75 protein-coding genes (1 of these 75 only partly in view) are annotated in these 91,223 nt (G+C 44.9%); 56 read left to right on the forward strand and 19 right to left on the reverse strand.

The window, feature by feature from the left end; genetic code table 11:
• The 6 genes from QUB06_RS04045 to QUB06_RS04070 all read left to right on the forward strand — a co-directional run.
• On the forward strand, window positions 1-886 hold the 3' portion of the coding sequence (locus tag QUB06_RS04045) for a hybrid sensor histidine kinase/response regulator (RefSeq protein WP_333434215.1). Its footprint begins 194 nt before the window's first position; the window shows 886 of its 1,080 coding nt (coding positions 195-1,080); the start codon falls outside the window, past its left edge; the stop codon is at window positions 884-886.
• Between the two features lie 94 nt (window positions 887-980).
• Window positions 981-1,715, forward strand: a complete 735-nt coding sequence (locus QUB06_RS04050) for a response regulator transcription factor (protein WP_333434216.1) — start codon at window positions 981-983, stop codon at window positions 1,713-1,715.
• 95 nt (window positions 1,716-1,810) lie between these two features.
• Entirely contained in the window at window positions 1,811-2,101 is a 291-nt protein-coding gene (locus tag QUB06_RS04055; protein WP_333434217.1) for a XamI family restriction endonuclease, read from the forward strand.
• Between the two features lie 147 nt (window positions 2,102-2,248).
• Window positions 2,249-2,548 (forward strand): type II toxin-antitoxin system RelE/ParE family toxin, encoded by a 300-nt coding sequence (locus QUB06_RS04060; protein ID WP_333075393.1) that lies wholly within the window; start codon window positions 2,249-2,251, stop codon window positions 2,546-2,548.
• A complete protein-coding gene (locus QUB06_RS04065) occupies window positions 2,545-2,976 on the forward strand; it encodes a hypothetical protein (RefSeq protein ID WP_333200674.1) in 432 nt (143 codons plus the stop codon). The genes QUB06_RS04060 and QUB06_RS04065 overlap by 4 nt, the downstream gene beginning before the upstream one ends.
• 176 nt (window positions 2,977-3,152) lie before the next feature.
• Window positions 3,153-4,361, forward strand: coding sequence for an ISAs1 family transposase (locus tag QUB06_RS04070; protein WP_333434218.1), 1,209 nt, complete (start codon window positions 3,153-3,155; stop codon window positions 4,359-4,361).
• Window positions 4,362-4,495: 134 nt separating this feature from the next.
• Here the strand turns inward: QUB06_RS04070 and QUB06_RS04075 are convergent, their stop codons facing one another.
• From QUB06_RS04075 to QUB06_RS04095, 5 genes are all read right to left on the reverse strand, one after another.
• The gene (locus QUB06_RS04075; protein WP_333434219.1) at window positions 4,496-4,930 is read right to left on the reverse strand and encodes a hypothetical protein; all 435 of its coding nucleotides are present in this window, start codon (window positions 4,928-4,930) and stop codon (window positions 4,496-4,498) included.
• Window positions 4,931-5,068: 138 nt separating this feature from the next.
• Window positions 5,069-5,758, reverse strand: a complete 690-nt coding sequence (locus QUB06_RS04080) for a DUF6753 family protein (protein WP_333434220.1) — start codon at window positions 5,756-5,758, stop codon at window positions 5,069-5,071.
• The gene (locus QUB06_RS04085) at window positions 5,755-6,600 is read right to left on the reverse strand and encodes a mobilization protein (protein ID WP_333434221.1); all 846 of its coding nucleotides are present in this window, start codon (window positions 6,598-6,600) and stop codon (window positions 5,755-5,757) included. Before QUB06_RS04085 ends, QUB06_RS04080 begins: the two co-directional genes overlap by 4 nt.
• A 194-nt stretch (window positions 6,601-6,794) precedes the next feature.
• On the reverse strand, window positions 6,795-7,274 hold the full coding sequence (locus QUB06_RS04090; protein WP_333434222.1) for a hypothetical protein: 480 nt from the start codon (window positions 7,272-7,274) through the stop codon (window positions 6,795-6,797).
• A complete protein-coding gene (locus tag QUB06_RS04095) occupies window positions 7,267-8,448 on the reverse strand; it encodes a ParM/StbA family protein (RefSeq protein WP_333434223.1) in 1,182 nt (393 codons plus the stop codon). Before QUB06_RS04095 ends, QUB06_RS04090 begins: the two co-directional genes overlap by 8 nt.
• A 350-nt stretch (window positions 8,449-8,798) precedes the next feature.
• Here QUB06_RS04095 and QUB06_RS04100 point away from each other — a divergent pair, with 350 nt between their 5' ends.
• The 5 genes from QUB06_RS04100 (at window position 8,799) to QUB06_RS04120 (ending at window position 14,513) form a co-directional block, all read left to right on the forward strand.
• Window positions 8,799-9,077, forward strand: a complete 279-nt coding sequence (locus QUB06_RS04100) for a hypothetical protein (protein WP_150111731.1) — start codon at window positions 8,799-8,801, stop codon at window positions 9,075-9,077.
• Between the two features lie 190 nt (window positions 9,078-9,267).
• The gene (locus QUB06_RS04105) at window positions 9,268-9,645 is read left to right on the forward strand and encodes a hypothetical protein (RefSeq protein ID WP_333434224.1); all 378 of its coding nucleotides are present in this window, start codon (window positions 9,268-9,270) and stop codon (window positions 9,643-9,645) included.
• Window positions 9,646-9,702: 57 nt separating this feature from the next.
• Complete coding sequence (locus QUB06_RS04110; RefSeq protein ID WP_333434225.1) at window positions 9,703-11,394, forward strand: relaxase/mobilization nuclease domain-containing protein; 1,692 nt, start codon at window positions 9,703-9,705, stop codon at window positions 11,392-11,394.
• Window positions 11,395-11,550: 156 nt separating this feature from the next.
• Window positions 11,551-13,605 carry an ATP-dependent DNA helicase RecG gene (recG, locus tag QUB06_RS04115; RefSeq protein WP_333434268.1) on the forward strand — a complete coding sequence of 685 codons (2,055 nt, stop codon included), beginning with the start codon at window positions 11,551-11,553 and terminating at the stop codon, window positions 13,603-13,605.
• 416 nt (window positions 13,606-14,021) lie between these two features.
• Window positions 14,022-14,513, forward strand: coding sequence for a hypothetical protein (locus tag QUB06_RS04120; RefSeq protein ID WP_333434226.1), 492 nt, complete (start codon window positions 14,022-14,024; stop codon window positions 14,511-14,513).
• Between the two features lie 31 nt (window positions 14,514-14,544).
• Here QUB06_RS04120 and QUB06_RS04125 read toward each other — a convergent pair whose 3' ends face one another.
• Window positions 14,545-15,549: a hypothetical protein gene (locus QUB06_RS04125; RefSeq protein WP_333434227.1), complete on the reverse strand. Its 1,005-nt coding sequence runs from the start codon at window positions 15,547-15,549 to the stop codon at window positions 14,545-14,547.
• 196 nt (window positions 15,550-15,745) lie between these two features.
• Here QUB06_RS04125 and QUB06_RS04130 point away from each other — a divergent pair, with 196 nt between their 5' ends.
• The 11 genes from QUB06_RS04130 to QUB06_RS04180 all read left to right on the forward strand — a co-directional run bounded on the left by QUB06_RS04130 (window position 15,746) and on the right by QUB06_RS04180 (window position 21,919).
• On the forward strand, window positions 15,746-16,240 hold the full coding sequence (locus QUB06_RS04130; RefSeq protein WP_333132184.1) for a hypothetical protein: 495 nt from the start codon (window positions 15,746-15,748) through the stop codon (window positions 16,238-16,240).
• 42 nt (window positions 16,241-16,282) lie between these two features.
• The gene (locus QUB06_RS04135; RefSeq protein WP_333176502.1) at window positions 16,283-16,534 is read left to right on the forward strand and encodes a hypothetical protein; all 252 of its coding nucleotides are present in this window, start codon (window positions 16,283-16,285) and stop codon (window positions 16,532-16,534) included.
• Window positions 16,535-16,537: 3 nt separating this feature from the next.
• Entirely contained in the window at window positions 16,538-17,233 is a 696-nt protein-coding gene (locus QUB06_RS04140; protein ID WP_333434228.1) for a siphovirus Gp157 family protein, read from the forward strand.
• Window positions 17,234-17,342: 109 nt separating this feature from the next.
• Window positions 17,343-17,609, forward strand: coding sequence for a hypothetical protein (locus tag QUB06_RS04145; RefSeq protein ID WP_333132181.1), 267 nt, complete (start codon window positions 17,343-17,345; stop codon window positions 17,607-17,609).
• A 61-nt stretch (window positions 17,610-17,670) separates the two neighbouring features.
• Complete coding sequence (locus tag QUB06_RS04150) at window positions 17,671-18,372, forward strand: hypothetical protein (RefSeq protein WP_333434229.1); 702 nt, start codon at window positions 17,671-17,673, stop codon at window positions 18,370-18,372.
• Between the two features lie 28 nt (window positions 18,373-18,400).
• The gene (locus tag QUB06_RS04155) at window positions 18,401-18,598 is read left to right on the forward strand and encodes a hypothetical protein (RefSeq protein ID WP_015211755.1); all 198 of its coding nucleotides are present in this window, start codon (window positions 18,401-18,403) and stop codon (window positions 18,596-18,598) included.
• A gap of 2 nt (window positions 18,599-18,600) precedes the next feature.
• Window positions 18,601-18,849 (forward strand): hypothetical protein, encoded by a 249-nt coding sequence (locus QUB06_RS04160; RefSeq protein ID WP_015211754.1) that lies wholly within the window; start codon window positions 18,601-18,603, stop codon window positions 18,847-18,849.
• 144 nt (window positions 18,850-18,993) lie between these two features.
• On the forward strand, window positions 18,994-19,662 hold the full coding sequence (locus QUB06_RS04165) for a hypothetical protein (protein WP_333434230.1): 669 nt from the start codon (window positions 18,994-18,996) through the stop codon (window positions 19,660-19,662).
• Entirely contained in the window at window positions 19,635-20,342 is a 708-nt protein-coding gene (locus QUB06_RS04170) for a hypothetical protein (protein WP_333434231.1), read from the forward strand. The genes QUB06_RS04165 and QUB06_RS04170 overlap by 28 nt, the downstream gene beginning before the upstream one ends.
• The gene (locus QUB06_RS04175; protein WP_333434232.1) at window positions 20,335-21,066 is read left to right on the forward strand and encodes a hypothetical protein; all 732 of its coding nucleotides are present in this window, start codon (window positions 20,335-20,337) and stop codon (window positions 21,064-21,066) included. Before QUB06_RS04170 ends, QUB06_RS04175 begins: the two co-directional genes overlap by 8 nt.
• Before the next feature lie 22 nt (window positions 21,067-21,088).
• The gene (locus QUB06_RS04180; RefSeq protein WP_333434233.1) at window positions 21,089-21,919 is read left to right on the forward strand and encodes a ThiF family adenylyltransferase; all 831 of its coding nucleotides are present in this window, start codon (window positions 21,089-21,091) and stop codon (window positions 21,917-21,919) included.
• A gap of 49 nt (window positions 21,920-21,968) precedes the next feature.
• On the opposite strand, the gene QUB06_RS04185 is transcribed toward QUB06_RS04180, so the two are convergent.
• The 5 genes from QUB06_RS04185 to QUB06_RS04205 form a co-directional block, all read right to left on the reverse strand.
• Window positions 21,969-23,369, reverse strand: a complete 1,401-nt coding sequence (locus tag QUB06_RS04185; protein ID WP_333434234.1) for a nucleotide-binding domain-containing protein — start codon at window positions 23,367-23,369, stop codon at window positions 21,969-21,971.
• An 18-nt stretch (window positions 23,370-23,387) separates the two neighbouring features.
• Window positions 23,388-25,160 carry an SAVED domain-containing protein gene (locus tag QUB06_RS04190; RefSeq protein WP_333434235.1) on the reverse strand — a complete coding sequence of 591 codons (1,773 nt, stop codon included), beginning with the start codon at window positions 25,158-25,160 and terminating at the stop codon, window positions 23,388-23,390.
• A gap of 1 nt (window position 25,161) precedes the next feature.
• On the reverse strand, window positions 25,162-25,542 hold the full coding sequence (locus QUB06_RS04195) for a Pepco domain-containing protein (RefSeq protein WP_333434236.1): 381 nt from the start codon (window positions 25,540-25,542) through the stop codon (window positions 25,162-25,164).
• A 149-nt stretch (window positions 25,543-25,691) separates the two neighbouring features.
• Entirely contained in the window at window positions 25,692-25,955 is a 264-nt protein-coding gene (locus tag QUB06_RS04200) for a hypothetical protein (RefSeq protein WP_333434237.1), read from the reverse strand.
• A gap of 25 nt (window positions 25,956-25,980) precedes the next feature.
• Window positions 25,981-26,211, reverse strand: a complete 231-nt coding sequence (locus QUB06_RS04205; protein WP_333132173.1) for a hypothetical protein — start codon at window positions 26,209-26,211, stop codon at window positions 25,981-25,983.
• A 145-nt stretch (window positions 26,212-26,356) separates the two neighbouring features.
• On the opposite strand from QUB06_RS04205, the gene QUB06_RS04210 reads away from it, so the two are divergent.
• From QUB06_RS04210 to QUB06_RS04220, 3 genes are all read left to right on the forward strand, one after another.
• Entirely contained in the window at window positions 26,357-30,235 is a 3,879-nt protein-coding gene (locus QUB06_RS04210; protein WP_333434238.1) for a hypothetical protein, read from the forward strand.
• A gap of 174 nt (window positions 30,236-30,409) precedes the next feature.
• Entirely contained in the window at window positions 30,410-30,841 is a 432-nt protein-coding gene (locus QUB06_RS04215; protein ID WP_333434239.1) for a XisH family protein, read from the forward strand.
• A gap of 1,294 nt (window positions 30,842-32,135) precedes the next feature.
• Window positions 32,136-35,624, forward strand: a complete 3,489-nt coding sequence (locus QUB06_RS04220; RefSeq protein WP_333434240.1) for a DEAD/DEAH box helicase — start codon at window positions 32,136-32,138, stop codon at window positions 35,622-35,624.
• A 452-nt stretch (window positions 35,625-36,076) separates the two neighbouring features.
• Here the strand turns inward: QUB06_RS04220 and QUB06_RS04225 are convergent.
• Window positions 36,077-37,155 (reverse strand): ISKra4 family transposase gene (locus QUB06_RS04225; protein ID WP_333434241.1). Its coding sequence is split into 2 segments (ribosomal slippage): window positions 36,077-36,984 and window positions 36,984-37,155, totalling 1,080 coding nucleotides; the frame shifts between segments, so codons are not numbered across the junction.
• Window positions 37,156-37,512: 357 nt separating this feature from the next.
• Between QUB06_RS04225 and QUB06_RS04230 the strand changes: the two genes are divergently transcribed.
• The 25 genes from QUB06_RS04230 (at window position 37,513) to QUB06_RS04355 (ending at window position 74,571) form a co-directional block, all read left to right on the forward strand.
• Window positions 37,513-37,917, forward strand: a complete 405-nt coding sequence (locus QUB06_RS04230; RefSeq protein ID WP_333434242.1) for a hypothetical protein — start codon at window positions 37,513-37,515, stop codon at window positions 37,915-37,917.
• A gap of 474 nt (window positions 37,918-38,391) precedes the next feature.
• On the forward strand, window positions 38,392-38,814 hold the full coding sequence (locus tag QUB06_RS04235) for a plasmid mobilization protein (RefSeq protein ID WP_333260868.1): 423 nt from the start codon (window positions 38,392-38,394) through the stop codon (window positions 38,812-38,814).
• A 110-nt stretch (window positions 38,815-38,924) separates the two neighbouring features.
• On the forward strand, window positions 38,925-41,291 hold the full coding sequence (locus QUB06_RS04240; RefSeq protein WP_333434243.1) for a hypothetical protein: 2,367 nt from the start codon (window positions 38,925-38,927) through the stop codon (window positions 41,289-41,291).
• Between the two features lie 21 nt (window positions 41,292-41,312).
• Window positions 41,313-42,029 (forward strand): hypothetical protein, encoded by a 717-nt coding sequence (locus tag QUB06_RS04245; protein WP_333434244.1) that lies wholly within the window; start codon window positions 41,313-41,315, stop codon window positions 42,027-42,029.
• Window positions 42,030-42,045: 16 nt separating this feature from the next.
• Window positions 42,046-45,297, forward strand: a complete 3,252-nt coding sequence (locus QUB06_RS04250; RefSeq protein WP_333434245.1) for a hypothetical protein — start codon at window positions 42,046-42,048, stop codon at window positions 45,295-45,297.
• 5 nt (window positions 45,298-45,302) lie between these two features.
• A complete protein-coding gene (locus QUB06_RS04255; protein WP_333434246.1) occupies window positions 45,303-46,310 on the forward strand; it encodes a hypothetical protein in 1,008 nt (335 codons plus the stop codon).
• A 265-nt stretch (window positions 46,311-46,575) separates the two neighbouring features.
• Window positions 46,576-47,706, forward strand: coding sequence for a hypothetical protein (locus QUB06_RS04260; protein ID WP_333434247.1), 1,131 nt, complete (start codon window positions 46,576-46,578; stop codon window positions 47,704-47,706).
• 338 nt (window positions 47,707-48,044) lie between these two features.
• Window positions 48,045-48,761: a hypothetical protein gene (locus tag QUB06_RS04265; RefSeq protein ID WP_333434248.1), complete on the forward strand. Its 717-nt coding sequence runs from the start codon at window positions 48,045-48,047 to the stop codon at window positions 48,759-48,761.
• Between the two features lie 14 nt (window positions 48,762-48,775).
• Entirely contained in the window at window positions 48,776-50,773 is a 1,998-nt protein-coding gene (locus QUB06_RS04270) for a hypothetical protein (RefSeq protein ID WP_333434249.1), read from the forward strand.
• 126 nt (window positions 50,774-50,899) lie between these two features.
• Window positions 50,900-51,673 carry a hypothetical protein gene (locus QUB06_RS04275; protein ID WP_333434250.1) on the forward strand — a complete coding sequence of 258 codons (774 nt, stop codon included), beginning with the start codon at window positions 50,900-50,902 and terminating at the stop codon, window positions 51,671-51,673.
• A 674-nt stretch (window positions 51,674-52,347) separates the two neighbouring features.
• Window positions 52,348-52,494 (forward strand): hypothetical protein, encoded by a 147-nt coding sequence (locus tag QUB06_RS04280; protein WP_333200604.1) that lies wholly within the window; start codon window positions 52,348-52,350, stop codon window positions 52,492-52,494.
• 370 nt (window positions 52,495-52,864) lie between these two features.
• The gene (locus tag QUB06_RS04285; RefSeq protein ID WP_333434251.1) at window positions 52,865-54,112 is read left to right on the forward strand and encodes a helix-turn-helix transcriptional regulator; all 1,248 of its coding nucleotides are present in this window, start codon (window positions 52,865-52,867) and stop codon (window positions 54,110-54,112) included.
• A gap of 547 nt (window positions 54,113-54,659) precedes the next feature.
• On the forward strand, window positions 54,660-58,232 hold the full coding sequence (locus tag QUB06_RS04290) for a plasmid replication protein, CyRepA1 family (RefSeq protein ID WP_333434252.1): 3,573 nt from the start codon (window positions 54,660-54,662) through the stop codon (window positions 58,230-58,232).
• Window positions 58,233-59,258: 1,026 nt separating this feature from the next.
• Window positions 59,259-59,849, forward strand: a complete 591-nt coding sequence (locus QUB06_RS04300) for a hypothetical protein (protein WP_333075329.1) — start codon at window positions 59,259-59,261, stop codon at window positions 59,847-59,849.
• Window positions 59,850-60,085: 236 nt separating this feature from the next.
• A complete protein-coding gene (locus QUB06_RS04305; protein WP_333434253.1) occupies window positions 60,086-60,289 on the forward strand; it encodes a hypothetical protein in 204 nt (67 codons plus the stop codon).
• A 55-nt stretch (window positions 60,290-60,344) separates the two neighbouring features.
• Complete coding sequence (locus tag QUB06_RS04310) at window positions 60,345-60,890, forward strand: tyrosine-type recombinase/integrase (protein WP_015211723.1); 546 nt, start codon at window positions 60,345-60,347, stop codon at window positions 60,888-60,890.
• A gap of 1,065 nt (window positions 60,891-61,955) precedes the next feature.
• Window positions 61,956-62,564 carry a hypothetical protein gene (locus QUB06_RS04315; protein ID WP_333434254.1) on the forward strand — a complete coding sequence of 203 codons (609 nt, stop codon included), beginning with the start codon at window positions 61,956-61,958 and terminating at the stop codon, window positions 62,562-62,564.
• Window positions 62,565-62,681: 117 nt separating this feature from the next.
• On the forward strand, window positions 62,682-63,254 hold the full coding sequence (locus QUB06_RS04320) for a hypothetical protein (RefSeq protein ID WP_333127722.1): 573 nt from the start codon (window positions 62,682-62,684) through the stop codon (window positions 63,252-63,254).
• A 100-nt stretch (window positions 63,255-63,354) separates the two neighbouring features.
• Window positions 63,355-63,702 carry a hypothetical protein gene (locus QUB06_RS04325; protein ID WP_333176448.1) on the forward strand — a complete coding sequence of 116 codons (348 nt, stop codon included), beginning with the start codon at window positions 63,355-63,357 and terminating at the stop codon, window positions 63,700-63,702.
• Entirely contained in the window at window positions 63,674-63,988 is a 315-nt protein-coding gene (locus tag QUB06_RS04330) for a hypothetical protein (protein ID WP_015211720.1), read from the forward strand. The genes QUB06_RS04325 and QUB06_RS04330 overlap by 29 nt, the downstream gene beginning before the upstream one ends.
• A gap of 393 nt (window positions 63,989-64,381) precedes the next feature.
• Complete coding sequence (locus QUB06_RS04335) at window positions 64,382-64,576, forward strand: hypothetical protein (RefSeq protein WP_332955146.1); 195 nt, start codon at window positions 64,382-64,384, stop codon at window positions 64,574-64,576.
• Window positions 64,577-64,943: 367 nt separating this feature from the next.
• On the forward strand, window positions 64,944-66,341 hold the full coding sequence (locus QUB06_RS04340) for an AAA family ATPase (RefSeq protein WP_333434255.1): 1,398 nt from the start codon (window positions 64,944-64,946) through the stop codon (window positions 66,339-66,341).
• Window positions 66,342-66,648: 307 nt separating this feature from the next.
• The gene (gene drmD / locus QUB06_RS04345; protein WP_333434256.1) at window positions 66,649-69,801 is read left to right on the forward strand and encodes a DISARM system SNF2-like helicase DrmD; all 3,153 of its coding nucleotides are present in this window, start codon (window positions 66,649-66,651) and stop codon (window positions 69,799-69,801) included.
• 51 nt (window positions 69,802-69,852) lie between these two features.
• A complete protein-coding gene (locus QUB06_RS04350) occupies window positions 69,853-70,455 on the forward strand; it encodes a hypothetical protein (RefSeq protein ID WP_333323168.1) in 603 nt (200 codons plus the stop codon).
• A gap of 66 nt (window positions 70,456-70,521) precedes the next feature.
• Window positions 70,522-74,571: an Eco57I restriction-modification methylase domain-containing protein gene (locus QUB06_RS04355; RefSeq protein ID WP_333434257.1), complete on the forward strand. Its 4,050-nt coding sequence runs from the start codon at window positions 70,522-70,524 to the stop codon at window positions 74,569-74,571.
• 139 nt (window positions 74,572-74,710) lie between these two features.
• On the opposite strand, the gene QUB06_RS04360 is transcribed toward QUB06_RS04355, so the two are convergent.
• On the reverse strand, window positions 74,711-75,058 hold the full coding sequence (locus tag QUB06_RS04360) for a XisI protein (protein WP_015211713.1): 348 nt from the start codon (window positions 75,056-75,058) through the stop codon (window positions 74,711-74,713).
• The gene (locus tag QUB06_RS04365; RefSeq protein ID WP_332968503.1) at window positions 75,046-75,462 is read right to left on the reverse strand and encodes an element excision factor XisH family protein; all 417 of its coding nucleotides are present in this window, start codon (window positions 75,460-75,462) and stop codon (window positions 75,046-75,048) included. Before QUB06_RS04365 ends, QUB06_RS04360 begins: the two co-directional genes overlap by 13 nt.
• Before the next feature lie 158 nt (window positions 75,463-75,620).
• Between QUB06_RS04365 and drmA the strand changes: the two genes are divergently transcribed.
• The 6 genes from drmA (at window position 75,621) to QUB06_RS04395 (ending at window position 87,544) form a co-directional block, all read left to right on the forward strand.
• Window positions 75,621-79,472, forward strand: a complete 3,852-nt coding sequence (drmA, locus tag QUB06_RS04370; RefSeq protein ID WP_333434258.1) for a DISARM system helicase DrmA — start codon at window positions 75,621-75,623, stop codon at window positions 79,470-79,472.
• A 108-nt stretch (window positions 79,473-79,580) separates the two neighbouring features.
• Window positions 79,581-81,446: a DUF1998 domain-containing protein gene (locus QUB06_RS04375; RefSeq protein WP_333434259.1), complete on the forward strand. Its 1,866-nt coding sequence runs from the start codon at window positions 79,581-79,583 to the stop codon at window positions 81,444-81,446.
• Between the two features lie 201 nt (window positions 81,447-81,647).
• The gene (gene dnaN / locus QUB06_RS04380; RefSeq protein WP_333434260.1) at window positions 81,648-83,084 is read left to right on the forward strand and encodes a DNA polymerase III subunit beta; all 1,437 of its coding nucleotides are present in this window, start codon (window positions 81,648-81,650) and stop codon (window positions 83,082-83,084) included.
• Window positions 83,085-83,171: 87 nt separating this feature from the next.
• Complete coding sequence (dnaX, locus tag QUB06_RS04385; protein ID WP_333434261.1) at window positions 83,172-84,623, forward strand: DNA polymerase III subunit gamma/tau; 1,452 nt, start codon at window positions 83,172-83,174, stop codon at window positions 84,621-84,623.
• Window positions 84,620-85,606 carry a DNA polymerase III subunit delta gene (gene holA, locus QUB06_RS04390; protein ID WP_333434262.1) on the forward strand — a complete coding sequence of 329 codons (987 nt, stop codon included), beginning with the start codon at window positions 84,620-84,622 and terminating at the stop codon, window positions 85,604-85,606. Before dnaX ends, holA begins: the two co-directional genes overlap by 4 nt.
• Before the next feature lie 639 nt (window positions 85,607-86,245).
• A complete protein-coding gene (locus QUB06_RS04395; protein ID WP_333434263.1) occupies window positions 86,246-87,544 on the forward strand; it encodes a ParB N-terminal domain-containing protein in 1,299 nt (432 codons plus the stop codon).
• A gap of 175 nt (window positions 87,545-87,719) precedes the next feature.
• On the opposite strand, the gene QUB06_RS04400 is transcribed toward QUB06_RS04395, so the two are convergent.
• The 5 genes from QUB06_RS04400 to QUB06_RS04420 form a co-directional block, all read right to left on the reverse strand.
• Complete coding sequence (locus tag QUB06_RS04400) at window positions 87,720-88,427, reverse strand: hypothetical protein (protein WP_333434264.1); 708 nt, start codon at window positions 88,425-88,427, stop codon at window positions 87,720-87,722.
• A 157-nt stretch (window positions 88,428-88,584) separates the two neighbouring features.
• On the reverse strand, window positions 88,585-88,899 hold the full coding sequence (locus QUB06_RS04405) for a hypothetical protein (protein WP_333434265.1): 315 nt from the start codon (window positions 88,897-88,899) through the stop codon (window positions 88,585-88,587).
• A 4-nt stretch (window positions 88,900-88,903) separates the two neighbouring features.
• Window positions 88,904-89,758 carry a polymorphic toxin-type HINT domain-containing protein gene (locus QUB06_RS04410; RefSeq protein ID WP_333434269.1) on the reverse strand — a complete coding sequence of 285 codons (855 nt, stop codon included), beginning with the start codon at window positions 89,756-89,758 and terminating at the stop codon, window positions 88,904-88,906.
• A gap of 135 nt (window positions 89,759-89,893) precedes the next feature.
• Entirely contained in the window at window positions 89,894-90,406 is a 513-nt protein-coding gene (locus QUB06_RS04415) for a HEAT repeat domain-containing protein (protein WP_333434266.1), read from the reverse strand.
• Window positions 90,406-91,223, reverse strand: an 818-nt coding sequence (locus QUB06_RS04420) for a polymorphic toxin-type HINT domain-containing protein (protein WP_333434267.1), incomplete at its 5' end; no start/stop codon positions are given. The genes QUB06_RS04420 and QUB06_RS04415, both read right to left, overlap by 1 nt.

Here is a 91,223-nt window from a genome sequence, read left to right on the forward strand (position 1 = left end):
CGAAGTGACTTACAGAATTCGCTCAAATCCTCAACTTCCCTTTATCCCCATCCTGTTAATTGCGGCTGACAACTCAACAACCATAGCAGATGGACTCGACTTGGGGGCTGATGATTTCGTTTGCAAGCCCATCCAGGTAAATGAGTTGCTGGCTCGCGTCCGCAGCCTCCTCCGGCTCAAACATAGTATAGATGCGATGCAGGAAGTGACAAAGGCGCGAGAGGATTTTGTGGCTCGTCTTACCCACGACTTGCGGATTCCCCTAGTCGGCGCTCATAAAATGCTGACCCTACTCCAACGAGGGAAATTTGGTGAACTGCCCGTTCAAGCGGTAGAGGCGATCGCAACCATCGGCAGCAGTAACCAAAATTTGCTTTCGTTAGTCAATACTTTACTGGAAGTTCATCGATTTGAATCTGGTTGCAAAACTCTGGCGCGCGCCCCCTTTGACCTAAAAAAACTGGTCAAAGAAGTCGTTAAGGAACAGGAGGCTGTGGCTATTGATAAAGGACTTGTCCTAACTTTCGACGACTCTGACCCGCAACCACTACGGATTGAAGGCGATCGCCTCGAACTCCGCCGAGTCATCACCAACTTAGTGGGAAATGCGATTAAATTCACCGATTTTGGTTGTGTGAAAATCGTTGTTCGTCCAGATGCCTTGTGGGTAAATATTACCGTAGAAGACACCGGTCCCGGTATCAGAGCCTCAGAACAAGCTTCGCTATTTGAACGATTCCGCCCCGGAAACCATGCTAGAGCAGGTTGCGGCCTGGGGCTGCACTTGTCTCACCGGATTGTAGAAGCCCACTCTGGCAGTATTGACGTGGCATCAACGGTGGGTCAAGGCAGCACATTTACTGTACGTCTCCCTATCTCGCTCTAAAAATCTTGTTTGGATACAAAAGAGCGCATACGTTCTATTTTGGGCACACTCGTGCCGCTAAATTACAATTGTCCTTTTTTTGAATAAACCAACCATGAATAAAATTAGCGTTGCCTTAATTGAAGACCACCACCTGACAAGGGCTGGAATCAAAGCAGCTTTAGAAGACTGCGAAGAACTCGAATTTATCGGAGAAGCAGCTAACGGTCTACAAGGGATAACTTTGCTGGAGAAAACCCGACCTGATGTAGCAATAGTTGATATCGGACTACCGGGGTTGGTAGATGGGATTGAATTGACAAAAAGATTCAAAGAATACGTACAAACTTCCAAAGCCCCAAGCGTAGATAACCAACCGAAAGTGTTGATTTTGACGATGCAGGATAACGAAGAATCCGTACTGGCAGCTTTTGCAGCGGGAGCCGATTCTTACTGCATGAAAGATGTCAGTTTTGAAAAGTTAGTGGAAGCTGTTGTTGAGACAAATGCTGGCGAAAACTGGATCGATTCTTCAATTGCTAGAATCGTTTTGGCTCGTATGAATAACCCTTTCAAGGAAGCTGTTAACTCAGCCGCCATCTCCACTGTGTCAATCAATGGAGTTGAGCCAGAGTACAGTCAGTTGTTAATGGCAAACCCTTTAACAGAACGAGAAAAAGAGGTTATAGAGTTGATTGTCGAAGGGTGCAGTAATGAGGAAATTTGCAAGCAGCTATACATTTCCCTCGGTACTGTGAAAACTCATGTGCGTAATATCCTTAATAAGCTGTCTTGCGACGATCGCACTCAAGCTGCTGTCAGAGCCCTTCGCGCGGGTTTAGTTGACTAAATCCGTTTCAAGAGCAACCGCTTGGTGGATAATACAACAGAGACGTTCCAGCAATCTAAGCTATTTAGGCGAGGGTCGCGATTAGAGGAGGTGCAGTGCCAGTTAATGCCGACAAACCACACTTGTGGAAACCCGATATTGCCCTGTCGGTAGACTTCTATAACAATTGGTTCATGCAGTTCGCTCCCCTCGCCTACCGCGACACTCGCATTGCTACAACTCAACAAGTTGAATCTGCCTCTTCTGAGACAGCCAATCTGACCAACATCACGTCCGTATTACTGCGACAGCATACAGAGGTTTTGCCCATTTTACGCATGGCGGCAGCGCCGCCAATTGCGCGTGATCGCTTGGGAAATCCGATTAGAAGCGTACCTGAGTTATAAGTAAGAACTGAGAGAAATCGTGACGTAAAGCTAGGTCCGCAAAAGATATCTTTCATGTGGCTCGCGATCGCTATCTGATGTTTCATGTCGGGTGGCATGGAGAAAGACGAATGTTTGGATATGTTATTAACATTGAGATGAGGATAATTGAGTTATCAAATTGAATACGCTGACGCTGCTATTGAGCATCTAAAATTTTTAACAACTCGGCAGCAGCGAACTGTATTAGATACTGTAGACGAACAACTAAAATATGAACCCCTAGTTGAGACAAGAAATCGCAAACCGATGGAACCTAACAGTTTAGCGACCTGGGAATTGCGGATTGGAAATTTACGGGTGTACTACGATGTAGAAGAAAACACAGTTTCTGTAGTCTACATTCAAGCAGTTGGAGTCAAGAACCGCAATCGAGTTCGGATCGGTCAGGAGGAAATTGAACTATGAAATCAGTAGAACTCGCACAAGCAACTGAATCGTTAGGTAAATACATTCAAGTTTTAGGGAAAGAACCGTTGCTTGTTACCATCAAGGGAACTTCTGTAGCTGTACTAACGCCAATTGCCGACTTAGAAAATTTACCCTTAGCAACAAATCCAGATTCGCTAATATTAATCAAAAAATCTTTGCAGCAACAACCGTCTGATTGTGCAGCATCATTAGCCGATTATGTCCGTAGTTTGGGAAGAGAACCGATGATCGCAGCATTTGAAAGTAAACCTGTAGCTGTTTTAGTAGCTATAGCTGATATTGAAAGGGTTTCTTTAAGTAGCAATCCTCGGTTTTTGGAGATTATCGATCGCTCCAAACAACAGCAAAAAGCAGGTAAAGTTGTGAGTAGTGAAGATGTGCGAAAGAAGTTAGGGTTAGGATGAAGAAAGGAGGGCGATCGCTACCTGTACAAGCATCGCTTTCTCTGATAGGCCAGGGTAAGCTCATCTAATTTAGTATAAATTGTACTTGACAAAAAGACAAATATAAAAAATGTGGTATTTACGTATTAGCAATTTTATAATGCCTTAAAAACTAAGCCATCAAGCGGTAAAACTCAATGGATAAAGGATTCCTGCCCGCCCGGTCAAGGTCTAAACTACTGAAGAAGCCCTCACCTATCTCTATGCAAGAGTTACAAGGAAGCTTATCAAGTTATTTTGATGACGTACCCGACCCGAGAGTGAACCGAACCAAACGTCACTTACTGAAAGATATTCTCGTCATTGCTATATTATCTACAATAGCTGGAGGTGATGGGTGGGAAGACATGGAAAATTATGGAATCAGTAAGCAGCAATGGTTGCAAAAATTTTTAGACTTACCAAATGGTATCCCGAGCGATGATACCTTCCGACGAGTTTTTGAAAAGGTAGACCCGAAAGTTTTAGAACAGAAGTTGACTGAATGGGTTAAACAATTAATTGGGCCAGTTGTCCAACAAGTTATCCCGATTGATGGAAAAAGTATCCGAGGTTCTTATGACCGAAAAACCGGGGAAAATAATTTACATTTAGTGACGGCGTGGGCGAGTGAAAATCGGTTGGTACTTGGACAAGTTAAAGTTGAAAACCATTCCAATGAAATCACAGCTATCCCAGCCCTATTGGAATTAATCGATGTCACCGGAGCGATTATTACGATGGATGCGATGGGTACTCAAACCGAGATTGTACGGCTGATTCGTCAAAAAAAAGCTGATTACGTAGTTACTCTGAAAAAGAATCATCCCACCCTTTACAAACAAGTCAAAACCTGGTTTGAAACAGCCAGAGCCAAGCAATTTTGGGGAATTGAAGTGAGTGAAGATTCCCGAACGGAAAAAGCACATCATCGAATCGAAACTCGAAAAGTTGGGGCGGTTCCAGTGGGGGTTTTAGGGGGGCTTTACAAACAAGAAGACTGGACAGATATTCAGACTATTGTTATAGTAGAACGTTTCCGTTATCTGTGGAACAAAACCACTCATGAAGTACAATTTTACTTAAGTTCCTTACCCGTAGATGCCCAGCTTAATGGTCGCGTTATTCGTCAACATTGGAGTATTGAAAATCAAGAACATTGGGTTTTAGATGTCACTTTCAATGAAGATCGATCTCGCATTCGGTCCTTGAATAGCCCTCGAAACTTGGCTGTTATCAGACGGATGTCCCTGAATGCTGTAAATCAAGAAACTACTCTCAAGCGTAGCTTGCGACAGAAAAGAAAACGGGCTGCAATGAATGATGAATACATGATGCTTCTTCTCAAATCCTTTTGTCAAGGCTGATTGAGATGCTCTTACCCTGTCTGATAGGCTCAGGAAAAGCGTCCCCTTTCCCCTTTCCTCTGTACCTATATGGGTCATCAAAATACTGGTAGAGGTAAACCTTTTGCCTTTACCCTGAATTATTCAAGGGTAATTTAACTGGATAGAAACTGTTTTATTCGCATTAAAGTACGCCAAACATCTGGTGAAAGAGCATCTTTTAAAACCCTTTTATAATCTTCATGGCTTAATGGTTCAGTATGCGAAGCCTGATTGCGAATTTGATAAATACGTTCCCAGGCATCGAAGATATGAGAAGGTAGAGGTTGCTGTAAACAGCATGATACAACTGTGTCAAAAAAATTTGGAGAATGATTTGGCATTGCTCTGATAACATACAAGGCATATCCCAAGGGAAGAAAACGATGCCTTACTACTTGCGGATAGCGCCGAGCGCGTTGATTGACATCCTTATGAATTCCTCGAGCAGTTTCAACTCTTCCCCTTACCCTTGAGCTTGGATCGTATCGCGCAAAAAAATCAGGCATAGTTACGTTACACGCAGCACGAGCCGCTTGAATGACTGACAAATTAATTTCAAGTTCAAATGCTTTCGAGACTTCCTGTGCTCCGGGTGTAAAATCTACTGAATTAAATTGTCTCCTTTTTGGAGGATTAACGCAAAATTATAATTTTTAAAATCGTTTAGTGCGTATTTTCTTGCTCTTTTAGCGTCTATCCCTAAACCTACGCTTCTCCACAGGCTCCACCCAAATCGTACAAAATCCTTCTGTAGCTGGCCTACCCGCAACTTCCAGAGTCACCCCCAAACGCTTGACATCTTTTTTACATTCTAAATTAGTCAGACTATCCGAATTCCACTTCATCAAATTACGAGCAAACTTCCCCTCACCGCTAGTCGCCCACCGCAAAGCCTCCGCCTGCTCCTGAGTTAAAGAAACTGCTTCCCCCGGTGCAAATCCCCTCTGCGACCAAAGTAAACCCATCCACCCTATCAAAGCACCGACACCCAACGCTACCAACAGGATACCCGCAGCCGGTATCAAAGCAAGAGCCGATGTCCTCCACCGAGTCAACTCCGTCTGACGCACCAGAGAATTGACTGCTTCAGCAATTTTCCCCTCTTGCTTCTCAACCGCCACCCGTTCGTAACTCGCCAAAGTCTTGTTAATCCGCCCCACCCACCGATCGAACGCTAACTCAAAATCCTCTGGTTTTGGACTCTCTTGAATCAGCACTTCCAATCGGCCAGCAGCCAACAAAATCAGAAAAATCGGGTCAGTTGGCTCAATTTTCCCCTTAAAAGCCAACTCCAAAACCTTTCGCCGATACTCCTCAGATTGCCCCTCTAAAGCAATATCCAGCAAAGATTTAGTATCAACAACACCATAACTCACGGCAATATCCCCGTAGTTTCAAACGCCTCATAAGCTGACAACATAAACGACTTAATCCGCTGCCGGCCCAACACACCGAGTTCCTGACTATTCCTTGCCAAATCAAAAGTTATCCCCCGAGCATCGATCGCATTCCTTTCCCGCGAATAAAACTTAGGAAAATCAATCACCTTGACCTCATACTTTTTAATCGCATTCTGCACCTCCTCCATCTCTTCCACAGAACTCCAATCATCCTCCAATCCCAAATTGCGGACGAGCACGTGAGCAATCTTATTGTCAAAATGCTTAACTGACTTCAAAAAGAGCTGCACGCTATCGTAGCCCCCCGTGCAAATAAACCACTTGCAAAAACTAATGCGAGACTGCTTCCCCAACTCAATTAAATTGTTTCTTCCCATCCACTTAGTTACCAAAGGATAAACTTGAGCCGGTAAATTGACAATTACGCTCTTCTCAAACGCCAATTCAAAAATCCGATCCGCTTCGTAAAACTTCTTCTCGTCCTCGCTAAACAGAGCTTCACGGCATACGCTCTCATAGATTCGAGATACATCAGGATTAGAGCGATCGGTATCTACGGCAAAAAATGGGAAATTCTTGTCCAAGAAATACTGAATCAAAACCCTAGCAAATAAGCTCTTGCCAACCCCGCCTTTCTCTCCATCAATCAGATGAATTTTAGTAGCCTGTTTTTCAACCTTTTCTAACCCGCACTCTTTGAAACTATTCGAGTTTTCTATCGCTGTATCCATACCTGAATCTCCTCCTTCATTTACCTGTTTAACCACAGAATCTGTTAGTTGCACTTGATATTTCGAGTTTCTACTTCTACTTGCCATGTCGAACTGTCCTATTTCAGGTTGATTTCCTAACACAAATACAGTTATTTCTGCTTTTTAGGGATAGCTAATAACTGCCCAACCAGCAAGAAAATGTGCCTAATATCTAAATTCGCAAATCCAATACAATGACTAGCCTACCTGTATTTGCAGAGGTAGTTAGGGTCAAATTCCGCTCAATAATTGAAACTCATTCATGCGAATCCTGAATCATCGAAATCCTCGCCACCCTCTAATTCAAAGAAGTCATCCGCAGTCAATCCGCTACGAGTGGAATGGTTAGGAGGCGTCAAGCTTTCCACACCGTAAACCAGAGAACGGTCTGCCTCCTCAATGCCAGCAGGTACTTCTCGCGAAGATGGTATTTGGGAAATAGGCATTCCCCCTATATTAGTAGGAGGATATTCAATCCCGCCTCGCTCGCGCAAATAGAGAGCGTGCTTTTCCAGAGCATAGACGGCATTTCTAAATAACCGCCCTAAAATAACTGGATCGGTATTCTCTTTTTCCAGATATGCTAGCGGCAACCAGTAAGGTCGCAGAGATTGGAGAATCATTTCTCTCGAAGGCAGCAATAAATTGCCTTTAATATAGGACATCAAAACTCCATCATCAGTAGATTTTAAAGGCTGATAGCGCCACAAAAAATCAACCCTTTCTTTTTCCTTAGCCACGACCAACTATCTCCTGTAAAACGGAACCTTTTGACCCACAAACAGCGGATTCTGTGACCTGAGAATTGAACTGCTTTTTCAAATTTGCCTTGAAATACGAAAACATCCCATAGACATCATTGAGCCGATTTTCAAACCCTTTCTTTGACAAAATAGGTGGCATAGCAATTTCGGCATTCCAAATAATCGGAAAGCGATCGTAATGTTCGTTTAACTCCTTGCGGAGATAATCAGCCGTCCCACCGCAGAATACCAACTCATCGCAATCCGGTGGCAAATTCTCATCCAACCAACTAGTGAGACTCCGCGCATATTCAGGCCGCGCCTCTTTGATGGCTGCTATCATCTGCTGCACTTCTTCAGCCCGCCCTTGCTTAGTCGTGCTGCGAGCCAACCGCATTAAAGGAGCTGCCTTGAACTCAGCTCCCGCTGCTGCGATCGCCGGAGTCAATCGCTCCGCAGTCTGCCCTGAAGTCCTAGCTACCACCCTCTCCACCATGCGGATGAAGCCCAAATCGCTTGTTTTTCCCGGCCTAACATCTCCCCGCTGAGCCACCAGCAGGCTAGCATTGCGGTAGCCAATCATGGCGATCGCGCACACCCGCTCTTTCAAAACAGAACCAACTTTCTTGTTGTGCATCAGGTAAATGCCACCCCCCTCTGGCTTGCAGTTAAACGCCAACAATTCCACGCTCATCTGACCTGTAGGAGTTTGGTAATCTGCTAAAGCTTCCCGCAGCACCCGCTCGAACCTCCCCCGGTCTTCATATTCCCCCGGTGGCAACAACACGGCGATCGCCGCCGTAAATTTCGCAGGCAAATTCAGCTTTTCCTTAATGGCCCACATCCCAGCCAGAGTTTTGTGCAGCGCCCTCTCGTACTTAAGCTCCGAAAGGCCAGCATTGGCGTGAAACCTCTCTTTCGCCAAATACCCTACTGCCCTGTAATCGTTCCTAAAGGCAACCCAAGCCGTATTCTCAGGCTCGGCTGACCCCAATTGGTCTCTGCCATAAGCCAAAATTGATTCGTGCGGTACAGATACGACCTCCGGTTCCATGCACAGCAGTCGAATTTGATTCTTTGGCCCTGCGTAAAGAATTTTGGTAGCTGACCCCCCGTAATCGCAGGCCGCGATCGCTTGAGGCCAGATGGTTTCGATAGTAGTTTCGCTCATATCGCAGGTCTTCCTAATTGAAGTTTCAAGAGTGGTAAACAAACAGCCCTGTACGGAAAGGACGTGCAGAAATAACCCTTACGCTAAGCCAAGCGTGCCACCTCAAAAGAAGGCTGTAAAACAACAGCTATTCAAGGATTAAAACGCACTTACTACTTATTAACCCCTCCTAAAACCTTCCCTCCCTCAGCCAGTTGTCTGAATCCCAGCATCTACAAAAATCGGACTCACGGCTTAGGCTGGGACAGAGCTTTTGGTAGCAAGCTGTGTCAGAGGTGCGTGCAAACTGCTTTCTCTAACGGGATAGCACCCCTATGAGGAGAGCGCTGCTGCCAGCCTGTCGCTGTTCAATGGAAAATTTTCCATTAGCTATTAGACGGGAAGCCCCGCGCTGTATTGCTTGCAATCAGCATCGGGTACTTCACACAGACATCTCGAAAAAAGATGTAGAGACAAGGGCGATCGCGTATGCAAGCAAAAGTGGAAGAGCACGCATCATTGATTTTCCCAGATGCCTATTGGAAATTCCCACGCCTGTTAAGTTCAGCCAAATCTGGCTCTGGGCCACAGTGACAATGGAAAATTTTCCATTGGAAATTCCCACGCCTGTTGAATTCAGCCAAACCTGAGTCTAAGCCCTAGTGGCAAGGGAAAATTTTCCATTGGAAAGACTGACATCGAGTTGCCATGCCTTAAAGCCCCTCCAGGCAACAAGCGAGTGGCAAGTGGCTGAGGCGCGATTGCCCTCCGCGCACGCTACCCGATCGCAGCCGAAGGATAAAGTTCGTTACCCAACACCAAATAGCGAGCAAACTAGCCATGTCGAGATCCAAACGAATCAAAAGAATAGCCGTATACCTAACGCCAGAAGAACTTCAACTTGCTGAGACAATGGCTAAAAATCTCCAGGTGAGCATCAGCAGTCTGTTCCGATACCACACTTTTAAACAACAACATCAACCAGCTTTGTGCCAAAAATTAGCCGAACTTAACCTCCGCCTCAAACCGATTGCCCTTGCTACAGAACAAGCATTATGGATGGGGGAAAAAATTACACAGCCAGCCAACTTTGAGGATCTGATTGAGCAAACTTTGGCACTGCTCAAGCAAGTACAGCAACAGCAAATGAACGTACCACTTCTAATAAATTTAAGCGATATTGAGGAAAATTTAGAAGCTCCTAGCGAAAACTTTTAATAAAAACATCCACAAATCATCACTTTTTTACTACACAAATTTTAAGTTTAGTAAATAATGATTGGCAAGCAGAAAATCGGTAAAAGTTTTACCCCATTGCTCAATTACCTCTTCTCCAAAGAAGGAGCTTCACTGATTGGAGGAAATATGGTAGGAGAAAATGTCCAGGAATTAGCTGCTGAGTTTCTATTCTCCAAACAACTCAACCCTAGAGTTGAAAAACCAGTTTACCATGCGACCTTAAGCGTGCCGGATGGCGAGTATATCCCTGATGCCAAATGGCGGGCGATCGCTCTAGATTACCTAGAAGGAATGGGACTGGATAAAAACCTGTTTGCTATCATCCGCCATACCGACCGCGACCACGACCACATTCACATTGCAGCCAGCCGTATCAAATTGGATGAGCAAGGAACTTGCGTATCAGATAGCTGGAACTATCTACGCAGCGAAAAATTGATTCAAGAATTGGAAGAAAAGTATGACTTGACACCAGCTTCCCGCAGTTTTGATAAAGAACGCCGTTCTCCCACGACTGGCGAACACCGACGGTTAGCAAGAACGGGGGAAATCAGCACGCGGGAACAACTGCAAACAGCACTAGATAGAGCAACCACTGACAGTCCCGCGCTCGCTCTTTTGATTGACCGACTCGTTGAACAAGGCATTAGTGTAAAAATAGAACCTACCCCTGCAGGCGAATTAGGCATTAGCTACAAATTAGGCAATATTGCTTTTAGCGGCACTCATTTAGGCAAAGCTTACACCTTCAAGGGGCTGCAAAAATACAGAGGAGTCACTTACTCTGCTAATACTGACATAAATGAGGAAGCCATTCCCCCATTGCAAGAGCGAGAATTGAACGAAATTTTGGAAACAGAAAACTCTAAACCAAATAGCGACGCGAACAATGATAGTGATGCTGATGACTGTGGCGAAATGAGGAACAGCAGCATCGAGAGCAATTCTTCACCAATATACTGGCAAAGCTACTCTAACATTGACAGGCCAGAGCGAGAAGGAAGCAGCACAGGGACTTCCTCAGAAACCGACAAAGATTCTCTAATCGCTGAGTCAGAAGATGTAGGCAAACCCGACTCGCCCAACGATCGCGAAACATCGGGGTTCGACTCACTTAACTGGGAGTCTGTACGAAGCAATTTAATAGAAAATGCTTGTCTGCCAGTCGAATTAATCGACCTCCTACACGACAGGGGATGGATAGACGCAGACAGCCTGAACCGCCCTGTATTCCAACTCCGCACTCTTGCAGGAGAGTACAGAGGAACCTGCACCTTAGACGCCAATGGAAAATTTTCCATTGACAGTCATGGGGAAGGCTCATATCAAGGAGGCGACAACAGTAAAAAGGGAGTTTTCTGGATAGCGGTTCAAAACAATATTGAAAGAGCCATTATTGCCAGCAACCCGGTAGAACTCCTGTCTGTAATTGCCTTAGATCCAGATTTCAATAATAGGCCGACTTTATACTTAAGCATTGATGCGGTTTCTTCGCTGCCAACCGACTTTCTTAAGGAAGTAGAAACTATAGTAGTCGGCTTCAAAGGAGATCGAGATGGCGATCGACTATCAAAAGAAATTATTGAAACATTCCCTCAATCAAAGCGAATCAATCCAGGCTTTGCCGGCTGGAACGCAATCTTAGCATCTCAAGAGCAAGAAACAGAAAATGGTTTTAACGATCGTGATGAAGCAATCGATCGCAATTTGGGCATAATTTTGGATTAATCAAAGCTCACTATTAGTATTTTACGCAGCTTTCATGGAACCAGGAAATGATGACTGAAGTTGGGGTATAAACAAATTGCTTATTTCCCGCCCTTTTCGGCTTGTTTGAGCAATAAAACCGTCGCTGCAACCCACCTATAAACCAAACAAGATGCTATAGGGTTAAGCCCAAGCAATTACACAATGCTAGAAAAGCTGGGCCTTGCAACTGTACGAGACTTACTGCTCTACTTTCCCCGTGATTACATCAAGTATCGGCGAGTAAAAATTTATCAGTTGAAAGTAGGCGATTCAGTCACTGTTGTAGGTAAGATTCAACATCAGGAAGTATTCAGTCCGCCTAAAAATTATAGGCTAACAATTCAGACTATTATTGTCAAGGACAAAACCGGTAAAATAGCCTGCAAGCGTTTCTTCAACCACCCGTACTACCAATCAAAAAAGTGGAGGAACGAGCAAGCCGCCACCTATGTTGCTGGAGGCATTGTTGCTATATCTGGGATAGTCAAACCCGATCGCTATTGCGGAATGACATTAACTTCCCCTGAAATCCGATTAATCGGTCTAGACGAAGCCAAGGATACGAAAAATTCAATTATCCCAATTTATCCTTTGACAAAGGGAGTTAGCAACGAAATTGTCCAAAATGCAGTAACCTCAGTTTTGGAATCTGCCAAGCTGCTAAATGACCCCCTGCCGCAGGAGTTCAGACGACAACACGGTTTGATGGAATTACAGAAGGCGATCGCAAACATCCACCAGCCCCCAGACGAAACCAAACTAGAAGCTGCCCGCCGTCGCCTGGTATTTGATGAGTTTTTCTATCTCCAGCTATCGTTTCTCGTGCGTCGCCACCGACTTTTGGCGCGATCGGCTCTTACAAAAATAACTCCTGCTGGCCCTCTAATCCAACAGTTTTACTCTCAACTTCCCTTCTCGCTTACCTCAGCTCAACGTAGGGTGATTAACGACATTCTCAACGACATGACTTCCAAAACGCCGATGAACCGACTGGTACAGGGGGATGTCGGTTCTGGTAAAACAGTTGTTGCTGTCGTTGCTATCCTCGCTGCCATCCAGTCTGGCTACCAAGCGGCACTTATGGCACCTACAGAAGTGCTAGCCCAACAGCATCACAGGAAGATTGCGGCGTGGTTTGAACGCCTTGGCGTTTCTGTTGAATTGCTGACGGGTTCTACCAAAACCGCCAAGCGCAGAGAAATCCACGCCCAATTAGAGACGGGTGAACTTTCACTATTGGTAGGAACTCACGCGCTTCTGCAAGAGAAGGTCAACTTCAACAAACTCGGTCTGGTAGTCATCGATGAACAACACAGATTCGGGGTGCAACAGCGGCAGGATTTACTGAACAAAGGAAATAGACCTCATGTACTGACGATGACCGCGACTCCTATTCCGCGTACTTTAGCACTGACCTTGCACGGGGATTTGGATGTCAGTCAGATTGACGAGTTACCGCCCGGTCGTCAGAAAATTCACACGAAAGTGCTTAATAAAAGCGCTTCAGCATACGATTTAATCAGCCTTGAGGTACTTCGAGGTCGTCAAGCGTACATCATCCTTCCCCTGATCGAAGAATCGGAAAAGCTAGATTTAAGAGCAGCGGTAGCAGAATACGATCGACTCTCAACAGAAATCTTCCCCGAATTTAGCGTAGGATTGCTGCACGGTCGGATGACATCAGCCGAGAAAGATGAAGCGCTCAAATCATTCCGCGACAACAAAACCCAGATACTCGTTTCCACCACTGTGGTTGAAGTGGGCGTGGATGTTCCAAATGCTACAGTTATTTTAATCGACCATGCCGATCGCTTTGGCTTGGCTCAACTGCACCAGTTAAGAGGTCGCGTCGGTCGGGGTTCCCACCGTTCCTATTGTCTTCTGTTAAATACCAGTAAAGCAACAGAAGCTAAGGCACGTCTTGAGGTATTGGAAAAATCTAGCAACGGGTTCTTTATTTCCGAAATGGATTTGCGACTGCGTGGGCCAGGTGTTGTGCTGGGCTATCGCCAGTCGGGAATTTCCGAATTTGCTCTGGCAAATATATTGGATGATGAGGGTTTGCTGAATTTAGCTCGTGAGATGGCAGTAGCGATCGTCAAAAGTAACCCGAATTTAGAGGGACATCCTTTGATGGTTGCAGAACTCAAAAGACGAGGGCTGACAAGTTGGGATTGCACTCTTAATTAATAGGTTTGCTTAGAGGATATTAAAAAATTATGGTGAACAGAGTGCCAGCCCGATCGAGTATGTCAATATATTGGCTCACATCGCAGGGTTTTGCTTCCCTCCTTTCATCAGCAGTTAAATATAGCTTTCTTTAGCTTTTGAAATATCCTCTTAGCTTTTTATGAGAATATTTTTTTACTTAACCTCAAACAATCTATTAACAGATTTTTTATTTCATAGGATATACTTTTAATTATATAATTGTATTTTATAATTACTATTGAGGTCGTATTTTGAACGGTTATCTTATCTACCATCCATCTCGTACTAAATCAGTATTCGATAGCATCGTAGTTTATCACGATTCTATTGTTGGCAATCAAGATCCATACATTTGGAATTGTAAATTCCTGCATTCCTATTGTCACATTACACAAATGTCTTCCATAGTAAATAATATCAATTTTTGGGTCAGTGGCGATACTTTTCCAAATTTTAATAACCTTTATTGTGATTTGGTATTTATTATAAAGGAAAAAACTTACTGGAAAAATGCTAATACTATAGATCGTACCGATGCTACTATTGATACTGATGAAGGATATCTGGATCACTATCGTTGGGCTTGGCAACATCCTTTTAAGCGTCGTCGCAGATTCACCCTTAAAGCTGATCCAGATAACAGCTTTCAGCCACAGAACGCTTTTCAAGAATTAATTGATATTCTTCCTTTTCTGCTCGAACAAGGACTGACCCTACCTGAAATTCGTCGAGGTATGAGAGCGGGCTTTAATTCTAAACCGTTTAGCCTTAATGCTTCTTTGGCAGCTAATCTTTACTCTTGGTTGGATCGAACCGCAGCTATTAAACTTGAGGGAGCTAAGTTACAAAAAATTCGTGAAAACAACCCGCATTTAGCAAGCCTATAAATTTATTGAAAATTTTAGTATAATTCCTTAATTAACAAAAATTATTTCTTATGTAAGAGTTACGAAATTTAGCCTTAGCCATATAAACAGCTTCCTTAACTTTCCATTGTTTTTGGGGGAGTAACTCTTTAACATTTTGTAACTGAACTAATCCTCTATAATCACCTGTAATTTGAGAAACAACTCTAGCGATCGCCTTACAACAACCATCAGGATATTTAACAACTTGCAACTCAGAAAACCGAATCACCACCCAATTTCTTTCTAAGAAAAACTGATTGCGCTGATTATCTTTATTCCTATCCACACAATGATGAGGCTTTCCCGTTCTCCCATCATAAGGTTCATCAATCTCGATATCTATAGCTAAACCAGTCGGTTTATGAACCAAAATAAAGTCAGCGGTGTAACGAAAAGATGTACCGGGTATAGGAAACTCACCACCCATACAGAAGTCATAAAAACCAGAGAAATAACGACATAAGTAAATAAAAAATTGCTTTTCACTTACCCCTTGCTGTACTCCTCCCTTACTCTGACTTGCTGGCTGCTGAATAATTTCTTTTAAAGAAATATTAAGCAGCTTAGATCGCTCCTGCAACAGAGAATTATATTGCTCAGTTTCCTTGCGATTTGGCTGCAAGCGACACAATTGATAACTTTCGTATTTGGATAATTGTTGTTGGTAGTCAGCCAGTCGTTGCTTGTAGCGCTCGCGCACTTGAAAATCAACAAACCGCAGATAGGAAAAAGTCGCCACTACACTCACTGACGAACACGTCAGCGATGACCAGAAAGCCATAACACTCATGCCAAACAGCCAGTTAACCAACATTACTACCGCAACACTAGCTATCCAAAGTTGAATTACCAGAGAATAACGAGAATTATTGGAAACTGGCGGTCGCGGCGGAAAAGGCATTTTTTTTGTAGAAGAAGCACTTTCTTCCAAAATAGGTATCGGGTTATCCGCGCAGAACTGACGAATTGAATCAGGGATAAGAATAACTGGATAAAAGCCTCTTATTTGGCTCATAATTATGCTTTTTGTAGGCGATGTACAAGCTAAAATTATGTATATTTTCAGCCTTTAACTTACTAAATATGCGCGTCGTATCCCATCAGTCCAAGGAATTATACACACCTCTACCTAATTTCCGATGTCATCGACTTATAAATGGGCTAACGCCCACCTTTTTGGGTGAAAATAATAATTTGCTACGCCACTACTTATGCCTACAAATCAGCCCAATAATACACAAAAAATTGCCACAGACCGTCTCAAATCCACGCGGGACAAACTGACTAGAAAAATCAAATTGGCATTGAAGACTGCAACACCAGAAGAAACTCTGGAAGTGTGGATGCTAATGAAACGGCAGGAACTCAAAAGAACGACTCCTGGGTTATCGGAACAGCAGATGGAAAGCGTCGTGCGATCGCTAATCTTAGAACTCGGCTATGACATCATCGCTACCTCAACTGCCTCACCTGCTGCTGCATCGCCAGAACCAGAAGTTCAGACAGATGAAAGCGAAGTGGATGACGCGGATGAGGATAACGATGCTGATTTCACTAACGACGATCTTGAAGGCGACGAAGATAACTTTTCAGAAGAATTATCAGATGTATCTGAAGAAAAACTTCCTTCTCGCAAGCAGCGGGTTCCTGCTTTGAAAAAAGTTGAAAGCTTAAGGGCTTCTACGCGAAATGGAAAGCACTATTAAGCATTGTTGAATTTGAAATTCTAGACGAGGTTTTACACAACCGTGTCCCTACAACAATGTGAAGTTGACGACACAACAAATACACTCATTTCCTACACTAATACTTCTTTGCTGGGAAGAGTGGATTTCAAATCCGACTCCCTAGAACTTATCCCAGAGACGGAAATTTTGGAAGTAGGCGATGAAAGCATTGACTCTCATAGTTTGGAAGACGAACTCACGCCCGGAACGCTAGCCATACTCGCTAGCATTGAAACTTTTGATGAGTATTTTCATTGTTGCGGAAGGTGGTAACTAATGTATTTAGCCAAAGATTCGTTAGCCAGATATTCGATACAAGCAGTCGAACTCTGGAATCAATTGGAAACTGCTGAAACTCCCGAAGAAGAGGAAACTATCCTCAAACAACTCTGGGAAATTCAGACAGACCAGGAAATTGTTGTTGACACTCAAGCCGAACTAGCAGACCAACTAGATGCTGAAATTTGTGCCGTCAAAGCACGCTTAAAACATTTAGTAGAACTGCATAATAAGGCAATTGAACGACTGGAACGTTGGCGCAGCAGTCTGGATAAAACCCTGCTACAATTTCATTCAATGGGAGTAATTCCCACAGAGATTGTGGGGATCTCGCGTCACATCCGACTCAAGGAAAATCCGCCGAGTTGCGAAGTATTAATCAATCCTTGCGAATTGCCAACAGAGTACCGCACGGAAAAGCTAGTTGTTACACCCAACAAACGCAAAATCGTAGCGGATTGGAAACAAGGCATTCCCGTTGATGGCACTCGAATTGAGCGTAAACTCAGAGTTGAATACGGAATAGTACCATCAAATCTGACCTCTGCAACTGAGGTAATTTCTAATCGTGCTGCCGCACCAAATACTCAGGAGAATCATTCAACTATAACACAAAATAGTAGGCGAAAAGAAAAGGCGATCGCTAAAGGCGTTGATGGTTCTAACAAGAAAATGAAAGCACGAGCCGGCTAGGGGTAAATCTTCAGACCAACAAGCGTGGGAGGTTTAACTAACAGCAGATAGTTGTTATATCGCTATCTGCTAAACCATTTTTTTGAAGTAATTTAGGACAGCTTAATCCATGAATAAACAAAACAACCATTCCTTTGACATTTCAACATTTGACACCATTACCTACCGGATTTATCGAGGGAAACTTGCCATCTTAATTGAGGATGGAGACAACCGCCTCGATATATCGTTTCCCATAAAAGATGGGCGATTATTCGTCCTCCTTGGTTCTATAAGAGCCGCTGTAGCTGAAGCCATGACCGATTACTTGGAAGTAGAAGCCTACGGAGATGAGCCGCTACTATTATTAAGTGGATCTTTGAATAAGTTTAATTAATACCAATAAGGGGGCTAACGCCCATAAGTAGTATGACAAGCTATTAAATAGCATAGCAAAAATGAAATGGTTGACACCAGAAGAGGCAGTCGCGGCTGCTAATTTATCGGTAACGAGCGAAGAGTTAATTGAGTATACAATTCAACCCGAAGATGAAGAAACAATAGAGGAAAAATTCCAAAAGATTGGACTGCTATTTGACCGCGATCGCTGGCAAGCCAAAAAACATTATCTAGGTCTCCTCTCGCCAGCTAAAGTTAAAAAACCAGTCGCTACTGAATCATCAACCTCTGCAAGCGCTTCAGAATCAATAGATGATGATAATTGGGCAGAGGAAGATGAAGAAAATGCTGTCTCTGAAACTGAAGAATCCCACAATTTACAATCCGAACATCAAGAAGAACCTTATATCATAGAGAAATGTACCGTCGAACTGCACCTGACATTTAAACCAGATGACGGTCATCCAGACGGACGAATTGTAATTATTTCCGCAAGTAGTCACAGGGACTTTCCAGTTAGCGAAAAGATAAGAGAGTCATCATTGGGAGAATTACCGCCACCTCTCAAAGAACTGCTGAAGGAACTTGTAGCAGATTTTCCCAATTGCCAAGTGCGGCGACAGATTGCTAATGCTCGCAACCAAAAGAAAAGAAGCGCTAACCCAAATAAACCTGGAAGCGAAGCGAGTAGCACCACTACGTCTACAACTTCTACAGAGTCTAAAACTACTGGAACGCAACTGACCTTATTTGGGATTTGAACAACATACCTACTTTTGGGATAAGAAAATGACTTCAAAAAAGAAAGTGCTAATTTCCTTCGAGGGACAACAGCATCCTGTTGATGAGGAAATAGCAAATGATGATAACGAACTCCGCAAATTGCTCACAACTTATTACCCAGATTGCGCCAACGCCGACATCATTAGAAAACCTGGAGAATTGATTACAGTAGCCAAACGCAACGGCTCTAAAGGAGTAAAATAACCATGAAAATGACTCCTTTAGAATTCCTCATCAATGCACCAGAAGAAGTCAATCCCGCACTATCTATGTGCCGGAAACTACAACGGTTAGAGCTTTCTGGCGAACTCGATAGCGCGACTATGAAAGAAATGGTAAAAGCTATTGAGTTAGCTATTTCAAAAGGGACAGACGACGTGAGAGCAGTTGAGCAAACCAAGGAACGACTGTTAAATAGTCGCTCTGTAGCTGGTGCAGTTCCAATGGGGTTTTAATATGGCTGCAATTTGGAATGCTAAATCCGCTCTGCAAATATTACAGCAGTGCCAACCAATCATCGACTTTAAATCAGCAACCGATTATTTGTTAGATAAACTGAACACGTATCAGCTCTCAGTCTTTATCAACAATTGTTTCCTTTGGAATGGGAAAAAAGCCAATCGGAGCTCTACTCGGAAGATGAAAATCACAGTCCGAAGGAATTGGAGTTTATTTCGCTAGTTAACGAACATTTATTTCCGATTGACGACATAATTTTAGAGGGCGCTTATGAAGAGCGCCTCTATCAAATTCCTGTCTCGCCTAAAGGAATAGATTGGCAAGACCATGAAGAAGGAATTGACGCATTGCGAAGTGGATGGCAGATATTACTGCCGCTTTCGCAGTCAGGTCGGTGGTGGTTGGAATCGGTAGCAGGCGATGAAGGAAAAGCGTGGTACGAATGTACGTTTGGATACAGCTTGAAAGACATTGCACATCCCGAAAAAACTAACTTCAAACTTCTCAAGAGATTAGCCCGTCGCGTTGCACCTCCTATCAGCGATTTGCCTACAGCCTTAGCACTTCTTGACTTAGAAACAGGAAATATTTGGCTAGACCAAAGTGTTTGCTGTGAAAGTTACTGGAATCATAATTTTGAATCAAGACCCTGGACAATTGAAGACATTAAATTCCTAGCAAGTGAATGGAAAAAAGCTAGTCAGCTACTAGATAAAGCCTGCGAATTGATTGACTGGATTGAATCTGAGCCTAACACCAATTTCTCACACCTCTTAGCATTATGGAATCTGACATTGCATCTGAAATAATTCGAGAGGTACTGGAGGTAGCCCCCCGAAAATTGTCCACTATTCAAGCCGAACTTCTCTTTATTGAGGGCGGTACTTACATTTTTCACTATCAATCGGGGGACAGTTCCAAGTACAAATGCCTGTCTCCAGCAACTCTGCGAGCAGCTTTTGCCAATACACCCATTGATTCGGGTTGGATAAACCTTGAATCGGGGATAGTACGTTGGGGAACTGGCAGCGCCGGGGAATGGACAATCAAATTCGTGCTACCTCAGAAACACGAAATAAATTTGTTGGAATCAAAGCACTTGGTTTCTTTACCAGCATTGGTATTCTTGGGGTTGAAATCTGATTACTGGGTTTGGGCAATTAAAGGCTCTAAATTTGACCCGGAAGCAGATGCTTTTCACGTTCCGCTGCCCAACGTCTATTTGCATTCCTATCAACCCTGTGGACGCATCTGCTGGGGAGATAATAAACCGCCTGTAGCTTCGCCCAATACTATTAAAAAAGCTTGGGAATTGTTCATCTCTAGTCCCTTCAACGGACATTTGAGTGACGGCAAATCTAGGGCGCAACCCAGTGACGTGCGCTTGCAGCTCGAAAAAGCAGGTAAACGTTCATCTTACCCAGTTAAAGATTTAGTCAGCACGAACCAAACGATTGCCAAATTAGTTTCAGCAATAACTGATGATTAAACTACCTAAACTGAATCACTACAACTTAGAATTTGTCGAGTATAAGATTGTCAAACTCGGAGACAATCTGCCGTTTCACTCTAGCAGTATGTTCGAGTATTTGATTGGCAGCAATGGCATCTTTGTTAGAGCGGTTAGACTGGGGTTAGAAGTGATAATTCCGGTGGAAATTTTTACCGCGTCAATCAGAGGATTAGAACCGATTGAGCCTTTAGTCCGATTAACTCCTGGACGAATCCCTCAGCAGATACTCATCCAAATGTGGAAAGAAAGTTGTATCGCCGCGCTTGCAGAACAACCGTTAGAAATCACTTTCCACATTCATCAGGAACAAGGACAATGGCGGCTCGTAATTCCAGAGCAAACGCAAAGTTCTGCTAAATGTAGAGCAATTGAATACGGTTTAGATTCTTCGTATATTAACGCCACTGTAGAGGTACATTCGCACAATCGGATGGCAGCTTTCTTTTCAGGTGCCGATGATGCAGATGAAGGGGGTTTCCGCATTTTCGTAGTTTTAGGGAGAGTGACTGAATCGAGCGCTGAAATTATTTGCCGCGTGGGAGTTTATCGACAGTTCTGGCACGTTCCGGCTGACTGGATATTTGAATTACCGAGTTTCATTGTAGATGTCACAGTTGGTGGAGAAAAAGACGATTTGATTGATAAATTCTACTCCAGTTCTGTTGCGCCCTCTTTGTTAGATGACCCAATCGAATTGTAAACAAGATTTGGAGATTTACCCCATGTTTAATTATGATTATTTGTCAGCTTCGCCTTTGATTGTCAGACAAGCTGATTCGATTGATTTTTGGCTAATTGGGGCGGGAGGAACGGGTTCTTGGCTGTCTTACCATATTGCACGGCTGGCACGGAGTTTGGGTAAGTCGGGGAAAAAGGTGCAATTTGCGATCGCAGATCCCGATCGAGTTGAATTCGCCAACATCAGCAGGCAAGCTTTCTGCGATAAGGAAATCGGACTGCCCAAGGCGCAGGCTCTAGCGTTGAGATACTCTATCGCTTGGGGAGTTGACACGACGGCTTTCGTGCAGGTATTTGACCCCAAGCTAATCCGCTACGCCTACGACAAACTGACCATCCTGGTGGGGTGCGTGGATACAGCAGCCGGGAGAGCGGCAATTAATCAGGCTCTGGAGTTAAACCAATTTTACAGCCGTTCTGAAATTCCCCGCGTGTGGTATCTCGATTGCGGAAATCATGCAGCAGCGGGACAAATTTTGCTGGGCAGTTCTTTGGAAACTGACCCGGACTTCTATAATTTTGGGGGGTTGGGATGTGCTAGGCTACCATCTCCGGTGCTCCTGGCTCCTGACCTTTTGAAACCGAAACCTGAAGAGTTGACAAATAACCTATCTTGTGCTGAGATGGCAGTGCTGAATGTGCAGAGCGAGAGCGTGAATGTTCGAGTGGCGGCTGAGGCGGCGGATTATTTGTACCGGATGGCTGCGGGCAATCTCAAGCGGTTTGCGACCTATTTTGATTTGGAGAGTGGGACGGCGCGATCGCTTTACATTACCCAGCATTCGGTCTGTGTGGCATTAAAATCTAATGCTTGAGGATTAGGGGGTGCGACATCTTACCTCGTTTGAGGTTAGTAGGAACTTTTTAGCCAAATCCACGATTGGAACTACCCGAAATCCTAGAATTACCGCTTGCTGTGATCTTTACAATGTGTACCGCCTGCGCCATAACTCGACCCTCCTTCTCAATTTGACAGGTCATGCGGTGAGTACCTTTAAAGGCAGTGCTTGTCCAAATTGTGGTTCCGCTATCACTGCTTTCCCAGTAAAGCTGCTTCGCCTCACCTGCCTCGTCTCCTTCGTTATCAACAATCCATCGCACGCTGTAGAGGGGTGGGAGATTTCTTGACATGACTGAAAATTTGAGTGCAACGCCTTTAGGTAAAACAGAGCTTCCACTCAAGTAATGTTCATAAATTGGGCCATTCTCACACTTGGCAAGATCGCAGCGAACTGTAACACTGTATCTTGTTACAGCACTTAACTCAGCCTTGGTTGTACCTTTAGTGCTTTCTTTTTTCGCCCAGAATTCATGATTAAAAATCCAGTCCCAAGCAAAACGCGCCTTCTCTCTCGTACACTTTGACTCGTCAAATAACACGCTAAGTTTACTGATTGCAGTATCGAGTCGATCCCGAAGTCGAGTGACTTGGTTTAATACTTCAGTTTTGCCTGTCAGTTCCTGTGAAGTATCGACTGGATTGTATACGTGGCAAGAGGCTTTTAGTCGATTACGTAATGCCACCATAGTGTTGTACAAGGCAAGGTCATCGCGCTCGCTGTTCGCTGTGTAAATACCAGACTCGGCTACTAGTGCTGACACGATCATGCCACCGGGTAGACTCCAAGAAGTTCGTGAGCGACAGAACCGCTTTAGAAATCGCACAATGCGACGCATTTGCCCATCTTCAACTTTAGGATAGTAACCGAGAGTTTGACTAGCCTTCGGGCTTAGTGTCGCAACACATTTACTAAACCAGTCGTTAACCTCCATTGGATCTCGCCGTTTCCACTCAGTGCTGGCATGCTCAATACGCTTTATACCGAGGTTGTCTATATAGGTGCGGTAGATTGCAAAGTCGATATGGTAGCCTTCTGCATACCAAATCGTAACTGCATTAGTACGTGATTCTGGTTCCTTTGTGAAATTAGTGCAGCGTTTGCATAACGCATCACGTACACGCTGCCGTGCTTTAAGCGGGTCTTCAGGTATCTCATCTTTATGGAAAATTAGTGAAACGTCAATATCGTAGTCATTGTCACCCTTCGGATCTTGGTTGAGAGTACGCATTGCATACCCACCTTGGTTCTTCCAGTCATAGGGATGTGAGTGCGGACGACCAGTTTCTTTAGCAAGATCGTTTAAACCATTTTTTAGTCGGGTGATATTTAAGTCTCGATAAGTTGCAAGTTGCTGTCGTCGTATTGTTCCAAGACGAACATGGGTGTCATAAAAAATTTGTAAGTCGTCAGAGATGTCGTACATGAATATGTGAAATTACTCTTAGGTATCATGGATGAGCAACTTAGTCGAAACAACCCTAGATTCAGGTGAATCAACACTATTAATCTTAACACCCCAGGCATACCGTGGACTTGTATGAGATGTGTAGTTGTAGACGATAACCTGGTGATGAATCGTTCGGCTGATTCGGCGTCCGAGACTGAAGCCAAGGCTAACTGGTCCAGAATAAAAGATATGCACAATAAGTGACTTGTCAACGCGGGTATGCAAATCATCAAGGACTTGCCGGAAAGCGTTACAGACTTCCTTTACCTGACTGTAATGGGTGATCGCGTCAATACGTCGCTTACCTATCTTAATCTGTATATCTTCATAGGGCTGAGGCACTACATCGTCCACATCATTTTTGGTAATGTCAAACGAGATGGCGATTCTAATGGCAACAGCAACAGCATTTGCTGGACGTGAGATAGTGCTAACGCTTAGGTCAAGTTTTGGACTATCATCACCAGCCAACTCATACCAACAATTTACATCGCGATCCAATTCAAATAACGCAATCCTAGGCCAGGTTGAGACAGCATAACCAGCACAGAACTGAAGTGGAATGTGAACAATGCCATAGTAACCAATTACTGCTTCTGGATTGGCTTGAAATACCACTAAAAAATCGTTTATGAGATTGTTATTCTGTTGTACAGCACTAATGGGGTCGCAAACGCCGTTTGTGAAGAAAGATGATAGGTAAAACTCGATATGTTGAATTTTGTAATGCCGAAAATGAGCAGGTAAGGACTCCTCCGAAATACGAACAGTTAATAGTTCAAATGACTGATGACGGATTGCAAAGAAAGTTCCTACTGGATGCTGAACATCAGTCTTACCAGAGCCATATCCGGCAGGTACAACACGGGCTAAGCGTTCAATCCCTTCAATTGCTTTTGGATTAGTTGGTGAAACAGCTAGTACGCGAATCCATAGTTGTTTTGCAAGTTGGAAGTTTTGCTGAACTTCAGCCAGAAGAGCATCGTTTTCCAGTGTCACGATGTCAGTAAGATTAGCTTTGCGAGGCAACAAAATGAGGTGGTACTTAGTTGGTGGTTCGACTACACCATAAGGAGTTTGCTGAACCTTTCTGTATTGTTGGGTCAGGCTAGGAACCCTTTGCCTTAGACGTTGATAGAGCCGTTCAACGGTCGCACAATTGCTTTCTCCTTCAATTTTTAGTCCCTCCAACAGGGCATAGGTGAATGATCCATGTTGTAGTTCATTAATCTCATAGGAAGATTCCCCTGGGCTACAGGAGAACAAGCTAATGACACCTTGCTGCTTTTCTTGCCCAAAGCCCACACCATCTCTTTGCCCGTTTCCGCTTCGACAAGCATCAATTAGCATAACAACGTTATCGGCACCACTGCGTCGCAGGCGTTCACTAACGTACTGCAATGAAATGCCACTACTCTCAACATCACCAGGATCAACATCTATCGGCATCAGATAGTCCCGATCTTTATGACGTTTTCCATGCCCTGCAAAGAAGAACCACAAGTTATCGCCTGACTTCAAAAATGACTCTTCAAACCGCACTCGAAAGAAACGATTTAAAGTTGTGTAAGTAGGATGAGAGTCCAGATCGGAACCGTAGTCTTGCTTTATAGGCAAGGAATCATCAGCAAAGTGATAAACAGTCTGGATATTGAGTTCTTGCCGGAAAAATACTTGCATTGCCTCGGCATCAAATTTGGCGTAGTTGAGTGATTGCAAGTTGCGATAACCATTGATACCGATCGTAATTGCCCAGTTTTGTCCCATTTCAACTGTTTGTAGTAGTTCGCTTGAACTTAAGCTTGATTGCCCCTTTGTTCCCCAATTTTCCGCTATTACCTAGGATGCTTACCTGCCCTTCACCATTGATTTCAACGGATAGTTCGACTTCATCAAGTTGTAGTCCATTTTGTTGGTTAGCCTCAGTTGAAATATCACCTAAGACCTTCAGCAGTCCATTCATTTGAACTTTTAGAGCCGCTGCATCCAATGGAACTCGCTGCTGGACGGTCGTCTTTATTTGTTCTTTCACTCGCTGACCAAAGCCACCCCCAGTATCATCGCTACTCCGCTCTCCTCGGAGAATTTCAACACTTTCAGTGGTCTCTACTTCAGTCACAATCCAAATTTGAGATGAATCGTCTGACATGCTTTTAATTCCAAAATTTTTCTTCTATTCTATCTTCGCTGAAATTAAGACACTGTACTTTAAACTAAGAAATAAAAGTAAGGCCTTATGTGATTGGCACTAATACACCAGTAGCAAACAATTGAGCAAGTGAAGACAGATTGCTTAAATCAAACCCATAAATAAACCCTTTCTATGTAACTAGGGTCAGCCTGAATTCGCTCATCAAAGTTCATATTCTCCCATTCTACAATAACCTTCCCCGGCCTATCCATCAAATCTGGTGGATCGCTAGGAGGGTGCAAGGACGGGTAACAGCCGTCAACATTCCCACCCCAACCGCTCGCCCAATGGAAAATTTTCCATTGGGCATAGCCAAACCAAGAGGCCATATCAGGGCGGCTACCGCCGCCCCATCGAACCAAACACCCCATGCCTCTGCTAGGTGTCCCCCTACGCCTAGACCCTATCGATATATGTAGGGTCAGCCTGAATTCGCTCGTCGAAGTCCATATTCTCCCATTCTTCAATAACCCTCCCCGGTCTGTCCATCAAATCAGCAGGAGCGCTACTGGGACGCACGAATGGGTATTTATCCTCATCTTCAGGAGCGATCGCCAATTCCACCAGCTCAGTATCTTCATCTTCAAACAGAGCCGGATTAACAATTGTATCAACCTTTAGTTCCATTTCAATCACCTCAAAAACACTTCCAACGGTCAACACTTGACCGAGTTTCAACCTGTTAAGGCTTAGATAGACTTTTCTTACCTGCCTTACCAACTGTTTCAACAATTCCTATTATAACACCTCGATTCTCGGGAGAAATCAACTCATGGTCGCCACAGTTTGTACCGAACAAGGACTCAAAATACCCGTTTTTGATGCCGCTTACATTGATGCTAAAGGTCGAAATGTAGGAAAATTTTTCAACAACCCAGAAATCCTGCGGCACTCGATTCTGCAAGCAATGTTTCAACCAGACGAACTGAAGACATTAATGATTGTCAAACTTGACAAATCCAATCCAGATCCTAGCCAATTACGCGCCAGCATCCACGACCCAGAAGACGGCATCAAGCGACGCATGATATTTCAATCTGGCAATAGTTATTACTTTGGCGACGAAACCCTAGCCAAAAAGATAGGAGACTTATTCGTAACCGAAAAAGACACCGCCTGTCGCTACGGTTCCCTCCTAGTCAGCACTTGTATGTCCGGCGTATCAGAATGCGACAACCTGCGAGTAAAAATTGTTGATTTCACCGACCCGCAATATGCTAAATATCGCACCGGAGACTGTCACGGTGCAATCAGTTCCGAATTACTCAAAAGCATCGGCGGCGAGAAAAATCGAGCCAGTCAATTTCGTTTCGCTTGGCTGAGAAGTTGGAATACAGAAAATACAGAATCCACACCCCAAGTCAGCTTTCTGGCTAAAGGAACCCTCCGTCCCGATGACAATTTACTCGACTCCGACGCCGACTCTGAAGGGAACAAACCTCAACTTATTTTAGACCGTTCCAGCATCAAAGGCATCAATAAAAAACAACTCAAAGAACTCATTCCTTGTGGCGATTACGAATTACCAAAAGCCATCCTTGGAAACCGCAAAAACAGTCAAATCGGCATCACCCAAACAAGCTGGCAGTCTACTGGAGTTTGGTTCGACGAAGAAGCCCAAAGGCAAGACTTAGTACCAACAACTAAAGCCGAAGCCCAAAGACTGGCAGCACTGCAACGCGACCCCATGAAATTGCGCCAAGCGATGATTGAAGATTATGACAAGCGCGAAGCATTTTTAGCGCGTTTGAACGAAAGAAAACTTAAAGAACAGCAGGAAAAACTATCAACTACAAGTGACGACGAAATTAACGGTGACAGCGAGGAAAATACCGAGGATAAAAAGCGGGAAAGACAGGACATCCAGATGCTCAAAGCCGATAAATTCGGACTGATGATAGGCAGTCCCGAATTCACCAATATGGCAGAAAGGTGGCTGGCATCCAAATGGCGAAATCTGGCAACCAGGGGAGCTTTATCAATGACTTCTGCAATGGCTCTACCCTGCGAAGATTTACCCAAAGGCACGGTTTGCGCTAACCATTTAGAAGAAGGAGAATGCGTTCAAGGTCGATTCCCAATTCTCAACAAAGATGGTCTGAGGATATATCAAAATGTACACGCAAAAAACCTGGAAAATATTCCAGAGGAAACCCGTGCTGTCATGTCGAAAATCAAAGGGGTAATTTGGTTCAAGCCCAAAGACTTAGAAAAATTCCATCAAGGAGACTTTGACGGTGACGAACCGTTTGGCATCGAATCTCGAAAAATCCCTCAAATTGCCCAACAAATCTTACCAGCACAAGACGGATTATTTGACTTCGGAGAAGTGGTACAAGCGGAGAAAGTTCCCTATACTAAAGCTCGGTATCGAGAAGACGACCCCGAAGTCAGAGAAGGTAAAGTTAAAGCAGGTCAACGCAAATTTACCACCCTAGAACAAATTGGAGTTGCCAGCTCTCAAAATGAAGTCGGAATCGTCGCCTTAGCCATTGGCAAAGTAGCAGCAGCACTCCCCAACCCCGGCGAAGATGAAAAGCTATTTCTCAAGCAGCAAAAGCGATTTATCGCCGCTCTCAGCATCATGGAACAGTACGAAGTTGACTACCAGAAAAACTCGCTGCGGGGTAAAGATGCCAAAGAAGTGAAAGAGAAAACAAATCTAAATCCCGACACTTTACTAGAAAAAGTAGATGAATGGTGTGAGAAACACAAAAGCTGCACTTACTTTTTCCAGTACAAAGGAGACGATCGACTGTACAAACAATTTCCCATGCCCGCCGACTTTCCCAATCCTGTTTACGTCCTAGCCAAAGAAGCCGTTAATCCTTATTGGGAACAGACGCGGCTCATCCACCGCAACCGAGATGAATTTCAGCACATTCTTCCCCCAATTCCGGCTCATTTAATCGTGTCGAAAGACAATCGCCAGCAACTAGATGCAGCAGGCATTGAGTATGAAAAAGAAGGGAAGGAATTGCACGTTCCCTATGAGTACAAAAATGCCTTGGTAGAGAGAGGAATCGAGTACCGACACAGCAAAGAAAATAACCTGCATTGGGAAGAAAACGAATTACAATGGGCGAAAGACCTGGTGCAGCGCTTTCAAGAGGACAAAAGCATTATCTACGATCGCACTGGCAGCGATATCAAAGCTCGAAAAGAGGAAATGGGCAAACTTTATGACAGTTATCGAGCGGAGATTGACGAAATTTGGGATACTCTTGAAAGAAAAACCAGGGCTGCTCATGCCTTATTCCAAGCTACCCACACTTCCGATAACCTGAGCAAACACCGGACAATTTGCCAGAAGGTAGCAGAGGATTTGGAAATTACCTTTTCCCTACAAGAAGACTACGAATTGCTACACGAAGCCTTACCGCGAGATGTCTACGTCCTGCAAGTTCCTTTCCAGAAAGTGAAAACTAAAGACGGCAGAACCATTGACCTTCCTAACCAATGGAAAGACGCACTCGATAGCAAAGGGATTGAATATGAAGCTACTGCTCATCCCGAATTGCCGTTAGTTGAATTCGCATTCAAAAACTTACCCCAGAGCATGGTGGCGAAACTAGATGCCAAATATGGAGATAATTCCAACGACCATATCGACACCGACTCTTTGAAAGTAACCAACTACTCCGGTAATGAAACCAGACTCCTCATCGTCCCTCCCGTCGATTGTCGGTGGATTGAGTCTCAAGATAAAGCAGGTAGAGGCGCACTTGTCTACAAATTATTCATGGATGAAATCTCCGATGCTTTGTCAAATTATCGGGTCAATCAAATAGAAGTAGTCAATGTCAAACATCCCGATAACGATTACTCAGAGGAAGATTTCTCCAAGTCAAAATGGAAGGATCGGAAAGTAACTCTGCAAGTGGGAACGATAGATTTACCTCCCACTCACGAGAAATATTACCGATTTCAAGGCACTCCCATTATCCAGTTGGACGGGAAAAACTTGGGAACATTTTCCCCTGAAAGTCCTAAATTTCCCCCTGGAACCACTTTTGAGGCGACGCTTTCCCCCGACAAAGGCGGCAGGTCGGTTATGCTGAAAGTCGATCGCGAATCAATTCGGTTGCCTGAAATTCAATTGCCCGCGATCTATTCATCTGAAGTATCTCAGACTTCAGATTTGGCGAAGCCTGCGGGAAACGCGATTCGCTCAGCGATCCGCCCAAACGGAATCGCTCAAAACAGTAGCACGTACCAACCGCCAAAATTCCAACAAGAACCTGCTTCAAAACCAGAAACGGCAGTTAATAACGGAAAGGGCGACACCACTAACGCTAAAGCTAACAACTGGCGGCTTTCTCTGCAAGACACGCTCTTTAGCGTCGTGTCGGAAACATACAAGCAACGGCGATCGCAACTTCCTTCCCATAGCACCCAGCACTTCAAGTTTGGCGACAACCAATGGACGGCTTACGTGCAGCCTAATGGGGATTGCTTTGTCAGAAACGAGTCCAAGCGCACCGTGTTTAAAGCCAACGTTCACACCGGGGAGGTTCAAATTCCCCTGACAGAGCAAGCAGCGGCTCGTTTTCAAGAGATGATTGTAGAACGGGAAAAAGATTTGGCCCAGTCCCGAACTACTCTCATGCCTGCGACTGAATCGAAACCGAGGGAGTTGGAAATGGTTTAGTCGAGTGGGGGTGGTTGGGTTTTAGGGGGCGATATGCCTCCGGCACGCTTCGCGATCGCAACGAAACTAAAAATGCTGCGATCGCTATCCTTTCATAATGCTAGAATCCAGAAGAGAATTTCATTCCAAAGCGGTTTATATTAATTGTTGGGTGAATTCTGCACTATTTTTAGTATGCCTGCCAAAGATATCTACCACAATGCTGTTAAAAATACCTTAATTAAAGAGGGTTGGACAATTACGGCAGACCCTTACTTGATCAAATATGAGGATGCTGGGTTATATGCGGATTTAGCAGCCGAAAAGCCGATTGCAGCCGAACGTCAGGGACAAAAGATAATTGTTGAAATTAAGAGCTTTGTTGGGCGTTCGCTAATGTATGATTTTCATGCCGCCCTCGGTCAATACATTGTATACCGAAATCTCATTCAACTCACCGCTCCAGAATACACGCTATATTTGGCAATTGATGATGTCGTATACAAAGAGTTCTTTCAACGTAAGGGAGTCAAACCCGACTTCTACAACAGATCAAAAACATCAAAAACTAACCCATCTGCCCACTCTCGAAAATTGGCTTACCAATACCGTTCAGAAATCTGGTGATGGGAGATACTACCATCGACGACTGAAAGAAAATTTAGATATTCGTACCAATATTCTTCAAGAACTTCAAAGCCTTGTACATCAAGCCCATGAAGATGCAAGACAAAAGTTACGAAATCTTGCAGGAATTTCCTACTCATTAGATCCCCTTGAAGAAGAAGAAACACCAGGAATGGACTCCTCAATTATCAATGATTTCCCCCGGCAATTAGAGCTGAAAACTTTGAAAGGCTACTTCGGCGAAATTATGGCAGCAGTGGTTGCCGAAAACTTCAACGCGCTCGATGAAGATTGGCAAGTTTTTGCTTTCCCTTTTCGGTTACACCAAACGGCATACCATGCACTAGAGCAAATACGACAAGAAGGCGGTTCTGCTCCTACGATCATTGGTCGGCTTGGTGATGATATGTTAGCGTTTCAGTGTGATGATCAAGGCAAAATTACACATATTCTGTTTTGTGAGGCAAAATGCACCGCTCGTCATGATACTAATTTGATTGCTGATGCACACAAAAAATCTAGTGATAGCAAAACAATTCCCGTTGACTGCTTATCACTGATTGACATTCTTCAAGATTATGCGATCGCAGGCTCAGATGCAGAAAAATGGATACACGCGCTGCGTCAACTATATTTTTCCAATAATAATACTACTCATGAGCGATGCGATCTCGTTAACTATATTTGTGGTTTGCCACCAGCTAGAGCAAGCACAGTAATAATTCCAACATCTGCCCCTCATAGTGATTACACTGCACAACGGAGATTGGAAGCTGTAGAAATTCATCTGCATGACGTGAATGGACTGATTGAAGAAGTCTATCAATCCATCACTCAACCCCTTATACCTACTTTCAATGAAAGAGAGTTATTAACCCTGTGGGATAAGGTCGTATTCCATATTCCTACTTGCAATCAATCTCTTATTAACGAGAACTGTCAACTGCTGTATTTAAATGGGGAAGAGGCTGTTATTAGTGTACGTTCCTTGGCCATTTTTAGGCATATACAGCGGCAAATTCCTAAACTGCAAAAAGCCTTCCAAATATCTGGCAATTTTACCCCTAGTGAATCGCAGGAAAAAATCAAGATAAGACTTAAAGTTGTATAGTAAAAAGCATTTACTCGCAAAAGCTATCGGCTGTAAACCAGGAGAAATATGGTTCAACCTAGTGCAGAAACTGTCACTTTGGCATCACAATTAGTTGAGTCTCTGGTTAGCAGTGGACTACCTCGTGACTTTGCCAGACTCTATAGCCATCACACACGACTCCGGGAGAACCAACCAGGTTTAATGAGCTGGAGCCAGACTGAATCAAACAGCCGTCTTGATGACGTTATCAGGCTTCTGGAAGCAGCATCTGTCCAGAGACAGACTGACGATACCCAGTGGCAAAAAACCGTGCTTCGCGCTGGGGAAATTTTAGAGTGGCTACCTATCAGGGACACCAATAGCGAAGAGATATCGACTCGCCTGCTTGCCGCTGCTTGCTATCAGTTAGCAGGCTACCCTGCAAGAGCGCTAGGTCTTTTACGAGAAGAAGGCAGTCAGGATACTGAATCTAGAATTCTCATTGCTTTGCTAAAAGCTGACTTTGTTAAACTTTTGCAGCATATCGGCGCGTACTGGTCGCAAACAATACCAGAAATACAGCGTGTTTCCCAATCTGACAACCAGGACACTCATACAATACAGACGATGATTGTCAGGGAAACAGTCAGTGCGCTAGGTCTTTTGTGTGCTGTTATGCGTTGGGGAAACGACTCACGCATTCAGAAAGCTCTTAATAAACTTACAGCCGTTAGCAAGGTTGTCCTTCATGGACGAAACCCCTACTCCTGGATTCTGTCTAAGTTATGTGCTGAGGTTGCTGCTACTTACGTCGAAAATAGTATGCGACAGCATCTTGATATCCTGCTTCAGAATATGAGTTCAGATGGAAGAGCAGTCTTTGAGCGTTACTTGCGCTATGGCTTCCATTTAGGGCAATCAATGGCGTGGCCGTCTCAAGTGCGTGGAATTCAGGCGTTGTCTAGACAAGAATCCTTCGCACTCTGCACACCTACGGGTTCTGGCAAAACTAGAGTTGCGGAGCTAGCTATTCTACAAAGCCTATTCCCAACTAATACAAATCCAGAACGGCCTTCTTTACAAGCTCCCTTAGTTATGTATTTAGTCCCTTCTCGTGCTTTAGCAACAGAGGTGGAAGCTAAACTATCGCGTGTTTTACGGCAGTCAACACCTCATCATTATCAACAGGTAACTGTTACAGGCTTATATGGTGGTACAGATTGGGGACCAACGGACGCATGGCTAACTGCTGACGAAAAAACTATCTTAATCTGCACTTATGAAAAGGCAGAAGCTCTGATGAAATTTCTCGGCAGCTTCTTTCTTCCCAGAACCACATTGATTGTGGTGGATGAAGTTCATACCGTCCAATTCAGTGGAACAAATGAATCACTACAAAAATCTGAAAATCGGGCATTGAGGTTAGAATCCCTGGGGGCTAGGTTATTCAGCCATTTGCAACGGGATCGCTGTCGCATTGTTGCTCTGTCGGCTGTTGCTGCGGAAGCAGAAGGCGCACTAGCCAGATGGATTAGTCATCAAGACGATGCAACCCCTATCAAAACTTTTTATAAAAGTGCTCGGCAGCTCATTGGAAGATTAGAATGTCTTCCGAGGAGAAGATTTGAAATTCGCTATGACTTACTAGATAACGCTCCCTTGCAGTTTTCTGATATGGAAAATTCTGATAGTCCGTATGTTCCTAACCCATTCCCAGCACATCCTCCATCTCCCAATTTTGAGGGAAAAAATTTTACGACAGCCGTTCGTCCTTATGTTCTCTGGGCTGCTATTCATCTTGCTGCACCAGATGATCGAGAACAGCAACGGGCTGTTCTCATTTCTATCAGTCAGAATATTAGTGACTATGCTAAAGATTTTCTAAAATTGCTTGACGTAACTTGGATCAATATTCCTCAAATCCCACAGTTCTTTCAAGTGCCCTCAGACGAAAGAAAAAGAGCAATTTGGCAGAAATGCTTAGAGTCATGTGAAGACTATTACACAACTGATTCTCGTGAATACAGACTCTTGACTAAAGGTATCGTTGTACATCACGGCAAAATGCCTGGGTTAATGGCACGTCTTCTAGTTGAGGTGATTGAGGAAAAGATTGTTCACCTCGTTATAGCAACATCTACCCTTTCTGAGGGAGTTAATCTACCTTTTGAAACAGTTTTAATTCCCAGCCTTGAGCGATGGACAGGCAACATCAGCCCTAGTGAATTCAAAAACCTTGTTGGGCGATCTGGTCGTCCGGGATTTGGTACAGAAGGTCGTAGTTTGGTGCTTGTTCCAGAACAGCCAGAACGATCTCAGAGAGGCCAAGATCGGAAAATTTATAATAAAAAAATCAAAATCCGTAAGCTTTACAATTCTCTTGTCCGTCAGTTACAAGAACCGCCGATAGATACAAATGACGGTGCAATCAGCCCACTCGCGACACTAATCAACCATTTGCTAGATAAATGGCGAGAGCTGGTAAGAAATGGAAGCGATGCAGAGTTCTTGACATGGCTGGAGCAAACAGCTCCCATAACGGCACAACCAAGAAATGAGTCCGAAGAGAACGCGATCGAGAGCTTGGATTCCTTAGACAACGTGCTACTTGCTGCAATTGTTGAAATTGAACAAATTTCTGCGCGTGAGATGGAACCTAATGAATTGGAAGCAGAACTACGCAGACTATGGAAGCAAACTTATGCTTACTATGCTAGTCAAAATCAAGCTGAATTAGAGGAATTCTTTGTCCATCGCGGGAAGGCGCTGAAATCAACTATATATCCAAATTATGGTGAACGGAAGCGCCTATACAAAACTAGCTTACCGCCTATATCTGGAAACCAGCTTCTAACGCTTTACCGTAGAATCAGAGATCATCTAGAAACAGGAGCAGATTATCTATCTCGTCAGGAGGACGAACAGTTCACCTACATTCGGGACACTATTAGACGGATTGGGGAAGTAAACACATTTAGCATCAGTAACTTAAATGGCAGAGGCAGGGGAGCAGAAACCAGTTGGGAAGTTATCCTTCACTGGTGGCTCTGTCATCGACGCGTATCCCCTCAACCATCAGAAACAAAAATTTCTGACTGGCATAACTTCGTCAGCAAAAACTTTTCTTATCGATTTAACTGGGGACTTGGGAGTATTCTGGCTTTGGCTATTGATGAAGCTTTTGGCGAGATGAGTCTTGAACCATCTTCTTTAGAAAACTGGCCTAGAACTGGGCTGCCTTGGATTGTGTTCTGGATGAAAGAACTAATTGTTTGGGGAACAGTAGACCCTGTTGCTGCATATTTACTAGCTAGGATTGATGACGTTACGACCCGAACACAAGCTGAAGAACTCTCACAAGTTTATTACCAATCTGTTAGTAATCTGGAACCCAACGATCGTCTTAATCCTATAGCTATTAGGACTTGGGCACAACAATCATTTGTTGCACCTATTAGGCAACAATCAATCGAACTTCGACCAAGCCGAGAGATTCCTGTGAGCCTGTTACGAGATTTTAGCCGTGCATCAAAGCATAAATGGCCTGTTATTCCAGTAGAAGTTGAAGAAGAAATACATTGGCTTGATCCAGCAGGTTTTCCCCTTGCTTCCTGCCAAATGCCAGAAAACTGGCAGGAAAATTACCTACGTAAATACGATTTTGAACTCGACTCCAACCGAGGAATCGTCACCTCAGAGGTATACCTGTAAAATTTTTGAGTGTATAATGTTTAAAGTTCCTTTATTTATATGATTCAAACCTTCACACTAAAAGAGACTCATAGTAAAGAAGCCCTCCTCATAATATGGTAAATATATGCTAGAAGTGATGTTAGGGATTACCATTGACTTATATTAAGTGCAGCTTTATAGTGAATTAGCTAGGTGATATGAACATCTGTCTATAGGTGGACTATCGGGGTACTGAAACTGGACTCATTTTAGTGATCGCTATCTTAATTCGCTCTGTTGCCTCGCTGATTCAGGTACTAACCCCACTGATGTTACAACTACGACAAAGGTTAGGTTCTAAGAGGTAATACCCGCCAGCAATAAGCGCGAGTTGCATCCTCCAAACAGAGGGTGCAACTTTTTGTGAGAAGGAACGCACCCCGATAGGGGAGCATAACAGTTATGCAATCAGTATAAATACTGATGATAATTTAAGCTGCTGCTTTGAGATTGACACCAATCATTCCATTTAAGTAAGCTACTCGATGAGCCAAAACTTGCGGGACATTTTGCTCATTCCATTGGGCGCCAGAAATTTTGATACGACGACCAATCTGTTTAATTGCTGATTCCACAGCACCCGAGCCAATCGAACAAATCTTATTTGACTGGTAATAGTGGTAATTAACGATTCGTTCTCGATGTTTGTTGAGATATACGCAGAAATTCTGTGCGGCTTTTTTCGTCAGATTTACAAAAAGTTGTTTCGCTTTCTCCACCTGTCCCATCCATAAATAAGCTTGGGCTTCATTGATTCTGCGCTGTGAACCGCCAACCTTATTCAGATTTTCAATCAGATGATACCAGTCAAGAATTTCTCGGCGTTGTCCATTGGGGGCGACTAATCCAATAATATTCCAAATTCCATCATGTCCATCTCCGAGACAGGTAACAATGTTGGCTATCGGTTGACTATTCACCCAGTTAGTCAACCCAATATTATCTTGATAACCCGCGAGCAATCCGACGTTGGTGTGAATTGCTTTATAGTCTTTGTAGGTACATTCTAGTCCGAGTGGAGTTCTTAATCTCACTTTTCCTCCATCTACAGATAATTCTTCAATTAGTTCTGTGACAGGAGGCAACGGAAACTGCTGCCGATGGACTAATCTCTGCTGTGACATGGCATTGGTTTGGACACCAGTGATGTATTCTAAATCTACTACCGTTTGCTCGTATGACATATTGGCACTCAATCTCAGACAACATTGTTCCAAATGTGGACTGATTCTTGTGCAGGGCTTAACTCCGAGTATTTTAGCTTGTTTTTCACTGATTTTTAGTAGGCCTAATGTACTGGTAAGTTTTCTGGTTCTACCGGCAGTTGTTCCGGTTGATTGCTTAAAAAAAAAGCGGCAATTTCGGGACTGACATACTCCTGAAGCTGTGTCTGAATAGTTTTTTCGATAATTTCGAGCGTGAATTGTTGTTCAGATTCAGCTTCTGTATATAAAATCTCAGCAATTGCTCTGGTATATTCTTGCAGCTTTCTTTGTTTTTCTGGATTCATGATTTTTCGAGAGTGGTAAACATATTTAATTATGGACTAATGAGGGGCATAGTAGGTGTGAGTATTTGTACTCGTCACATAAGTGTTATGCTCCCCCCCGATAGTTAGTGAAAGCCACAAAAAGCTTCATATTTTAACCCTTCTATTTCCTCTTATTCCCTGTTATTTCCTAATATCTCCTACTTGTCCCTAATATTTCCTAATATTTCCTCCAATTTTCACAAATTTTAATTAAGTTAAATTAACTTTCGCTGCTTTTTAATTGATTTTTTGTACTTCGACACCTCTTAAATCCTCCTAGTTAGTACGGTAGTCGCATAGCAAGCCATGTCAAATAGACGTTATAGGGGGGTAAAAATGAGCAAATCGCCCAAATCGTCCACTTGTCAGAATTTGTGCCAAAGGCAACAACATATCTTCGCTTCAGCACAAGTAGCTAACGAATACCTCTCCTCTGGCTACCGCCAGCAAGCAAGGCGATCGCTTACCCTTAAAATCGACAAAATGCCACAAAAACACTACGCGCCCCCTGAAATGGCGCATCCAACCCATGCGATCGCCCCTGAACTGAATGCGATCGCCCTGCCTGACCATTGGGTGCAACCGGATTTTAACTTTGGGGATGCAGTGACAGACAATGAAGAATCTTATATCGTCATAGGTTTGGCAATGGACACACACTTGGACATTTGGAAATACTTGTGTCGCACTCCGAACAATACAGAGCGATTCTTCTGGGAATATCAACTCAGACTTGCTTAAACTTCCAGCACGAAATATTAAGACTTTGTTGAGCGACGGCGATCGCAAACCAGAAACCGTCCTCAACAACAAAGTACGATTGGCTGCAAACCATGCTCAACAATGATGCACTTTGCCAACTTTCAAACAACAACATAGTCAAAGGCTACAAGCAATCCAGGCAGCAGTATCCACCCTCGAATCAGCCATCTGGATGATAAAAAATACTCTGGTAGCTTCTCACTAATGCAACTTGTGGCCGAACAAAACATAAACCGAAAGAAACAGCCTCATCTCCAACAGAATTGCTGAAAATTGAATCAATAAAAGCAATGGATGAATTACGGCGCAAACCTTGCCATCAAGGTTCAGGAAATTGTAATGAGCATCGGTTGCTCAGCATTAAGTTAACTTGATGCCAACAACCGCTTTGACCTAATCCCTTGCTGTTTAACTTGGCCTTAATAAACCATTAGTTAGCCCTAGAAAATTGATGTGCTTACAACTGCAAGTTTCCCCAAAAACAAACTTTCCAAACCTAACGGAAAGACTGAAGTAGTCCGAGTGCGCCTAACCACCTTTGAAAAGGCAGATTTAGTGAAGCGTGCCGCAGAAGCAGGTGAAAAAAACCTGTCTGACTACTTGCGCAAACGCGCTTTTAGCCCTAACCGCACAGTCCCCGCTATCAATGAAGGAACTTGTGTCCAACTGCGAAAAATGAGCGCGCACATTTGCCAAATGACCAAAGGTGTAGAGACAGCAGTAAAAGCAGGGCAGTTACCCAAACAAAGTCTAGAAGTTCTGCAAAAATTCAGCAGAATGCTAGGCGAATATCACCAAGAACTAAGAGGGAAAGTCAGGAGAGAACTTTTGAGCGAAACCTGCGAACAAATACCCCCGCTTGTGGATTACCAATAAAGCGATCGCTCAACTAGCTAATAGTCCTGTTTGACAATCTCAAGCGCTGCTGAAAGTTCAAGCTCAAACCTAATGATAACCTCGATTTTCCTCGTAGGAGGTGAGAAAAAATGGCGGCAAAACTCTCAACTAAGCCCAACTCCAAAAGACAATTTTCTGCCCCAAAGCGTACTTGGTCTGTCCTAACAGCCACAGATCCCAAACACGTCAAAAAACTGGAACACATTCAAGAAACCCTCGATGCTGCCATAGAAACAATCCAAGAAGAAGGTGGCATTGAGGACTGGGAAGATTTCAAAAACTTCGTTGAATCCTTCAACAAACGACCCGACAGAATCAATGATTCTGGCAATCAGAAAGCTAGTGTCAGCATGGATTTAGTTACTGAAGGAAAAGGAGGCGAGGTATCTGGCTTTGTTTTCTATTTAACTAAAGACCCCAGCCAGAGAACCAGCGGTGTCTATTTAGTTAAAAATTTGAAACAGGCTGACGTTGAAACGAAAGACAATAACAATTACTATACTCCATCCCAAATTATGGACTTAATCGGGCTGGATGCCAGTGATGAATTAGAGGAGGACGGCATTTCCGAAGAATTTGATGAAGAACTAGATGATGAATTGGAAGATGACTTAAGCAATTTAGAACTAGATGATGAATTGGAAGATGACTTAAGCGATTTAGAAGAAGATGCAGACTTTCCCAGCCACCATACGCAAACTCGCAAGTCATCGCAGTCCAAACGCCAGCTAGGAAAGTCAGTAGCTTCTCAAAAAAATGCCAGTAAAACGCAAAAAAAGGAGGAAGAAGATAATATTGAAGAACTACTTTCTGATGATGAAAATACTCCTATCTCCAATGGTATATTGGGCAAGATAGCTAAAAATCGCAGCGTTCTCAATCAGAATGATAACGGACAAATCAAGCAAAAAGTTGCTGAAAAGCCCGACGCAAAATATCCCTTCCTCGACACCCTTGAAACTGTTCTAAAAGAAACCGATCGTCAAGGTGCAAGTGTCGCTTCTATGGGAAGCGAAATTAACGGATTAACCGTAAGTGGCTTAACCGTCCAAACTGTCTCTTTAATGGGTCTACTTGGAGCCAAGAGTATTGGGGATCTAATTGATTACATTGAACGAGCGAGGGAAAAGGAACAGGCAGAAAAACTCGAAAAAATTCTCGAACAAATTGACTCATTAAACGATCGCGCCGACCGAGTTGCGACTCGTGCTAAACACGCTGATGTCATTTCCGGCATAGAGGCGATAGATACCCGCACTGAAAAACTTGCTGAACGGGCTAAGCAGATATTAGAACCGCCTGCTGCAACTGAACCAGAGGAATTGGAAACGAGCCAGCCTCAGAGAAGCGATCGCGACATTGAAGCCAAGGTCACCGAGGGAGTTAAAATCAACAATCCCGAAACCAAGGCAGCTCAAATTGGCGAAAAAATTGACGATCTAGAGAGCAAGCTCAACCCAAACTCCCAGAAATCTAAGCCTCTACAGCTCGATAAAGATACCAGCATCAGCGAACAGCTAGACCAAATTCAAGACTATTTAGGCCACCTCTCAAAGAGGTTGGATCGCCTTGAAAGTATCGTTGACAAACTGGAACATAAAATGACCGTTCTGATGCCTGTTGAATCAGAATTTAATCCTAATTCACAAGGACCAGAAACTCGTCAAAAAGTTCAGCCAACCGTTACTGCACCTAACAGTATCGACAAGGAGGAAAGCGAACCAGAGGATCTTCTTAGCAAAATGGTAGCTCAAACTAAAGTACAGCAGCAGCGAGAAACTATAGCAGATTGCTTAGTCAATTATGCTTTTGCTACGGGGCAGTCTCCCCAATCGGGTATTGCTTTTGATGGTGGCGGCAGCTTGAATGTAACTGCTGAAAACAACGAAGTTAAAGTTGTCGTAAAAGGCAGCGATAATACCGAAATTTTTTCGGGAACCAAGAATGGATCTCGCTGGAAATTTGAGCCGAATCGGGACAAACTAACTCCCGAAGAAAGAGAAGCCATTTTCAAATTGCCTCAGTCGGAAGAAGAATACAACAAGCTAGCAACTGCCCAGGCTTTAGTTGAAAAGTTTCAGGACACCTTCCCCAAACGCTTTAGCGGGGAAAAAGATCCAGTGTTTCCTTGGAAAGAATCGCGTCGCGAAGACGGCACGACCGGGGCAGTCAAATACGAATTTGAAATCCTGGATCTGCCGGACGGGTCAAAACAACTGATAGGAACTGACCCCCGCCAAGGTGACGCACAAGTGTTCGATGCCGTTCTGGTCAAAGGAAAGCCACCAGAGGTTCGGCAGTGCCACATTGCTGTTGAAGAAATGGAAGCTGTAGTCTGCTCCCCAGAGCCACAAAAAACTCAATTTAGAGATTCTCAAGCATCTAAAGACTACAACTATACCTCGCCAGGACGCAAAGAACAGTCGCGAGAAGACCGCAACGAATTGCAAGCTTAAACCACTTTGAGGAAAAATTCAATGCAAAACGATTACTTGAACAACAACTACCGCTCTCATGACGATCGCGCAAGGGTTACTAACCTAGGCATTACCCACAAGCGCCGCAGCCATTTTAGCACATTCATGCGTAAATTCAAGCTCAATAACGCCGATTTAGCCTTCATTGCAATTTGCCTAATTGCAGCCATTTATCTAACTCTTGTCCAGCCCTTATTTGTCAGCGTATTTAGCTGTGCATCTCTGGTGTTCTTCGGACTATGGCAAATTACCCGCAGCGTTCCCATCCTCGAAAAACTGCTGGGCAGCAAAATTCGCTTTTGGCATTTAGCTGTCGCTGTCATAACAGTAACAATGTTCCTGAATAACTTTCAGACCCCAGCACAAGCCATTTTTCTAAGCGGTCTCCAAGCGTTTATGACCAATCTAGCAAGCGAAGCTGGAGCAGCAGGAGGAGGAACAGCCATTGACGAATCAACGATCGTTTTAATTTTCAATGCCATTCGAGGCGTATTTCTCTTGCTAGTAGCCGCCGCAGCTTTATTCGCTTACAACCAAGCGCAACAAGGCAATGATTGGCGTCCAATTGTCACCCAAATTGCCCTCGCCTTCGGCATTGTGATTGCCATAGACGTAATAACGTTCTTGTTCGTCGGCGACGGCAGCGGTACTACAGCCGGCTTGGTTCCCAACCTTCCTCCGCTGGGAGTGATTACAAGTTTGACCTTTTGGAACTAAGAAAAAGGAGTCACCAATGGCTTTGCGAGATCCCGAAAAAGACTTTATCAGAGTCAATAAAATCCTGGGCAAACAAGCAAGTATCGGGTTTATTCCAGCCAATCAAATTCTACCTTGGTGCTTCTTGACCGCCATTGCATACATCTTAACGATGGGTCTATTTAGCCTGGGACTGGGTTGGTTCTTCACTGTCTCGCTTTGGCTGATTGTAAGCTGGTGGCTCCTAACAGGAAATCAACCCCACCTTTTTACTGACAAGTTCCGCAAGCCCCCCGGAGATGAGTGGTGCAGCGGCGACAGCTTCTATATTTCTCCCATCTCTTCCCTGCGCCCTCCTAGCATCCAAGGCAAGCCTTACGATTCGCAAATGCGGGTCAAATTGAAGCCCAAAATTGTACCCAATCAATATGGTGGAAGGAGCAAATTTATGCCTTTCCAAAATGAAATTAACCTCTGCTGTTTGGTGGAAATTGAAAAAGATGGCAGGCAAGTGTCTGGGATGCTCCTCAATAACGGGACTAACTACCAACTGGTATTTGGATTCCGCCTCCGAGGGCTTCACAACCTACTGTTTAGGAACGAAGTGTCGGCATTTGCAGCTTCTCTTGAAGAAGGAATGAAAGACATCCCACCCAGTGAAAAAATTACTTTCTGCGCCGGCTGTTACAGCAGTGATGCTGCGAGGCAAAAAGAGTTAGAGCAATTGGCTGACACCGCTGAACTCCAACCCGTATCTGTACTGCTCCGAAACGAACAGTACCGCCTCCGCCAACAAACTCATCAAGGTACCAGGCAGGTATGGGAGCAAATTGCTTTCTGTACTTGGACGGCCGATAACGAAGGCGAAACCATCTCCAGGGATTTCATTGGCAAAGCCATTGATGGGGTCAAAAAATTGTGCGATTCGATTGTGGAAACGATTGCGGGCAACACGCGAATTTACAGAGAGCAATTTTACACGAAACTGCTACTCAACTCTTTTGAACAAGGATTCCTCCGCTGGGAAATTCTCCTGAATACCAAAATGGGACTCGAAATTAGTCCCATGAATTCATCTGAACTTTGGGAGTGGTTGTGGCAGCGATTTAACAGCAGTAAACCACCGCAAATTCCTCAAGTTGTTAAACTTGAAGAAACGCCTTCTGGCTATCAACTCAGCGAAATTAAGACGACTGAAAAACACATTTCTACAGTTTTGATTGAAGGAACGAATGGCGTATCCTCCTGCCCCGAACACCGCAAGAGCAACAACCGCGTCTATCTAACGGGAAAGGGAAAAGAATGCGCTGTTCTGACAATGTATGACGCGCCCGCAGGCTGGATTAATACCCGCCAGCAATTGAAATGGATTTGGGAGGTGATGTCCTCAAGCTACGTCCGCGATACAGAAGCTATTGTAGAAATTAGCGCCGGAAATTCCCTTGTAATTAATGATAACTTGGCCCGACAAGCGAAAGGAGCAAAAGCCGCTAGCAGCAGAGCTATAACTAAAGGGCAAGGGCGCGATATTGGCGCTGAAATTAAACAGGAGGAATCTTTCGACGCCCAGCGCCGGCTTTACCAAGGAGCCGTACCCCTCAATGCAGCCGTTGCCTTTTTAGTGTACAGAAACACTGCGGAAGAATTAAGCCAAGCCTGTAACGTACTCTCTAATAGTTTTGGAACTGCGAAAGTCATCCGCGAGCGGAACGTTGCCTGGGATATTTGGCTGCAATGCCTGCCCATTACTTGGAAATGGTTGCTGCATAGCGGTTCATTTTTGAGCGAACGCCGCCTCACCCTCGACACTGAAACTGCTGCTGGAATTCTACCACTAACAGTTCCCCGCGATTTGGATAAAAAAGGAGTTGAATTTATTACCCATCGAGGCGGAAAGCCAATTTTTATTGACTTGTTCTACAGCCAAATTAGCCGCGCTTTAATTACTGGCTCCTCTGGTTCAGGCAAGAGCGTTTTGGGGTGGCGTTTTACCGTTGAAGCTCTGGCGAATAATATCCCTGTTGTCGGGATGGACATCAGCAGCGGGGGTAACAGTACCTTCAAAACCGCGATCGAACTTTTGGGCGACCAAGGCGCATATTACGACATCAGTCAAGGATCTAGCAATTTAGTAGAACCGCCAGACCTCCGCAAGTTCGACAAAGCCGAAAGAGAGCGGCGGATGGAATCTTGGAAAGAATTTATCCGCAAAGCTCTGGTGGCGATCGCTATGGGCAAAATTCACCATCCCCACTTAGCCCAGCGGGTAGATTCAATTATCCTGCGAATGCTCGATATGTACCTTAGAGATCCAGAAATCATCGCTCGCTACAACAAGGCATTTGAAAGAGGGTGGCAATCTCCCGAATGGCAGCAAATGCCAACTCTCCAAGATTTGCTGAGGTTTTGCAGCAAAGAAAGGCTCAACCTCAAATCGTTTGAAGAACTGGATAGGCTAGCCATCAATCAAATCCTCAGCCAAGGAAATGCTTTGCTAACATCCCGCTTGGGAAAAGCGATCGGTCAGCCCAGCACGTTTTCGCCAGAACCTGCTGTTAAGTTCTTTGCCCTATCGGGACTGTCTAACGAACAAGATGCCTATTTAATGGCAATTAACGCCCATGCTGCTTGCATCCGCAACGCTCTTTCTCACCCCAAAAGCTTATTTATTGGAGACGAATTGAGCGTCCTACTCAAAAAAGATGGTTTTGCATCAGTTGTCGGCGAACTCTGCGCCACTGGCAGAAAAGATGGCATAGCTGTCTTGCTATTGAGCCAAGATTTTGATGCTATCTGCGAATGTTCTGCAGGAGCACAAATTATGCAAAATATGGTCTACCGAATTACCGGAAGAATAACCAATTCTGGGGTGGCAGCCGCTCACAAATATTTGGGGTACGACCCGCAAATTATCAGTTCAAATGCAACGGAATCTTTTCTGCCAAGAGCTGCTGACCTCTACTCGTGCTGGCTGATTGAGAAAGGAGGAAGATTTTGGCGATCGCGATTCTACCCCGGAGAGATGATGTTGGCATCAGTTGCTAACAATCAAAATGAAAAAGAAGCCCGAGATCGCATCATGGCTCAATATCCTCCTACCCTCAAAGGGCAGCTTCAAGGGCTAAAGCATTTCACCCAAGAATACATTGCAGCAGTGAAAGAAGGAAAAGGCTTCGACCACATTGGTCAAAATTTAGAAATTACTACCATAGCTGCCAAGGCTCAGCAAAAAATGGCATCCGACTTTCACAGCAACAATTCTCAATTTTTTGCAAAATTACCAAAATAACTCCCATGAAATACCGACTTCAATTGATGCAGCAACCTGCTACAAAACTCGCAGCAGTTTCCCTGTTAGCCAGCTTGGAATTAATCGTTCAAGTCAGGCCAAGTTTAGCTCAAGCAACTCCTCCTTTCGTGCCCGGTACACAAGAAACGGCTGTGAAAACTCCAACCCCAAGCGTTTTCGGGGCAAGTACACAAGAATCGGCCGTGAAAGCTCCAGCCCCAAACGCTTTCATCCCAAGTACACAAGAATCGGCTGTGAGATATCCAGCCCCAACTGCGGGAAGTTTCTTAGCTCCCATTGAAGATGTTTTCAAACAAGTCAACGATTTTATCGGCGACATCCAAGGTTTCGTGCAAAACGAGCTATTTGGCTCTTTAAACGAACTCCTTTCCTCTTCTCTCGGAGCTATCCAAATTCCTGATTTGAGCCAAGTCAGCAGCCAAATTATTAAAGCTCCAACATCCCAGACAGAAGGAACGAAACTGTCAGATTTACTCGAAACTAAGTCGAGCAAATTAGACGGCAAAGGTTCATATACCATCATGTCTGACTTAGACGCTCAAGCTCAGCGCAGCGCCGCTATCGGCATAGCTGACGGAGCAACCCTCAGCAAAGAAGCTCAAAACAACAGCTTCCAAGTGTTAGAAGCAACTCGCCAAGATACCGAACAAAACGTCCAATTGGGCGAAGAATCGCAGAGCCTCGACGTTACTCAACAAATTCTCCAAAACCTCTCGCAGCAGACCGCATTGGGCGCACAAGTCCAGATGCGAAATTTACAGGAAGCTCAGCAAGCTCGCACAGATCGGGCCATTAATAATGTGCTGCTGTCGCAAGCTGCTAAGGAAATATCCGCGCTCAACACGGGCGATCGCCGAGGCAGCACTGCGTCTGGAAACCAAGCCAGCTACCAGGCGGGAATGCTGATGCTCCCCGGCGGCGGCTACTTGGGAAAACCGAGCGGCAGCAACACAACTCCGATTTCAACTAACAGGTTCGCCGCTCCCGATTAATACTCCGAGCCGTTAAATTGAATCGGCGATCGTCTCTTGGCTTAGCAAAGATTTTGACAACACAAATTGAGCGTAGCTGTTGACTGTATCGCTCTAAAAAAAATTGTCAAGCATCGCTCTTAAAAAGTTTGTCAAGCGCTTCTAACACGGCTGGCTTGAAGCCCAAGTTGGGGAGCAAGCAGACATCACCGACGACTATTGTCTAGTTTGCGTGCAGACTGACCGTGTTGTTGAATACAAAGTTGAAGTTTTTCCCGAGAAACAAATGAGAGAATTTCTAGCACAAATTACACCACCGACGAGTGGCGCAGAAGGGTCAGCTTTGGACATTGTTAGCGAGTCAATTAACCTGGCTAAGACTACCTCAGAATCTTGGGACAAAGTTTGGATTAGCACGATTGACCCCATCGCTTCGGGGCTGTGGGTCGGTCTAGTATCGCTCGGCATCACCCTAGCAGCCGTCAGCATCCTCTTCTTAACTCTAAGCAGCGGGAAAGACATTATCGAAAAGCAGTCATGGTCAGAACTGGCAGCACTGTTCGTCTGGCCGCTCGTCATCATGCTGTTCCTCGGCGCTAACGGCAAATTGCTAGCAAATACCGTCATTTTTACCAGGAGCTTTGCTTACAGGCAAGTCCAAGGTGTCCTCGAAGCGCAACTAGGAGAAATGACATTTAGGGACGCGATCGCCAACGTCACTATCAGCAACATCGGCCGGCAACAACTAGAAAATCTCTACGGCGAATGCCGAAATAAAGTAGGAGAAGAACTGGTTACTTGCTGGAATTCCAAGCAAGAAGCTGCTCAGAAAATTGTTAGCGAAGCTGAAAGGCAAGCCGCCGGCTCAGCCCCTCTGCAAGCGCTGCGGGCTTTTGCTGAAATCCTCTGGAATAATAGCTTGCCCGGCGCTGCTCAAGATGCCGCGACTTTTATAACTGACCCCGGTTCAGTGTTTAGAGAAAAAGCAGTGCCAATCATCCGATTCATTCTATATAGCATCCAGTGGGCGTTTGTCAACATCCTTGAAGCAGCGCTCTTACTAACAGCACTCTTTTCGCCGATCGCGATGGGGCTGTCGCTACTTCCCTTGCAGGGCCGACCGATTTGGGCTTGGGTAACTGGATTTCTGAGTTTATTTGGCGTCCAACTTGGATACAACATCGTCGTCGGATTGGCAGCCACCGTGCTAGTCAATTCTGGAGCCGAATTAGCCAGCGATGTCGCCTTCCTCTTTTTAATCAGCATTTTTGCACCCGGATTAGCTCTATTAATCGCCGGCGGAGGAGGAATTGCCCTGTACAGCGGCATCGCTAGCAATGCCAAACAACTCATCGATGTTTTGAGCAACGCTATAGGAGCAGCCGCTAATTTGGCAATGAACAAAGGATTTAAGTGATGTCAATGTAACTCGGAATTGAGAATTCGTAATTACCCACGCATAAATGCGTGGTAGTGAAAGTAATTCGTTTCTTGATAATTAGTATTTCGGAATTAGCGCTCGGTTTCTTTAATCCTGAATTATAAATTACTAATGAGAAATCCCGAAATACTAATTATTTCAGCGCTCGGTTTCTTTAATGGAAAATTCCGAATAACTAATTGCGAATTACTAATTATTCGGTCACTAACCCCAGGTGCTTGTAGCGCCAGGACTGAAAAGTAGCTTTAGCTACTCGTGCCGTGTTTTCTCCCTAACTTACAACTACGGGTTTTTCACACTTACCGAAAGGTTTTATGAAGGTACAAAGATTTTCACAAACTGCATTGTTGCCAGAAGCTAAAAATCTACTGGCATTGTGCTTCCTCATCTTAACTGGAGTGAATATCCTCTCCCTAATTCTGCACCTGTTCGTCGCGTACCGAATCAACTCGGTAGCTGCTATGAAGACAACGCAAGTCCAGCTAATCAATGGTCAAACTTACTATGTAGCGGAACGAGATCGGTTTTTTCGGTATCCCTCAGTTATCCAAAATTTTGTCAAAACTTGGGCAGAGTTAACCTTCAACTGGGACAATAAAATACCAGGAACTAACGATACAGATTCAGGAATTAAAGTCAATTCCAAACGAGTTCCTACCAGCAGTTATTTTGCTTCGTTACTCCTAGAACCCAAGTTTGGCAAAGCTTCTCTCCCTGACATAGCTGAACTCGTCCCCAATAAAGTTTTTACGGGTCAATTGCGAGCAACTGTCATCATTTCTTTTTTATCCGAACCCAGAGAAGTCCGTCCGGGCGAATGGGAAATTGACATGATTGCTACCCGGTTGCTCGTCGATCGCACGTCAGGAATCGATGAAAGAATTCCTTTCAATCGCACTTTCCGAATCAAAGCTGTAGAAATCCAAACCCCGCCGCTAGGTAGCCAAGCCTCAGCTTTTGAACAAAAAGTTTATGAGCTTCGCTCGGCGGGCTTAGAAATCAACAAAATTACCGAATTTAAACCCAATTAATAGCAGGTAAAAACATGAACGAAAAAGAACTTCAAAATTGGCGCGAATTTGATGGCGAACCCGATGAAATTGAAGAAAGTTCCTACAGTACGCCGCCTAGCAGCACAACTAGCCACCCTTTTAATGGCAACAACTCCTCTAATGCAGCCAATAACTTTTCCAACAGTTTTAATGGCAACAACTCCTCTAATGCAGCCAATAACTTTTCCAACAGTTCTAACGGTTTTCAGGCAGCTAACGCTCCTAATGGCCCTAGCAGCAATGGCAAAAAGTTGAGCCGTGAGGAGGAAAGAGAATTGGCCGGGCATGACGGAGACGCCGATGAATTATTGGCCTCCGAGCACAGAATTAAACAGGACAGCGAAGGAGCAGAAACCCGCTCTGTTTCTGAGAAGCCCGAAGTTCGGACATTTTCAGTATTAATGGGTACTGGCGCAGTTCTCGGCATCTTGGGATTCTTTTGGTTTGTGTTCTTTGCTCCTAAACCTGTCCGCCAACAGGCAAAGACGCCGAACCCTAAACCGACTCAAGTTTCTAAAGACGAGTCAGGAGAACTAAAAAGCCGGCTGGCATTTCAAGATCAGCAGCGGGCGCTAGAAGTTCAGCCGCCTGAACCTAAAAATCGATCGACCCCTGCTTCCAAACCGACGCCTGCACCAAAACCTGCACCTGCCGTTAGAAGGTCTCAAACCCCGAGGCAGGTTCAAAACTTTAATCCGCCACCGCCAAGGACTGTACAGACCATTCCTCCTCCACAGCCGCCGTTACCGCGCCCTGCACAGCCACCTGCACCGCCCCCGCCTCGCCCTCGTCCGACGCCATTACCGCGCCCTGTGCCGCCACCCGCACTGCTGGCACTTCGACCTGCGCCACCACCCCGGTCGCCTTCACCAGAAAAAGTAGACCCTTACGAGCGCTGGGCGCAATTAGCTTCTCTGGGGCAAAGCAGAGGTCAAGCAATTAAAGAGCTAAATGCTGGAGGTATTTCTGCCAGTTCCGCAACTTTTCCTAGCGCAATCGCGCCGGGGATGACAGCGGCAAGCTACCCTGCCGGGCCGCCAGCAATGCCAGTACCGGCACCGCCCCCCAGTGCAGTAGCAATTGCGCCAGTAGCAGCACCGGTACCATTGTCCCAACAGCAGCCGGTGCCGCCGATTTCTCAAAACCCGCAGCCAGTGCTAGTCAGTTCGCCAAAAAGCCCACAATCGACTGCACCAATGCAAGAGATACCCGCGATCGCAATTGGAGCTGCTGGCTCGGCTGTAAACGCCAAGGTCATGAGCCCTGGAGAAGCTGGAATCCTCAACCGCACGACCGCCGGCGAAAACACTGAAGGCAGCACAGCAATGAGAGAGATAGCCATCGGGTCATCGGCTCAAGCCAAGGTAATCGTGCCGATGATTTGGGACGAAGCAGGTCAAAGCCCAACAGCCGGAAGGTTTGCCGTCCAATTGACCGAGGACGTGATAGGAACTGACGGGGCGATCGCCTTGCCGTCCGGCACCGTCTTAATTACTCAAGTAGAAAATGTCACGCGCGGAAATCGCCTGGTTTCTCAAAGCGTGGTGGCGCTTGTTTACCCCGATTCTGCTGGTCGCATCCAACAAGTACCCATTCCTCCCGGATACTTAATCGTTCGCGGAATCGATAACCAACCTCTCATTGCCGACAGTTTATTTGACAGAGGTTCTGAAATAGCCAAGGCTGATATTTTAGTAGGAATTCTCGGTAGCTTAGGGCGGGTAGGAGAAATAATTAATCGACCCGCCCAAGAGACTTTCAGCCAGCAGAGCGGCTTTTTTGGAAGTACGGCTGTTAAAACAACAACCTCGTCTGAACCTAACATTTTAGCAGCCGCTTTAGAGGGATTCTTTACACCTACTGCCCAACGGCTGCGAGAAAGATCGGATCGCGACGCGCAAGAACTTTTGAAGCGAGGCAACGTGGCGATCGTACCAGAAGGAACTCAAGTTTCGGTATTTGTCAATGCCTTTGTCACAGTGCAGAGATAACGGAGTTGACATCTTCCCCGCCCTAAAGGAACGGAAATTCCAAGAATCACTTCTTGGACTTCCTCTTTCCACGACTCGGCTTACTCACACCGGGCTTTATACAAAAATCTTGGAGGTAATATAACCGTGAAAAAACTCACTCGGAAAATTCGTCTGGCTTTACTTTCTCCTGCCTTAATAATTGCCACTGCATTCAGCACTGTCAATATTGGGCAAGCTCAAACATCGGCGCTAAAAATTGTAGGAAGAGATGCAGCAACAAATGCAACTACCAACCTTCAAGTATGGTCTGGTCGTTCCAGCGTTATTGACTTTAGCCAGACTGGTGAAGTCATTACGTACATCCGGTTGGCAGATCCGTCCAGGGCTGTCTTTAACACTGATGCTGAATTAAAAACTAACCAAGCTAGAACCATATTTGTCCAACCGATTCAACCCTTACAATTCCCTGGCGCTACAACAGCAAACATTACTAACCTGTTTGTTAAAACTCGCTCTCCTGAAGGAATTGAACGCCTTTATACTTTCAATGTCGTTCACCGGGACGGGCAACCTACTAATAATGGCATTGCCATCTCTACGGTAGTGCCCGGGCAGGAGCCAAGCGTAACTTTAGCAGACAATCGAACGGCGACGATCGGCGACATCGAACGGGGATTAGGCATTGCTATCCGAAGAGGTTACACGCCTCCCAACGACCCTGTAGTTTTTAAAGTTCGAGAGTTCATCGCTCTAGCTCGAAATGGTACGGGTATTGCTAAAGCTGCTGAAACAACTAATCTATCAATGTCTGTTGTTATTTCATTGGGGCAGTTAGGGTTGAGTCGCGAACCTGTGTTTGAAATTCCCAAAACGTCATCTTTTTCGCCCTCTCCTTTAACTCTGATTCCAGGAAATTAAACCCGTTTACTCGACCCAATACTCCAACTTCGTATCGGGAACGTTATCCCTCTTCTTTGAAACAGAAATGTTTCTTTACATCAATTGGGAATGCGATCGCCTTCGGGAATGACTCGAAGTTCGTTACCAGGCTGGTGAAGTGTTAGCAAATGAAGGCAATCAATAAAAATTTGACTGCGTTCGAGAAGCCGATGGTAAGTTCATATAAAAATATTGCCTCACTCTAAACTCTAGCCGAGTCGCAAGTGAGGCTGTTGGATGAGTCAAAGCGAACAGTTAGTCAGAAAAACAACCTTAGAATCCCCATTCTGAACGTTTTTCTTTAACCAGAACGCTTCTTACAAATCAAATAACCGGGGTCTTTTGACAGTTATGACCACCGATCCTAGTCATAGTCAGAGCCCTTTTGGGAGCCGGAATTTTTAGCCCTTTTGGGAGCCAAAAATTTTAGTGTTAGTCCTTGCCGAAATTTTTAGCCCCTTTGGGAGCCAAAAATTTTAGCGTTAGTCCTTCAATAATACCAAATCAGAAGCTCTAAATCAACAGATATGTTCTGGTAATCGTGTCTGCGAGTGACTGCCGAGCACCGACCCACAAACATATTAAATTGATGTAGAGCGCCCCATACGTGCTTTTTGTCCAAAAAAACACGGTGTTCTTGTCTTTCTGGACCTGTGACTGGTAAAATAAGTATCAATGTTGGCACTCCTGACTCGCTCACGCTTGCTATGTACCCCCTGAAGCTCGAACTCAAACTCAACAATGCTGAACGTACCCTAATGGCGCGACACTGCTGTAGCAGAGTTGATAGCGATCGCTGACATTTACCCCCAGCCCTGCCACCGCCACTACTGGGTGAGCGATCGCAACGGCCCCACAGCCCTGCGATTTACTTTGTGATGCGAGAAAGCTTTGTAACCAGCAAGCCCATCAACCTGACAAGCACAATGGACTGACCGTAACAGGTGGAGACAGATCGCCCCCATGTCTGGCAAGAAAATCTGCGATAATCAAAGCCTTGAGGTTAATGCAGGCTCTAATAACCTTAGCGACAGACCCAACGCGAAGTTAAAGCAATCGCAACGGTCACATAAGTCATCTACAGAACCCCGGCTCTGCCGAACAAAATTTTACGAAGAATGCCCCAGTAGTGCAATCACAGATACGGTCTATACGGCTGGAGTCACTGGTATGGATTTCTGGGAAATAAGCGAAACCAGTTTAAATGGTTGCAAAGATTTTTCCAAAGGTCGAGTGGAATTGCAAATCCGCGATCGCTTTGACCTAACAGACTTTGCTGAAATTGCCTATCAAGCTAAGGAAATTATCGCCCAGAACTTCGGAGAAGAAACCCTCAAACTGCACTACGCACTGGCAATGATTGCCTTCCGCAAACCCGAAGCCGGGAGAGAGGAAATTACAGTATCAGCATCTAAACTCCTAGCTGACTTTGGTGAAAATAATAAAAAGAAACACTACATCCCAAAAGCCGAACGAGACGCCAATAGCCAGCCAGCCCGATACCTTTCTAAAGAAGAAAAACTAAGAGCCTTAGTTCATCATGGATATCTACTAAAGCGATTAGAAGTTTCCGTTAAATCTTGGCGGATACGCAATAAAATATTTACTATTGAACGCTCCAATCTCTGGGATATTTTTCAAATTACCGAGGTGTTTCATCAACAAGACAAAAACACCTTAATCGATATTGAAATCACTTATCGCCCTGGCAAATGGTTTGACAAATTTGCAGGTCACGAATACTTGCGGGAATTTGGCTACATTACCAGCGAGGCGCTAAAACTAGATTGTTACCAGGAAAAAATGGCCCTCAGACTGGCTTATTTTGCCCTATTTGCCCTGCAACAACACAAAAACGGTCGGTATCAAATAGAGACGCTGCTGACACGAACTGGGTATAAAAACGATATAGAGACAGCCAAGAGAAAGGGAGTTGTTGCCTCGAATTTAAAACGCAGCTTCGATCGAGGGCTGAAAACACTGGGAAATTTTGAATACCCGTACCTCTTTGACTACGAGCCCGATGTCCCTGACTGGGCGCATCCAAACAGCAAAGTTAAAAAGCCCAATCACTGGTTTGAAACCTGGCTACAGCTTAACGGGACTTTACGCCAGCCAGAAGCGCTACCCAAACACCCACAACAACCCGAACCAAAACCAGAGCAACCGCAACCGCCCAAAAGACCCGCCCACAAGCAGAAGCCAGCTCAGCCAGCAGCCAACCTAACCGAACCCATAGCTTTTGGTCAATGGGTGAGAGAAGCTCGGAAAACTATGGAAGAAAGCCTGAGAACAATGGCAAAAGAGCTGGGGATCTCAGCATCCCAGCTATCTCAGATTGAGAACGGCTGCTATCCACATACCATCAAGCCCAGCCTGAAAACCAAGATAATTCGTCACCTTGGCTTAAATGAGTAACTAGCCAACCAGAAGGCATCGTGGCTCCAGCGGAAAGACTCCCAGTTCAGGGGGTCTTTTTAGCATTTTGAGCAGCAGAGTGTTTAAACAGCTAAACACCTAAAAGATTGGCAAATTTGCTTGAATCTCTTATCTGACAATAGTTTCAGCGCCTAAACACTTTGGGTGTATTCGGAAAAGTTTTGGGGGTATTCGGAAAAGTTTTGGGGGTATTCGGAAAAGTTTTAAATTTGAAACCTTTGTCCTGTATAGCTTTCAGCGCCTAAAAATCTCCTGAGTAGTTTGAGTAGTTTGAGGGAGTGTCACTAACCGCAGCAGCCGAGTCAGACAGGCTGAGGATTGATTTCAAATTCTGCCAAATCTAAAACGTGACGAGAGAATTTTATCTGAGGTGCTGGAAGCATTGCCGTCAAACCAAACACACGGGAATTGCCTGCAGCCTTGCTGACACCAGAGAAACACCCCTACCCCTACTCACAACCCCCTCAACCCCGCCTGACCCCTTCTGGCTCAAGCCCTTCCATTTGACCAACACCGGAGGTGTGCTGTGAACGCGCCCATCTCCCCCCTGTCCGAATGGCTGGCTTCGGGCATAGACCCCGACCTCATCGCCCTCAACGTCCAAATCCTCTCAGGCGACGCCCCCTACGCCTACCTCCTGTACGAAATCAACGCCGCCTCCGGCAGAGTCCACCCCGACGCACAATGGCGGTGGGCCAGAAAGCACTACAGCCACATCGAACACGGTGGCTGGTGGTGTTCAGGCCTTGACCCCCTCAACAACTGGCAGCCCATGTATTGGGGCTGCTTCAAACCCCACCAGCCCCGAAATACCTTTGACCCCAAAGGCAAAATCAAATCCGTCAAATACGAACACCCCCCAAAAAGCCCCACCAGAGCCTTCTTCCTGCAAGTCCCAGACCACATCTGGGCAAAAGTCGCAGAACGCTACGGTGTCCCCATCGACAACTCAGACAAACAACTTGGCTTCTGGCAATGGGTATGGGACAACAACATCCCGGTCATCATCGTCGAAGGCGCCAAAAAAGCCGGATGCTTACTCACACTGGGTTACGCCGCCATCGCCCTCCCCGGTGTCACCGGCGGTGTCAGAACCAAAACCCCTCAAGGGGAAAAATGCGACCCCTACCTCATCCCCGAACTGCAACACTTCGCCACAGAGGAACGTGAAATCTACATCTGCTTTGACCGCGACAGCAAACGCCAAACCGTCCAGAACGTCAACCGGGAAATTGGCAAACTCGGTCGCCTGTTCACAGCCGCTAATTGCCCCGTCAAAGTCATCAACCTGCCAGGGCCAGAAAAAGGCGTTGACGATTTCGTGGTATCGAAGGGCGAAGATGCCTTCAGCGCCCTCAAAAATGAAGCGCAAGGCTTCCAATTCTGGCTCGCTAGGGAATCATGGCTTTTAACCTATCCCGCGTCTTTAAAGCTAAATTCTCGCTATCTGGGAAAACTCCCCTATCCAGAGTCCGGGTTAGCCTGCATCAAAGCCCCCAAAGGCACCGGCAAAACCCAAGCCCTGACCAACTTAGTCTCCCAATCCCTTTCCACAGGCGATCGCCGCGTGCTGATAATTACCCATAGGATTCAACTAGGCAGGGCGATCTGCGCCAGCTTAGGAATCAACTACATCGACGAAACCAGAGACTCAGACTTTGGTAAACTGTTCGGATACGGCTTGTGCATAGACAGCCTCCACCCCCTCTCTCAAGCTAAATTTAATCCTGAAGACTGGTCCGGTGCGATCGTCATCATCGATGAGTGCGAACAAGTCATCTGGCACGCCTTAAACAGTTCAACTTGCCGCGAAAACCGAGTCGCCATCTTGCAAACTCTGCAAGAACTCATCCACAACGTCTTGACAACTGGCGGCTTAGTTGTTGCCCAAGATGCAGATTTATCGGATTACAGCATAGACTACCTAATAGCCCTAGCAGGCATTCCTATTTCCCCTTGGGTTGTTATCAATGAGTGGCAGCCAAAACGCGGGCGAAATGTGACTTTTTTTGCCACTTCTAACCCGGCTTCTCTGTATGTTCAAATGGAGAAAATTCTCTCTCAAGAAGTCACTTGCTGCGACATTGAAAGCCGTGCCGAATTTTGTCCTAAAGAGCAATCCCGACCGCGTATTATGGTTGTAGAAGACTCTCAAAAAGTAACAGGAAAATGGTCTTGTCGCAACCTTGAGACCCAACTGCAACGACGCTTTCCCAATTCTCGAATTCTTAGGATTGATAGCGAATCAGTAGCAGATCCCAATCATCCGGCTTATGGCTGCATTGAGCAACTCAATGCTAAGATCAAAAACTACGATATTATCATCGCCAGCCCCACGATTGGCACAGGTGTGAGCATCGATATCCGAGGTTACTTTACAGCAGTTTTTGGCATCTTTAAAGGGGCGGTAGCCGTCAATGACGCTTTGCAAGCTCTAGCCCGTGTAAGGGATGAAAATGTGCCTTGGTTTGTTTGGACTCAACAATTTGGTTTCGGCAAAATTGGCAATGGCAGCGCTAGTTATCGAGCAATAATTAAATCTCAGCAGAAAGTCATTAAAACTAATATCAAACTGTTGCACGGTGTGGATTTTGACATAGATATGGCTCACGACCCTGTTCACTTGCGGACTTGGGCTTTAATGGCAGCTAGAATCAATGTTGGAATGTGGAACTACAGAGAGGCTATTTTGGAGGGATTGAAGGCTGAAGGGCATCAGATAACATTGTGTCGAGAGACTCAATTACATTGGGAGATTAAAGTTCTGCAAATGCAACAATTGGCTGCTCACAATTGCCAAGACAGGGTTTTATTGGAACAGCTAACTGAGCAAGCGCAAAAATTAGAAGAGGAGTTGGAAAACTTAGAAACTGTAGCTAATTGTCTTAGTGATGAGGCAAAAATAATCAGACAAGAGAATAAGGTAGCTGAGGCTTCAGGGGTTGCCAATGCTCAAAACATTACTCTCTCTGAATACCTGAAATTGAAGGACAAGCGGGCTAAGACGAAGCTAGAACTAGAGAAGCAGCGTAAATATCAACTGTGGGATACTTATGGAGTGCCTGTTACGCCCGAACTAAAACTCAGAGATGATGATGGCTGGTTGCCAAAAATTAGCCTGCATTATTATCTAACTTATGACCCTGAATTTGTCAGGTTGCGAGATAAAAATCACTTGGCTGGACATCAGGAAAGGGGTAAAGGTAAGGTTTGTCCCCAAGATTTACGCTTATTTACCGCAAGGGTGGAAGCACTTAAGAAATTGGGAGTGATGGAGTTTTTAAACCCAGATAAAGAATTTCGAGGGACTGACGCGCAAGTGATAGCTTTTGCTGAGCGGGTTAAGCTATGTTCTGTTGATGTGAAAGACTTTTTGGGCATCAGCGTCAATCCCAAGGCTAAGCCAATGGAGGTGGTGCAGTATATTTTAAGGGGTAAGCTGGGCTTTACTTTGCGGCGGGTTCGCCAAGAAAGGTCGGAGGAACGAGATGCTTTAGGGCGACCAAAGCGGGTGAGGGTTTACCAGTTCCAATTCCCCAAGGATGGCAGGGCAGCGATTTTTGAGGTGTGGAAACAGCGGGACATGGAAGCGGTGGTACAGGTGGCTAAGGGAGGGTTTGAAATACTATGCGGCACAGGGTCGGATAATAATATAGGGATATCTGAGGGTGTGTTGTCTGAGGGTGTGTCTCAACAGAATGATGAGGTGGGAACTGTCGGCACAGGGTCGGATAATAATATAGGGATATCTGAGGGTGTGCCACCTCTGGGCGAGGAATTGGCTGACGCCACTCAAGTGTTCGGAGTGGAAACTGAACCCGCAGAGACAACACTAACAACAGAAGGGATGGGAGTTGCAGCTTCATATCAGGCGATAGAGTCCGAAAATCACGTTACTCCCACTTATGAGCCAAAAGTACCCCAAACTGCACCGTTCGAGCTTAAAGTTGGCTCGGTGGTGAGATTCTGCGGTGAAGTTCAGAAATATGTCGTTAGAGCTGTTGCAGGGGCTCAGGTAATGGTGAAATCCCTGTTTTCGGGGCAATTCGTCAACACTTACGCGCACCGCTTGGAGCTTGCAGAAGAGGGGACAGGATGAGTTATTTATGGCGTGAGCGATTGATGCTCAGTTCAGCCTTGTATTTGTGAACTGCGAGTGCAGCGAAAGAAATAGGCTGAACAATTTATGTCCGATGAATTCCCCATCATTATGACATCAGGAACATTAACATCACACAAGAGCGAAAGCATGATGAAGTACCCTGATGCTTTACGAACGCTTGCGGGCTTGTTTTACCACAAACCCGTCTGGGATATCCTTTGACTTGATGAATTCCACTACACCCAGTTGAGGCAACTTGATTGAGATGCCTTGTACGCAATTGGGCAACATTTGTGGAAACACGAAAGAACGCATTCTTGCCCGGTTCTTAAACCAAGGAAAGCCCATTCGCAATACGATTGCATATCCACAAACGTGGTTTCCAGTCTTCTCAAGACTTGCTGCAATACCTGAGCATTTACTGTCTTGAGTTCTGGAAAATGCTCTTTCGCTTCGGTTAAAGACTTACATTGTTTAGCTAGCGTAATATACGAATTTCTAAGCATTGCAGGCATTATTAGTGCCATTTTATGGTTCCATCTAGCGTGCCAAGTTAGGGGTGAAATGACAGTAATGTCCGATTAATTTTTGATTAACTTTTATCTCCGCGCCTACCGTCGCGGAGTGGAAGACAGCTGAACTAACAATTCCCGCACCCGGCCTACAAACAAAGCGAGCTACTGAAACCACTTTCCGCAGAGAGTGCTAATTGTGGCGACTGAACGCTCACTCGCCACTGTCCCCTCGCATTGGCGCCCGTCACGCGCGAGGCGATCGCGAAGAAAGAAAACACAACTTTTCGCTTTCCTGAAACCGCTTAGATCCTCGTACAGCAGGTCGGAGCCTTTGAATTAATTATCAGAGGAGGTGTATTTCTCCTCAGTTAATCATCCAAAAGGCTGAAGTTAATTATCCGTTTTTTCAGCCCGTGTAGCCATGCTGCACCATGTTGTCAACTGTTGCAATCTAAAAAAGGTTAGCAATGCTTACCGCGAAAAATTTGATTGGGAGTTTTCTGTTAATATGACTATCCAAACTATCAACGATGTACTATTTCCTCCTTTCCTTTTTACCACTCTCTTTTGCTTAGCCTCAGTATTCCTGCACAAACCTGAAGCAGCCCAAGAAGAACTCACAGACAATCGAACCCAAGTAAATGTGTCAACAGTCGCAACACCATCCGATGGTATTGGCAGTGCAGTAAATGGAGCAACAATTGAAATTGAGAAACCAGCCAGCTCCCATCACACTCGCCATCAGACCACAGGCAAAAAAACACCAAACAAACCTGCAAAACCTATTGATTTTGCCGCACATTCAGGTGCAAGCACAACCTCAGTTCCTGCCGTTAATACTTCACTAATTTCACTTAGGCAAGCTCGCAAAATTGCTAGCGCCATCAAAGCTGCTGCGCCAGAACTGGGGTTCAAGCAAAAAGTTAACGGCTCTGATTCCTCTATTGAATGGTTGCAGGCTCAAATCAAAAATCGGCTGGAAAATTCTCCCCTAATTGTGATGCCTATCATCCTCAAGCTTGCTCCCAAAGCGGTGATTGCAAATACTCTAGCATCTGCTACTTCCGAACTAGGTGAAAGTGCGCGTTCAGTGTCCTAGCAGCGAACGAAAAGTTTCTCAACCAACCAGCGTACTCGTTTACCCTCCGAAACTTATAACAATGCCCAAGCCTTACGAAGGCTTGGGCAGTTCTTTTGACCTGAATAAGCGATTTTCCAATAAAATCATAATTTTATATTAAAGGGAAACAAAACTAGCAAAACAACTTGCAAAGTGAATAAAAAAATAGTATAATCAAATTATTACAAGCGCCAATTCTATTTGAGCGTACTGTTATGGCGGCAATTAAACCTGTTACCTTCCGAGACCTCATAGACGCGATCGCCACCTTGCCAATTATCAATTTGCCTGAGAATTTAAGTCAGTTGAGTAGCAATAAAAGCCAATTTAACTGCAATAAAGGGCGCGGGCTCCGGCATCCTCGGCGCAGCGCCCCGCAAGTGGCCCATCAAGCGATAAAAGCTTTTCGGCAGACTTGACGAAAGTGCCCTTTCGTCCAATAATAAGGGATCTTCCATTTTGGAGGGCTGCGCCGTGAAGGTTCAAGGCAACGGGCGTGCTAAGATTTTGACGCCCGCCGAAATATCTAGGCTGTTCGACCGGGGTTTTGTTACAGCAAGGGATAGGCTTTTGTTTGCTGTGACTTTTTATTGTGCCTGTCGTATTTCAGAGGCGTTAGCTTTAACAACTCAGGACATTGTTGGCGGTGTGGTGACGCTGCGGAAAGCGACAACTAAGGGCAAGTCAGCAACGCGAACGCTGCCGCTACATCCCATGTTGGCTAAGTTTTTATTGGCTTACAATCCAGATGCGGGTTTTTTGTTTCCGGGGCGAGAGGGTACGAAGCCTTTGACACGCTCTCAGGCAGACTTGATTTTTAAAGAAGCTTGCAAACGGGTAAGAATTAAGGGAGCTTCCACACATTCGATGAGGCGGACAGCACTCACGAACTTGAGCAATGCTGGGGTGCCGCTGCGGGTAATTATGGAGATATCAGGTCACAAAAATTTGTCGAGCCTCCAGCGCTATTTAGAAGTGCAGCCGGAACAGCTTGTCAAGGCGCTCGGGATTCTGAAGTGAGGCGATCGCGACTTTGGTTCGGCAGATTGTTTCAACAGTTGAAGGGCTCTCCCGTAAGTCTTCTTTGAATTCAGGCGCAAGGCTCGCGATGGCTACCCATTTCTTCCCGGATGTATTTTAGCTAAAACAAAGGCAACTGCTATCCGCGACAATCCTGACTGGTTTGAGCCGCCTGCTCAAGAGTGAGGTGTGAATAAGCTTTCCTGACTCTTGAGTTGTAATTGACGTAATCCCCATAACTCCATAAAAACTATCTTACGGAACCAGTCAAAGGGCAGATAGATATATACTTACTGCTGCAAATGCTAGGAAATGCCCCAATCATTAAAAATGACTCCACCAATCAACAAACCGAAGGTACTTATCAGTGCGACACCAGCAGTAAATACACCGGAATCATGATTGTCATTACACCTACAAACCGCCAATATTTACCCCTTAAAAGTTAGATATTTGGGGTAATTTTGGTTGGTAGCGACTACTATATCCCTAAAAAAAAGCTCAAAGAATTAAGCTATTTTCTGGCGAAAAGCCCTTGTCAAAATCTAGGGATATTCATTCATTGATAGTCAGAAGATTGAACTGACAAATTTGTCAGTACAAGACAGGTTTGGCCTTGTCAAAGAGCGGCAGCCCTGTCACGCGCGCGTGAAGAAGGCTCTCAAACACCTTCCATTTGGTTGTTGACGACGTTAGCGCAGCCGGAGAAGAGGATCGCTCGATCTGATTTTTTTCAACCGCGATCGACAATAAATCTTGTTTCTGATCGATCGCGAACACCTAGGATGACGTAAATACGTCGTTAGCGCAGCTCTCGAAGAGGATCGCACGCTTCTATTGGGCTGGTCAAAGAGCGGCTATCGCCGCTATTGGGAGTGACCTGTTCATTTAAGTTTCATCCATTTTTAACAATAGCGAACGCATTCACCTAGGAAAGCCTTCATCACGGGCGATCGCCCTCAAAAAAGCCAGTTAGCTGTTAAGAATTAGGATTGACTTCTATTTCAGTTAACTGGCTCCCTTTCAATTAACCACACAAAATTCAAAGAGGGATGCTATCTCGCCATGAACGGAAACAACTTGAATTTACTGCCAGTACCACTACCGCCCATGCTGCCAGAAATGGTGGGTATCGTTGGTGATTCCCGATACTTCGCCATGTTTTATATGGGCAGCAAAGCTACTTGGACTGATGGTAGAGGGTTAGGGACCTTCAGTTATTATGCCGTGTACGAGCCACTTACTGAACATCCCGCTCTCGCCCTCGATCTGGAACCATACCACCTCGGTTCCGATGATGAATTTCCCACCCATGCAATTGTGTGCGATCGCTTGGAAGGAAAGATGTACGTCGGAGATTACCCAGAAGTAGAGAAATTTCTCAAGATCCAGCACCCACCGCTGCCCACTCTGTCACCAGAAGAAGTTGAACAGCAACGGCAAAGGATTGAGGAAGAACTGGCAAACTTTGACATTTCTACGTTGCAGAAGTTGGGGATGTTTGAGTTGTTGGCAGGGCACAATCAACAACAAAAGCAGGAGCTAGTGGAATTGGCGCATTGGCTTGACCAACAAGTAACTGAAGAGTTGCTAAGGCGATATCTCGAAGCTGCTAATAAAGGTAATTGGACAGCGATTTCTGTACTGCAAAAATTTTTGCAACGCATCCATTAAATTTTGTTACAGCAGAATCATTTCCATTAAACGCACGCAATCTTTCCTTGTAACTATGAGAGAGAGAAATTAGTATTATTGCCAATTTATAGCAACACTAATTAATTGCAAAAAACTATGCCTATCTCCGTTACAAATTTTAAAATACAGAATCAAGTAGTAGCCATTGGAGAAAGAGCGCTTGTACAATGCGTTAAAAGCTGTTGTCCTCCCAGTTTGGAATCAAGATTTCCAGGAAAAATCATCCCTTTCTGGATTCCTATACTTCCTGAGCGACCGCACTCTGATGCAGAGATTCTCAAGTTTGAACCGCTCCACTATCACTTTGACTTTCGCTTTTGGCATGACCGACTTATCAACTTATTCTTCACAGATGGGGAAACTGCTGAAGATTGGCAAGCACGAGTTCAATTAGCTTGTGAAGTTATCGAAATAAAACAAGTGGTGCGCTTGTGCTACCGCAATATACCAATCCTTTCAGCCGACTACAACTTCTTGCCACGCTTGGAGGAAGCTTACTCGAATTGCTCCTTGCTGCCTGGTAATATTTGCCCCCACAAAGGTTATAAACTTTTGCCAAATACCAAGCACCCTAATTTAGGAACCTGCCCGGGTCACGGCTTAGCATTTAATTTCAAAACAGGGCAATTATGCCGGAGAAAGGAATTTACACAGCTTGATTTCAGTTGATTGATTTAGGGGAATATCGCGCTGCAATTTCTTTATCAAGAAATTTGCCGGAAAACCTGTCAAAAAAAGTCAGGTGCAATCGATTCACAGCTATGAACTTATGTCAATCTTAAAAGGAAGTCGAGATTTGATTTCGGCGCTGTTGCTAAGAGATTTGAAGGGGATGCCACCTTCAATCGAATTGCCTGCTAATTTTGCCAAAATTCACACGCCGCGCTTTGAGTGCGGCGACATGGTGCGCTGGACGGGTGTTGGCGAAGAAGCTGATTGGGGGATAGTTATTGGCAAATTTTACAACTGCGAACCGCGCCGGTACTGTTGGATGTGGTGCTACATAATTTGGCTGGCTGCTAATTCCAAGAGCGCAGCTTGGTGTCAGTTTGATACGGCGCGGGAGGAAGATTTGGAGGGGTTTGAGGATGAAAAAGCCGCAGACTTTGACAGATAGAGAACGCAATTTAATTGCAGCTTACAGCCAATGCCAATTGGGAATGACGCCGAAGCAGTTTTATGGCAAGTGGGCGGTGAGTTACGAGGAAATCGCTTTTATTTGTTCCCGTTCTAATTCTACAGTGCGGGGTTGGTTTAAAAAGGGGAAAAATCGAAGATTTCCTACTCCTGTCGATTTGCGTCATCTGGCAGTAATGGACTTTCTGCTGGAACATTTTGAGGAAATTCCAGAGGCGCTGGCAACCTTGCTATGTCGGCTTTCTGAAGATAATAGCGTGCATTAGTAGTGGCACGTCTGCTTGAAATTAGTGCATTGAACAATTGCCCGTGTTTTCTCAAATTGATAAACTTCAAAGCGTTTCACGGAGGCCCAGCACCCGTTATGGATCAAAGAAACTCTTTCTCCCCCTCTCCCCCTCTCCCCCTCTCCCCTTCTCCCCTGCGAGTTTCTGAGGAGATTTCTAATGCCTCATTTCCAAATAGACGCGCCACTATTGTTTTTGATTTTATATACATCAAGCCTTTTCAGCATCAAAAAATAATTTGAGCTGGTTTCAGCACAAATATAGTCAACTGTCAATATCACCGTGACCTGTCTTTGACAATATTGTTTCAATTAAGGTAATGGCAGGTAATCAAACACAAACACAATTTGTTACTGTTATCAGGAGGTTAAAATGACCTATTTTGAGAAGTTGCACCCGTGGTGCTTAATTCGCTTACTTCCTAATTGCCAGCGTATTGTTGTGGCGCGATTTCGCAAGAGAAACGATGCAGATGAGCATCTGCGGGTTTTGCACCGGTTGGTTAAACATCGCACATTTGTGATTATTTTTGATAGTCAAGAACAGCCAGTTTTGCCTCAAGATTAATGGGCAAAACTTATTTTGAAGTCGAATTAGTCAAAGTACCTGCATTAGATTAATAACTCCGCTTCTCCACAATTTCTCCTAGTTATCAATCCAACTGATAACTGGGAGAGTTTTTGATGGGTGCATAAGTCCTAACTATGGAAAATTTGAGTAGCAGTCAAATCAACAGAACAAATTATACAAGACTTACGCCCCAAGTGTTTAAATAAACTATTGGTAGCTGTAAGGTGCTTATGGCTCACCCTACATATAGAGGTTATGCGTAAGTCCTGTTAGAGTTATTATTATCGTCTCCATCAATTAATGATTGTGTAAATTTCAGCTAGCGCTGATTAGTGTTTGAAAGATAGCGGAAGAAACCAACCCTATGATTCAAACACTGGTAAAACCGAATTTTCAATTAACTTCTAAACAAAACAACGCCCTCCAACTCCTCGAACAATTTGTAGCAAGTTCTAAACGGGTATTCGGGCTATTTGGATATGCAGGTACGGGAAAATCAACCCTTGTCAACCTGGTAGCAGAACAATTAGTCAGCGCCGGAAAGAGAGTCGCTTTCACTGCTCCCACCAATAAAGCTGTAGGCGTATTGCGACGGATGGCTGCTGAAAAAGGACTGAGAGGAGTAGACTTTATGACCATCCACCAGCTATTGGGATTAGCTCCAGTCAAACAGGGGCAAAATAAAATCCTCAAACAAGTTTCTCCTTCTTTCCTTCACCTGTACGACACCATTTTTCTCGATGAGTGCAGTATGGTTACAGCAGAACTGTGGAATATTATTCAAGAAAGAATTGCTAGCGCTTTACTCATCGGCAGCAATCGGCAGCTTATTGTTATGGGCGACCCCGCACAATTGCCTCCGGTTAATAATGGCTTCATAGAAGAGAAAAAATCTCAATCCTTCAGCGTGCCTGAAAAAGCCGTTTTAACAGAGGTCGTCAGGCAAGGTGCGGGCAGCCCCCTGCTAGAATTCGTAACAGCTTGCCGCACGGCTGTCAAGAGCAAAGAGGCGTTCAAACCCTTCTCCAAATTCAGCCTTGATAAAAAAAACGGAGCCTTCTTAGTCAGAGAAAAAACGCTGCTGAAATACGCCTTAAAAAAGTTCTCTTCTACTTTCCCTCAAGACCCTGATTGCTTTCGCATCCTCTGCTACACTAACGAGCGCGTCGCCTACTGGAATAGCAAAATCAGAGCCAAAATCTACGGAAAAAATGCTCCCAGATTTATTATTGGAGAGAGGTTGATTGCTAAAGCTCCCGTTATTGCTCCCGACGGCAAAACCGTCATCCTGCCCACATCAGCAGAAGTGGAAATTGCCGAATTTCAAGAGGATAGGTACTCTGGCTATAAAGCCTGGAATCTCCAGGTTAAAACCGATGCAGGCGACCAACGCCAAATTTACATCCTCCACGAAAGTGACGCTTGCCGATTCCAACAGGACAATGCTAGGTTGCTGCAAAATGCTAAAAGCAATCCGAGCTTATGGAAGGCATGGTACGACCATTGTGAAATCTTTGCAGATATGAGAAATTGTTGGGCAATTACTGTACACAATTCTCAAGGCTCTACTTTCACGGAGGTGGGAATTGATAGCAGTGATATCGGCAGGAAAGTCGCTAGTAAATTGCTGTATCTCGCTCAACTTTTCCCTAGTCAAAAAGCTCAATTTGTCAAAGAATACCGCGACAGTATTCGAGCGCACAATCAGCTTATGTACGTGAGCTGTAGTCGTGCGAAGCACCGGGTTTTTGTTACTAAGTGAACCCATTTTATATTTGGTGAATGGCACTTTTAGAGTTTAAGGGCGATGCCTGTGGCTGGCTACGCCTCCGCCATCGAGTCAGCGCAAGCGCGATCGCCCTTGAAAGGTGCTACTTTTTTAATCGTACTCAAGGGCGATTACAGTAATGTTTATATAAAGATAGCATGGGGTACAATAACAATACGGGACTAAAAGCTGAGAAAATTGTTAGGTTGCGATCGCACTCTTTATCTCACCGAAAAAGTTGCACCAACTTAAAACAGTGCCACACAGACGGAAGTAGTGTCAAAGTTTCCCAGAGGATGGTATGAGTTTAACTAGAGCAATTCCAGAACTGGGTCAGTTAGTCAAAGTGCGATCGCGCCAATACGTCGTCACCGAAATACGTCCAACTGCCATACCTGTTAATCCCATGCTACCAGGGTTACAGCAGTTGCAAAACCTGGTGATGCTTTCCTCTGTGGAAGATGATGCTTTGGGAGAAGAATTACAGGTAATCTGGGAATTAGAACCGGGGGCTTTTATTCGCGAACGGATGGAACTACCGCCACCTACAGGTTTTGATGAACCCGCTAAATTAGACGCTTTTTTGGATGCGGTACGCTGGGGGGGCGCTTCAACTGCTGATATTCGTACTATACAATCTCCCTTTCGTAGCGGGATTGATATTGAAGATTATCAGCTTGACCCCGTTGTGCGTGCCATTCAAATGCCCCGTGTTAACTTACTAATTGCTGATGATGTAGGATTAGGGAAAACCATTGAGGCGGGATTAGTCGCGCAGGAGTTGACAATTCGCCATCGTTGCCGCCGTATTTTGATTATCTGTCCTTCAGCGCTACAAATTCAATGGCGTGACCAAATGCGAGATAAATTTGGTTTAGATTTCCGGATTGTGGATAGTAACTTGATGAAGGAGTTACGGCGTTCTCGCGGGATTCATGTTAATCCTTGGCAGCATTTTCCCAGATTGATTACCTCGATCGACTTTATCAAGCGCGATCGCCCCCTGCGTCTTTTTCGCGAACTCCTCCCCGCCGAAGGCGAACCCCTCTATCCCCGCCGTTTTGACTTGCTGATTGTCGATGAAGCGCACAACGTCGCACCATCCGGCGGCGGAAAATATGCAGTTGACTCCCTCCGAACCACTACAATTAGATTATTAGTTCCTCATTTTGAACACAAATTATTTTTAACCGCCACTCCCCATAACGGTTATCCCGAAAGTTTCACCGCTTTATTAGAATTGTTAGACTCCCAAAGATTTGCTAGGGGTGTTTCTCCTGACAAAAACCAACTGCAAGTTGTCATGGTGCGGCGACTAAAACAGGAGATGCAAAACTGGGATGGTTCGCCTTTATTTCCAGTACGGAATTTAGCCCCTATTTTAGTAGATTATCCCGCAGCAGAACGGAGGGCGCACGCAGCTTTAAAACATTACACCGAATTACGCGGTAAAGGTGTGGCCGATAATACAGAAAAGTATGCCACTGAATTTGTTTTAAAACTGTTAAAGAAACGCTTGTTTTCTTCACCAGAAGCTTTTGCGATTACCTTAGCCCAGCACGAAAAATCTTTAACTTCTGCCCGCCGCCGGACTGCTACCACTCTATCACGACCAACTGAGGGAATTTTACGCCGTCAATTAGAGCAAGTTGAAGAAGAATTTGCCGATGATGCGGTTTACGAAGAAGCAACTGATGAGGCAATTACTAATACTAGCAGATTATTTCGCCCACTTTCGGCAGCAGAACAACAATTATTACAAGAAATGCGACAATGGGCAGAAGATGCCGCCAAACGACCGGATGCCAAAGCTCAAGAGTTATTGAATTGGATTCATACTCAGATCAAACCTAATGGAAAATGGTCGAAAGAACGGGTTATTATTTTTACCGAATATCGCGCCACTCAAAAATGGTTGTATAATTTATTAGCCGCCGAAAGATTAATCGAAGGAGACAGATTGATGACTCTTTATGGCGGCATGGTTTCGGAAGATAGGGAAAAAGTCAAAGCTGCTTTTCAAACCGACCCTGATATTTCCCCTGTGCGGATTTTACTCGCAACTGATGCAGCTTCGGAAGGGTTAGATTTACAGAATTATTGTTCTAAGTTGATTCATTATGAAATTCCTTGGAATCCGAATCGGATGGAACAGCGGAATGGCAGAATTGACCGTCACGGACAAAAAGCTCAGGAGGTTTTAGTTTATCATTTTGTCGGCAAAGATTATAAACAAAATTCGGTAACGGGAACTAAACCGGGTGATTTAGAAGGTGATTTAGAATTTTTAATGCGGGCGGCATTAAAAGTTAATAATATCAGAGAAGATTTGGGTAAAGTGGGTATGGTGATTGCCCAGCAAGTAGAAGAAGCAATGTTAGGATATCGCACTACTTTAGATACTAGCAAATCTGAACGGGAATCGGAACCTGTGCGACGAATGTTAAAGTTTGAGCGCAAAGTGAGAGAACAGATTGATAAATTGCGGGAACAATTAAACGAAACTCGCCAGAATTTACGGTTGACTCCTGATAATATAGAATCAGTAGTAAAAATTGGGCTAGAGTTAGCTGAACAACCGCCACTGATAGAAACTCAGATAGCAGGTTTAAAGGGAAAAGCTTTTTATTTACCAGCCCTAAAAAGCAGTTGGGCGATGTGTAGCGAAGGGTTAGCCCATCCCCATACCAAAGTGATTCGCCCCATTGTTTTTGACCCGGAATTAGCCCAGGGTAAAGATAATGTGGTGTTAGCACATTTGAATCATCGGTTAGTACAAATGTGTTTGCGCTTGTTGCGGGCTGAGGTGTGGTCTGGGGAGGAAAGAAAATGCTTGCATCGCGTGACGGCGAGGTTAGTTTCTGCTAGTTCGGGGTTGGAAACTCCGGCGGTGGTTGCTTATGGTAGATTGGTGATTTTAGGAACCGACCAACAACGGTTACATGAAGAGGTGATTACGGCCGGGGGAGTGTTGAAGGATGGGAAATTTACTCGGTTGAAAGTGATGCAATTGCAAGGGGCGTTAAATGCAGTTTTACCCGAAGCAGCGCCAGATAGCGTTCAACAAAAATTAGCAAATTTTTGGCCGAATTATGCCGATGAATTGCTAAAAACTTTGCAGGCGCGGATGAATGAGAGAACTGTTAGTTTACAACGGGATTTGCAGAACCGGGCTGATAAAGAGGTGGCGGATATTACGGCTATTTTAACTGAGTTAAAGCTTAGTATTGAAAAAGAGTTTGAGGAACCGGAGTTTAAGCAATTGGAGTTATTTAATACGGAGGAACAGGCACAGTTTGAGCGAAATGTCAATAGTTTAAAGTTGAGGATTGAGCAAATTCCTCGCGAGATTGAACAGGAAACGGGGATGATTAGGGCGAGATTTGCTAATCCAACGCCGCGATTGTTTCCTTTGGCGGTTACTTATTTAGTTCCGCAGAAACTTGTGAGGTAAATTATCATGTTGATTGAGACAATTTATCATCAATTTTTAGGAGTGAGGCAAATGGCGTACAGCGATTTTAAGTTAAATGAAGTAAGTCAACGGTTTGGATTGACAGTGAATGAAGCGTCGGGAATGTTTGCGGATGTACCGGAAGCAGAATGTAGCGATTTACTGGTGACAATTCTAGGTGAAAATGTTGATTTGGCGGTGGCGATTAATACGGAAAAAGCCCGTTCGGAAATGATTATTAGTCCAGTTTTGTTAGAGATTAGGCGCAAATTTAAGGGTCAAATTAGCTTGTTTTCGGGGGTGGACTTTACGGTTGATGTCCAACAAGGTTTAAATGGGTTTTGTGATTTTATCATTAGTTCATCGAAAGAACAGTTATTTGTTCGCGCCCCGGTAATTACGCTGGTGGAGACGAAGAATGAAAACTTAAAATCGGGGTTGGCGCAGTGTATTGCGGAAATGGTAGCAGCACAGTTATTTAATGAACGACAAGGAAATGAAATCAAAAGTATTTATGGAGTAATCACTATCGGCACGATTTGGCAATTTCTAAAGTTACAGGATAAAGTAATTTCGATTGATTTAAGCGAATACTATATTAAGGATATCAAGAAAATTTTAGGTATCTTAGTCAGCGCCATTCAACAGCAATAAAAACCCCACTTCCTACTCCCGACTCCCGACTCCCGACTCCCGACTCCCGACTCCCCATTACCCATCATGTCTACCGCACGTCACCACGCTGAATGGTTATCTCTGGTTGAAGCTTCCGGGCCTTTTTTAAGTTTACCGGTATTGCTGAAAGTGTTTCCCAGTGGGTTAGATGCCCATGACTCGGAACATTTTAAGCTGTTACGGTTAGCCTATGAAGAATGGCAGGATAATCAACTGGGGGCGCGTCCTGAAAAAGCGATTCATCGCGCTTGGGTGGAATTTGTTTTGCGGCAGACTTTGGAATTGCCGGAGGAGGTATTGTTAGAAGGGCAGCGCATTCCGCCTGGGTTGCAAACCACTGTTGCACAACAGGGCGAAACTCTGCGGCCCGATTGGGTAATTGTTAATCCTCAAGAAACACCCAATGCAGGGACGCCCCGGCTATTAGTTCAGATTGTACCTGCCGAACAGGATTTGGAGAAACCTTTGGCAGGACAGCGCTGGAAAGCAAGTCCCGCGACTCGGATGATGGAATTATTGCACGCTGCTAATGTGCGGTTGGGGTTAGTAACTAATGGCGAACATTGGATGTTAGTTAATGCGCCTAGAGGTGAAACCACGGGTTTTATTTCTTGGTATGGGACGCTGTGGTTGGAAGAACATTTGACTTTGCGGGCGTTTCGCAGTTTGTTGGGGGTGAGGCGGTTTTTTGGGGTGGATGACTCCGAAATCTTGGAAACTTTGCTAACTCAAAGTATTAGTGACCAGCAAGAAGTTACTGACCAATTGGGTTATCAGGTACGGCGGGCGGTGGAGGTGCTGGTACAGGCGTTAGACCGCATCGACCAAGATAGAAATCGCACTCTTTTGCAAGATATTTCGGAACCTCAGCTTTACGAAGCGGCGCTGACGGTGATGATGCGTCTGGTGTTTCTGTTTTCAGCGGAGGAACGGAAGTTGATTCCTTCGGCGGGGGGAGAAGCGCTTTATCACGAATATTATGCGGTTTCTACCATTTCCGCTAAGTTGCGCAGCGATGCGGATAAGTTTGGCGAGGAGGTGTTGGAACGCCGCAGCGATGCGTGGTGTCGGTTGTTGGCGACGTTTCGCGCTGTGCATGGGGGAATTCGCCACGATTTGCTGGATATTCCCGCCTATGGCGGCAGTTTGTTCGACCCGGACAGATTCCCGTTTTTGGAGGGGCGAGTGCGGGGAAGTCGCTGGCAGGAGATTTCTGCTGAACCTATCCCTGTGAACAATCGGATTGTGTTGCATTTGTTGGAAGCGTTGCAAATTTTGCAAATCAGAGTGGGTGGGACGCTGGAACCGCGCCGACTTTCGTTTCGGGCGCTGGATATTGAGCAAATCGGTCATGTCTATGAAGGTTTGCTCGACCATACCGCAGTCAGGGCAACGTCTCCGGTTTTAGGATTGATTGGGACGCGGGAACGGGAACCAGAGGTGGCGCTTTTGGAGTTGGAGCGGCTGCAAGCCAAGGGGGAGGAGGATTTGGTCAAATTTGTCAAAGAGCAGTCGAATAAGTCCCCTGCTGCGCTGCGTAAGGTTCTCTCAGCAAAGATTTCGCCAAGGGTGCTGGAGCGGTTGCGGGCGGCTTGCAATAATGATGGGGAATTGTATCAGCGCGTTTTGCCCTTTGCCGGATTGATTCGCCTGGACACGCTGGAGTATCCAATGGTGATTCCAGAGGGCAGTGTCTACGTCACGAAAGGTTCAAATCGTCGGGAAACGGGGACGCATTATACACCGCGCAGTTTAACCGAACCTATCGTGCAATATACCCTGGAACCGTTGGTTTATGAAGGGGTGGCAGAGGGGAAGCCGAAGGAACAGTGGCGGCTTAAGTCAGCGAAGGAGTTACTGCAACTCAAAGTCTGCGATATGGCGATGGGGAGTGGGGCGTTTTTGGTGCAGACTTGTCGCTATTTGGCGGAACGTTTGGTGGAGGCGTGGGAAGGGTTGGAACGGGAAAATCCGGGGAAGGTAGTGATTGCGCCGGAGGGGACTTTATCTAAGTTTCGTCCTGATGAATGTCCGATTCCGAAAGATAGTGATGAACGGTTGACGGTGGCGCGGCGGATTGTGGCGGAACGCTGTCTTTATGGAGTAGATAAAAATCCTCTGGCGGTGGAGATGGCGAAGTTATCGCTGTGGTTGATTACGTTAGCAAAAGCGCGTCCGTTTACGTTTTTAGATCATGCCTTCAAGTGGGGGGATTCGCTGGTTGGGGTGAATTTGGAACAGTTGCGCTACTGGAATTTGGACACGACTGGTACACCTGCTTTGTTTGCGGATAAGATTCGCCGGGAGGTTGAACAGGTTATTGAGTTGCGGCGGCAAATTGCAGCGAAACCTGGGATGACGGCGCAAGACCAAACCGAGAAGGCTTATTTGTTGGCGAAGGCAAATGCTGTTGCTAATGATTTGCGCGATGGCTGCGATTTGCTGGTTGCTAGTTATTTTAACGATTTGTCTGAGGCGGAACGAGAAGGGTTAAGGCAAACTCTGTTAACGGTGTTTCGGGATGGGGCGAGTGTTTCTGATGAGGTGCGTCAGGTGTTGCCAGATTTGGAAAAGTTGCGACCGTTTCACTGGGAGTTGGAGTTTCCAGAGGTGTTTTCGGATGATTCAGCACCCAAGGGGTTTGCTGCGTTGGTGGGAAATCCACCGTTTCAGGGAGGAAAAAAGATTAGCACAGCTTTAGGAGCTGCATATCGAGCTTATCTTGGTGAACATATAGCAAAGAGAGTTAAAGGTAGTGCTGATTTATGTGCTTTTTTCTTCTTGAGAGCCGGGGAATTAATTAATCGAAATGGAGGTTTCGGATTAGTTGCTACCAATACCATTGCCCAAGGAGATACGAGAGAGGTAGGATTAGATCAATTAGTTGCCAATGGCAGTATTATTACCCATGCAGTACCCAGCCGGAAATGGGAAGGAAGCGCAAGTTTAGAAGTTGCATATGTTTGGTTACGCAAGGAAAAATGGCAGGGGGGATTTATCTTAGATGAAAAGCCTGTTAAAGGAATTACCCCTTATTTAACCATTCCAAGTAAAGCAGTGGGTAATCCCCATCGACTAGCTACTAATCGGAATAAATCTTTTATTGGATTGTATGTGTTAGGAATAGGGTTTATTCTAACTCCAGAAGAAGCTCAAGAATTAATTGAAAAAAATCCGCAAAATAAGGATATATTATTTCCCTATCTGAATGGACAGGATTTAAACTCAACACCCAATCAGTCTCCTACTCGCTGGATAATTAATTTTTTTGATTGGGATTTTGAAAAAGCGAGCCAATATCCTGAATGTTTACAAATTCTTACAGAAAGGGTTAAGCCTCAAAGAGATGAAATTATTGCTAAAGGAAACCAAATTCACGAATATGACTACTGGAAATTTTGGGATAAACGACCAGATCTCCATAATGCGATCACAGATATGAAACAGGTGCTAACTCTTTCAGTCGTAAATAATCATTTAGGATTTACTTTTGCACCCGCTAATATTGTCTTTGCTCATAGGTTAGTAATTTTTCCATTCGATAATTACTTATTTTTCACACTTCTACAATCTCATATTCATTATCACTGGGCTTGGAATTATAGCTCTACCATGCGAAAGGATATAAATTACTCGCCCTCAGATTGCTTTGAAACCTTCCCCTTCCCCCCATCAACCTCAAACCTAGAACAAATAGGCGAAAAATATTACACCCACCGCCAATCCATCATGCTTTCTCGCCAAGAAGGATTAACCAAAACCTACAACCGCTTCCACAACCCCGACGAAACCGCCGCCGATATTCAACAACTGCGAGAATTGCACGTAGAAATGGATAACGCCGTTGCCGCCGCCTACGGTTGGCAAGACATAGACTTAGGGCATGACTTCCACGAAACCAAACAAGGATTGCGCTACACCATCAGCGAAACCGCACGGCGGGAAGTGCTAGATAGACTCTTGCTGCTGAATCACGAACGCTACGCCGAAGAAGACGCCCAAGGTTTGCACGACAAAGGGAAGAAGAAGGGGAAAAGTGGGGGGAAAACTGCTAAAAAACAGGTATCATCTGAGGGACAGTTAAGCTTATTTTGATTAGCCGATGAAACCAACGTTCGTAGTAGGGACTGAAGTCCCTTTAGCACTAAAGTGCTTACTACAAACGTAAAATGTTCGTAGTAGGGACTTTAGTCCCTCTAGCACTAAAGTGTTTACTACGAAATTTATTCTACTTTTAGCCCACTGCATAATCACTCATTTCCCGCATGAAAGGAGGATAAAAACCTAACACAATATCTTGTTTTGGTACACCCAAATTGACTAAATCTGCTGCAATATCATGTTCTGTTGAATTGTAAAAAATCCAGATTTTCTCATTGCGAATATCAAGATGTATTATACAATCATGTACCCAGCGTTTATGCTGCCAACCCAGATGCACAATTTGATAGTGATTTCGCTGTGTATCAAAGATAGTTTCAACTTCAATATCACCATAAGCTGGCTTAATTTCTGCGTAATCCATCAATAATTGCTGTACAATTTGCTGATAGTTGGTTAATTGATCCGTTAGTTTTTCCATTGTGAAATTTGCTCCAGTTCAATGTCGTAAATAATCAATTTTACGGAATTTTCTTGCAGCATTGATGCTGGAAAATCACGTTGAAAGAAGCTGTTATAGATTAAATCGGGTATGGCTAAATAGAGAATGCGATCGGGTTCTTCACGACGCAATGCAGCCCGATAGTTAATAAACTGCCCCAGTGCTGTATGAAACTCAGAAATTGCCGATGCACTAGCTAAAAAACTTTTGACTTCTACCGCAATTTTCTCATTTCCTCGCTCTGCTGCCAGTAATCGTTCTGCCCCCAAGTCAATTTCCATATCTACACCGCCCACTTTAATTTTAAGTGGATCGTGAGTAACATTCCACCCATCCTTAGTAAGAGCAGTTTTAACAACTTGATGAAAACGATCCTTAGCCACAATAGACGATTTGATATAAACGTGCAATTTAAAACTATCACATTTAGTGAAAGATGGTGCGTTAAGCGTAGCCGTAACGCACCCTATGTATTTAAATGTGGTATTATGCTAAAATGCTAAATTGCTAATTTATGAATATTACAAAATATTGCAATGTTATGAATATTATCCAACTTCCTGCTATACTACCTGGCAACTTAGACCTCGCAGCGATTAACGAACAGTTAAAAAATCGCGTCGCCCAACTAGATTGGAGTAGCGTCATTTCTGCCAACGAACAACATTTAGCAGTTTTATTAAAGGGTCTTAGCTCAGATGATAGCGATGTCATCGACTTAGAAAATCCTACCATGTCCGATAACATTGCTAAAAAAGTTGTACAGTTTTTTAATAACCATCCAAATAGTGAAAACAATACCCATCCCAATAGTGAAAACGATAACCATCCCAATAGTGAAAACAATAACCATCCAAATAGTGAAAACAATCATCCTTCTATTATACCACCCCCAAGTTATTATCAAATTCGGGAAAATTTAGAAGAAGCAATATTAAATGATTTACTCGGTCCAGCCGGAGGAGACTATGAAGAGATAGACGAAATGCGAGTTAGCGATCGCTATCTCGTCGGATTGATCGCACCTAGCGATCGGCATATTGTACCCGAAGAACTCGAAGAAACGCCCGAACAAATGGATGAATTAGCCATTTCCGGTAGCGGTACTTTAGAAGAAGGCACAACCGAAAGTAACATTCTCCCCGCCGAGAAAATGTTTCCCTCCGCAATTGGCATGACTTTTTGTGTTGATGGAAATGCCAAAGCAATTAAAGTAAAAGCAGGGTGGGGACAATACGAAAAAGGGAAAAGCGAAAGCGCCCAAACTTCTACTGGCGAAGCAAAAACCTTGTGGCGACGCTACCCCATTCGAGGAACCTCACCGGATATTATCTTAAAAGTAGGCGCGATTAATCCTTGGCAAATCGATCCAGAAAAAGCAGTATTTGTTCAAGGTCAAATTCGCCAACAGCATCAAGATTGGATCGTGACTCTCTTCTTAGTTAACGGACAAAAAGAACCGAAAATGAGACGCGATAGCGCTTGGTTATTTCAACCAGAATTAAGCGTTGAATCTGCCGACCCCAAATATCCCGAGATTTTCATTAAACGGCGGCTGAAACGCCAACTCGGTAAACTCAACCCCGTCTTATTTGCCGAAGAACAAGCAATGGCGATGCAGTACCGCGACTGCATAGAATTTGCCGTCGGACACGGGACAGGCGTACACGCGGAACTTTTAGGCAGAAAGGGCGATGGGGAAGCCAGCCAAAAGCATCGGGCTATCCGCCTTGAGACTAAAGTCGTTCCCGCCTACGAAATTCCCCAAACTACGCCGCCAACTATTGAGGAAATACCGGGACTGGCGGGATTAATTTTAGATATGAAAGAACTAGCAGAAATTCCCGATATATCAACTGCTTTAAGTTCTTTAACTATTGCTTATAGTGAATGGATTACCCAACAAACTGCGAAAATTGCCGACTCCACCGCCGATTTAGAGGATTATCAGGATGCGGCAAAATCGGCCTTGGCAAATTGTCAAATAACTTGCGATCGGATTCAAGCAGGAATCACGTTATTACAAACAGATTCTCAGGCTGCTGAAGCGTTCCAATTTATGAATGTCGCCATGTGGAAACAGCGGATTCACTCAATTTATGCAGAAAATAAACGGCGCGGCGAAGCCAGCGAATGGGATAATATTGATATTCCCAAGAATCGCACCTGGCGACCGTTTCAGTTAGCTTTTATCCTGCTAAATCTTCCCAGTATCACCGAATTAGACCACCCAGATCGATGTCATCCCACAGATGCGATCGCAGATTTACTTTGGTTCCCCACCGGCGGCGGTAAAACCGAAGCCTATCTAGGATTAACAGCCTACACCATTGGACTGAGAAGATTGCAAGGAAATATTGCCGGACGTTCCGGCGCCGCAGGCGTTGCTGTCCTCATGCGCTACACCCTCCGCCTCTTAACATTGCAACAATTTCAACGCGCCACAACCTTAATTTGTGCCTGCGAAGAAATCCGTCGCCAAGATGAAAATAAATGGGGAAAAGAACCGTTTAGAATTGGGTTATGGGTAGGGATGAAAACCACACCAAACCGAACCGAACAAAGCAATGAATTTCTCAAACAAAAACTCGGACAATACCAACCCACTAGCAGCGGTTCCCCCCATCAATTAACTAATTGTCCTTGGTGTGGTTCTCAAATTGACCCCGGCAAACAACATATTAAAGTAGAATCCTTTGCCAAAGGATCAGGACGCACTTTAATTTACTGCGGTGATGCTTTAGGCAAATGTTTATTTACCCAAAAACAATCTCCCACCGAAGGTTTACCCATTGTAGTTGTAGATGAAGAAATCTATCGTCGCTTGCCAACATTAGTGATAGCAACTGTTGACAAATTCGCCCAAATGCCCTGGAATGGTGCTGTACAAATGCTATTCGGACAAGTAGACGGATATTGCACCCGTCACGGTTTTCGTTCTCCTGAAATCGAAGACACAGACTCTCACCCCAGTAAATACGGACTCCCTACTGCTAAAACTATTTCGACTAATGCCTTGAGGCCGCCAGATTTAATAATTCAAGATGAATTACACTTAATTAGTGGCGCTTTGGGAACCCTAGTCGGACTGTATGAAACAGCCGTAGATCAACTGGCATCGTGGGAAGTCAACGGTAAAATAGTCCGTCCCAAAGTAATCGCTTCCACTGCGACAATTAGACAAGCCCGCGACCAAGTGCATAACCTATTTTTGCGCCAAGTGCAAGTTTTTCCACCCCAAGGATTAGATATTGAAGATAACTTCTTTTCCTGTCAGCGTCCGCCTTCAGAGGATTATCCCGGTCGGCGATATTTGGGGATTTGTGCCACAGGAAGGAGATTAAAAGCAGCATTAATTCGCGTTTATACAGCAGTATTGGCAGCCTCTCAATATTTGTTTGAAAAATATGGCGATTCTGTTGACCCTTGGATGACCTTAGTGGGTTATTTTAATTCAATGCGGGAACTAGGAGGAACTCGGCGTTTAGTGGATGATGACATTCAATCTCGCTTAGCAAAAACCGACCGCAGAGGATTAGCAAAACGTCTGAGACTGGAAGTAGAAGAATTGACATCGCGCAAAAATTCTACCGATATTCCCATCGTATTAAATTGGTTAGAAACTCCTTTTTCTTCAGAGAAGTCCAACAAAAATAACAAGCGCAAACCCTTAGATGTTTTACTAGCTACTAACATGATTTCTGTTGGCGTAGACGTAAAACGTTTAGGCGTAATGGTAGTGACAGGTCAACCAAAAAACACTGCTGAATACATCCAAGCAACCTCGCGGGTAGGGCGAAGTTTCCCCGGTTTAGTATTTACTGTTTATAACTGGGCACGACCGAGAGATTTATCTCATTACGAACAATTTGAACATTATCATGCTACCTTCTATCAGCACGTTGAAGCCCTCTCAATTACTCCTTTTGCTCCCCGGGCCATTGACCGAGGGTTAGCTGCTTTATTCGTTTCTTTAGTGCGTTTGGCAGGTAGCGAATTAAACGCGAATGATAAAGCCGGTAGGATTTCTCGCCATCATCCTTATGTGGAAGCTGCTATTAATGCGATTTGCGATCGGGCTTTAGCAGTAGGAGATACTAAAACCCGCGATTTAGTAAAACAGGAATTAGAAGCTAAATTAGACTATTGGTTAGCAGAAGCAGCGGATACAACGGGAGGAAAAATCTTAGGATATCAGACTAAAAAAGACGGGCTGACAATGGGATTATTAGAACAACCTGGACAAAGCAATTGGCAATCATTTACTTGTTTAAATTCCTTGCGAAATGTTGAACCGAATATTGGCTTAATTTTAGACGAGCGCATCCCCGATGATGACGATCGTCCAATACAATCAATGAGTGAAACTACCCCAATTGATTTAAACTTTTAGAAGCAATCCCCTACGATTCACTTGTCAGCCGACGGGCGGGCGCGCCGTCGGCACAACCGCTAGATATTTGCACAAATCATTTAGGTTCGCCATATATTAGTTAATACAATGACAACAAATCAATCCTCTTCTAAAAACAAAGTCGGCGAACTCCGACCCAGCCAAATTTTATTTTCTTCAGGCATTGGTTCTATTGTAGATTTACCCAACTTATCAACTATGGTAATGGGATTAGATGATTGGGAACTCACTCACGCCTCAGAATTAGGAGAAGCCCGGTTACTAGCAGCAGTGCAAAAAGAAATCGGTACTCAAGTCAAAAAACTGCTAACGCCACCTATATCTCAATCAAACAACCTTATCCCTAACTTATTTGATGAAAGCGCCAAAGTAGGAATTCCAGTCTCACCTTTCCCCACCTGGGTAGTTTGTCCCCAATGTCGATTACTCGCACCTTTAAGAGCGGGGCTATTTGAGTTAAAAACCGACCGCCATCGACCCGACCAAAATCGCTACATTCATAGTAATTGCCGCAATTTTTCTCCAACAGCCATCCCTGCGAGATTTTTAGTAGCTTGTCAACACGGACACTTAGATGATTTTCCCTGGCGCTACTTCGTTCATAGAGGTAGCAGTAATTGCAAAGGTTCTCTGCGTCTCTATGAATATGGTATCTCTGGGTCTGCCACCGATATTGAAGTAAAATGCGATAGTTGCGGTAAATCTCGCCGAATGTCCGATGCCTTTGGCGAACTTGGTAAAATGAATATGCCTCAGTGTCGCGGCCGCCATCCCCATTTACGCAACTTTGCAGAAGACGGATGTACCAAGCAAATGAAAAGTATCTTACTCGGTGCATCAAATAGCTGGTTTCCCATCACCCTTTCTGTACTCTCGATTCCCACTACTATTAATCAACTGGGGCAACTAATTGATAAACATTGGACGGTGTTAGAAAAAGCTACTACAATTGATATTTTAGCTGCTTTCCGCCAAATCGGTCAACTCAAAGAATTTGCTAAATATTCAGATGGTGAAATCTGGCAAGAAATCGCACAAAAACGTCAGGGGGCTGGGGAAGCCCCCCTTCTGGATGTGAAAGATATCAAAACCCCCGAATGGCAAGTTTTTTCTAACGTAAACACCAGTTTAAATAGCGCTGATTTTCGGTTAACATCTGTCGCCGCCCCTGATGGTTACGAAGCTTATTTTGAAAAAGTTGTCTTAGTAGAACGCTTGCGAGAAGTTCGTGCTTTAGTTGGTTTTACCCGCATCGAATCTCCTGGTGATTATGCTGAAACAGGAGAATTACCCGAAGAATACTGGGCTCCTTTGAGTCGTTCTAAACCTACATGGGTGCCAGCTTCTGAAGTGCGTGGCGAAGGTATTTTTATGCAATTTCAAGAGGAAATCTTACAAAAATGGTTATCCAGTACACCTCGATTAACAAAATACGAACAACAAAGCTTAGAAGCGCATCGTCGTTGGCGCAGGGCGCGTTCCTTAGATCCTGATACTAATTTCCCCCGTATTCGTTATATTTTACTGCATTCCTTCGCTCATGCTTTGATGCGGCAATTAGTAATAGAATGTGGTTACAATGCTGCTAGTTTGCGGGAACGCATTTACTCAAAAGATCCTAATGAAGATAATGGCCCAATGGCTGGTGTGTTGATTTATACAGCCGCACCAGACAGCGAAGGTACGCTAGGGGGATTAGTCAGTTTAGGTGAACCGGGGCTTTTGGGTCGTCATATTGACCAAGCTTTAGAACAAATTGGTTTATGTGCTTCTGACCCTTTATGTGCAGAACATAGCCCTTTACAAAATACAACTTCTTTGCATTGGGCGGCTTGTCATGCTTGTTTGTTTAGTCCTGAAACCTCCTGCGAACGAGGAAATAAATATCTCGATCGCACTTTGTTAATTCCTACTATGAATGCTGATTTATCAGAATTAGCTTTCTTTCAATAATCTTATATAGTAATCCTTGCAGGAGTCGTAAATTTTTTACCCCACCCCAGCCCTCCCCGATGCCTTGGGGAGGGAGTAAGAAATTCACAAAGGATTTAGGATTGATTGCTATATCTAAAGTCAATTAACAAGCTGCTAATGCGAGCTATTCTCTGGGCAGCTAGCGCTGCCCCCGCTTAGCAGCTATTTTAACGCACAAAGATGCAAACCAAATCCCACACCGCGACAGCTAAAAGCCGAAAAAAAGAGAGCGGATTTTCCAAAATTAAACCAAAGGCAAGTGTTCCCTTAGAACAAACCGAACCTTTGGTCGAAGATGAACTAAAAGTTGAAGAAAAATCCGATCGCAATTCCTCCAATAGCGCAGGCGATTCTCCCCAGCTTTTGCCAGCAGAAATTAAGCTCGTCTGCACGCAAGAAAATTTAGCCAACCATCTCGAACTTGTCAGCAAAGCTGTCCCAGCAAAACCCACCCACCCCGTGTTAGGAAATGTCCTCTTAGTTGCTTGCAAAAAAACGCAGCGAGTCCAACTTACCGTCTTCGATATGAGATTGGCTATTCAAACCTCCTTTGAGGCCAACGTTCAATCTCCCGGCGACATGACTATTCCAGTCGGACTTCTCAGTGATATTGTCGGGAAATTCTCGCCCGGAGATATCACTTTAGTCAGTCGCGAAGCCTTGAATCGCGAAGGTGAAGATAGCGAAGATAGCGGGAATAGCGCTACCTTGCCAGAGGCTGTTAGCAACAGTCCAGTTGCTACCCTAATTGCTGCTTGCGGTCGCTATCAAGTTCGAGGGATTTCGAGTGAAGAATTCCCTGCCATTCCTGAAGTAAAAACAGCACAAACAATTCGTATTCCCCCTGAAACATTGAAAGAAGGGCTGAAAGGGTCACTGTTTGCCACCGCTACCGATGAAGGCAAGCACATCCTAACAGGTGTTTACTTCAAAATCGGCCAAGATAGCCTCGAATTTGCTGCCACAGACGGCCACCGTTTGGTTGTCCTCAATACTTCAATTCAAGGTTTTTCTAAGAAGAAACAAGCGGAAATTACACAGCCTCTAGAGCTTACAGTCCCAGCTAAATCGCTCGCTGAACTGGAGCGAATTTTATCGAGCAGGACATCCGCTGACCCAGTAGAGCTTTCTTACAGCACTGAGAGCGCTTTGATAGAATTCCGGTGGGGAGCGCAGCGCTTAGTAACGCGCTGTTTAGAAGGCACATACCCAGCTTATCCCGATTTATTGCAGCAGGATTTCCAACATCAGGTAACGCTGGAAAAAGCACCTTTCATCAAAGCTATAGAGAGAATTGCTGTGCTGGCAGACAAGAAAGAAAAAACGCTCAGCATCCGCATTAATAGCGAAGCACAGCAAGTGTCACTGTCGCTTTTCAGAGAATTTGGAAACGGCTTGGAACAGATGGCGGCGCACGTTAACTCAGACGGCAATTTTTCAATTTCATTCAACATAAAATACCTGTTGGAAGGTGCAAAAGCGATCGCTAGTTCCCAACTCCAAATGCACCTCACTCAGCGCGACGGTCCCGCCATCTTAGTTCCTGCTGGCAACCGCTCCAAGCCCAACATCCTAATGGATGCCAAATACTTGTTAATGCCGATTTTCAAAGACTGATGTCTTTTGCAGAAAAGGCTCGCTTGGCAGAAGTGAAAATATTGAGTTTTTTACTTCTCTCCTCTTCTGAGTGCAAACTCCGCAAATATGACTCTAATTCTCAGCAAACAATTACCTAACGATTCAATCATGTACGCAGCATTGCCTCAAAAATACCGCCCTCGTAGCTTGTCTGAACTGGCCGGACAGGAGTACATCCAAAGGACACTTTCCAATGCGGTCAAAACTAATAAAATTGCTCCGGCTTACTTGTTCGCCGGCGAACGGGGAACGGGCAAAACTTCAACGGCCCGCATTTTAGCTAAATCTCTCAACTGCACCAGTGCAGACAAACCCACAGTAAAGCCGTGCGGCAAGTGCCAATCCTGCCGCTCGATTGAAAAAGGCAGCAGCTTAGACGTTGCTGAAATTGACGCGGCTTCCCACAACGGCGTGGATGACGCTCGCGCCCTGATCGAGCGATCGCACTTCGCACCAGTTATCAGCCGCTACCGAGTGTTTATTTTAGATGAAGTTCACTGCCTGAGTTCCCAAGCTTTTAACGCTCTTCTAAAATGTTTGGAAGAACCTCCGCATCATGTAGTGTTCATCTTGTGTACAACAGAGCAACACAAAGTGCTGCCAACAATTAACAGCCGCTGCCAAACGTTTCTGTTTCGATCGCTGCCAATCCCAGCCATTGTCAAACAGCTAACAATGGTAGCTGAGAAAGAGTCAATTGCAATTGCCGAAGCAGCTAAAATTGCGATCGCCCGCGCCGCGAATGGCGGGATGAGGGACGCCTTGCAGTTGCTCGACCAGTTGAGCTTATTAGGAGAGGAAATTACCAGTTCTCACGTATTGGAGCTGTCGGGGCGGATACCGGAGTCGGATTTAGTTGCAATTTTGAAATCGGCCCGCACCGGCAACGCGCTGAAGCTGCTGCAACTGTCCCGCGAACTCATTGACAGCGGGAAAAGCCCTAAAATGCTGCTGGCGTCGCTGCTAGCCTGCTACCGGGACTTGTTGCTTGCAACGAGCGTGTCAGACTGTTCGCTGATGCTAGTTAGCGGCATTTCGCACTCAGCCCTGATGGAAATTGCCTCTGCTTGGGACTGCAATGCGATCGCTGCTGGCCTCGAACAGTTGCGGGCTTCGGAATGGCAGCTCAGCAAGAGCGCTCACCCAACGCTGTGGCTGGAACTCTGCTTGCTGGGATTGGCAAAGGTGCCACAATTAAAACCCCACGTCGCTCTTGGCGCTCTTGCTAACCCCAGGCAGCCCGACCGCACCCAGAAGCTGCCCAGTACCTCCAAGTTGCGATCGCCCCGTTCCAAAGAGCGAGCCATTTGGGAAAAAGTGCTCTCAGCAACTTCTGAGAAGAACCGCGCTTTACTCTGTGCTGCTTCCCTGGTAGCACTGACGGAAAAGAAAGTGGTGCTGGCCGTGCCTGCCCAATACCTGGACAAGTTCAACCGAAACGCAGCTAAGGTGCAGAAGATATTTCTGGCGGCAACGGGCGTCCGCTATCAAGTGTTGTTCGAGGAGAAGAACCCATGATTAGCTTGCTGATAGGGGATGACCTCCACGCGATTCACAAAAAGCTTTCTGCCTTTAAAAAGAACCTCGAACCAGCTTGGATGAATTTCAATTATCACCGCTTCGATGCTTCGGCATTGGACGAGGCGGTTGACTGCGCCTTAACTCCAGCTTTTGGAACGGAAAAAGCGAAATTAGTGGTGGTAGAAGGATGTAATTTCAAACAGTTTACTGAAGAAACACTGGAGGTTCTCCAGGTGCTCCCGCAAATACCGGAAAAGACGCACCTGGTTTTTGTAGCGCCTTCCATTGACAAACGCCTGAAGGTGGCAAAATTCCTGCTTTCTCAAGCTAAGCTGTTTGAGTTCGACCTTATTCCCCCCTGGCGAACGGATCTCATTGCCCGATCGATCCGAACTCAAGCTTTGGCAATAGGGCTGTCGCTGAACTCAAATGCTATTGATTACTTGGCGGTTGCGATCGGCAACAATCCTGCCCGCGCTGAATCAGAACTGCACAAGCTGGCGACCCTGAGCAGCGGCGCGAACCTCACTTTAAAGGAAGTGCGATCGCTGGTTCCTTCAACCACTCAAAATAGCCTCCAGCTGGCCGAAGCGCTGAGGGAAAATAACTCTAAGAGAGCAGTTTGTTTGCTGCTTGAACTTTTGGCAATAGGAACTTTCCCGCTGGCGATTTGTGCGACGCTGATTGCTCAATTTAGAACTTGGTTGTGGGTGAAAGCGGCGATAGTTGGAGGAGTTAAGCAAGACGCTGAAATTGCCCGGATTTGTCAAATTGCTAACCCGAAGCGAGTCTACTTTCTGAAAAAAGAAGTAGCTGCTGCTTCTCTAACATCCCTTTCGTCTGCGGTGTCTCTGCTGCTTGACTTAGAGGGTTCGCTGAAGCTTGGGCGTAAAGGGGATTCCATGTTGCCTGCAATTCTGGCGATCGCCCAACTGTTTCCTCCTAAGAAAGCAAGCAAGCGCGAAGTAGAAGCGATGTAGGGGCGATGTAGAAGTGATGTAAAAGTGATGTAAAAGTGATGTAAAAGTGATGTAAAAGTGATGTAGGGGCGAGCGCGAGTGTTCATTCCCCTTGTTTAACTAATGCAAGAAGTTAAACGGGGGAATCTTTTATTTTTTTACCCAAACACATTATAAAACTTATTAATTAAACTAAAGTCACTCCTATGTTAATGCTTGCTAGTCACAAAATAAAACCCTCACAGAGATGCCCGAAATCTGGAAAATACGTAAGAAATGGGCTAAAGTCTCCCACAGACATTATGTTTTTAGTAATTGTTAATTTGAAATACAACGTCATAAAATCTCTGTTATAATTAATTTTAATTACTTCTCCACCTTTTATCAGAAACGCTCTCATAATAATCAATAATTATTAAAAAATATTTTAAACATAATAGTCTTTTCTTATACCATAATGTAGCGCATTGCTAGTTTAAGAAATATGCTATTCTAAGAATGTAAAAGCAGCGAACCTTTTGACAGTGAAGGCGACCTGCCGATACAACCCGCGCCGCCCCGACAGAGAATAACCCCAGCTTTCTGTTAGGAAACCTTATTGGGTTTAGCAGGCAAAGGTACAAAGCCCCAATCCCCAAATAAACAACCAGGGCTATCCAAATGAATAAAAATGAAACTGTGTCGCTCTCAGTCAGCGACGCGATTCAGTATATTGGCCTTGACCAACTCAAGCCTCACCCTCGCAATGAGGAAATTTACGGGTGCACCGAAAGTATTGCTGACCTGGTAGAGTTGATCCAACTCAAAGGCTACGTCCAACCGCTGACCGTCAAAACAGATGGCACGATCGTCAGCGGGCATCGGCGGTGGAGGGCGCTGGCAGCGCTGGGCTGGAAGTCTGTCCCAGTTATTGTCTGCCACTTCCAGACTGAAGGTGACGAGCTGTTTGTCTTGGTAGCAGAAAACCGCCACCGCCACCAAAGTCCTGTACAGAGAATTCGGGAAGGAATTGTTGTAGAGCCTATAGCTAGAGAGCTGAGGAACAGGCACGCTGCTAAGAAAGCTCGCCACCAAGCTGCTGGCTCAGCAGAGCCGCCGTCGGACAACCAGCAACCGCTGATGGAAAATTTTCCATTGAACCCGATCGACTTGGGTCTGACTCCAAGGGAAATGGAACTGACGGAAAATATTGTGGCAGCTATAGTCGGCTTGGGGTGCGGCAGGAACTACAGGAAAGGGCGCATTGCCGTCAAAGCTGCCGACGAGCTCAAGAAAGATCGCCCCGAATTGGCTGCAAAGTGGTTGGACATTATTAATAACCACAGCATAGATGTAGGGTATCAACTTGCGAAGATGCAGGAGGACAAGCGAGTAGTGGCGTTGGCTGCGATCGCGTCGGGAACAGCGAAAAGCCCGAAACAAGCTAAAGCTCTGATTAAGGCTGCTTTGAGAAAATCCTCCGCCTCGAAGAAAACCGAGGGCAGCATTAGTAGCGAGGGGGTTCAAGAAGGCGATTGCGGTGAAGAATGTAAAACTTGCACTCCTTGCGAACCAATTACGGGTGAGGGAGTCAAAACGCGCTTTGGTCCAGACAGCGCTCTTTCGTGGGTTATTGTCAAAATCCCTTTTATTCCTAAAGAAAAAATAGCGGAAAGGAAGTGGAATGGATTTTGGGGCCGGATTGTGGAAGTTGGAGCGACTTTGAAAGTCGATATGGGTTCAGAGGTGGTGTCGCTCCTTCACTCAGATGTGGTGGCAATATGGAACCCAACGCCGAGTTTTTGCTCAATAGCTGAGCGAATTCTCAGGCTGCAAAGCTTCGGCACGGTGTACGAGTTTGGGAAAATCGTCTTGAACAGGATGCAGAGAAAAGTGGTTTGGGATGCAGCAGCGCTAGCTTATCTGGATGCTGTGGAACAGGTGGAATTGGCGCGGCGGGCGATCGAACAGGCTTTATAATGAGGCTCTCGTTTACTGGCACTAAATTCGTAATTAGCGATCGGTTTCTTTAATTCCGAATTATTTTGCCATTAGCTTGTACCTTTAATTACGAATTATTCAGTCACCCCTCGTTCGGGCGATCGCACAACTAGAATTTGTTTGCGTCGTGCGAGCGCCCCCACAATCTTATCATTTACGCGGCAAACGGCAAATTTTCAACTTCTTTCCCCAAAAACCGTCGATCGACAATTTCCCTGTAAGCCTCTAAATCTGGCTGCCAATTTTCCAAAAGTTTGTACAAATGTTGCAGTTTCTCGCCTTCTAATTCCCCTGCAATTTCGTACTGAAAGCTACCAGAAAACAATACTGCGGGAGTTGGTTCGGCATCTTGCAGTTGCAACAAAGCTTCGGCAACGCTCAAGTTTAGTTCTCCCTGTTCGAGAGAGTACACTAAATTGACAGCAGCTTTGACGGGAGCTTTCCCAACATCAAACCACGTTCCTTTGGATAATAAACTGGAGGTAATGAACTCGCGAGCTGCATTTTCATCTCCCCCTTCAAAGGTGATGAAGCTTCTGGGATTGATGCTTAAAGCTTGATAGTCGGTGCGGGGTAAAGCTTCAACGTATTTGCGGATAACGGCAGGAATTTTTACGTCTTCTTGTGATTTTGTAGAGAGAGATTCGATGAAGGTGATGGCGTTGGATTGGGCGACGATGTTGATGCCGTTGGTGAAGGCAACTTGAGAGATTTGGGGGCTGAAAACGGGGGGGCGGGCGAGTTCCCAATCGGTGGGGACGATGCCGCTGTATTTGAGGAAGTCTGCGTTGAGGAGGGTTGGGGAGTGGTTTTTGGCTGTGAGGGCTAAGGCTAGTTCTTGGATGGTTATTGTAGGTGTCATGGTTGTTTGTAGAGCGGTATAGGGTTACATTTTATACTGTGTGAGTGGCTTTTGTACAGGGGAAGGGAAAAGTTAGTTTGTGCTGAATATGTCGTACAGCACATCCGTTTCTCGGACAAAGGTTTAATTGTATTTCGATTTATCCAAACGACAGACTTTACAAATCAGTGCTAAGGCTAGTTATTATTTCCCTACAGGCTTCTATTATTTCCTCTTTGACTAAAGAAATATATTCATTTTTTTCTCGATCTAATCTTGACAACGCTTCAGAAGCCCATTGTTTTCTTTCTGCTGGGGCAATAGGAAAAATATCTGTCTCGGAATCTATACCTCTTAATACAAAGAAAGCTTCAGGTGGCTCTGTTAATTCACGCTGAAGATATACTAAGGTACGACATCCCTCTAATAAATCTATTTCTTTGTTAATTATTTGGGTAGCAATTTCGATAATTTTAGTCTGGATTTCTTCCATTTTTTTAATTCCTCACATTGGAATTAATAGTTTTCGGTTCCACCTTTTGACCAGTTACAATATTTTCATACCAATGAGTTTCAATATGTATATCTTTAACTCCTGTATAAGTCAAACTTGTTTTCTTTACCCAATCATTGGGATTGCCACCATATTCAGCAGCTAATCTTGGTGCAATTCTTAATGGTATTTTTCCCACAGCAATTCCTGCAATATCTAGTCCAGGTTCGTTAAGTTGCTCTTCACTTGCGTAGGATTTTTTTAAATTTTGATAATCAATATCGTCATTTGGATTTTGTGGCATCCAGGGTTCATCATAATTCGCATTATGAACCAGAATCCCCAAGTCTGAAACAAAATAAGTCGGGATACCCTCAACCTTAAAATTATAAACCGGAAACTTACCTTCCCGCCTCTCAATTTTATCGACATCAACAACCCGACCATCCCCAGTCTGCAACAAACTCCCAACAACTAAATCCTTCGCCTCAACCCACCCTTTATCCGACACCCAGAAAGGATGTTCCCCAGTAGTAGAAATCACCTCCCCATCCACATACAAAGTCACCAGCGCATCAGTTTCCCGTACAAAAGTCTCCAAAACCTGCTTTGCTTCAATCCCCCCCGGAGTAGTAGGGTCATCAGCAATCACCCAATCCCCAACCTGAATATCCTCAATATTCTTAATCCCATCAACAGTCAGAATTTCTGTACCAGCAACAAAACAATTTCCCGCTTTTGTTATCGTCCTTTGAGTAGATTGCAGGACATTATCAACACCCTGAGCACCGCCCTTAACTGTCTTATTAGCAGCCATGAAACTTTTGATACCCCCCAGCGCCGCCCCAGCAAAAGGCACGTAAGCCAAGAAATTTTAAGCATCCTCAACCTCAAACTTACCGTACTGGGAGTCGTATCTGGATAAACGACTTTCGTCGTCGAGTCAATCGCTCCCATTGTATAGCGCTGACTTGTCAGGAAGCGCAGGGGCTGACTAATTATCGAAAGATTCTAATATCATAGTTGCATCGTCACGAATTAGTTCTTCAGAGGATTGAGTTGCCTCTGTGATAATCATTATTGCTTCAGGAGTTCCAATTTCTGCTAATGCGAAAAGAGACTTTCTTGGCACAATGAACCATATATCATAGGACCAGCGGTAAGTCAATGCTTTAGATAATGCAGGGACTGCTCTTTCATCCCGCAATACCTCCAAAATTTCAATAGCTCGTTCGTGGAGACCATAATGGCTCTCATTATTGAGGATTTGACAAAGTATAGGAGTGTAATCCTTTGATAGGTTACTCCAGGCTGCGCTCATTACAAATGAAGCACCAGGATAATCAGGATTTGAAACATATTTTTTAAACTCTTGAATTACTTCACTGATTGAAGGGGGCAATGCTTCAAATTCTTTATTCATTTCCTTCAAAATTCTTAATGATTCTTCGCCATTAGAAGCCTCTTTGAATAATTTCAGATATTTCTCAATCGTATCAGATAGCATTAGTTTAGCCTCTCAATCTTAATTATGTTTCTGTTGAAAAAGTCAACTCCATTAGGGCTTTTACCGAGAAGAATACTCACAACCTCATTTCTTTCAAGCTTCAGTTGAGGGACATCCATGCCTTTTTCAAAAGGAGGACGGCCAGGAAATAGTCCTGCGGCTGATGAGTGTGTTGCACCCATCTCAACCAACCCAATGTATGTACCATCCTCTACTTCAAATTCTACTTGCGCCTGGTACTGTTTTTGAATTTTTGAGCGAGTTCCCAAATCATTTAGATAAGCAGGTTCGCGGGTAATCCCCAGTTCCGATGACCCTTGTTCGCGAATTGATAGACCTCCAGTATCGACAACTTTTTTATATTCTTTTTCAGACATTGTTCGATAAAAATACTCCGCATTATGAACCAGAATACCCCAATCGGAGACAAAATAAGTATGAAAATCTTCTACGCTAAAATTATAAACCTCAAACTTACCTTCCTGCTTCTCAATTTTATCAACATCAATACTCCTACCATCCGCAGTCTGCAACAAACTCCCAACAACTAAATCCTTCGCCTCAACCCACCCTTTATCCGACACCCAGAAAGGATGCTCACCTGTAGTAGAAATCACCTCCCCATCCACATAAAGGTCAACCAACGCATCAGTTTCCCGCACAAACGTATTCAAAACCTGCCGCGCCTCAATTTCCCCCGGAGTAGTAGGGTCATCAGCAATCACCCAATCCCCAACCTGAATATCCTCAATATTCTTAATCCCATCAACAGTCAGAATTTCTGTACCAGCAACAAAACAATTTCCCGCTTTTGTTA

Origin of the sequence: Microcoleus sp. D2_18a_D3 (assembly GCF_036702455.1) — a bacterium.
Lineage (GTDB): Bacteria > Cyanobacteriota > Cyanobacteriia > Cyanobacteriales > Microcoleaceae > Microcoleus.

Bases quoted from the DNA above. Each gene is read 5' to 3' on its own strand.
- QUB06_RS04180 (WP_333434233.1), top strand. From the start codon at position 21,089: ATGTTTAATTATGATTATTTGTCAGCTTCGCCTTTGATTGTCAGACAA.
- QUB06_RS04270 (WP_333434249.1), top strand. From the start codon at position 48,776: ATGAACGAAAAAGAACTTCAAAATTGGCGCGAATTTGATGGCGAACCC.
- QUB06_RS04255 (WP_333434246.1), top strand. From the start codon at position 45,303: ATGAAATACCGACTTCAATTGATGCAGCAACCTGCTACAAAACTCGCA.
- QUB06_RS04320 (WP_333127722.1), top strand. From the start codon at position 62,682: ATGCCTATCTCCGTTACAAATTTTAAAATACAGAATCAAGTAGTAGCC.
- QUB06_RS04245 (WP_333434244.1), top strand. From the start codon at position 41,313: ATGCAAAACGATTACTTGAACAACAACTACCGCTCTCATGACGATCGC.
- dnaN (WP_333434260.1), top strand. From the start codon at position 81,648: ATGCAAACCAAATCCCACACCGCGACAGCTAAAAGCCGAAAAAAAGAG.
- holA (WP_333434262.1), top strand. From the start codon at position 84,620: ATGATTAGCTTGCTGATAGGGGATGACCTCCACGCGATTCACAAAAAG.
- QUB06_RS04220 (WP_333434240.1), top strand. From the start codon at position 32,136: ATGAGCTGGAGCCAGACTGAATCAAACAGCCGTCTTGATGACGTTATC.
- QUB06_RS04110 (WP_333434225.1), top strand. From the start codon at position 9,703: ATGATTGGCAAGCAGAAAATCGGTAAAAGTTTTACCCCATTGCTCAAT.
- QUB06_RS04315 (WP_333434254.1), top strand. From the start codon at position 61,956: ATGAACGGAAACAACTTGAATTTACTGCCAGTACCACTACCGCCCATG.
- QUB06_RS04210 (WP_333434238.1), top strand. From the start codon at position 26,357: ATGGTCGCCACAGTTTGTACCGAACAAGGACTCAAAATACCCGTTTTT.
- QUB06_RS04150 (WP_333434229.1), top strand. From the start codon at position 17,671: ATGAAATGGTTGACACCAGAAGAGGCAGTCGCGGCTGCTAATTTATCG.
- QUB06_RS04375 (WP_333434259.1), top strand. From the start codon at position 79,581: ATGACAACAAATCAATCCTCTTCTAAAAACAAAGTCGGCGAACTCCGA.
- QUB06_RS04105 (WP_333434224.1), top strand. From the start codon at position 9,268: ATGTCGAGATCCAAACGAATCAAAAGAATAGCCGTATACCTAACGCCA.
- QUB06_RS04250 (WP_333434245.1), top strand. From the start codon at position 42,046: ATGGCTTTGCGAGATCCCGAAAAAGACTTTATCAGAGTCAATAAAATC.
- QUB06_RS04215 (WP_333434239.1), top strand. From the start codon at position 30,410: ATGCCTGCCAAAGATATCTACCACAATGCTGTTAAAAATACCTTAATT.
- QUB06_RS04350 (WP_333323168.1), top strand. From the start codon at position 69,853: ATGGCGTACAGCGATTTTAAGTTAAATGAAGTAAGTCAACGGTTTGGA.
- QUB06_RS04140 (WP_333434228.1), top strand. From the start codon at position 16,538: ATGTATTTAGCCAAAGATTCGTTAGCCAGATATTCGATACAAGCAGTC.
- QUB06_RS04230 (WP_333434242.1), top strand. From the start codon at position 37,513: ATGAGCAAATCGCCCAAATCGTCCACTTGTCAGAATTTGTGCCAAAGG.
- QUB06_RS04260 (WP_333434247.1), top strand. From the start codon at position 46,576: ATGAGAGAATTTCTAGCACAAATTACACCACCGACGAGTGGCGCAGAA.
- QUB06_RS04405 (WP_333434265.1), bottom strand. From the start codon at position 88,899: ATGGAAGAAATCCAGACTAAAATTATCGAAATTGCTACCCAAATAATT.
- QUB06_RS04190 (WP_333434235.1), bottom strand. From the start codon at position 25,160: ATGGGACAAAACTGGGCAATTACGATCGGTATCAATGGTTATCGCAAC.
- QUB06_RS04325 (WP_333176448.1), top strand. From the start codon at position 63,355: ATGTCAATCTTAAAAGGAAGTCGAGATTTGATTTCGGCGCTGTTGCTA.
- QUB06_RS04285 (WP_333434251.1), top strand. From the start codon at position 52,865: ATGGATTTCTGGGAAATAAGCGAAACCAGTTTAAATGGTTGCAAAGAT.
- QUB06_RS04335 (WP_332955146.1), top strand. From the start codon at position 64,382: ATGACCTATTTTGAGAAGTTGCACCCGTGGTGCTTAATTCGCTTACTT.
- QUB06_RS04070 (WP_333434218.1), top strand. From the start codon at position 3,153: ATGGATAAAGGATTCCTGCCCGCCCGGTCAAGGTCTAAACTACTGAAG.
- dnaX (WP_333434261.1), top strand. From the start codon at position 83,172: ATGACTCTAATTCTCAGCAAACAATTACCTAACGATTCAATCATGTAC.
- QUB06_RS04120 (WP_333434226.1), top strand. From the start codon at position 14,022: ATGTCTTCCATAGTAAATAATATCAATTTTTGGGTCAGTGGCGATACT.
- QUB06_RS04205 (WP_333132173.1), bottom strand. From the start codon at position 26,211: ATGGAACTAAAGGTTGATACAATTGTTAATCCGGCTCTGTTTGAAGAT.
- QUB06_RS04145 (WP_333132181.1), top strand. From the start codon at position 17,343: ATGAATAAACAAAACAACCATTCCTTTGACATTTCAACATTTGACACC.
- QUB06_RS04160 (WP_015211754.1), top strand. From the start codon at position 18,601: ATGAAAATGACTCCTTTAGAATTCCTCATCAATGCACCAGAAGAAGTC.
- QUB06_RS04360 (WP_015211713.1), bottom strand. From the start codon at position 75,058: ATGGAAAAACTAACGGATCAATTAACCAACTATCAGCAAATTGTACAG.
- QUB06_RS04200 (WP_333434237.1), bottom strand. From the start codon at position 25,955: ATGGGGTGTTTGGTTCGATGGGGCGGCGGTAGCCGCCCTGATATGGCC.
- QUB06_RS04100 (WP_150111731.1), top strand. From the start codon at position 8,799: ATGGAAAATTTTCCATTAGCTATTAGACGGGAAGCCCCGCGCTGTATT.
- QUB06_RS04195 (WP_333434236.1), bottom strand. From the start codon at position 25,542: ATGTCAGACGATTCATCTCAAATTTGGATTGTGACTGAAGTAGAGACC.
- QUB06_RS04125 (WP_333434227.1), bottom strand. From the start codon at position 15,549: ATGAGCCAAATAAGAGGCTTTTATCCAGTTATTCTTATCCCTGATTCA.
- QUB06_RS04155 (WP_015211755.1), top strand. From the start codon at position 18,401: ATGACTTCAAAAAAGAAAGTGCTAATTTCCTTCGAGGGACAACAGCAT.
- QUB06_RS04130 (WP_333132184.1), top strand. From the start codon at position 15,746: ATGCCTACAAATCAGCCCAATAATACACAAAAAATTGCCACAGACCGT.
- QUB06_RS04050 (WP_333434216.1), top strand. From the start codon at position 981: ATGAATAAAATTAGCGTTGCCTTAATTGAAGACCACCACCTGACAAGG.
- QUB06_RS04185 (WP_333434234.1), bottom strand. From the start codon at position 23,369: ATGTACGACATCTCTGACGACTTACAAATTTTTTATGACACCCATGTT.
- QUB06_RS04400 (WP_333434264.1), bottom strand. From the start codon at position 88,427: ATGACACCTACAATAACCATCCAAGAACTAGCCTTAGCCCTCACAGCC.
- QUB06_RS04395 (WP_333434263.1), top strand. From the start codon at position 86,246: ATGAATAAAAATGAAACTGTGTCGCTCTCAGTCAGCGACGCGATTCAG.
- QUB06_RS04085 (WP_333434221.1), bottom strand. From the start codon at position 6,600: ATGGCAAGTAGAAGTAGAAACTCGAAATATCAAGTGCAACTAACAGAT.
- drmD (WP_333434256.1), top strand. From the start codon at position 66,649: ATGAGTTTAACTAGAGCAATTCCAGAACTGGGTCAGTTAGTCAAAGTG.
- QUB06_RS04355 (WP_333434257.1), top strand. From the start codon at position 70,522: ATGTCTACCGCACGTCACCACGCTGAATGGTTATCTCTGGTTGAAGCT.
- QUB06_RS04095 (WP_333434223.1), bottom strand. From the start codon at position 8,448: ATGAGCGAAACTACTATCGAAACCATCTGGCCTCAAGCGATCGCGGCC.
- QUB06_RS04330 (WP_015211720.1), top strand. From the start codon at position 63,674: ATGAAAAAGCCGCAGACTTTGACAGATAGAGAACGCAATTTAATTGCA.
- QUB06_RS04300 (WP_333075329.1), top strand. From the start codon at position 59,259: ATGACTATCCAAACTATCAACGATGTACTATTTCCTCCTTTCCTTTTT.
- QUB06_RS04240 (WP_333434243.1), top strand. From the start codon at position 38,925: ATGGCGGCAAAACTCTCAACTAAGCCCAACTCCAAAAGACAATTTTCT.
- QUB06_RS04305 (WP_333434253.1), top strand. From the start codon at position 60,086: ATGGCGGCAATTAAACCTGTTACCTTCCGAGACCTCATAGACGCGATC.
- QUB06_RS04340 (WP_333434255.1), top strand. From the start codon at position 64,944: ATGATTCAAACACTGGTAAAACCGAATTTTCAATTAACTTCTAAACAA.
- drmA (WP_333434258.1), top strand. From the start codon at position 75,621: ATGAATATTATCCAACTTCCTGCTATACTACCTGGCAACTTAGACCTC.
- QUB06_RS04065 (WP_333200674.1), top strand. From the start codon at position 2,545: ATGAAATCAGTAGAACTCGCACAAGCAACTGAATCGTTAGGTAAATAC.
- QUB06_RS04265 (WP_333434248.1), top strand. From the start codon at position 48,045: ATGAAGGTACAAAGATTTTCACAAACTGCATTGTTGCCAGAAGCTAAA.
- QUB06_RS04170 (WP_333434231.1), top strand. From the start codon at position 19,635: ATGGAATCTGACATTGCATCTGAAATAATTCGAGAGGTACTGGAGGTA.
- QUB06_RS04415 (WP_333434266.1), bottom strand. From the start codon at position 90,406: ATGCTATCTGATACGATTGAGAAATATCTGAAATTATTCAAAGAGGCT.
- QUB06_RS04175 (WP_333434232.1), top strand. From the start codon at position 20,335: ATGATTAAACTACCTAAACTGAATCACTACAACTTAGAATTTGTCGAG.